Genomic DNA, 98780 nt, shown 5'->3' on the forward strand with positions numbered 1-98780 from the left:
CGCCAGCTTGGCTTCAGCGGGCCAATCCTCGGCGCGATTCTTGTCTCCTGGCACTGCGGCTCCTCCGGCTTTGGCCTGTTTGCGCCAATTGTACAGAGTCTGCTCGGAGAGACCTTCCTGACGTGCCAGCTCAGCCACGGTCATGTTGAAAGGCGGTAACAGCTTCTTGAGTAAGGCCTCACGGCGCTCAGGTGAATAACGTGCCACGACATGGATCTTTCACCGCCCCCGGATGATGAGTTGATTCGATCTGAAGATACGACAACTACCCTAACACCGGGGGTCCTCTTTGCGTTGAGCGTTAGGGTCGATTCCATCCAGAAGCAGGCGGCGTGCCTCGTCTCGCCTCTCCCTGGCCAGCTTCAAGGAAACGTCAGGGTAAACACCAAGGGCAAGGGTTTGTTCTTTACCGGCCCAACGATAGCGAAAGCGCCAGTATTTACCGCCGTTGGAAAGGACGTAAAGCGTCAAGCCCATGCCATCAGACAGCTTCAAGGGTTTCCCGTCTTCGCGAGGGACGGCTTTGTCGACCTGAAGCTTTGTGAGTGCCATCGGGTGCCTGTGGAGTGTGGGTACATTTTTTTGGGGGGGAGCAAAATGTACCCTCAGATGTACCCACAAATATTCCCGGCTCTGGCTGGGTGTGCCCGGACGCGCCGGAATGAAAAAAACCCGCAGCGCCAATGGCGGTGCGGGTTTCGTGGACAAAACCGGACGGTGTCGGAGCTTATTCCGGGCGCATCTGCGGGAACAGGACCACGTCGCGGATGCTGGCCGAATCGGTCAGCAGCATGACCAGACGGTCGATGCCGATGCCGCAGCCGCCGGTGGGCGGCAGGCCGAACTCGAGCGCGCGCACGTAATCGGCGTCATAGTGCATGGCCTCGTCGTCGCCGGCTTCCTTCTGCTGCACCTGCTGCATGAAGCGTGCGGCCTGGTCTTCCGGATCGTTCAACTCGGAGTAGCCGTTGGCGAGTTCGCGGCCGACCATGAACAGCTCGAAGCGTTCGGTGATGCCCGGCTTGCTGTCCGAGGCGCGCGCGAGCGGGGAGACTTCGATCGGGTAGTCGACGATGAAGGTCGGGTTCCACAACTTGGTCTCGGTGCATTCTTCGAACAGCGAGAATTGCAGCCCGCCTATGCCGTCGATCACCACCGGCTTGCCGCCGAGACGCACGATCTCGGCCTTCAGCCAGGCGCGATCGTGCAGTTGCTCGTCGCTGTATTCGGGGTTGTACTTCTTGATCGCTTCGACCACGGTCAGGCGCTCGAAGCGCGACAGGTCGACCGGCTTGCCCTGGTACTGGATGTGCAGTCCGCCCGTGGCCTGGCGGGCCACGCTCTGGATGATGCCTTCGGTCATTTCCATCATGCGATGGTAGTCCGCGTAGGCTTCGTAAAACTCCATCATGGTGAACTCGGGGTTGTGGCGCGTGCTCATCCCCTCGTTGCGGAAGCTGCGGTTGATCTCGAACACGCGTTCCAGGCCGCCGACCACCAGACGCTTCAGGTACAGTTCCGGCGCGATGCGCAGGTAGAGCGGCATGTCGAGTGCGTTGTGGTGGGTGACGAAAGGTTTGGCCGTGGCACCGCCAGGGATCGGGTGCATCATCGGCGTTTCCACTTCAAGATACTGTTCGCCGACCATATAGCTGCGCACGCCCTGCACGATCTGCGAACGCTTGGCGAAGACGTCGCGCGAGTACTCGTTCATGATCAGGTCGAGATAACGCTGGCGATATTTCTGTTCCTGATCGGTCAGGCCGTGGAATTTCTCCGGCAACGGACGCAGGCTCTTCACCAGCAGGCGGATGGAACTGGCCTTGATGGTCAATTCGCCGGTGCGGGTGATGAACAGGGTGCCGCTGATGGCGACGATGTCGCCCATGTCCCAGCGCTTGAATTCATCGTGGCTGTCGCTGCCGACGCCATCGTTGGCGATATAGGCCTGAATGCGGCCGCTGCCGTCCTGCAGCGTCGCGAAGCTCGCTTTGCCCATCACACGTTTAAGCATCATCCGGCCGGCGACGGCTACCTCGATCTGCTCGGCTTCCAGCCCTTCTTTCCCGTCGTACTTGGCGTGCAGTTCGCGCGCGAAATGGCTGCGTTTGAAGTCGTTGGGGAAAGCGATACCTTTTTCGCGGATGGCTTTCAGCTTCTGGCGGCGTTCCGCCACGATCTGGTTTTCGTCCTGGCTCAGAGATGTGTGTTCAGACATAGTCACTCCAATAGCTTCGATAAAGCAGGCGGGGGACGAAGCCCCCGCCTAAAAAGTCCGGGTCTGGCCCGCGCTAGACGCCCTGTTTCAGGCTGGCCTGGATAAAGCCGTCCAGATCGCCGTCCATCACCGATTTGAGGTTGCCGACTTCGAAGCCGGTACGCAGATCCTTGATCCGCGACTGGTCGAAGACATAAGAACGGATCTGGTGACCCCAGCCCACGTCGGTCTTGGTGTCTTCCAGCGCCTGCTTCGCTTCGTTGCGCATTTTCAGCTCGCGCTCGTACAGCTTGGCGCGCAGCATCTGCATTGCCTCGTCGCGGTTGCGGTGCTGCGAACGGTCGTTCTGGCACTGCACCACGATGCCGGTCGGGTTGTGGGTGATACGCACAGCCGAGTCGGTTTTGTTGATGTGCTGGCCGCCGGCCCCGGAGGCGCGGTAGGTGTCGACGCGCAGGTCGGCCGGGTTGATGTCGATGACGAAGGAGTCGTCGACTTCCGGATAGACGAATACGGACGAGAACGAGGTATGGCGCCGGGCATTGGAGTCGAAAGGCGAGACGCGAACCAGGCGGTGTACGCCGGTTTCCGTGCGCAGCAGGCCATAGGCGTAGTCGCCTTCGATTTTCAGAGTGGCGCTGCTGATGCCGGCGACTTCGCCTTCGGACTCTTCCAGAACCTCGACCTTGAAGCCGCGGCGTTCGGCGTAGCGCGTATACATGCGCAACAGCATGCCGGCCCAGTCCTGGGCCTCGGTGCCCCCGGCGCCGGCCTGGATATCCAGGAAGCAGGGGCGCGGGTCCATCGGGTCGTTGAACATGCGGCGGAATTCGAGTTGTTCGACTTCGGCGGCAACGCCGTCGATATCGGCCTGCACCGCGAGTATGGTGTCGTCGTCTTCTTCGCTGCGGCCCATTTCGAACAGCTCGCGGCAGTCGGCTATCGTGCCTTCGATGCGATCGAGCACCAGCACGACGTCTTCAAGCTGCTTGCGTTCGCGTCCCAGGTCCTGGGCACGCTTGGGGTCGTTCCAGATTTCCGGGTCTTCGTTCAGGCGTACAACTTCTTCCAGGCGGTCTCTTTTGCCATCGTAGTCAAAGATACCCCCGAATGTCGGTGGCACGGGATGCCAGGTCGTCCATCCTGGCGGCGATCTGATTGAGGATTTCGACTTCCATCATGTGTATTGACTCCAATGAATTCAGGGTAGGGCGTCGCCAAGCAGGCGCCGCCGTGGAAACACAAAAAGCGCACCCGCAGGGTGCGCTCGGCAGTGTGCCGTCGCCGCGAACGGCGACGGCCGGACCAATTTCTGCGAATCAGCCGAGAAGCGGCGCGATGGTCGCGCGTTCTTCTTCCAGCTCGGCCAGGGTCAGATTCATGCGCTCGCGGCTGAACGCATCGATTTCAAGACCTTGCACGATTCTATACTCGCCATTCTCGCATACAACCGGGAAGCCGTACATCACGCCGGCCGGAATCCCGTAGGAGCCGTCGGAGGGGATCCCCATGGTGACCCATTGACCGTTGCTGCCCAGCCACCAGTCGCGGATGTGGCAGATGGCGGCGTTGGCGGCCGATGCCGCCGACGAGAGTCCGCGCGCCTCGATCACCGCGGCGCCGCGCTTGCCCACGGTGGGCAGGAAGATATCGCGATTCCAGGCTTCGTCATCGATCTGTGCCTTGACGCTCACGCCGTCGGCAGAGGCAAAGCGGTAGTCGGCGTACATCGTCGGGGAGTGATTGCCCCATACCGCCAGTTTTTCGATCGACGCGACCGGCTTGCCCACTTTCTGGGCGATCTGGGTCAGCGCGCGGTTGTGGTCGAGCCGCAACATGGCGGTGAATTGGCGGTTGTCGAGGTCGGGTGCGCTCTTCATCGCGATATACGCGTTGGTGTTGGCCGGGTTGCCCACGACCAGCACCTTGACCTTGCGGTCGGCGTGATCGTTGAGCGCCTTGCCCTGTACTGTGAAGATGGCGCCGTTGGCTTCCAGCAAGTCCTTGCGTTCCATCCCCTTGGAGCGCGGGCGCGAGCCGACCAGAATCGCGATATTGACCCCCTTGAACGCCACGTTCGGATCGTCGCTGGCGGTGACTGCGGTCAACAGCGGAAACGCACAGTCTTCCAGCTCCATGATCACGCCTTTGAGCGCGGCCTGGGCTTGCGGCAGATCGAGCAGTTGCAGGATGACGGGCTGGTCGTGGCCCAGCATGTCGCCACTGGCAATTCGAAACAGCAGACTGTAGCCGATCTGGCCTGCCGCGCCGGTTACGGCGACGCGAACGGGTTGTTTCATGTGACTCTCCTTGTCGTATGGTGTCGCAGCCCTGTCAGTACCGTTGGTGTAGTCCTGATTTATTCATTTCGCAAGCGTTGTCAGGGCGTCGGATTACGCCTGTGAAATGATTATGACGCGCGGCCGATGAAAAAAACAACCATGTCTTGTGTCTTATATAAGACTGACCTTTACGCTTGATTTTTTTGGTGTTACAACAGAAAGCGATGAACACGAACCCGCTGCGGCGCCAGCCGCTTTATGCCCAGATCAAGTCCCGGCTCTTGCTGCGCATCGGCGCGGGCGAATGGTCGTCGACCGAGCCGCTGCCCAGCGAGTGGGAGCTGGCGTCCGAAATGGCCGTCAGCCAAGGAACGGTGCGTAAAGCGCTCAACGATCTGGTCGCGGCCGGGGTGCTTTTCCGGCAGCAGGGGCGCGGCACGTTTGTCGCCGATCCGGTTGACGACTGGGGGCGGGCGGCCCTGGTTTTTCCCGGCGATTTCGAAGGAAAACCCGAGCCGCTGGCGCAGGAACTGCTCAGTTGTTCGCGTGTCCATGCCGGAGAAGATGTAGCGCGGGCGCTACAGATTCGACGCGGGGCTCCCTTGTTTCGCGTTCGTCTGCTGTGGAGACAGCGATCGCAGGTGGCTGCGCTGGACGACGCCTACCTGCCCGAAGAGGCATTCGAAGGCATGGACGCGCGCTGGATCCGTCAGAGCGGCGGCGTGTACGCCACCCTGCAGCGCCGTTTTGGCGTACGCGTCCGTATCGGCTCCGAGCAGATGCAGGCGGCGAGCCTGCCGCGCGAAGAAGCCGGCATGCTGGGCGCGATGGCGGAACAGCCGGTGCTGGTGGTGTTGCGGCTCACGCATTCGATGGACGGCATGCCGGTTGAATGGCGCCAGCGCTTCTGCCTGACCGGCAAGTCGGCCTACTCCTGCGGCGCCTTGTGCGCTGCAGTATAGAAGCTGCTATTCGACCGGCCGAAGCAGGAATATTTGCTAGAATTCAGTAGTCATATTGCTGGTGGGGGATTTCAGCAATGTGGCATGCCGGGAGCGTAAACCGCCCGCGATCAGAAAAGAGGCGGTTGCGCTGTGGGGCTTGACGTCACGAGCCCGTTAGAACCGACTGGTTCACAAACATCCAAGGAAAGCCATATGCAGAAGCAACGCCCGAAATACCTGGATCTGGGCAAGATCAGGCTGCCGGTGCCCGGCATCGTCTCGATCCTGCACCGGGCCAGCGGAGTGGCCTTGTTCTTTTCCATTCCGCTGCTGATTTATCTCTTGCACGGTTCATTGTCCTCGGCCGACTCTTTCGAGACCTATCGCGCCGTCGTCGCCTTTCCGCTGGTCAAACTGATACTGCTCGGCTTGTTGTGGGCTTTTCTGCATCACGCCTGTGCCGGTATCCGCTTTCTGTTCCTCGACATGCACCACGGCCTGGAACTCGCGACCGCCCGCGCCACGGCCAAGACCGTGCTGGCGGCGAGCATCGCCCTGACTGTGATCGTGGGAGTGTCGCTATGGTGAACCGCATTGTCGTCGGCGCGCACTACGGCTTGCGCGACTGGCTGCTGCAACGCATGACCGCCGTGGTCATGCTGGTCTACACGCTGGCTCTGGTACTGTTGTTGCTGGTGTTGCCGTCGGGTTACGAAACCTGGAAGGCGCTGTTTGCGCAGACTTGGGTTCAGGTGCTGACCCAGACCACTGTACTGGCCCTGTTGCTGCATGCCTGGGTCGGCATGCGTGATCTGTGGATGGACTATGTGACGAGTGCGGGCGTCCGCCTTCTGCTGCATACGTTCACCGTGGTGTGGCTGGTTGCCTGTTTCATTTATTCCGTCAAAGTAGTCTGGGGGCTGTGATGGGTGTGCCTGTTCGTCGTTTCGATGCAGTCATCGTAGGGGGCGGCGGCGCGGGTTTGCGCGCGGCGCTGCAATTATCCGAATCCGGCCTCAAGACCGCGGTTCTGTCCAAGGTATTCCCGACCCGTTCGCACACGGTGGCGGCGCAGGGCGGCATTTCCGCCTCGCTGGGCAATGTGCAGGAAGACCACTGGGAATGGCATATGTACGACACCGTCAAGGGGTCGGACTGGTTGGGGGACCAGGATGCCATCGAGTATATGTGTCGCAAGGCGCCGGAGGCCGTGATCGAGCTCGAGCACTTCGGCATGCCGTTCGACCGTCTGGAAAACGGCAAGATCTATCAACGCCCGTTCGGCGGCCATACCCAGCACAACGGCAAGACGCCGGTGCAACGCGCCTGTGCCGCGGCCGATCGTACCGGCCATGCCATGTTGCATACGCTCTACCAGCGCAATGTGCGTGCGAATACCCAGTTTTTCGTCGAGTGGATGGCGCTGGACCTGATTCGCGATGCCGATGGCGACGTCGTCGGGGTGACGGCGCTGGAGATGGAAACCGGCGAGATCTACATCTTTCACGCCAAGGCGGTGCTGTTTGCCACGGGCGGCGCCGGCCGCATCTATTCGGCGTCGACCAATGCCTTCATCAACACCGGCGACGGTCTGGGCATGGCGGTGCGCGCCGGCCTGCCGCTTGAGGACATGGAGTTCTGGCAGTTCCATCCGACCGGCGTTGCCGGTGCCGGGGTTCTGATCACCGAAGGGGTGCGCGGCGAGGGCGGCATTCTGCTCAACGCAGACGGCGAGCGCTTCATGGAGCGCTATGCTCCCAATCTGAAGGACCTGGCCCCGCGCGATTTCGTTTCGCGCTCGATGGAACTGGAAGTGCTGGAAGGGCGCGGCTGCGGTCCGCACAAGGACTACGTGCTGCTCAAGCTCGACCATCTTGGCCCCGACATCATCAATCAGCGCCTGCCGGGTATCCGTGAAATTGCGATCAAGTTTGCTGGCGTCGATCCGATCAAGGATCCGATTCCGGTCATTCCGACCTGTCATTACATGATGGGCGGGATTCCGACCAACTGGCGCGGCGAAGTCGTCATGCCCAAGGGCGGCGATCCCGAGTCCCGCGTCAACGGCTTTTACGCCGCCGGCGAGTGCGCGTGCGCCTCGGTGCACGGCGCCAACCGCCTCGGCACCAACTCGCTGCTCGATCTGGTGGTCTTCGGCAAGTCGGCCGGCGACCATATGATTGACTATATCCGTGGCGAAATGCCCGACTGGAAGCCGTTGCCGGCCGATGCGGCCGGCCCGTCGCTCGCGCGCATCGCGCGCCTCGACAACCAGACCGGCGGCGAAGACGTGGCCGAGGTGAGGGCGGCCATGCAGCGCACCGTACAGTCGCGGGCAGGGGTGTTCCGCAACGCCGCCAATATGGCGCTGGGGGTCGAAGAGATCGCCGCTGTCGCCGAGCGCGCCAAGTTCACGCAGATCAAGGACAAGTCCAAGGTGTTCAACACCGCGCGCACCGAGGCGCTGGAGCTGGACAATCTGATCGAGATCGCGGTGGCCACCCTGGTGGCGGCCGATGGGCGCAAGGAGTCGCGCGGCGCCCACGCTCACGACGACTTCCCGCATCGCGATGACGAAAACTGGATGAAGCATTCGCTGTTCTTCGGCGAAGGGCGCCGGATGGAATACAAGCCGGTGCATACCCGCCCGCTGACGGTGGACTATATTCCGCCGAAAGAGCGCACCTTCTGACCGGCCCGGAGACCAGACATGGCAACCATTCGTTTTTCGATCTACCGCTACAACCCCGAGGCCGATGCCAAGCCGTATATGCAGGACTACGAGATCGAGCTCGGGCCCAAGGACATCAAGCTGCTCGATGTCATCAACAAGCTGAAGGCGATGGACGACACCCTGTCCTTCCGTCGTTCCTGTCGCGAAGGCATCTGCGGTTCGGATGCCATGAATATCAACGGCAAGAACGGGCTCGCCTGCATCACTAATGTCGCCGACCTGTCGCAGCCGGTGACGCTGCGTCCGTTGCCCGGTCTGCCGGTCATACGCGACCTCATCGTCGACATGACGCAGTTTTTCAAGCAGTACCACTCGATCAAGCCGTATGTGATCAATGACAGCCCGCGTCCCGAGCGCGAGCGTTTGCAGTCTCCGGAGCAACGCAAGGAGCTCGACGGCCTGTACGAATGCATTTTGTGCGCATGCTGCTCGACCTCCTGCCCGTCGTTCTGGTGGAATCCGGACAAGTTCGTCGGTCCGGCCGGTCTGCTCGCCGCCTACCGCTTCATCGCCGACACCCGCGATGAAGCGACCAGCGAACGGCTGGACAATCTGGAGGATCCTTATCGCCTGTTCCGTTGCCACACCATCATGAATTGCGTCGACGTCTGCCCGAAGCATCTGAATCCGACCCGGGCCATCGGCAAGATCAAGGACTTGATGGTCAAGCGCGCGATATGAGCGACTTCGATCCTGTCGAAATGAAACGGATGCGCTGGCGCTCGCGCCGCGGTCTGCTGGAACTGGACCTGGTGCTGGAACGCTTCCTTGCGCGGCGTTTCGATACTTTGACCGGCGACCAGTTGCTGGCCTACCGGACGCTGCTCGATCTGCCTGACACCGACTTCCTTGAGGTCGTCAACGGCAAGGTCGATCTGGACGCGCCGGAATTGATGGAAATCGTGGACATGCTGCGCGCGATCTGAACGATGCGCGCTACGACAACAACGATTACAACGACCATAAACCTGACTGGGAGTAGTAGCGTGGAAACCAAGCACAATGTGACGCTCGCATACAACGATGGCAAAAGCACCCAGGATCTGCCGGTACTGGAGGGAACGCTGGGACCGGACGTCGTCGATATCCGGGCTTTTTCCAAGACCGGAATGTTCACCTTCGATCCCGGCTATCTGGCTACGGCCAGCTGCGAATCCAAGATCACCTTCATCGACGGGGATCTCGGGCAGCTCTACTACCGCGGCTACCCGATCGAGCAACTGGCGGAGAGCTCCGACTATCTGGAGACCTGCTATCTGCTGATGTACGGCGAGTTGCCGACGCCCGAGCAGAAGACCCAGTTCGAATACATCATCTCGCATCATTCGATGGTGCACGAACAGCTGTCCAGTTTCTTCAAGGGCTTCCGTCGCGATTCGCATCCGATGGCGATGATGGTGGGTGTGGTCGGCGCCTTGTCCGCTTTCTATCAGGACAGCCTCGATATTTCCAATCCGGAGCACCGCCGCGTTGCGATGTACCGTTTGATCTCCAAGATTCCGACCATTGCGGCCATGTGTTTCCGCTACTCGATCGGTGCGCCGTTCATGTATCCGCGCAACAATCTGTCGTATAGCGCGAACTTCCTGCACATGATGTTCGCGACGCCGTGCGAACCGTACGATCCCAACCCGGTGCTGGTTCGCGCGCTCGATCGCATCCTGATCCTGCATGCCGACCACGAACAGAACGCGTCGACCTCGACCGTACGCCTGGCCGGCTCGTCCGGCGCGAACCCGTTCGCCTGCATCGCAGCGGGGATCGCCTGCTTGTGGGGGCCCGCGCATGGCGGCGCCAACGAAGCCGTGCTCAAGATGCTCGACGAGATCGGCTCCGAGGACAACATCGAGGAATTCATCCAGGGCGTGAAGGACAAGCGCTATCGTCTGATGGGTTTTGGCCACCGCGTCTACAAGAATCACGATCCGCGTGCCGCCATCATGCGCGAGACCTGCCATGAAGTGCTGACCGAGCTGGGGCTGCACGACGATCCCAAGTTCAAGCTTGCGATGGCGCTGGAAAAGATCGCGCTGGAAGATCCCTATTTCGTTGAACGCAAGCTCTACCCGAACGTCGACTTCTACTCCGGCATCGTGTTGTCAGCGCTGGATATCCCGGTCTCGATGTTTACCGTGATTTTCGCGCTGGCCCGCACCGTCGGCTGGATCAGCCACTGGAACGAAATGATCTCGGACCCGCAGCAGAAGATCGGCCGCCCGCGCCAGCTCTATACCGGCTCGGTGCGACGCGACTACGTGCCGCTCGACAAGCGCGGCTGATGCGACGCGCGGCCGGGACGCCCCGGCCGCGCACGCTCCGGCAAGGGAAGGCGCCCCTTGCCAGAGCGTTTCTGTGCACGCTGAAACACCTCAACGAAGGATTGAACAATGATGCAAGCCATGTACAGTCATTCCTACCTGTTCGGTGGAAATGCACCGTTCATCGAGGAATTGTACGAACAGTACCTCGCTGATCCGGCCACGGTGACCGACGAGTGGCGCCACTATTTCGACCGGCTCGCGCAGGCGCCGGGCGCAGCCGAGCGCGATGTTCCCCACCTGCCGATTCAGGAATCATTTATCCAGCTGGCGAAAAAACCGTCGCCCGGACAGCGGACCAGCCCGGCGGCCGAGTTCAGTTCGATGCAGAAGCAGGTCGGCGCGCTCAAGCTGATCGCCGCGCACCGCGTACTCGGCTCGCGCCAGGCCAATCTCGACCCGCTGCACCGCATGGACCAGAAGCCGGTTCCCGAGCTCGAGCTCGCCGCTCACGGTCTGACCGACGCCGATATGGCGCTGCAATTCAATACCGGCACGCTGATCGGCCCCGACCGCCTGCCCTTGTCCGAGATACTGGCGCGCGTCAGACAGACCTATTGCGGCAATATCGGCATCGAGTTCATGCATATTGCGAACTCGGAAGAGAAACTCTGGGTGCAGCAGCGTTTCGAAAGTGAACTGTCGACGCCGCGTTACGATGCCGCGACCAAGCGCCGCATCCTGAAACAGATCACTGCCGCCGAAACGCTGGAACGCTACCTGCATACCAAATATGTCGGGCAGAAGCGCTTTTCGCTGGAAGGCGGCGAAAGCGCGATTGCTTCGCTCGAGCATCTGATTCTGAACGGCACCCGCCTCGGGGTCGAAGAACTGATCATCGGCATGGCCCATCGTGGCCGACTCAATGTTCTCGTCAACACGCTGGGCAAGCTGCCGCGCGATCTGTTCGCCGAATTCGAAGGCAAGGCCGCCACGGCGTTGGCTTCGGGCGACGTGAAATACCACATGGGCTTCTCCAGCGACATTCCGACGCCGAACGGTCCGATGCATGTCTCGCTGGCATTCAATCCTTCCCACCTCGAAATCGTCAATCCGGTGGTCGAAGGCTCGGTGCGCGCTCGCCAGGAAAGGCGTGGCGATAGCGAACGGCGTCAGGTGGTGGCCGTGCTGATCCATGGCGATTCTGCCTTCTCCGGCCTCGGCGTCAATCAGGGCACGTTCAATTTGTCGCAGACACGCGGTTATGGCACCGGCGGCACGATTCACCTGGTGATCAACAACCAGGTCGGTTTCACCACCTCCGACAACCGCGATATCCGGTCGACTCTCTATTGCACCGACGTCGCCAAGATGGTCGATGCGCCGATTTTCCACGTCAACGGCGACGATCCTGAAGCGGTCTGCTTCGTTACCGAGATCGCGCTCGATTACCGTATGCGGTTCAAGAAAGACGTCGTCATCGACCTCATCTGCTATCGCAAGCTCGGGCACAACGAGGGCGACGATCCCTTCCTGACGCAGCCGATGATGTACAAGAAAATCGCCAAGCATCCGGGCGTGCGCACCCTGTACGCCGAACGCCTGGTGAGCGAGGGGGTGCTGACGGCGGCCGATGCCGAAGCGATGATCCGCGCGTATCGCGACGCACTGGACAAGGGCGAGCACGTCGAGCAGACCGCGCTGACCAATTACAAGCGCGAGCACGCGCTCGACTGGAGCGCCTATGTCGGCACCCACTGGGCGCACCCGACCGACACCTCGCTGCCGCAGGCCGATATCGTGCGCCTGACCGAGAAGTTCACGGCGGTACCGGCCGGGTTCAAGCTGCATCCGACCGTGGAAAAAGTCCAGAATGCGCGCCGCGCGATGGCTGCCGGCACGCAGAATGTCGATTGGGGCATGGCCGAGACGCTTGCCTATGCTTCGCTGGTGACCAGCGGCTATCGCGTCCGCCTGTCGGGCGAGGATTCCGGGCGGGGCACCTTCTCGCACCGCCATTCGGTGCTGCACGACCAGAATCGCGAACGCTGGGACCAGGGCGTCTACGTTCCCTTGCGTAATATGTCGGAAAACCAGGGCGACTTCCTGGTCATCGACTCCATCCTCAACGAAGAGGCGGTGCTGGCTTACGAGTATGGCTATGCCTGCTCTGCACCGGACCAACTCGTGATCTGGGAGGCCCAGTTCGGCGACTTCGCCAACGGCGCTCAGGTGGCGATCGACCAGTTCATCACCTCCGGCGAGACCAAGTGGGGGCGTCTGTCGGGTTTGACCCTGCTGCTTCCGCACGGCTACGACGGGCAGGGGCCCGAGCACTCGTCGGCCCGGGTCGAGCGCTGGCTGCAACTCTGCGCCGAACATAATATCCAGGTGGTGATGCCTTCCGAGGCCGCGCAAATGTTCCATATGCTGCGCCGTCAGGTGCTGCGCCCCTACCGCAAGCCGCTGATCATCTTCCTGTCCAAACGCCTGTTGCGTTTCAAGGAGTCGATGAGCCCGATCGAGGCGCTGACGACCGGCAGCTTCCGGCCCGTGATCGGCGATACGGCCGTGCAGGAGCCAAAGAAGGTCAAGCGCGTGCTGCTGTGCGCAGGACAGGTTTATTACGATCTGTTCAATGCGCGCCGCGATCGCGAGCTGGAGAAGGATATCGCCATCGTGCGCATCGAGCAGCTGTATCCGTTCCCGACCGAGCAGCTGGCGGCCGAGCTTGCGCGCTTCTCGCAGGTCAAGGACGTGATGTGGGTACAAGAAGAACCGAAAAACCAGGGGGCGTGGTATCAAATCCGCCACCGCGTGGAGGGGCTGCTCTCGCCCAAGCAGGTCTTGAATTTCGCCGGACGGCCATCGTCCGCGTCGCCCGCTGTCGGGTATATGAGCAAGCATGTCGCTCAGCTCAAGGCATTTATCGAAGACGCGCTCACCTTCGCGCGCTAGACGGACAGAGAAGAGAGGGGCTCCCGGGGGAGTTCCGTCATGGAGAAGAACATGCTGATTGAAGTTAAAGTCCCGCAGTTGCCGGAATCGGTCTCCGAGGCCACTTTGATGACCTGGCACAAGAAGGTAGGGGAGTTTGTCAAGCGCGACGAAAACCTGATCGACCTCGAAACCGACAAGGTCGTGCTGGAGCTGCCGGCGCCGCAGGCCGGGGTCATCGTCTCCATCGTCGCCGACGATGGCGCAACCGTCGTGTCGGGGCAATTGCTGGCGACGCTGGATACCGAGGCGCAGGCGGGTACGGTACAAACCGCGGCTCCGGCAGCGGCGGCGGTTGTCACGGCCCCCGCTGCGGCCGTCGCGATGCCGGCGGCGGCCAAGCTGGCCGCCGAAAGCGGAGTCGATGTCGCGGCCGTGGCCGGCAGCGGCCGTGGCGGTCGCGTGCTCAAGGAAGATGTAAAAGCGGCGCTCGATGCGCGGCCTCCGGTTCAGGCCGGTCCGGTACTGGCCGCCGCGGCGCCTTCTGCCGGTGGCGCGCTGGCCAGCACGCCTGCCACCCCCAATGCCGCAGCCATTTTCGCCGATCGACCGGAACAGCGAGTGCCGATGTCGCGCCTGCGCCAGCGCGTTGCCGAACGCCTGATCATGTCGCAGCAGACCAATGCGATCCTCACCACCTTCAACGAAGTCAATATGAAGCCGGTGATGGATCTGCGCACTCGCTACAAGGAAAAGTTCGAGAAGGAGCACGGCGTCAAGCTCGGCTTCATGTCCTTTTTCGTCAAGGCCGTCGTCGCGGCGCTGAAGAAATTCCCGGTGGTCAACGCCTCGGTCGACGGTAACGATATCATCTACCACGGCTACTTCGACATCGGCATCGCCGTCGGCAGTCCGCGCGGCTTGGTGGTTCCCATCCTGCGCGATGCGGATCGCATGTCGATCGCCGAAATCGAAAAGCAGATCGCCGATTTCGCGGTCAAGGCGCGCGAAGGCAAGCTGTCGCTCGATGATCTGACCGGAGGCACATTCTCTGTCACCAACGGCGGCACCTTCGGCTCCATGATGTCGACGCCCATCATCAATCCGCCGCAATCGGCCATTCTCGGCATGCATGCCACCAAGGAACGTGCCTGGGTGGAAAACGGCCAAGTCGTCGTGCGTCCGGTAATGTATGTGGCGCTGTCCTACGATCACCGTATCATTGATGGACGCGAAGCGGTCCTGGCATTGGTAACGATCAAGGATCTGCTCGAGGATCCGGCACGGCTGATTCTCGATTTGTAATCGACGCCGGGGTTCGCCCCGGCGGTTTTACCCGGAACATGCAATGATTCCCGAATCCTGGTACGGCCCTTTGTTTATCGGCGGCGGTGTGTTGATGCTGGTATTGGGGTTCACCCGCCGCCGCGATGTGCCGGGGGCGGTATTTTCCCGTTATTCCCGCCTGGCCATAGGCGTGGTGATGATCGCTTACGGCGTACTGCAGATGCTGGGCGTCGCCAAATAGGGGAGTGCAATGAGTCAACAGTTTGACGTAGTCGTGATCGGCGCGGGGCCTGGCGGTTATATCGCCGCCATCCGCGCGGCGCAACTGGGCCTGTCCACGGCCTGCATCGATGCTTTCAAGGGCGCTGACGGCAAGCCTGCGCTTGGCGGGACCTGCCTCAATGTAGGCTGCATCCCATCCAAGGCCCTGTTGCAGTCTTCGGAGAACTACCATGCGCTTACGCATGATTTCGCTGCGCACGGCATTACGGTCAAGGGTAGCCAGTTCGACGCGGCCGCGATGATCGCCCGCAAGGACGGTATCGTGAGCAAATTGACCACGGGCGTGGCCTTTCTGTTCAAGAAGAACAAGGTCGCGAGTCTTCACGGCGTCGGACGTCTGCTCGGCCGCCAGCAGGAAAAATGGCAGATCGAGGTCCGGAATGGCGATGCGGTCGAGCTCGTGGAAGCCGGGCACGTCATTGTCGCGACCGGCTCGCCCCCCCGCCCGCTGGCGGGCTTCGACGTCGATAACGACACGGTTCTCGATAACGCGGGGGCTCTGGCGCTGACCGCCGTTCCCAAGCGTCTCGGGGTTATCGGGGCGGGCGTCATCGGACTGGAAATGGGGTCGGTGTGGAAGCGGCTGGGGTCGGAAGTGACCATACTGGAAGCCGCGCCGACCTTCCTGGGGGCCGCCGACGCGCAGCTGGCCAAGGAGGCGTTCAAGACCCTGACACGCGATTCGGGGCTCGATATCCGCCTCGGCGTCAAGTTGGGCGCGCTCAAGCGCGGGCGTGATCTCGCCATCGGCTACGAACAGGACGGCAAGGCCGAAACGCTGAAGGTCGACAAGCTGATCGTGGCGGTCGGGCGGGTGCCCAATACCGAGGGGCTGGGTGCGGATGCGGCCGGCCTCAAACTCGACGAACGCGGCTTTGTCATGGTTGACGAGTTCTGCCACACGAGCCTGCCCAATGTCTGGGCCATTGGCGACGTCGTGCGCGGGCCCATGCTCGCACACAAGGCCTCGGAAGAGGGAGTGGCGGTCGCCGAGCGCATCGCCGGCCAGAAGCCGCATCTCGATTTCAACAGCATCCCGTGGGTGATTTACACTTCGCCCGAGATCGCCTGGGTCGGCAAGACCGAAGAGCAATTGAAGGCGGCGGGAGTCGAGTACCGCAAGGGCTCGTCCAGCTTTGCCCCGAACGGCCGCGCTCTGGGCCTCGGACAGGCGCAGGGCAATGTCAAGGTTCTTGCCGATGCCAAGACCGACCGTATTCTCGGCGTGCATGTGATCGGGCCGATGGCGTCGGAGCTGATCGCCGAAGCGGTGCTGGCGATGGAATTCAAGGCGTCGAGCGAAGATGTTGCCCGCACCGTGCATGCCCATCCCAGTTTGTCCGAAGTGCTGCACGAAGCGGCGCTGGCGGTCGATAAACGCGCCTTGCACGGGTGACGCGGGCGCAACCCATACGGATAGCCGACGCCGGTCCCGGGACCGGCGTTCATTCCATCGAAAGGAATAGTTAGATGAACCTGCACGAATACCAAGCCAAAGAGCTGCTGGCCAAGTACGGCCTGCCTGTGCAACAGGGCATTCTGGCCTCCAGCGCTGAAGAGGCGGCTGCGGCATTCGACCAACTCGGCGGCAAGTTTGCCGTCGTCAAGGCGCAAGTCCACGCCGGCGGCCGCGGCAAGGCAGGCGGAGTCAAAGTGGTCAAGAGCCGTGCCGAAGCGGCCGACGTCGCCTCCGCGCTGATAGGTCGGCATCTGGTGACCTATCAGACCGATGCGGCCGGGCAGCCGGTCAATTCGGTATTGGTGTGCGAAGACATGTACCCGGTCGAGCGCGAGTTGTATCTGGGCGCCGTCATCGACCGCAGCAGCCGCCGTGTGACCTTCATGGCCTCCACCGAAGGCGGCGTCGAGATTGAAAAGGTCGCTGCGGAAACGCCGGAAAAAATCCTCAAGGTTACAGTCGACCCCCTGGTCGGCATGCAGCCGTGCCAGGCGCGCGAAGTCGCTTTTGCGCTGGGGTTGGCGGGCGATCAGATCGCCGCCTTTACCAAGCTGATGCTGGGCGCCTATCGTGCTTTCGTCGAAAACGATTTCGCACTGTTCGAAGTCAACCCGCTGGCGCTGCGCGCCAATGGCGAGCTGGCCTGCGTCGACGCCAAGATCAATCTCGATTCCAACGCGCTGTTCCGTCATGGCGCACTGGCCGCGCAACGCGACAAGAGTCAGGAAAACGAACGCGAACTCAAAGCGTCCGAATTCGATCTCAACTATGTCGCGCTGGACGGCAATATCGGTTGCATGGTCAACGGCGCCGGCCTGGCCATGGCGACCATGGACATCATCAAGCTGTATGGCGGCCAGCCTGCCAATTTTCTCGATGTCGGCGGCGGCGCCACCAAGGAACGGGTGATCGAAGCGTTCAAGCTGATTCTTGCCGATCCTTCGGTGAAGGGTGTGCTGATCAATATCTTCGGCGGCATCGTGCGCTGCGACATGATCGCGGAAGCCATCATCGCTGCGGTGAAGGAAGTCAATGTCACCGTGCCGGTGGTGGTGCGCCTGGAAGGCAACAATGCCGAAGCCGGTGCCGCCCTGCTCGCCAAGTCGGGCCTGGCCCTGATCCCCGCCGACGGCCTGTCCGATGCGGCCCAGAAGATCGTGTCCGCCGTCAAGGCCTGACCAACACAGGAGTCAAATAATGAGCGTACTTGTAAACAAAGACACCAAAGTGCTGGTTCAGGGTTTCACCGGCAAGAACGGCACCTTCCACGCCGAACAGTGCCTGGCCTATGGCACGCAGATTGTGGGCGGCGTTACCCCGGGCAAGGGCGGCAGCCTGCATCTGGGCAAGCCGGTATTCAATACCATGAAGCAGGCGGTGCGCGAAACCGGTGCCAACGCATCGGTGATTTTCGTTCCGGCCCCGTTCGTGCTGGACTCCATCGTCGAAGCGGTCGATTCCGGCGTCGAATTGATCGTATGCATCACCGAGGGCGTGCCGACGCTGGACATGCTCAAGGCCAAGCGCTACATCGAAACGACCGGCGGCGTGCGCCTGATCGGGCCGAACTGCCCTGGAGTGATTACGCCCGATGAGTGCAAGATCGGCATCATGCCCGGGCATATCCATCTGCGCGGTCGTATCGGCATCGTATCCCGCTCCGGCACACTGACCTACGAGGCCGTTGCGCAGACCACGCGTCTGGGCCTGGGCCAGTCCACTTGCATCGGCATCGGCGGCGATCCTATCGCCGGAACCAACCACATCGATGCGCTGCAATTGTTCCAGGACGATGCGGAAACCGAAGCCATCATCATGATCGGCGAGATCGGCGGCACGGCGGAAGAAGAAGCCGCCGAATTCATCCGCTCCAATGTGACCAAGCCTGTCGTCGGTTATATCGCGGGCGTCACCGCGCCCAAGGGCAAGCGTATGGGCCATGCGGGGGCGATCATCTCAGGCGGCAAGGGTACCGCCGAAGAAAAATTTCTGGCTTTCGAAAAAGCCGGAATCGCCTACACGCGCAGCCCGGCCGAGCTGGGTACGACCATGCTGGACCTGCTGAAGAGCAAGGGCATGGCGTAAGGCGCCATTGCCCAACAGAGCCGCTGTCCTGCCGGGACGGCGGCTTTTTTTATTCAAGCCTTTGAAATAAAAACTAAAACATGGACTCATGTTGAATTGTCATATTTCGACGTTATAGATAAGAGACGCAATATGGGATAATGCGTTCACAAAATCTGGAATTTGGACACAATGCGAACAATACGAAGCAAGCTTTCTTTCCTGATCGTTCTGGCCATGCTGCTGGGCATCGTCAGTGTGACGGTGATTGCCAGCCTGAATCTGAAAGCCATGGCGTATCAGGATGTCCAGGCCGAGCTGGATCAGGTTTCCAGCAGCCAGTCCTTGCTGATTACGCAGTGGTTGAGCGGGCACCGCGCCGTGATCAACGCGGCGTTCAAGCGCGCGGCGGATGCCGATCCGGTGCCGGCGCTGCAATCGCTGGCCGATGCCGGCGGCTTCACCCAGCTTTATGTCGGCGATGCCGCGAGCAAAGACATGGTGTACTCGATTCCGGGCAAGAAAAAGCCGACGCCCGAATATGATCCGGCCTCGCGCGGCTGGTTCAAGCAGGCGCAGTCGCAGGGAAGCGGCGATGTGATCGTTACCACGCCGTATAAGGCGGCCAGCGCCGAAATCAAAGAGCTGGTCGTGACCCTGGCGCGCAAGATCAGCGATCAGAAAGTCATCGGCGGCGACATCATGATCGGCGATATGACGCGCGCGGTGCTGAGCACCAAGCTGGCCGGCAGTGGCCACGCCTTCCTGATGACGCGCGATGGCAAGATCATCGCCTATCCGCAGCCCGGGTTTGAACTCAAACCCGTGAGCGATCTCGCCCCCGCGCTCGATTCCACGCGCGTGCAAGCGCTGCTGGACGATGGTCATGCCGGCGCGGTCGACATCCAGGGACATGGTTATCTGCTGAAGCTCACGGCGCTGGCGGGCAGCGACTGGGTGCTTGGCGTCGCCGCCGACAAGGCCGAGGTCGATGCGCCCTTGTCGCGGCTGGTCATGCTGGTTTCCGGCGCGGCGCTCGCCATCCTGGTCCTGGTGGCCTCGACGACGACCGTCTATCTACGCCATCTGTTGGGCGGGCTGTTGCTGGTGCGTGACGGTATGCGTGAAATTGCGCAGGGCGAAGGCGATCTTACGCGCCGCATCGAGGTCGTCGGCAACGACGAGGTGGCCGAAACCGCGGCGGCCTTCAATAGTTTCGTCGGCAGCCTCAATACCATGTTCCAACAGCTGCGTACCGAAGCCGTGAGCCTGAGCGAAGGCGTGATCGACGTCAGCCGTACCGTCGACGAGGTGGCCGTGCGCTCGAACACCTTGGCCGATATCTCCAGCACCAATGCCGCGGCGATCGAGCAGGTCACGGTCAGCATTGCGCATATCGCGGATGCGGCCAACAGTACCGATGAACTGGCCCGTACCGCCGGTGACGATACCGACGCCAGTGCCGGCAAGATGGAACGCATCAGTGCCGAGATCAGCCATTCATCGAGTTCGGTGGCCGAACTGGCCGGCTTGCTGGGTTCGCTGGAGCAGCGTTCGCATGAAATCAGCAAGATCACCCTGGTGATCAGCGATATCGCCGATCAGACCAATCTGTTGGCCTTGAACGCCGCCATCGAGGCGGCGCGCGCAGGCGAGCAGGGACGCGGGTTCGCCGTCGTGGCCGACGAGGTGCGCAAGCTGGCCGAGCGTACCGGCAAGGCGACCGTTGAAATCACCGCCATGGTCGAAAGCATCATCGGCGAGACCAGCCGCACGGTGTCGAACATGCAGCAGACGGTCACGGCGGTCGATTCGGGCGCCGCCATGACTAACGAGGCGCGCAGGCACCTGGAGAAGATTTCGAGCGGCATGCGCCAGGTGATCGATAACATCGGCGCTATCGCCCTGTCGACGCGCGAGCAGCATAACGCGGCGACCTCGATGGCGCAGAGCACCGAATCCATCAACAATGAAATCCTGACCACGGATGCGATGCTTCAGCACGCGCGCGATACGCTGGGGCAGTTGGGCTCGGTCGCGCGTGCGATGCAGGATGCGTTCGCCCGCTTCCAGCTGTAAGTGCCTTGCCTGAGTCGAAAACGACAACGCCCCGCATGCGGGGCGTTGTCATGAACGTGACGCTGTACGCGTATGTCATGCGGCAGGGGGTAGGGCGACCGCCCGGCCATCCGCCATCGTGCCCGCGGCAGTGCGCTGCAGCAGTGCCCCGACCGCGGCTGCGGACAGATGCGGGTGGCAGTTGTCGTGGCAGGTCAGCGTCATCGCTGCACAAGCCAGTGCGAAACGCACGGTATCGACGAAAGGGATGGCATGCAAGAAACCGTAGGCGAGCCCGGCCATCAATGCATCGCCGGCACCGTTGACACTGACCACGTCGACCGGCAGGGCATCCATCCAGCCGGCCTCTCCGTCGCTGCTGTAGTAGACACCATAGGCGCCCAGGCTCAGTACTATCCGGACCACACCGGCGCGGTGAAACCATTCGGCAACGGCGGGAGCGTGCTCGCGCGAGCCGAAAGGCCGCCCTGGGAGCACCGCCTGAATGCCGCCCGCGAGGCCATCGTCGCCGGACGGCTGCGCGTGGTCGACTACCGGCGCGACAACCGCTGTCCGCTGCCCTGAACACCCGGAGCGGCGCTCAGGCCTGGGGGCCGCGCTGCCCGTCGTCTTCGAAGGCGAGAATGTCTCCGGGCTGGCAATCGAGCACGCGGCAGATCGCTTCCAGCGTGGAAAAGCGGATCGCCCGCGCCTTGCCGTTTTTCAGTATGGACAGATTGGCTTCGGTGATGTCGATGAGTCGTGCCAGTTCGCCCATCCGCATCTTGCGTCCGAGCAGCAGCCGGTCCAGTTTTATCGCGATGCTCATTGCTGTTGTCTTTCAGACCGTCAGGCTGTTGTCTTCGTAGTGCCGGCGCGCCATTTCCATCACATGGGCGATGGCCAGCAGCGCCAGGCCAAGGAACAGCAACATGACTTCGACATTGCCCAGGCCGAAGCTGATCTCGCGCTGGCCTGGCGGGTTGCGCCATGTCAGCGCCAGCGATTGCAGGGCATCGGAGAGCGGCGACAAGGCGACCGAGGCAATGAACAGGCCGCCCAGCCGGCGCAGGCTGGCGGTATGGCGCAGCGAGAAAAAGCTGCCCTTGCGGTACAGATCGAACAGCCGCAGCAATTGCCAGATGGCGGCCATCACCAGCAGTTGAAGCGGCAGCCCGCTGGCAAAGCCGGCGACGCGCTGATAGGGGGTCAGTTGTGGTGTCGGGCAATTCGACATCGCTCCCGGCAGGGAGGGAGAGGCCAATAGAAACCAGTTGGCGGCAAACAGCAGGGGGACAGAGAGCAACAACAGCCAGAAGGCCAGATACAGCCGCTGGCTGAAGCGCTCGATCGGGACAAGGCTTGCGGGCATGACGTAACTCCTCACTGGGAAATTAAGCCCAGCTTAGGCGCTATCATATCGTTAGTCAATAAATTTTTATTGATAAACGATGTGTCATTGGCCGCGTAGCGCGGCTGGCAGCTTCCACTTGCCCTCGCTCTTGAACGGCACGCTGCCGAGTCCTTCCAGGCCGTCCAGATGACCGACGATCTGGTAGCCTATCTCGCCGTTGCCAGACTGCAGTATCGCATTGAGGTGTTTGAACCAGGTCGCGAGAGTGGTATGCAACTGAATCTTCACCAGCCCGTCGCTCAGCGCCGGAACCGAGATCGGCTGGCTGCTGACGCCCGTGGCGAGCGTATCGCCATCGACGTGGACTTCAAAGGACAGCCCTTGCGCGCTCAGGGCGCGCGAGTTCGGGTTCTGCACGCGCAAGGTGACGTCGAAATTCTGTTCCAGCAAGGTCGAATGGGCCGGAACGATGTCGACGACGCCGATTTGCGGTTTTTTCAACTGCATCACGCCACAGGCGGCGAGCAGCAGCAGGCCGCCCAGCAGCGCGATACGCAGCACGCTAGCGATTCGGTTCATTTCAATTCACCCAGCACTTCGCGCGTGAGGTCGATCCAGGCGCGCGCGGCGTGCGACAAGTAGACATTTTTTTGCCAGATGACCGCCAGGTGCCAGACGATGCGGTCTTCGTCGAGCTGCACCACGTCGAAGGGCAAGCCTTCGAGCCGGCTTGCCACGATCTGCGGCAATAGCGCGATGCCGAGCCGCGACTGGACCATGGCGACGATGAAGTCCCAGTGTGCGCTGCGACCGGCGATATGGATAGGCTTTCCGATGCGGGCGAAGCCTTCGAGGATGCGCGTGGTCAGCGAGAACTCTTCGGGGTAGAACACGATGGGCTCGTCGGCGAGCTCGTCAAGCTTGACCGATTTGCGGCCTTGCCAGCGCGAGCCGGCGGGTGCGACCAGGCACAGGGGGTCGCGCGCGAAGGCCAGGTGGTCGAAGACTTCGCTGTCGAGGGGAAGCACGGCGACCCCCACTTCGAGCTGGCCGGATTTGACGCTGCTCTCGATCGAGCGGGCGCCGTCTTCGACCATGGTCAGTTCGATATTGGGATAACGCTCGCGAAACGCGCTGACGACCGGGGTGACGAAGGCGCCGCCAGCCATGGGCGGCAGGCCGACCACCAGTTCGCCGTGCGACAGCGCGGCCAGGTCGGAGAGTTCGGTGCGCAGGCGCGACATTGCCCCCAAGACATCCTGTCCGCGTGCGAAGGCGACCTTGCCCGCATCGGTCAGGCGGAAGTGGCGTCCGTCGCGAATGAACAGGGGCAGGCCGAGTTCTTCTTCCAGCTGCTTCATCATCTTGCTGATGGTCGGCTGGGTGACGAAAAGGGCGTCGGCCGCGCGGGTGAAGCTTTGCTGGCGTACGACTTCGGCAAAATAGCGAAGGGCTCGAATATCCATGTGACTCATTCCCATGTGGAACTGAATAGATGATTTTAATTCATTTTTTGAATGGAAGCAGCCTCGCTATACTCAGCTTACTCCTTGTGTTGTGTTGTGTTACTCAGGCCGCTTCCGCTCCGTCGGACACATGAAGAGACGTAAGGTAACCCCCGTACCGAGCGTCAACCGGAGTGTGGTCCGCGGGCGGCAAGCTACTGAGCGGTCGGTGCCTGCCAGGTGTGCCAGCTCGATGCTGAAAAGTTTGACAGTGTCGGCGGTGCTCTGGCCAGGTTGACTGCATGGCCGATTCAGCGTGTTTGAGCGCGCGCCGGATCGGGTAGTTCACTGCCCCGCATGTTATATGCAAGCGGGTTAAAGAATTCGCTGTACGCGCGGCCATGGTCGCGATTGTAGCAAACCTTGTTCTATCCGTGTGCTGTGTGGGCGGCATACGTTGTCTCTCTGTAATCTCCCATAACGAGCGTTGTTGGGCCAGCCACTGTAGCTGGCCCATTTTTTTTGTGTTAGCGCTAACAGCTCAAAATTATCAACGATATCGCCGTGCGGCAGAAGGCTTGGCGCGGTGCGGTATCCTGTTTGTCCCGGATGGCCGAACGGCAGGCCTGCGCCTGCAGCCGTCGTACGCGGGGCGCATGTCCTGCCGCCACGATTCCGCAAGCGCGGCCCTGCCGTATCCCGTTCCCCGTTTCCGATGATGCAACGACGACGATGCGCGCCTTGCGCAGCCGCGGCGGGTTCGGTCGGGCAGGGGCGGTCAGGCGTTTCGGGGGGCAAGCCGTTCACGTCGCGGCTGGCGCTGTCGACTGCGATGAGGGGGCAGGGGGCGTGCCGGACGAAAGCTTCGCATGAAGAGGCGGCTGGGAAAGACCGGCCGGCCCTTCCCGTCGCTGGCGTCTTCTTGGCTATTGTTCGTCGTGCGAGACGATGGCCTGCGACGAGAGCGCTTCTTCGCCCCCGCCGAGGCGGACCCCGCGTACCGGGCAGGCGTCCTGATAGTCATGGCCGATGGCGAGGCGCACATAGTGCCCGTCGGTCAGACAACCGTTGCTGATATCCATGCCCCACCACGCGTCATCGCGCCACACCTCGACCCAGGCATGGCTGTCTACATGGCTGCGGTCGGTCGCAAGATAGCCGCTGACGTAGCGGGCCGGAACGCCGAGGCGGCGGGCACAGGCGAGGAAGACATGGCTGTGATCCTGGCACACGCCAAGCCCGGCGGAGAACGCTTCGCTGGCGCTGGTCAGCGAGTGGGTGACACCAGGCGTGAAGGGCATGCGCAGGCGCAATTCCTGCGCCAGCCGTTCCAGGCCTGCGCCGCATTGTGCGCCGACATCGGCGGCAAAGCCGTCGGCGAAATCGGCCAGCGGGGCGTCGACACGCGTCAGATCGCTGGGGCGCAGGAACAGCGCCACCGGCAAGGCACCGGCTTCATGCGGCGTGCCGATGTCATCGCGTGTTTCAACGACTCCACTGGCGACAAGGCGGATCGAGCTGTGCGGCTGATCCAGCGTCATCACATGCAAGACATTGCCATACGCATCGATGCCCGGCACGACCGATCCCGGCAGGTCGAGCTGCCAGTCGTGCACCTTGATCAACGGAGACGGACGCGGGGTCAGGCGCAGATACTGCGTACTGCGCGTGACTGCCGTACCGTACTGGTAGTGGGTTTCGTGTTCTATGGTCAGTTTCATCGCGGACTCTCAGACTGTTTCCAGATAGGCGGTACGGATGGACTCGCCCAGGCGGTGAGCCTCATCGAGAAATTCGGACAGGAAAACATGCAGCCCGCGCTGCAGCACTTCGTCGACGTTGCAGTATTTAAGCCGGATCGCCAGCTTCTCCGCGAGCATCTTGACCGTGCGCCCGGGGTCGTTGTCGCTGCCGCGCGTCTCGATCTGCGGCAGTATGGCGCGGATCTCGTCGCAGCAGGCGCGCAAGCTGCGCGGCACATCGGGGCGCAAGACCAGCAGTTCCGTTACGCGCCTTCCTTCCAGCGTGTCGCGGAAAGCGGCATGGTAGGCCTCGAAGGCGGACAGTGCGCGCAGCAGCGCGCTCCACGCATAGTAGTCGCGGGCGCTTTCGGCGTGTTCGGGCGCAATCAGTTTGGCACGCACGTCCAGCATACGCGCGGTGTTGTCCGCCCGCTCGATAAAGGTGCCGAGGCGGATGAAGCAATAGGCATCGTTACGTTGCAGCGTACCATAGGTGGCGCCGCGGAACAGGTGCGAGCGTTCCTTGACCCAGTCGAAGAATTCGCTGACGCTGGTGATCCCGCGTTGCTGGCGCTCGCGCGCCTCGAGCCAGGTCGTGTTGATGGCCTCCCACATTTCTGCAGTGATCTGTCCGCGCACGGCATGGGCATTCTCGCGCGCGGCTTTCAGGCAGCCGAGAATCGACGCCGGGTTTGCCTGGTCGAGCGCCATATAGTCGATCAGATGGCCGGTGGTAAGGGGGGTGCCGCGCGCGGTGAAATCCTCGAGCACCCCGGTGACGACGAGGGGGGCCGACCATTCGGCGGCGGCGCTGCGCGATTGCGGCAGCAGCGAAAGCGTATGCGCGACATCCAGCATACGAACCAGATTTTCAGCTCGTTCCAGATAACGCGACATCCAGTAGAGCTGGGCTGCGGTACGAGACAGCATGGCGTTTCTCCGAACAATGAGGGTCAGGGCGCTTCCAGTACCCAGGTATCTTTGGTCCCGCCGCCCTGCGACGAATTGACCACCAGCGAACCGGCCTTGAGGGCGACCCGGGTCAGACCGCCTGCGACCATGGTGATTTCGCGTCCGGACAGGACGAATGGGCGCAAATCGATGTGGCGCGGTGCGATGCCGGCTTCGACGAAGGTCGGGCAGCTGGACAGGGCCAGCGTCGGCTGGGCGATATAGTTGCCCGGATCCGCGACCAGGCGTTCGCGGAACTCGGCGATCTCGCGTGTGCTGGCGGCAGGGCCGACCAGCATGCCGTAGCCGCCTGCGCCGTGAACCTCCTTGACCACCAATTCGGGCAGATGGGCGAGCACGTAGGCGAGATCGTCTTCCTTGCGGCATTGCCAGGTCGGGACGTTGTTGAGAATCGGCTCCTCGCCCAGATAAAAGCGGATCATCTCCGGCACATAGGGGTAGATAGACTTGTCGTCGGCGACGCCGGTGCCGATGGCATTGGCCAGGATGACGTTGCCCTGCCGATAGACCGACAGCAGCCCGGGCACGCCGAGCATGGAGTCGGCGCGGAAGGCGAGCGGATCGAGATAGGCGTCGTCGATGCGGCGGTAGATGACGTCGAGCCGGCGCGGCCCGGCCGTGGTGCGCATGTAGACGAAGCCGTCGCGCACGAACAGGTCCTGCCCTTCCACCAGCTCGACCCCCATTTGCTGGGCGAGAAACGCATGCTCGAAATAGGCCGAGTTGAACGGACCGGGCGTGAGCACCGCCACCGTCGGGTTGTTGGCCAGACTCGCGTGGCGCAAGGTATCGAGCAGCAAGGTCGGATAGTGCTCGACCGGTGCCACCGCGTAGCGCGCGAACAGGGCCGGGAACAAGCGCATCATCATCTTGCGGTTTTCCAGCATATAGCTGACGCCGGATGGAACGCGCAGATTATCTTCCAGCACGAAATACTGGCCATCCGAGTGCCGGACTACGTCGACCCCCGAAATGTGCGAGTAGATGTTGTGCGGCAGGTCGAGTCCCTGCATTGCCGGCTGGTACTGGCTGTTGGCGAACACCTGTTCCGCCGGAATCAAGCCGGCGCGCACGATGTCGTGCTCATGATAGATATCGTGCAAGAAGCGGTTGAGCGCCTGCACCCGTTGCCGCAGTCCGGCTTCGAGCACATGCCAGTCGGCGGCGGGGATGATGCGTGGAATCGTGTCGAATGGAATCAGCCGCTCGGCACCGGCCTCGTCGCCATAGACGGCAAAGGTGATGCCGACTTTGTGAAACAGCATATCGGCTTCGCGGCGGCGGCGCGCAAGCGAATCGGGTGGCTGGGAGTGCAGCCATTCGGCAAATGCCTGGTAGTGCGGCCGCACAGCGCCCGATGCCAGAAGCATCTCATCGTAGTGGCCCGGGGTGGGAAGGGTCAGCGCATGCATGGCAGAGCTCTCCTGAGTGTCCGAGTGTCCGCGCGCAAACGAATGTTCGCGCGCTCCCGTCCCTATCAGCAAAGGCCATGCCAGGCCCGCGCAGCCTGCGCCTGCGCCTATGTCATACGGCGTCGAACCAGTCGGCGTCGGGCAGGCGGCTGAAGACTTCGCGCAGCCCCTCGCCCCAGCCGCGACAGACGGCGCTGAAGTAGGGGTCGTCTGCGCCGATGCGCTGGATGGCACTTCTGGCGAAGCTATCGCTGCGGTAGAGCAGCATGTCGATCGGCAGCCCGACCGACAGATTGCTGCGGATAGTGGAGTCGAACGAGATCAGGGTGCATTTCGCGGCCTGGGCCAGCGGTGTGTCGTAGCGCACCACCCGGTCGATGATGGGTTTGCCGTATTTGGCCTCGCCGATCTGGAAGTAGGGCGTATCGGACGTGGCTTCTATGAAATTGCCTTGCGGGTAGATATGGAACAGCCGCGGTGCTTCGCCCCGGATCTGGCCGCCTAGCAGAAAAGCGGCACCGAAATCGACGCCCTGCTGCAAGGTTTGGCCGCCGCTGTCGCGTTGCATGACCTCGCGCACGGTCTGGCCGACGAGTTCGGCAGCGTGGTATAGCGTAGGCACGTTCAGCAGGTGGGGGCCGTCGTGCGTGGTGCGTGTCGATAGCAGACTGATCACGCTTTGCGTCGTCGCCAGATTGCCCGAGTTGAGCAAAACCAGCTGCCGTTCGCCCGCCTGCTCGAACACATTCATTTTACGGAAGGTGGCGATATGATCGACACCGGCATTGGTGCGCGAGTCGGACGCGAACAGCAGTCCGCTTTCGAGGCGCATGGCAACACAATAAGTCATGGCGAAGTTGTAATGAATGGTTCGTGTTTCAGCGTAGCTCAGGCGCGCGTACGGGCGCAAGATCCCGTACGCGGACCGGCTTATTGGCGTACCGGGTCGATCAGTATTTCGACACGTCGATTGCGTGCGCGCCCGACAGCGGTCGCGTTGCTGGCGACCGGCTGGCTCATGCCGACGCCCATGGTGCGAATGCGCACCGAATCGACGCCGCTGGATGCCAGTACCGTGGTCACCGCTTCGGCGCGCCGTTCCGACAACTGCTGGTTATGCGCAGCCGTGCCGGTGTTGTCGGTATGGCCGATCACGGCGATGGTGGTGGCCGGGTATTGGACCATGATGCTGCCTACATTGGCCAGCGCGGCGCGCGCGCCCGGCTTGACTTCGCTTTTGTCGATGTCGAAGCTGATATTGTCGGGCAGGGTCAGGCGGATCTGGTCGCCGATGCGCTGCACTCCGATCTGGGTCTGGGCGAGCTGCTCGCGAAGTTTCGTTTCCTGGTAATCCATATAGCCGCCGATGCCGGCGCCGACGGCGCCGCAGGCCAGTGCCGCGTTGCGCGCGTCCTTGCCGCTGCGGGTCGCTCCGATCGCGCCGCAGGCCAGGGCTCCGCCGATGCCGTAGAGCGCGGCTTTGTTCAAGGTGCTGCTACCGGTCTTGGGATCGGTGGTGCAGCCGGTCGCGACCAGGGCGATGGCCAGCGCGCTGGCGATAAGGCGTTTGCAATGCATACGGATGACTGTCTCCGGTTCAGGTGGATTCGGTATGGCCGTGCCGCGTCCCATCGCCAAACGGCGTATGGCAGGCGCACGCTTCGCCCTGCGCGGCGTCGACCAGCGTGCGAAGGATACCGCAATGGGCGGCGTCGCGACTAGCCGGGCACCGTTCTCGCAAGGCGAGCAATTGCTGCTCGAGCAATTGCAGCGATTCCACCTGCTGATGCACGGTTTCAAGGTGGCGGTCGATGAGGTCGTTTATTCCGGCGCAATCCTGCTGTGGATCGCTGCGGAAACCTGCCAGGATGCGCACTTCGGCCAGGCTCATGTCCAGCGAGCGGCAGTGCAGTATGAAGTTCAGTTCGCCGAGGTGTTCGCTGCGGTAGCTGCGATAGCCGGCGGCCGTGCGTTCCGGCGCGGACAACAGGCCTTCATGCTCGTAATAGCGGATGGTTTCCACTTCGCAGCCGGCCTGGCGCGCTAGTTGACCGATCAACATGCCGTTCTCCTCAAACAGGGTTTACCTTATAGTAACTTCAGGCTTGGCCGTTTGCCACCCCTGGACTGCCGTGGAGTCGATCGGGGGTCCGGACGACGTTCTCGTCCGGGCGGGACTGCGCGTCAGACGCAGGCTCGGCTATGATGGCGGCACGAATGATTCCGGGAGAGCGAGATGGAAACGAAGGCAACGCGCGAGCGCGAATTGATGATGTCGGTGTTGATGACGCCGGATATGAGCAATTTTTCCGGCAATGTGCACGGCGGCGTGCTGCTCAAGTTGCTGGATCAGGTTGCCTATGCCTGTGCCAGCCGCTATGCGGGCTGTTATGTGGTGACCCTGTCGGTCGATCAGGTGCTGTTCAAGCAAGCGATCCATGTCGGTGAACTGGTGTCGTTCATGGCGTGCGTCAATCATGTCGGACGCACCTCGATGGAAGTCGGGATCAAGGTGGTGGCGGAGAATATCCAGGAGCGCAGCACCCGGCACACCAATAGCTGCTACTTCACGATGGTCGCGCTCGAAAACGGGCGTGCGGTTCCCGTTCCCGCTCTCAGCCTGGAGACCGAGCTAGATCGCAAGCGCTTTCGCGAGGCAGGAATCCGCAAACGCATGCGCATCGAAGCCGAAGCGCGGATGGCGGACGAGCTCGGTGCCTAAGCGGATGGGGGGCGCCGCGGCCTATGGTGGTAGAATCGCAACCCCATTCAGCCTGGTGCGACCATGTTCGACCTGATCCGGACCGACCCGCGTTTCTATCTGATCAATAAACACCCGGGCGTCAGTTTTCATCGCCAGGGCGACGAGGCCGGCTTGATCGAGACCTTGCGGCAGGTCTTGAACGACGATGCGCTGTGGCCGGTGCATCGTCTCGACCGGCTGACGTCCGGACTGGTGCTGGTCGCACGCAGCGTCGAGGTCGCGCGGGATCTGTCCGCAGCCTTTGCCGGGCGGCGGGTCGAGAAAGTCTATCTGGCCCTGTCGGATCGCAAACCCGCGCGCAAACAGGGGCTGATAAAGGGGGATATGGAGAAGGGGCGCGGCGGCGCCTGGCGCTTGACCCCGGGGGACGAAAACCCGGCGCTGACCCGCTTCGTCAGCACTTCGCTGCGCCCCGGACTGCGTCTGTTCATCCTGCGCCCCGAAACCGGCAAGACCCACCAGTTGCGGGTGGCGCTGAAAAGTCTGGGGGCACCGATCCTGGGCGATACCCTCTATCGCGGCAGCGAATCCGACCGCGGCTATCTGCACGCCTATGCACTGTCCTTCGAACTGGATGGCGAGAGGCAGCGCTATTACTGCCCGCCCAGCGCAGGGGCGGCGTTTCTGCTGCCCGAGCTGCGGGCGCAGTTGCCTGGCATTCAACTGCGATAAGGACCGATTTCGATACCGGCCGCCAGGCAATCCTCGGCAAATGCGTCGCTGGCCAGGTAGCGGTACTCGGCGGCGCGCGCGGGCCGGATCGGGTCGTCCGCGTCCCGGGACGGTTGTCCCGGATGACACATCATCAGACCGCCATCGGGGCAGAGCGCGAGCCAGCGCTGCATCAGTGCGCGGAAATCGGCGCCTTCGCTCAGCGAGTACATTCCGGCAAACCAGGGCGGGACCGCGGCGCCGGTGCGAGCGCCCAAGTCGGCGAAGCCATGGCAACAGGCTCGCAGTATCGTACTTTTCAGCCGACTGTCGCCGGTGTCGGCCAAGCGGTCCGGCGCGCGAAGATAGGGGCGAGCGTCACCGGCCCAGCGCTGGGCGATGGCGTCGGCAAGCGCATCGCGGATGACTGGCAGCGCATGGACATGCTGATGGCCGTCGATGAAGTCGGGCAGGCGGCCCAGTTCTTCGGCGAAGGCGTCAATCTGCTCCAGAAGCGTGCGCCTGATCGCATCCCGGTCGATACGCCGCAGTTGGCTTGCGAGCAGCCAGTGAGAGAGCGGACGCTGTCCTGCACCGAATGGGTGCGTCAAATTGAAGTGCAGACCGATATCGGCGCGGCCATGCACCAAACGCAGCTGCCGCGCCTGCACGCGCCAGTGCGGGGACTGCGAGAACGCGCTGGTGGCGCCGAGCCGGCCAGCGGCGATCAGTTCGGCGATGCCGGCGCTGATCGCCGCCGACTGTGCATAGTCGTCGGCGCACAAGATCAGGCGGCGCGTCATGTGGCTGCGGCTCCGGCGAAGGCCCAGAGTTTGCTGAGCGCAAAGGTCAGTACGGCGACGGCAAACAAGACGATGAGCAGCGCGATGCGGTAGTCGAGGGGCGTGTAGCGCAGCAGGACGAAGTACAGTGCCTCGTTGACGGCGAAGCTGAGGCAGGCCACGGCGAAAAACCGGGGGGCAGACTGGCTGTGCGCCACGTCGTGCGCGCGGAAGGTCAGACGGCGATGGCCCCAGTAGCTGACCTGGAAGGCGAGCAGGAAGGCCCCGACATTGGCCAGCAACGGCGCTGCACCGAGCGGTACCAGGATCAGGCTGACGCAGGCGAAGTGGACCGCCAGCGCACTGATGCCGACCACGCCGAACCAGAACAGCTCACGATTCATCGCTGGAGGCCGGGCGGCGGATGCGGGAGACGAAATACGACGGCCGCAGCTTGACCTCGGTGAAGATGCGCCCGATGTACTCGCCGAGCACGCCGATGGAGAGCAGTTGCACCCCGCCGAGGAACATGATGCCGACAGTCAGCGTCGGCCAGCCGCGCAAGTCATTGCCAAATAGCAGGGTTTCCATCGCGACGTAGGCGGCATAGCCGATCGACGTCAGCGAAATCGCGCTGCCGATGATGCCCCATACGCGCAGCGGGACGTTGGAGAAGGAGGTGAGGCCGGTCAGTCCGAGACCGAGCAGACGCCATAGATTGAAGCTGGACTTGCCCGAACGGCGTTCGTCAGTGCGGGTCACGATCGCAATGCGCGTGAATCCGACCCAGTTGTACAAGCCCTTCATGAAACGGTTGCGCTCGGGCATCTGGCGCAAGGCATCGAGAATGCTGCGATCGAGGATGCGGAAGTCCTGGGTGTTTTCCGGAATCTTGTGCGGCGTGCCCAGGTTGAGCAATGTGTAAAAGGAACGGGTGAACCAGCGCTTGGCCATGGTCTCGCCTTCGCGGCTCGCGCGTACGCTGTAGACCATGTCGTAGCCCTGGCGCCACTGGCGCATGAATTCGGGGATCATTTCCGGGGGATGCTGAAAATCGCCGTCGATCAGGACGGCGGCATCGCCGCGCGCATGGTCTATACCCGCTGTCAGTGCGATTTCCTTGCCGAAGTTGCGCGAAAGTTGCAACAAGGTGACCGGCAGATTCGCGCATTCTTCGATGACCCTCTCGACCGTGGCGTCCCGGCTGCCATCGTCGACGACGATCAGCTCATGGCGCAGCCCTTCGCGCGCGAGAATGGCGTCGACGGTCTGCAACATCAGCACGATGTTCTCGGCCTCGTTGAAGGCGGGAACGATGCAACTGATCAGGGGATCGGCCGGGCGTTCCGCTGCGCGCAGGCGCAGCAGGTAGTCCGGAACAAATTCATGATTCATGGCCAGTCCTGTTTGGCTGTACTGGGGTCCCGAAGGGCCCGGTCAGTGGCGGTTTTTCTGCAGCAGCAGGAAGGTTTCGCCCGGATTGTTGAAGCGGCCGGCTTCCCGGAACGCGGCCTGGACCGCGGGGGGAAGCGTGGCGTATTTGTCCTGTGGCAGCGCAATGTAGTCGATCTGCCCGTCCTGCAGCAGAGCGAGCGCACGCGCGGGATCGGTCGTCGTCTTCGCGCGGCCTCCCGTGTAGAACTCGGCGGAAAACTCGCGGCGCGAGTCCCAGAATAGCAGCTGGCTTTGCGGAGTCGGGGACAGGGTGCGCCAGGCTTCGATCAAGGGCTTCTGGGTGCGCCCTATCTTGCCGGGAAAAGCGGCGAAGCCGACGATGGCGACGAGCCCGATCGCGGCGGAAAACAGGCCGGCGACGGCCAGCCCGCGGTAGGGGGCGCCGGGGGCGTGGCGGCGGCGCAATTCGGCGAACAGCAATGCGAAGCCGGGGAGCATGGGCATCGAATACGGCCAGATGATATTGCCGGACAAGGTGAAGAACAGCAAGGTCATGACGCTCCACAAACCCAGATAGAGCAGCCAGCCGTCTGTATCGCGCGCGACGCGGGAGCGGAAGTGGCGCACGAGCCAAGCCACTGCCGGCAGCGACCACGGCAGCAGCGCGGCGAAGGTGTAAGGCCAGATCATTCCGCGCGGAGTCGCGTGCGCGAAGCCGTAACGGTCGCCTTTCCAGCCTGAATCAAGGAAGCGGCCGAAATGCTCTCCCATGATGAAATAGTGCAGGAAGCCCGGGGTGCGCTGTTCTGCCAGCACATACCACGGCGCTGCGATCGCGATGGCGAGCAGGGTGCCGCTGATCCACGGCAGCCGCAGCCAGATCGGCCGCCACGCTCCGCGCGCGATCACCCACAGCCCGATCGGCATCGCCGTCAGTACGACCGCGACCGGACCCTTGGCCAGCATGCCGATGCCGATGCCGACAAAGAACAGATAGCCCCACAGGCGTCCCGGACGGGTCAGGGCATGCCAGAAGGCGACCTGGATCAGCGCCACGCTGAACATCAGCGCCGAATCGGTCATGACCGTGCCGGCGGTGGCGAAAAACAGCACGCCGCCACCCAGCACGAGCGCGACGATCATCGCGCTGTCGTCATCCTGACGGCGCCAGGAGAGCGTCTGCGCCAGCCATATCGTCAACAGCGACAGGATGAGCGAAGGCAGACGCGCGGCCAGTTCGTTGACGCCGAACAGCGTCATGGACAAGGCGGATGCCCAGGTCGACAGCGGCGGCTTGGCCCAGAACGGAATGCCGTAGTCGTGCCACAGCGTGACCCAGTTTCCGGTTTCCAGCATCTTGCGCGCGATTTCCGCATAGCGCGCTTCGGTCGTGTCGTTGAGCGGGATCCAGGCCATCGCCGCCAGTCTGACCAGCAGCAGAATGCACAGCACCGTCAGCGCGGTGCGTTTACTAGAATTCATGCGGTTACCCGTGCAAGACCGCCGTCCGCGTGTGCGGGCGGCGGCGTATATTCAGTCAAAGCCTGAATTTTATACCAGAGCACGGCCTTGGGAGATGACGATTATGGAAATGTCGCCGTAAAACCCGGTCTTGTTCGTAAATTAGTGTAATCCGTGCATCATCCGGCTCAGCCGTCTGGACAGCAGGAATAACAGCAGGGACGCCAGGCCGGCCGAAATCACGAACAGCATGAAGAAGTCGTGCAGGTCGCGGATGGGCATGCCGAGCAGCAGCGGAGCCGGCCGACCCGGGTCGGGGTAGAGCGCGGAGAGCATGCCGGCAAATTTGTTGGCGGCGGCATTGGAGAGAAACCAGATCCCCATCATCAGGCTGGTAAAGCGCACCGGCGAAAGCTTGACCACCAGCGACAGGCCGATGGGGGAGAGGCACAGCTCGCCGAAGGTATGCAGCAGATAGAGGCTGCACAGCCACATCATGCTGACTTTGACGCCGGGGGCGAGGCCGGTGACGCCGAAGGCGATCACCAGATAGCCTATCGCCAGGCACAGCAGGCCGAGCGCCATCTTCAGCGGGGACGAGGGTTCCATGCCTTTCTGGCCCAGGCGCGTCCAGATCCAGGCGAATACGGGTGCGAACAGCACGATGGCCACCGGGTTGATCGACTGGAAGTAGGAGGCGGGCACGGTGAAGCCGAGCATCTGCCGCTGCGTCTGTTCTTCGGCGAAGAAGGTCAGCGAGGCGCCGGCCTGCTCGAAGGCGGACCAGAAGAAGATGACAAAGGCCGACACGATCAGAATGACGGCAAGCCGTTCGATTTCGATGCGCGTCAGCGGCGCGTGGCGGACGGGCGTGCCGGAGTCGTGATGGCGCTGCGGCGGCAGGCCGATGGCCCGGCCTTCCGGGGTGACCAGATAACGGTTCTTCAACGTCGCGAACACGATGAGGCTGATCAGCATGCCGATGCCGGCGGCGAGAAAGCCCCATTTGAAATCGCGCGGGTTGCCGGTGTCGCCGAGCGTGCCGCAGATCAGCGGCGCGATCAGGGCGCCTGCGTTGATCCCCATATAGAACAGCGTAAAGGCGGAGTCGACGCGTTTATCGCCTTTGGGGTAGAGCTGGCCGACCATGGATGAGATATTGGGTTTGAACAGACCGTTGCCGATGATCAGTGCGACAAGACCCGCATACATCAGCAGCATGGCCGTCGACAGCGCACCGTCGTGCATCCAGCCCGAGAGGAACATCAGGAACTGGCCGGCGGCCATCAACAGGCCGCCGAGAATGATGGAGCGGCGGTTACCCCAGTAGCGGTCGGCGATATAGCCGCCGATCAGAGGGGTCAGGTAAACGAGGCCGGTATAGTTCCCGTAGATGGCCGAAGCTTGAGCCTTGTCCATGAGCAGGGCCTTGACCATGAACAGAACGAAGATGGCGCGCATGCCGTAGTAGCTGAAACGTTCCCACATCTCCGTTACAAAGAGCAGATAAAGCCCTTTGGGGTGAGATTTTTGATTCATTGTGACTTCCTGGCCGATTGGTCCGCAATTTTTCTTTTTTCGCATCGGGCTCGCGCGCGATGCGGGGCCATGATGATAGCGAGCAAATCGCTTCATGTGAACGTTTTTTATGGCCGGGCGGGCACGATGCCGGTCGCGGACCGGCTATCTATAATGGGGGCTGGCACGGGGGCGCTAAACGGGGAGCGGCGTGCCACGCCGCTTTTGAGGCATAATTCGACTTGGGTGGCCATGTCGGCCGCCGTCCTGGACCGAGCGATGAGATTCAAAATTGAAACCGCAGTGTCGACAGACGTCTCCAGCATCATGGAATGCATTTCCGAATGCATCCAGCAGATGCGCACCCGCTCGGGCAGCAGTCCCTGGGATGAGGTCTACCCCAATCGCAAGTCCGTCGCGCAGGAGATCAAGATCGGCAGCGTTTACGTCGTCCGGCATCAGGGGGCGGCGATCGCGTCCATCTGCATGGACGAGCGTGAACCGGCCAATTACGACGAGGTGCCGTGGCGCTTTCGTGAAGGGCGTACCCTGGTTCTGCACCGCTTGTGCGTGCATCCCGGCTACCAGAGACTGGGACTGGGCAGTGCGCTGGTGGCTTTCGCCGACCGGCACGCACAGCGCCTCGGATATGGTCATATCCGGGTGGACGCCTATACCGGAACCCCGCATGTGATCGGGCTCTATCGCGCCTTCGGCTATGAACCGGTCGGCTATACCCTGACTTTTCCGCGCCGCTGTCTGCCGTTCGAGTGCCTGGAGAAGGAAACGGAAGCGACGCCGCTCTACTATCCCTTCGTGACGCGCGAGTAAGGCAAGACGCGCGCGGGCGCGTCTTGCGGCGGCAATGCGCGCTCTTACTTGACGCCCAGCATTTTCACTTCGATCGCCGCAACCGGGTGCGCGGCACTCAGGTCGACAGGGGCCGCATGCGGACTCTGCAAGCGCAGCTGTCCATCGACGAAGATTTCGACTTCCAACTGGTAATGTCCGTCGCTCTTGACTGCCTGCCGGTCGTAGATCAGCGAGAACGGAGCCGGGAAACGGGCGGGCCGCTCGAGGGTCTGTTCCGCCAGCAGCCGGGCCGGAGCGCCGTCGCGGCTGACGTCGAGCAGGCGGATCTGAACGGCGGTTGTGGCGGCAGGCAGGGCGACCGGGCTGATCACCTGGCCGGAGACGGTGGCGGGCTGGTAGTGTCCGGTACTGGCGCAGGCGGCCAGCCAGACGGTCGCGCCGGCGATCAACAGCCGGCGCGCAAGGTCATGCATCATCAGGTTCTCTCCATCATGAAGCCGCGCCCAGGCGGATCGCGCTTTCCCCTTCCGGCGACCACTCGCCGGCAAGACGCCAGCGGTGTGACGCATCTTCCAGAACGATATGCCAGTGACTGGCGACGGTGGCGGCGCGTTCGCCCTGGTAGCGGTTGTTTGCGACCCGGGTCAGAAGCAGGGTCTGGTCCCGGTCGGCATGACCGGGGTGCCGCAGGTGCAGGGTCAGTTGCGCTGGCAGTGTACCGCGGGTGTCGACGGCAAGCGAGCGGCCATCGGCGCTGACATGGATCGTCGCTGCGAGGCCGAGCCGGGCCGCCTCGCGTTCGCGGGCATCGCTGCGGCTGATTTCCTGACCCTGGCGCTCGTAATCGTCGGCCACCGGGTTGTCGAAATTCGTGCCCAGCACATGCAGGGTGATGCCCGCCGCGATCAGCACCGCCAGCGGTCCGGCCAGAATCAGCCACGGCCAGAGGTGGCGGTACCAGGGTTTGGAGGGCGTCGTCATGGCTTATTCCCCGATGAAACTCGATTTTTCCACGCGCCGGATCGCCGGATCATCGGTCGACTGGATGAAGAAGTGAATTTCATGCCCGCCGCGGCTCGCGTATTGCGGATCAACCTGAACGCGCAAGGTGGTGGTTTCGGTTTCCGTGCCCTTGACCGTGACGATCGGACTGTCGCTTTGCATCTTGATTCCGGGCAGACCTTCGACACGGATCTTGAAGTGCTGGGGCTGCTCGGAGGTGTTGACGATGCGGATGGTGTAGGCGTTTTCCAGCAGTCCGTCGTTGGTCTCGCGCACCAGCGAGGCGCGGTCGCGGATGACGTCGGCTTTGAACGGTTGGCGCAGCAGCAGCGAAACCACCACGGCGCTGATGATGGTCGTCAGCAGGATCGCGTATACGATCACGCGCGGACGCATCAGGTGCTGGCGGATCTGCTTTTCGCCATATTTGCCTTCCAGCGCATTCTCGGTGGTATAGCGTATCAGTCCGCGCGGGTAGGACATCTTGTCCATGACCTCGTCGCAGACGTCGATACAGGCGGCGCAGCCTATGCACTCATATTGCAGGCCATGGCGGATGTCGATGCCGACCGGACAGACTTGAACGCACAAGCTGCAGTTGATACAGCTGCCGAGACCGGCCTGTTCGGGATCCGTGCCTTTCTTGCGCGCGCCGCGCGGCTCGCCGCGCTTCTCGTCGTAGGAAATGATCAGGGTGTCGGCATCGAACATCACGCTCTGGAAGCGCGCATAGGGGCACATATACTTGCACACCTGCTCGCGCATGTGGGCGGCGAACAAATAGGTGAAACCGCCATAGAAAAAGGTCCAGAAGATTTCCCACGGGCCGTAGTCGAAATGCGGCAACGCGGCAGTCAAGCTGCGGATGGGCGTGAAATAGCCAACCAGGGTGAAACCGGTCCACAGCGAGAACAGCAGCATGATCGCATGCTTGGTCGTCTTCAGCCGCAGTTTGCGCACGCTCATCGGCGCCTGGTCCAGCTTGATGCGTTTGCTGCGGTCGCCTTCCACCCATTGCTCTATCCACAGCATGATTTCGGTGTAGACCGTCTGCGGGCAGGCATAGCCGCACCACAATCGGCCGGCGATCGAGGTCCAGGCGAACAGGCCGAAAGCGCTGCACATCAGCAGGGCCGACAGGTAGAAGAAATCCTGCGGCCAGATGGTCAGCCCGAACAGATAGAACTTGCGGTTGACCATGTCGAAAAACACGGCCTGCCGCCCGTTCCAGTCCAGCCACGGCAAGGCGTAGTAGGCGAGTTGGGTCATCACCACGAACAGAATGCGCCAGTTGTTGAATAGTCCCTTGACCGAGCGCGGGTAGAGTTTGCGATGCGGGGCGTAGAGCGAAACCGGGGCGGAGCCGGGTCGGCTTTCCACCCTGACCGGGATATCCTTCAGTGAATCAGGCATGTTTTTTCCCGTAAGGCGAGCGCGCCGCTTCCGGCGAACCGGAGGCGGCGAAATGTGCGGTATATCGAGTGATTATAGACAGTCCGTTGCGGCCGGCCCGCGGCGATCGGCGGGCCGGCCGGCAACTTATTGCGCCGCGTGCGTATTGTTGGACAGACTCCAGACATAGGCGGCCAGCAGATGCACCTTGCCGTCGCCCAGGAAGTCCTTCCACGCCGGCATCTGGTTGGTGCGTCCGTTGGTGACCGTTTCTATGATGGTCTTCTCGGTGCCGCCATACAGCCAGTTGCCGCTCGGGTGCGTGAGGTTGGGGGCGCCGATGGCGGTATTGCCGTGACCGTCCGGACCGTGGCAGGCCGCGCAAACCGTCTTGAACGTTTCCTGCCCGCGCAGCGCGCGGTCGGCATCATGCTTTTTGCCCGACAGCGACAGCACGTAGTTGGCGACATCCTTTACCTTTTCCTCGCCGAAAGCGGCCCCGAATGCCGGCATCTGCCCGCGGCGACCGCCCTCGATGGTCGTCTGGATGGTGGCAGGATCTCCGCCGTATTGCCAGTCATGCTTGACCAGATTGGGGAAGCCCTTGGCGCCGCGCGCATCGGAGCCATGGCACTGTACGCAGTAGGTCTGGAACAGGCGACGCCCCATTTCCTGGGCATTGGGGTCGGCGGCCACGACTTTCAGATCCTGCTTCAGGTACTTGTCGTACAGCGGTTGATACTTGGCCTCCGCCTGCGCACGTTCTTCGGTGTACTGACCGACCGAGGTCCAGCCGCGCAGACCCGCCCACTGGCCAAGGCCGGGGTAGAGGATAAGGTAGCCGACGCCGAAGAACAGCGTCAGATAAAACAGCATCATCCACCAGCGCGGCAGCGGATTGTTGAACTCCTCGAGGTCGCCGTCCCACACATGTCCGACGGTGGTGACTTCTTCCCCCGACTTGAAGGTGGTTTTCGACTGCGTCAAAAGCAGGATAAACAGACCGGCGATGCCGCCGATCACGATCACGGAGATGTAGATTCCCCAGAAACCGCTAACGAAATCACTCATTATTTTGCTCCGTTGGAAGGCTGCGTATCCGCGTTTTGAACCGGATCGTCGTTATCGTCGACAATCATGTTGGCGGCCTCTTCGTAGCGTTTCTTCGATGATTTGCTGTATGCAATCACCGACACCACGGTAAAGGTCGTCACGCAAAACGCGGTAAACAGCTCACGTCCCAGATTGGCCCAGTCCATGATCAGTGCACGTTCTTCAGTGCCAGACCCAGACCTTGCAAGTAGGCGATCAGCGCATCCTGTTCGGACTTGCCTTCGACTTCCGCCTTTGCGCCTGCGATTTCGGCATCGGTGTACGGGACGCCCACCCTGCGCAGCGCCTTCATCTTCAGCGGCGCGTCCTCGGCGTCGGCCAGATTCCTGGACAGCCACGGGAAGGCCGGCATGTTCGACTCCGGAACCACATCGCGCGGGTTGTTCAGGTGGACGCGGTGCCATTCATCCGAATAGCGCCCGCCGACACGGGCCAGGTCCGGCCCGTTACGCTTGGAACCCCATTGGAACGGGTGGTCGTAGACGGATTCGCCCGCGACCGAGTAGTGTCCGTAGCGCTCGGTTTCGGCGCGGAACGGACGGATCATCTGCGAGTGGCAGAGATAGCAGCCTTCTCGGATGTAGATGTCGCGACCTGTCAGTTGCAGGGCGGTGTAGGGCTTCAGTCCGGCAATCGGCTCGGTGGTCGATTTCTGGAACATCAGCGGTACGATTTCCACCAGCCCGGCAAAGCTGATCACGATCAGGGTGAACACGATGAGAAAGCCGACATGTTCTTCTACGAGTCTCTGGATCTTTTCCATTTGTGTCTACCTTTGCCTCAGGCGTGGTGTTGCACGCCAACGGACGGGATTTTAGCGTCGACAGCCTGACCCGCACGGATGGTGCGGAACACGTTGTAAGCCATCAGCAGCATGCCGGACAAATAGAGCAGGCCGCCCAGCGCCCGGACCGTGTGGTAGGGATAGGTCGCTTTCACCGCTTCGACGAAGGCGTAGGTCAGGGTGCCGTCCGGATTGACCGCACGCCACATCAGGCCTTGCGTCACGCCCGAAATCCACATCGCGGAAATGTAGAGCACCACGCCGACGGTGGCGATCCAGAAATGGACTTCGACCAGTTTCATGCTGAACATCTGTTCGCGGCCCCACAGGCGCGGAATCAGATAGTAGATGGAACCGATGGTAATGAAGCCGACCCAGCCGAGCGCCCCCGAGTGCACATGGCCGATGCCCCAGTCGGTGTAATGCGACAGTGCATTGACGGTCTTGATCGACATCATCGGTCCTTCGAAGGTCGACATGCCGTAGAACGACAGCGACACGACCAGGAACTTGAGGATGGGATCGGTGCGCAGCTTATGCCAGGCGCCGGACAAGGTCATGATGCCGTTGATCATGCCGCCCCAGCTAGGCGCCAGCAGGATCAGCGAGAACACCATGCCGAGCGACTGGGTCCAGTCGGGCAGGGCGGTGTAGTGCAGATGGTGCGGACCCGCCCACATATAGGTGAAGATCAGCGCCCAGAAGTGCACGACCGACAAGCGGTAGGAGTAGATCGGACGCCCGGCCTGCTTCGGAACGAAGTAGTACATCATGCCGAGGAAGGCGGCGGTGAGGAAAAAGCCCACGGCATTGTGGCCGTACCACCATTGCACCATTGCATCGATGGCGCCGGGGTAGACCGAGTAGGACTTGAGGAAGGTCACCGGGATGAAGGCGCTGTTTACGACGTGCAACAGCGCTACCGCCAGAATGAAGGCGGCATAGAACCAGTTGGCGACGTAAATGTGCTTCACCTTGCGGATGGCCAGCGTTCCGAAGAACACATAGGCGTAGACCAGCCAGATGATGGTGATGAGAATTTTGATCGGCCATTCCATTTCGGCGTATTCCTTGCCGAAGGTGTAGCCGAGAGGATAGGTTATCGCGACCGAGACGACGACCAACTGCCAGGCCCAGAACGTAAAGGCGGCGAGCCGGTCCGAAATCAGACGGACGTTACAGGTGCGCTGAACCACATAGTAGGACGTGGCGAACAGACCACAACCCCCGAACGCGAAAATCACGGCGTTCGTATGCAGCGGGCGTAGACGGCCAAAGTGGAACCAGGGCCCGAAATTGAGCTCGGGCCACACCAGCTGGGCCGCAATGATGACGCCCACCAGCATGCCGACAATGCCCCAAACGACGGTCATTACGGCAAACTGGCGCACCACCTTATAGTTATAAGTGGATTGCGTTTCCATGTATTGTTTCTCCAAGGTTGCGAACTCAGAACATTACAAACCGTGGCGGCTTGAAATCTGCCCCTGCGCCCCAACGTCATGAAACAGCAGGGGTGCCGCATGAATCCCTAGCTTGAGCATACCCAAGCCTGTTTTATTATTTCCGGGATAGTCGGTCTGAAGCCGCTTACCTACCTCTCCTGCGAGGGTATTGTTCCCGTATTTCAGCTATGTATTCTAAGTCAATAATTCATGCCACCCAAAGAATACAAGCCGTTCTGGTCTTCACCACATATTTGCAAAGAACTGATGCGGAATGTGCTGTCTACGCACGCTCCGTCACGAAACATTATATTGTCATGTTTTGTCCTTCCCTTGATGTGTGTCAAATCTCGGGGGGGCGGCGCCCGCCACTCGCGACAGTGGTAAAATCCTTTTTTTCTGCCCGACAGGTTTCTCCGTCATGACCGCGTCTGTACAGTACCGAATCCAGCCCATTTCTCTTGAAGCCCATCTGTTCGACGTGACGGTGACGGTTCCCCGTCCTGCGAAGAAGGGGCAGGTTTTCTCGCTGCCGGCCTGGATTCCCGGCAGCTATATGATTCGTGAGTTCGCGCGCCATATCGTGCGGCTGGAAGCGACGTCGGACGGTCGCCCGGTGGGGGTGAGCAAGCTCGACAAACACAGCTGGCAGGCCGACCCGGTCAAGGGCGAACTCAGCCTGCACTATCAGGTCTATGCTTTCGACCTGTCGGTGCGCGGCGCCTATCTCGATACCCGACGCGGCTTTTTCAACGGCTCAAGCGTGTTTGTGCAGGTGCAAGGTTATGAAGCCTCGCCGTGCGAGGTCGAGATTGTCGCCCCCGCCGGGCGGGGCGAGTGGCAGGTCGCGACCAGCCTCAAGGCGCGCGAGGTCGGGAAAAAAACCGGGTTCGGACGCTATCGCGCGCAGAACTACGACGAACTGATCGATCACCCGGTCGAGTTGGGTGCCTTCACCCGCGTCACGTTCCGCGCCTGCGGTGTGGCGCACGAATTCGTGGTCTCCGGCGAGTTCAGCGCCGATCTGAAAAGGCTCACGCGCGACGTCAAGAAAATCTGCGAGTGGCAGATCCGCCTGTTCGGCGAACCCGCGCCTTTCGATCGCTATGTCTTCATGCTGTTCGTGGGCAAGGATATCTACGGCGGGCTCGAACACCGGGCCTCGACGGCCCTGGTGGCCAATCGCAACGATCTGCCGCAAGCCGGTGTCAAGGAGATCGGCGACGGCTATCTGCGCCTGCTCGGGCTGATCAGCCACGAATATTTCCATAGCTGGAACGTCAAGCGCATGAAGCCGGCTGCGTTTGCTCCCTACGACCTCGCGCGCGAGGGGTATACCCGCCTGCTGTGGGCATTCGAGGGCGTGACGTCGTATTACGACGATCTGGCCCTCGTGCGCAGCGGCGTCATCGACGCCGATCGCTATCTCGGCTTGCTCGCACAGACCATCACCGGCGTCGAACGCACGGCAGGCCGGCGCGTGCAGACGCTGGAAGAGGCCAGTTTCGACGCCTGGATCAAGTATTATCGCCAGGATGAAAACAGTCCCAACAGCCTCGTCAGCTACTATACCAAGGGGGCGCTGGCCAGCCTGGCGCTGGATTTGCTTATCCGGCGCGAGACGGCCGGCTCGCGCTCGCTGGACGATGTCATGCGCCTCGTGTGGGCCAAATGGCGACGCGACGGGCAGGGGCTGGCCGAAGACGAATGGGAACGGCTGGCGGAAGAAGCCACCGGGCTCGATTTGAAGCCCTTTTTCGATCGCGCCTTGCGCACGACCCAGGACCTGCCGCTGGCCGAGTTGCTGGCGACGCAAGGCGTCACGCTGGCTTTCGACTCCGCGGCGACTGCCACGGACAACGGGAGCGTCGGTGCCGCCGACCTCACGCGCCCTGCGCGGCCGACCCTGGGAGTCAAGACGGCGGCCGACGCACTGGGGCTGCGGCTGACCCATGTCCTGGATGGCTTGCCGGCCCAGGCCGCCGGCTTGTCGGGCGGCGATGTGGCGATTGCCGCCGGGGGGTTGCGTGTCGCCGACGCCGACTCGCTGGCGGCTCGTCTGGTGATCGGCAGCAAGCTCAAGGTGCATGCTTTCCGGCGCGACGAACTGATGACTTTCAATGTGGTGCCGGTCGCGGCGCCGCAGGATACATGTCGCCTGAGCCTGGCCCAGGGCGGCGCCGGCTGGCTCAAACAATGAAACAGCGAACCCCGCCCCGCCGTGCGTCACGAGCGCGCGGCGCCGGCGTTTACCACTATGAGTAAATCCATGGCCCAGCAACCGCAAATCAAGTATCTGAAGGACTATTCCGCACCGGCATTCCTGATCGACCGGGTGGATCTTAAATTCGATATCCAGGACGACATCACTCGCGTGCAGTCGCGCCTGGTGGTCAACCGCAACGACAAGGCGGCGGCAAGCCGGGAACTCGTGCTGTCCGGCAGCGCACGACTGACGTCGCTGACGCTGGACGGCGAACGGCTCGCCGCCGGGCGCTACCGGCTGGAGGACGAGACGCTGGTCGTGAACGAGGTTCCCGACAGTTTCATCCTGGAGGTGGAAACCGAACTGGCACCGGCGGCCAATACCAGCCTGATGGGCTTGTATGCGTCGAACGGCAATCTGTTCACCCAATGCGAGCCGGAGGGGTTCCGCAAGATCACCTATTACCTCGACCGGCCTGACGTGATGGCCCGCTTTACCACCACCATCATTGCCGATCGCCAGAAATACCCGATTCTGCTCAGTAACGGCAATAAGGTGGGAGAAGGCCTGAGCGACAAGAAGCGGCACTGGGTAAAGTGGGTCGACCCCTATCGCAAGCCATCCTATCTGTTCGCCATGGTGGCCGGCCGCCTGTCGGCGCTGAAGGATCGTTTCGTCACCATGCGCGGGCGTGACGTGGCCCTGGAAATATGGACCGAACCCGCCGATCTGGACAAGGCGCGCCATGCGATGGAGTCGCTCAAGCGCGCGATGGCGTGGGACGAGCACCGCTTCGGCCTGGAGTACGATCTCGATATCTATATGATCGTCGCCGTCGGCGACTTCAATATGGGGGCGATGGAGAACAAGGGGCTCAACGTCTTCAATACCAAATATGTGCTGGCGCGGCAGGATACCGCCACCGACACCGACTTCGAAGGTGTCGAGCGGGTGATCGGGCATGAGTACTTCCACAACTGGACCGGCAACCGCGTCACGTGCCGCGACTGGTTCCAGCTGTCGCTGAAGGAAGGATTGACCGTTTTCCGGGATCAGGAATTCAGCTCGGACATGACCAGCGCGGCGGTCAAGCGCATCGAGGATGTGAAGGGGCTGCGTGCGATGCAGTTTCCGGAGGATGCGGGCCCGACCGCACACCCTATCCGGCCTGACAGCTATATAGAGATGAACAATTTCTACACCATGACGGTGTACGAAAAAGGGGCCGAAGTGGTGCGCATGTACCAGACGCTGCTCGGCCGCGACGGTTTCCGCAAAGGGCTGGATCTGTATTTCCGCCGCCACGACGGCCACGCGGTGACGTGCGACGACTTCCGCGCCGCGATGGCCGATGCCAGCGGCGTCGATCTCGATCAGTTTGCGCTATGGTATAGCCAGGCGGGCACCCCGCGTCTCGACGTCGTCGGCGACTACGATGCCGAAGCGCGCGAATACCGCTTGACCGTGCGCCAGTCCTGCCCGGCGACGCCGGGCCAGGACGTCAAGCTGCCGTTCCATATTCCGCTGGCGCTGGGTCTGGTCGGCCGCGACGGTCGCGACGTGCCGTTGACGCTGGCCGGCGAGCTCGAGGCCGGCGCGGGCACGCGCGTGCTGGACGTCAAGGCGGCCGAGCAGACCTTTACCTTTGTCGATATTGAATCGGAGCCGGTGCCATCGCTATTGCGCGGTTTTTCCGCCCCGGTCGAGCTTTTCTTCGACTGGAGCGACGAAGCGCTGACTTTCCTGATGGCGCACGATAGCGACAGCTTCGCGCGGTGGGAGGCGGGGCAGACGTTTGCCCGCCGTCTGTTCCTGCGACTGATCGGCGATGCGGAGCAAGGGCGCGAACTGGCGCTGCCGCAAGGCTTCGTCGCGGCTTTGCATGCGATTCTGAAAGACCATGCCGCCGACCCCGCATTCAAGTCCCTGATGCTGGCGCTGCCGGGCGAGGCCGAGATTCTCGAGATGGTTACCGTGGCCGATCCCGCGCTGATCCACCGCGTGCGCGAGTTCGTCCTCGCGCAACTGGCGCTGCAACTGCGTGCCGAGTGGCGCGAAGCGTACGATCTCAACCTGACGCGCGAGTATCGCCCGCAGGATGCCGGCCGCCGTGCATTGAAGAACCACGCGCTGGCGATGCTGTGCCGCCTTGCCGATGCCTGGCCGCTGGAAACGGCGCGCGAGCAGTGCATGAAGGCCGACAATATGACCGATCAGCTCGGCGCCCTGCTGGCCTTGCGCGATCGCGACGGCGAAGAACGCAGCGACTGCCTCGATGCGTTCTCCGAGCGCTGGGCGGGGGATGCGCTGGTGATGGACAAGTATTTCTCTCTGCTGGCATCCAGCCAGATTCCGTGCACGCTTGAGCACGTCAAGTCGGCGCTGTCGCATCCGGCGTTTTCGCTGAAGAACCCGAATAAGGCGCGTGCGCTGCTCGGCGCCTTCGCACGCAATATGCCGCATTTCCATGCCGCGGATGGCAGCGGTTATCACTTCCTCGCCGATCAGGTGCTGGCGCTGGATGCGATCAATCCGCAGGTTGCGAGCCGGGTGGTGCAGGCATTCAATCGCTGGAAGAAGCTGGAGCCGGGGCGGCAGGCGCTGATGAAGGCCGAACTGGAGCGTCTGGCTGCGGCCGAGTTGTCGCGCGACGTGTACGAAATCGTTTCCAAAAACCTGGAGTGAGCGCGCGAGGGAGTGCGATGACGGCGGATGCGTTCGGTACGATGCTGGAGCCGTTCGCCGAAAACGGTTTCCAGGTGTTGCCGGGTTTTCTCGATGCCGCCGTCTGCCGGATGCTCGATGCCGAGTGCGAGGCGCTCGTCGCGGCCGGGGGCTTTCACCCGGCCGCCATCGGCCGCGCCGGCGGGCGGCGGCACGATAGTGTCGTGCGCTCCGACCTGGTGTCCTGGCTGGACGGCGCGAGTCATCTGCCCGGACAAGCCGCGTATTTCGAGCGTATGGAAGCGTTGCGCGCCGAGGTGAACCGCAGCCTGTACCTGGGGCTGAACGGCTTCGAAGCGCATTTCGCGATCTATCCGCCCGGTGCGTTCTATCGGCGCCATCTCGACCGCTTTCGCGACGACGACGCGCGCACGCTGACCGCCGTGCTCTATCTGAATCCCGGCTGGCCGGCCGATGCCGGAGGACAGTTGCAGGTCGAGCTCGACGGCGGCAGCGTATCGGTCGAGCCGGAGGCGGGGACGCTGGTGCTGTTTCTCTCCGATCGCTTCTGGCACCAGGTTCTTCCCGCCACGCGGCCACGGCACTCGATTACCGGCTGGTTTCTGCGCCGCAATGCGGCACTGTGCTGGTAGAATCGCGCTAAACAGATAAAGGGGCAGGACAATGTCAGGCAATAGTTTCGGCTTGCTATTTTGTGTGAGCTCGTTCGGCGAGAGCCATGGGCCGGCCATCGGTTGCGTGGTCGACGGCTGCCCTCCGGGGATGGCGCTGAGCGCAGAGGATATTCAGCACGATCTCGACCGGCGCAAGCCAGGCACCAGCCGTCATGTGACCCAGCGGCGCGAAGCGGATCTCGTCGAAATCCTGTCCGGCGTGTACGAGGGCAAAACCACAGGTACCCCGATTGCCTTGCTGATCCGCAACACCGATCAGCGCTCGCGCGACTATGGCTCCATCGCGTCGACATTCCGCCCCGGTCATGCCGACTACTGCTACTGGCACAAATACGGCGTGCGCGATCCGCGCGGCGGCGGGCGCTCTTCGGCGCGCGAGACGGCGGTGCGGGTCGCGGCCGGCGCGATCGCCAAGAAGTGGTTGCGTGAACATTTCGGCGTCGAGATCCGTGCCCACCTGACCCAGATCGGGACGATCGCCATCCCGTTCCGCAGCTGGGACGATGTGGCTGGCAATCCTTTTTTTGCCGCCGATGCCGCGATCGTGCCGGAACTCGAAGCCTATATGGACAGCGTGCGCAAGGATCTCGATTCGGTGGGGGCGCGTCTGCGCGTGGTGGCGAGCAAGGTTCCGGTCGGGTGGGGCGAGCCGGTGTTCGATCGTCTCGATGCGGACATTGCGCATGCCATGATGGGGATCAATGCCGTCAAGGGGGTCGAAATCGGTGCCGGCTTTGCTGCTGTGGCGCAGCGCGGCAGCGAGCATGGCGACGAATTGACGCCGCAGGGCTTCGCCAGCAATCATGCAGGCGGCGTGCTCGGCGGCATATCGACCGGGCAGGACATCGAAGTCAGTATCGCGATAAAGCCGACATCGAGCATCGCCACGCCCCGCCGTTCCATCGACCTGGAAGGCCGGGAGGTGACGATGGAGACCCATGGCCGGCACGACCCCTGCGTCGGCATCCGCGCGGCGCCGATCGCCGAGGCGATGCTGGCCCTGGTGCTGATAGACCATGCACTGCGCCATCGCGCCCAGTGCGGCGATGTCAGGGTCGCGACGCCGCGTATCGCCGGCTAGTCGTCGGGATAGCCGTCCGGGTTGCCCTGCTGCCAGCGCCAGCTGTCGCGGCACATCGCATCCAGATCGTGTTGCGCGCGCCAGCCGAGCACCGCGTGCGCGAGCGAAGGGTCGGCATAGCTGCAGGCGATGTCGCCGGCGCGGCGTCCGACGATCCGGAACGGGATCGCGCACCCGCTGATGCGGGAGAACGCGGCGACCATTTCCAGCACCGAGTAGCCGGTGCCGGTTCCCACATTGAGCGTCTGCACGCCGGCCTCGCGTTCGAGCGCTTGCAGCGTCTTGACGTGGGCGGCGGCCAGATCGACCACATGGATGTAATCGCGCACCCCGGTTCCATCCGCGGTCGGGTAGTCGCCGCCGAAAATGTTCAACTGTTCCAGTTTTCCGATCGCCACCTTGCTGATATACGGCAGCAGGTTGTTCGGCGTTCCGTGAGGGTCTTCGCCGATCAGCCCGCTTTCATGCGCGCCGACGGGATTGAAATAGCGGAGCAGCCCGATGCGCCATGCCGGCTCGGCTGCGGCCAGGTCGCGCAGCATCAGCTCCATCATGTATTTGCTGCGGCCATAGGGATTGGTCGGCCCGAGCGGAAACGACTCGGTGACGGGGACGGTGTGCGGATCGCCATAGACATTGGCCGAGGAACTGAATACCAGACGCCGGACGCCGGCACGGCCCATGCACTCGAGCAGCGTCAGGCTGCCGCTGATGTTATTGTCGTAATAACGCAACGGTTCGCTCAGCGACTCGCCGACCGATTTCAGACCGGCGAAATGAATGACGGCGTCGATGGCATGCGTGGCGAACAGGGTGTCCAGCGCCACGCGATCCCGGATGTCGCCACGATGGAACAGCGGTTCGCGGCCGGCGATGCGGGCGACCCGGCGCATGGCTTCGGGCTTGCTGTTGCTGAAGTTGTCGAGCGCGACCACCTGATGCCCGGCGGCAAACAGCTCGATGCAGGTATGCGTTCCGATATAACCGGCGGCTCCGGTGACCAGGATGGTTGCCATGGCGTCTTTAAGCTCCGCAAAAAAGCTGATTAACGGATTCTATCAGATTCCATGTTGCAAGCATGATGACATTGTCGATTCAGCCGGGCGTCGATCGCCTTCCCAGCCAGTCGAGCATTCCCTCGGCCGCGTGGCGTCCGCTGGCGAGGCAGGCCGTCAGCAGATAGCCGCCGGTCGGCGCCTCCCAATCCAGCATTTCGCCCGCACAAAACACGCCCGGCCGCGCGAGAAGCATCAAGCCGGGGTCCAGAGCCGCGAAGCGCACCCCGCCGGCGCTGCTGATGGCTTCGTCCAGCGGCCGCGGCGCGGTCAGGCGCAAGGGCAGGCACTTGATCGACTCCGCCAGCCGGCCCATATCCTGAAAATCGTCCCGCGACAGGCACTCGCGCAATAGCGATGCCTTGACGCCTTCGATACCGGTCTGACGGCGCAGATGATTCGCGATCGAGGCCGAAGCCCGCGGTCGACCCAGCTCGCCTCTCAGCCGCGCGAGGTCGCGGTCGGGAGCGAGATCGAGATAGAGCGTCGCCGAACCTTCGGCCTCGATGCGGTCGCGCAAGGCCGCGGACAGCGCGTAGACCAGGCTGCCTTCTATCCCGCCGGCGGTGATCACGCACTCGCCGCGGCGCCAGTTTTCGCCATCCGGGCTGGCGGCCACCGACTTGAGCGGCGCGCCTGCAAAACGCGAGCGCAGGACTTCGCTCCAGCCGATATCGAACCCGCAGTTGGCCGGTCGCAGCGCGGCGACGTCGATGCCGTGTCCGCGCAGCAGTCCGACCCAGGCCCCATCGCTGCCGAGCTTGGCCCAGCTGCCGCCGCCCAGGGCGAGCAAGCACGCGTCGGCCGAATGGACGGTCTCGCCGTCAGGGGTCGCGAAACGCAGCGCGCCCTGCGGGGTCCAGCCTTGAAAACGGTGGCGGACATGCAGCACGAGTCCGGCCTCGCGCAGGCGCTGCAGCCAGGCGCGCAGCAAGGGCGCGGCTTTCATCTCGACCGGGAAGACGCGCCCCGAACTGCCGACAAAGGTGTCGATACCGAGCCCATGCACCCAGTCGCGCACTGCCTGCGGACCGAAGCGCTCGAGCCAGGGACGTATATGGGCCATGCTGGCGCCATAGCGCGCGACGAAGGCGGCGTAGGGTTCCGAATGGGTGATGTTCATGCCGCCGACGCCCGCCAGCAGGAATTTGCGCCCTGGCGAGGGCATGGCGTCGTACAGGTCGACCGCGGCGCCCTGCGCGAGCAGCACTTCGGCGGCCATCAGGCCGGCCGGGCCGCCGCCGACGATGGCAAGGCGTGGAGAGGAGAGGTCGGGCATGGTCGCAATGCGGAGAAGTTGGGGCAAGGCCGCAATTATAAGGGATAGCGGCGCCTTGCGGCGGATATCGGGCAGAGTCCCGGTGCGGCGCACCGGGAGCGCCGCTCAGTGCTTCAGCATGATATGGCGGATGCAGCTGTAGTCTTCCAGCGCCGAGATCGACAAATCCTTGCCATAACCGGAGTGCTTCATGCCGCCATGCGGCATCTCGCTGAGCAGCATGAAGTGGGTATTCACCCAGGTGCAGCCATACTGCAACTGTGCCGAGACCCGCATGGCGCGGCCGGCATCGGAGGTCCACACCGAACTGGCCAGGGCGTAATCGGAATCGTTGGCCCAGGCGACGGCCTGCATCTCGTCGTCGAACGGCGTTACCGACACCACCGGTCCGAACACCTCGCGCCGTACGATTTCGTCGTCCTGCCGCGCGCCGGCGAGTACCGTCGGCAGATAGAAGAAGCCCGGGCCTTCCACGACGGCTCCGCCGGCGACAACGTCGATATGGGCTTGTTGCGCGGCACGCTCGACGAAGCCGGCTACCCGATCGCGCTGGCGCCCTGAAATCAGCGGCCCCATTTCCACGCCTTCCCTATCCTGCCGGCCATAGCGGATCGAGGAAACCGCATGTCCGAGATCGGCGACAAAGCGCGCGTATACGCCTTTTTGCACATACAGGCGGCAGGCGGCAGTGCAATCCTGACCTGCGTTGTAATAGCCGAAGGCACGGATGGCTTCCACCGCCGCCTCCAGATCGGCATCGTCGAAAATGATGACCGGCGCCTTGCCGCCGAGCTCAAGGTGCGTGCGTTTGAGGGTGGGGGTGGCGGCTTCCAGCACCCGCTGCCCGGTGGCGATATCGCCGGTGATGGAGATCATGCGCACCTGCGGTCGGGAAATCAGCGTTGCCCCCACGCTGGCACCGTTGCCTAGCACCAGATTGAACACCCCGGGCGGAAAGAGGGCCGCCGCGAGCTCCGCGAGCTTAAGCGCCGACAGCGGTGTCAGTTCGGAAGGCTTCAATACCACGGTATTGCCTGCCGCCAGCGCCGGCGCCATTTTCCAGGCTGCCATCAACAGCGGATAGTTCCACGGCGCGATGGAGGCGACGACACCGAGCGGGTCGCGCCTGACCATGCTGGTATGTCCGGCCAGGTACTCGCCGGCCAGGGCCCCGGTCTGAGCGCGCACCGCGCCGGCAAAAAAGCGGAAAACATCGGCCACCGCCGGCAGTTCGTCGTTCAGTACCAGATGATGGGGTTTGCCGCAGTTGAGCGATTCCAGCTGCGCAAATTCGGGCGCGTGTGCATCGATCGCATCGGCCAGTTGCAGCAGCATGCCGGCCCGTTCGCGCGGGGGGGTTCTGCCCCAGGCCGGGAAAGCCGCCTGCGCCGCCGCGACGGCTTCCTCTACCTGGGCGGGCGAGGCCGAGGCGATTTCGACGATCAGCCCGCCAGTGGCCGGGTCGAGGATGCGTTCCTTGTCGCCCTGTCCGACGACGAAGTCGTCACCTATCAACATCCGGGTATTCAATGGGTGTTCCATGCTCGCTCCTCGGTACGGGTCGTCAGCGACAAGAATGGGCGCTGCCGTCATCGGCAGTGCGTCACGGCAATGGCCGGTGGCAGCAAAGTGTGCGCAAGTATCGTGCCCGGCCCGTATCGATGCCCGCCACAGGACCGGGTGAGTTATCATTTTGCCATCGCGACCCTCACTCAAGTGGATCACCATGCTGCTTCTTGGAATCGATCTGGAAACCGGGGGGGCTTTCAATGTCCCGCTGGAAAAGAATTTCATCACCGAAGTCGGGCTGGTGCTGTGGGATACCGATTTTGCACAGCCGGTCGATATTGTTTCGCTGCTGATCAAGTCCGAGCATGCGGTCGCCCCCGAAGCGGCCGAGTACACCGGCATCAGCGACGAGTTGCTGAACCGCCACGGCCGTCCCGCCGATATCCGCACCTTGCAGCCGATCGCCACGCTGATGAAGGAAGCGGACTATATCGTCGCTCACAACGGGCGCGAGTTCGACCGCCCGCTGCTCGAGGCCCTGTTCAGCCATTTCGGGCTCAAGATGCCGGCCACGCCGTGGCTGGACACCCAGTTCGACATCGATTATCCGCGCAGCTGCGTGAGTCGCAGCCTGATCTATCTGGCCGGGTTTCACGGCATGGTGAATCCGTTCCAGCACCGGGCGGTGACCGATGTGCTGACCATGTTCACCATTCTGGCGCGCTACGACATCGAACATGTGATTGCCAACAGTCAGCGCAAATGGCTGGTGGTGCAGGCCAATGTCAGCTACGAAGAGCGGGAGAAGGCCAAGGAGAAAGGCTTTCGCTGGCAGAGCGACGGTGGTCGCGTTTATGAAAAATGCTGGGTTAAGCGTATCCGCGAAGATCATCTGCCCGCGCTGCAGAGCGCGTGCGAGTTCAATCTGACCGTGCTCGAACGACGCTAGATGTGTCTAGGCCGTGCCAGCCGCGCGTTTGGGCCGGAAAAACTGGCACGACTGTCCCGAAGCGTCCACCACGTCAAAAATCGGCGCGCGCCGGCTTTTGAAGTTCATCGCACGGCAGGCGTAAGCGAAGCGGGCGTCATGGGTGATGTAGTAGTGGGCGCAGCGGCGGCAAAGCGGCGCTGCTGCGCCCGTGGCGATGTCCTGCGGCAAATCCATTCTCCGTAGCGCGCGGCGCCTGCCGCGATCGCCGTTCAGGGCCGTCCGGTCTGTGGCTCGAAACCCCAGCGTTCGAGAATCGCCTGCGCCGGTTCGGACAGCATGAACAGCGCGAGCCGCGCGGCGTCGGGCGAGCTTTTCCGGAGCACGGTCAGGCCGTAATCCGCGCGTTGCGCGAGCGCCGGCGGCATGTCGACCACGGTCAGGTCGACACCCTCGCGCCTGGCCTGGCGTCCGGTGGTGCAATAGGCGATGAACAGGTCGGCCTGGCCACTGTCGAGCAGGTAAGGTATCGCGTTTTTGCCTGCCGGTACAGGGGCCGCCGCCGGGCCGCCGACCAGCGACAGGGCCTTGGCCTTGAGGCGGGCTTCGGCGCGGCCCTGCAGGGCCTCCGCCTTGGCGAAAACGGCCCAGGTGTAGTCGCCGGCGGGGTCCGCTCCCGGCGTCGATGTGCCGAGCTTGAGTGTCGGATCCAGCATCTTGGCCAGCAGGTTGCCGCTTGTCAGGCCGAGGGCGGGTTTGGCCATCGCGCACAGGCGGTTGCCGGTAAAGCGGACCGCGAACTCGGCGCGGCCGTCCGCCACCAGCTTGTGCGGTTGCTTCATGTCGGCCGAGGCGAACACATCGGCGTTGCCGCCATGCTCGATCCGTTCGCGCATGAGGCCCGCCGGACCGAATTCGGCGTGCACCGCAATACCGGTGCCGGCGGTGAAGGCGGCATCGATTTCGCGCAGCGCGCCTTGCAGGCTGCCGGCGGCATACAGGGTCACGTCCGCCTGGGCCATGGAGGCGGCGGGCAACAAGAGGGCGAGTATGAGGGCTTTCGATGGCATGCAGGCTCCAGTGTGAGCGGGATGGAGGGGACACGGAAATTGTAGGCATGTCGCTGCCGCGGCGACAGGGCCGGGCCTTGATCTGGAGCAGGCGAAGCGGGGGAGGCGCGGCATGGCCGGACGTCTCCTGGCCGCTCCAAGCCATGAAGGCCTACAATGAACCCCGATATCACGACAGGATGAGTTCATGCGCAAGGTGCGGGTAGCGATCGTGGGACTGGGCGGGATCGCGCAGAAAGTTTATCTGCCGATTCTATCGCGGGCCCGGCAGTGGGAACTGGTCGGGGCTTACTCGCCCGACCGGCAGAAGACGACGCTGCTGTGTCGCGATTACCGTATTCGCCCCTTTGCCTCGCTCGCGGAACTGTCTGGCGAATGCGATATCGCTTTTGTCCACAGTTCGACCAGCAGCCATTACGAAGTCGCGGATTTTTTGCTGCGTCACGGTGTGCATGTCTATGTCGACAAGCCGTTGGCCGATACGCTGCCGCAGGCGGAGGCGCTGCTTGAACTCGCGCGTCGCCAGCGGCTGGGATTGATGGTGGGCTTCAATCGCCGTTTCGCACCCTTTTATCAGCCCGCCCGGCAACTGATGACGGCTGCGGCGTCGGTGCGCTTCGAAAAGCATCGCCTCGACGGTATCGGCAACAGCCTGCGTTTCACGCTGTTCGACGATTACCTGCATCTGCTCGACACGGTTCTGTGGCTGTGCGACGGCGAGATGACCCTGTTGGCCGGACAGATCAATGCCAGCACCGATGGCGAGTTGGTGTTTGCAAGCCATGTCTTTCGCCACCGCGATGCGATGGTGACCATTGCCATGCACCGGGCGGCCGGCACGCGGATGGAAACGCTGGACGTGGTGGCACGCGATACGGTGTTGCGCGTCAGGGACCTGAACCGGATGGAGCAGGAGCTGAGAGGGACGACCCGGGTCGAGAATGCCGGCAACTGGCAAAGCGTACTCGAGTTGCGCGGTTTTGCGCCCATGGTCGAGCATGTTCTCGAGTGCGTCGCCAACCAGACTGAGGCGAGCATCGGCGGCGAGCAGGCATTGATCGCCCAGCGCTGGATGGAAAACCTGCTGGCCTGACGCCCGCCCGGTAGCAGGGGCGGGCGTTTTGCGATCAGGCCGACTGCACTGCCCGGACTTCGTCCCGGGTCGGCGAGTGCGCGCCGGCATGGAGGCAGGCGACTGCCGCGCTGGCGGCGGCAAAGGCCAGTGCCGCGGTGATCGTCGTCTGCGGTGCGGTCAGCGTGGCGACGATCCAGCCGGCCAGGCTCGCGTCGCCGGCGCCGACGGTATCGGCCACCGCGACCGGGTAAGCCGGCTGTACCGTTTCCTGGCCCGCGCTCACCAGTCGCAGGCCTTTTTCGCCTTCGGTGAACAGAATGCGCGCCGACGGGTTCCATTGCAGCAGCCGCGCGAGCCCTTCGCGGGCGCTCAAGCCCGGCAGCAGCCGGGCCAGATCTTCGTCCGACAGCTTGATGTCGCTGGCGAGTTTCACCATTTGCTCGAAGACCGGCTGGTAGGCCTCATCCATCAGATTGCGCCAGTTGGGGTCGAATGTGATGCGCTTGCCGCGTGCATGCGCGGCCCGGGCAACCACGAGCAGACGTTCGGCCAGAGGCTGGCGCGCGAGGCTGATCGATCCGAAATGCAGTACCTCGGCCGCGTCAAGCCAGCCTGGCGGCAGCGAGTCCGGGTCGAAGGCCAGGTCGGCCGAGTCGCCGCCGGCGAAGAAATAGCGCGGCGGATGCTGCGACGGAACCAGCGCCAGAAACGGCGGCTTGGCCGCGCGTTGCAAAAAGCGCAGGTCCAGCCCCGCTGCTGCCGTCGCCTGCGCGAGCTCCTCGCCGAGATCGTCTTCGCTGACGGCTCCGGCGAAGGCGGCGGCGACGCCGAGGCTGGCGACGGCGCGCGCCACGTTCCAGCAGGCGCCGCCGACCCGGCTGTGCCAGACGCCCGGGGCGACTTGCAGAAAATCGGTGAGGGCCTCGCCGAAGACCACGACCCGCGGCAGTGTTGCGTTCATTGCGTTATCGCTCCCGTATTCAATTCGCGGCACTGTGTTTCTGGCGCCATTTGTCCAGGATGACCGCCAGCACGATGACGATGCCTTTGGCCACGTATTGCCAGAACGAGGACACCCCGAGAATGGTGAGTCCGTTGTTCATCACGCCGATGATCAGCGCGCCGATGACCGTGCCCCAGATCGAACCTATGCCGCCCGACAGACTGGTGCCCCCGAGCACGACCGCCGCGATGGCGTCCAGCTCGTAGCCGGTGCCCCAGTTGCCGTTGGCGCCATAGAGGCGGCTGGCCGACATCGCGCCGGCCAGGCCGGAATACAGGCCGTTGATCGAGTAGACGAACAGCAGCACCAGATTGACCTTGATGCCGGTCAGGCGCGCGGCCTGAGGGTTGCCGCCGACCGCGTAGATATGCAGCCCGAGTACCGTGCGTTTCAGTATGAACCAGGACGCGATCGCGACGGCGGCGGCGAGCCAGACCAGCCAGGGGATGGCGAACAGGCTGCCATTGCCTACCCATTCGAAGCTCGGGATGTCGTTGTTGAGTATGGTGGTGCCGTCTGCGAACAGATACGCGGCCCCGCGCAGGGCGGTCATGGTGCCGAGGGTCACGACGAAGGGATTGATCCCGAGAAAGGATACCATCGAGCCGTTGAGCATCCCCATCGCGAGCCCGGACAGAATGAATACCGGCAGGGCGAAGGCCTGCGCGTGCCCGGGCATCGAGGTCAGCATGCCGAGCACGGCGGCGACCGCGAGCATCGAGCCGACCGACAGGTCTATCCCCGCCGTCAGGATGACGAAGGTCATGCCCGAGGCCAGTACCAGATTGATCGAAGTCTGACGCAGAATATTCAGCGTGTTGTCCATCGTCATGAAGTTGGTGCTGCCGTCGTCGCTGAAGTGCAGGGCGAGCAAATAGAAACCGAGGTAGAGCAGGACCAGAACCGGCAGCATGCCGATCCGGCGGAACAGGCCGCCCGCGCGCCGCGCGCTCGCGGGGCCGGAAAAGGCGCTGCGGTCGACTTGCCCGCTGCTGGATGATGAGGACATTGTCATTCTCCTGAAGGTGGGGTGGGGCGCTCAGGCCGCCTGGTGGTGGGTGGCCAGGGTCATGATCGCTTCCTGGCTGACGTCATCGCCGTCGAGTTCGCCGGCGATGACGCCTTCGCGCATCACCAGGACGCGGTGGCAGACGCCGATCACCTCGGGCAGTTCGCTGGATATGCAGATGACGGCCACGCCTTGTGCCGCCAATTCATGGATGATGCGGTAGATTTCGACCTTGGCGCCGATATCCACGCCGCGCGTGGGCTCGTCCAGTATCAGCACCTTGGGGCGGATGGCGAGCCAGCGTGCCAGCAGGACTTTCTGCTGGTTGCCGCCGGACAGTCCGCCAACGATGCCTTCGCTGCCGGAGACCTTGATCGCGAGCTGATCGATGGCCTTGCGCGTCAGCGCGCGCAAGGCCGGATGGTCGAGTACGCCGGCACGCGCATGCTCGTGCAATACATTCATCGCGGTGTTTGCCGTCGCCGACAACTGCAGAAACAGCCCTTGCCCCTTGCGGTCTTCCGGCAAATAGCCGATGCCGAGGCGGATGGCGTCCAGCGGTTGCTTCACCGTGACCTCTTTGCCGTCTATCAGCAGGCGGCCTTCGCTTTTGGCGTCGGCTCCGAAGATCAGTCGCGCCAGTTCGGTGCGCCCGGCGCCGACCAGACCGGCCAGGCCGAGGACTTCGCCGGCGCGAACGGCGAACGAGGCCGATTCGACTTTGCTGCTCTTGAAGCCCTGAACCTCGAGCTTGACCGCGCCGAATCCGGTTTGGCTCTTGGGCGGGTAGAAATCATCGAGCGCGCGCCCGACCATCATGCGCACCAGCGTCTGTGGCGAGCTCTCGGCGCGGGTCAGACTGCCCACATAGCCGCCGTCGCGCAGCACCGTGATACGATCGGCCAGCTTGTAGACCTCGTCCATGCGGTGGCTGATATAGATGATGGCCATGCCGTCGTCGCGCAGTTTGCCTATGACTTCGAACAGCTGTGCACTCTCGCGGTCGGAAAGGGCGGCTGTGGGTTCGTCCATGATCAGGACGCGGCCTTCGTGCGCGAGTGCGCGGGCGATTTCGACTTGCTGCTGATCGGCGATGCTCAGCTGGTGTGCGGGCGTTGTCGCGCCAAAGCGGGCGCCCAGCCGTGCGAGGACTTCTTCAGCGCGGCGGTTCATGCTTGCATGATCCACGCGTCCGAGGCTCAAGCGCGGCTCGGACCCCATGAAAATATTTTCGGCTACGGTCAGATTGGGGGCGACCGACAGCTCCTGGTAAATCAGATTGATGCCGGCCTCGCGGGCGTCGGCCGGACAGGTGATGCGTATCGGCTTGCCTTCCAGCCGCACTTCGCCTGCATCCGGCTGATAGACGCCGGATAGTACCTTCATCAGTGTGCTTTTTCCGGCTCCGTTTTCGCCCATCAGGGCCAGCACTTCATGGCTGTGCGCGGTCAGGTTGACCTGATCGAGCGCGCGGGTGGCGCCAAAGCGTTTGCTGATGCCGGACATTTCCAGGACCACTCGGCTCATGGCAACTCCTTGTTCGCCGGGGGCGGCGAGTCGTGAACAGGCGAAAGGGACTCCGTGCGCGGCGGCAGACCGTGTCGCCGCGCACGGAACCGTTCGGGATCAGTGCTTGGCCCAGCCGGTATAGCTGGCCACGTTATCCTGGGTCACCAGCGGCGTCGGGATCAGTACGACCGGCTGTGCCGGGCGCTTGCCGTTCAGGATGTCGAAACCGATGCGCACCGCCTTCTGCGCCATCAGATACGGGTTCTGGGCGGCAGAAGCGGCAAACAGCCCCTTCTTGTTCTTGAGCGCACCTTCTGCATCCGGTGCGCCGTCGACCGAGGTAATCAGCTTCACGTCGCTACGCCCAGCCTGCTTGATCGCCAGCTCGGCGCCGATGGCGGTCGGGTCGTTGATGGCGAATACCGCATCAATTTTCTTCTGTGCGGTCAGCAGGTTAGCCATGATCTCCATTCCGCCGTCGCGGCTGCCGCGACCATCCTGATTGAATGACAGCAGTTTGATGCCGGGGGCCGCCGCCAGTACCTTCTTGCAGCCGGATACGCGCGAAATCACGGCCGTGACAGGCGGGCCGTTCACGATCACGACATTGCCCTTGCCGTTCAGTTTTTTCACCAGATACTTGCATGCTTCCTCACCCGCCATGCTGTTGTCCGACATCACCGTGGCATCGGCACCTTCGGCACCCACATCCACGGCCACCACCGCGATGCCCGCCGCGCGCGCCTTTTTCAGTACCGGAGCGATGCCCTTGGGGTCCGAGGCATTGATCAGAATGATGTCGACCTTGTTGGCGATGAAATTCTCGATCTGGCCGACTTGGGTGTTGAGATCGTACTTGCTGGAAACGGTCGTGACCTTGACACCGGGGCCACCCAGTTGTTTGGCGACCTCTTCCGCGCCTTTGCTGATGGCGACGAAGAAGGGGTTGGCCAGATCACCGACGGCGACGCCGACCGATTTGAGAGGATGGGCGGCGGCAAAGGCGGGCGTTGCAAGGGCACAGGACAGTGCGGTGGCCAGTAGCGTGTAGCGAAGTTTCATGTCGTGACTCCGTTTGGATGGTTGGCGAGACCGGCGCAGAGGCGAAATGCGCCCGGTGCTCCATTCCCGCCACGGCGGGAAATCCTGTTGTTGTGACTTCATCGTTCCCAGCGAGTCCGGCAGCGCGCCGCTTGTTTTACCTCGCTGTTGAAAACGATTACAACGCGACTCGGACCTTTCTGTCAAAACCTTGTGCCTCTATCATGTATAGACTGTGGTAATTATGCACATTCCTAATTGGAATGCATTGGCGGCATAACGTCGTTTTTAGCCGATGTAATCCATGGATTGAACAGGAAAACCTATATTTTCACGCGTAGCATCATATAAAGTACATTTTTTATAGATCGTTTGGATGTGGCTTTCATTCTCTTAGCCTGGAGCTGACAAGCAAAATACCGGTGCATATTTCCGTGTTTAAGGTATTTTACTGAAAACGATTACAGTTCGAGCGCAGGCAAAGCAGAGGACGGCGTGGCGCCGTGGGACCGGAATGGCGGAAGCAAAGGCGGGGGAGCGAAGGGCGGTGCCGGGATCGATGACGACTCCGGGGCGGGACCGGCGGGGTTTCAGGCCCGGGTGTCGACCCGCTGTCCGAGATTAGGCGGGTTGTTGGTGACGGGGGCAGGACTGCTGCTATCGTCGCCGAAGATTTCGTAAGCGCCCAGCGTGAGGACGGCCGCTGCCAGCGGATAGGCCGATGCTTCGCGGGCGATGCTGGTTCCTGCAGAGCCGATCAGGTCCAGCAGCGAGGCCCCTGCCGCCGCGCTGGCACCCAGTACACTAAAACTCATGGTTCATTCCTTGTGACTGCGCCGTGAATTCTGCTTGCGCAGCACATGTAATCAGGCTCTGACGGGATGCTATATCACCGTATGAGCGCGTGCAAGCACATGCTCAAACACGCCTGCGCGCGGCGGCGAGCGACGGAGGGTGCAGGGTCGAACGCAACTGGATGGCATCGTGTTCCTGGAACAGTTCGGCAATCCAGTCGACAAAGACGCGGACTTTGGCCGACAGGTGGCGGTTTTGCGGGTAGACGATATACAGAGGCACCGGTTCGGGCAACCAGTCGCCAAGCACCAGTTCGAGGCGGCCGTGTTCCATTGCGTCCTTGAGTACGAAAGCCGGAATCTTGGCTATGCCGAGCCCGGCCTCGGCTGCCGCGACATAGCTGTTTTCGTCGTCCAGGGCGATATGACCGTCGAGTGGAGCCTGGATGCGTTCACCATCCTTGGCGAAGATCCAGTCGGCGATTTTGCCGCTGCGCGGCGAGAAATGATTGATGCAGCGATGCGCGGCCAGATCGGCCGGATGCAGCGGTTGGCCATGCGCGGCAAGATAGGCGGGGGAGGCGCAGGTGGCGAAAAACAACTGCCCGACCCGGCGCGCGACCAGGCTGGAGTTTTGCAGCTCGCCGCTCCACACCGCGCAGTCAATTCCTTCTTCGATCAGCTCGGCGCGACGCTCGCTGCAACCGAGTTCCAGCTTGATTTCCGGGTAGCGTTCGAAGAAAACGGGAAGTGCGGGCACAATGACCGAGCGCGCCATCAGCGTCGGCACATCGATGCGCAGTCTGCCACCCGGACGCGCATGATGCTGGGCGATCGAGTCCTCGGTGTCTCTGACCTCGGCCAGGATTGCCAGGCAGCGCGTGTAATAGGCGGCGCCATCCGGCGTTACGCTGACGCGGCGGGTGGTGCGGTTGAGGAGTTTCACGCCGAGGGTGACTTCAAGTTTCTGAATCAGGGTCGTCGCCGTCGACTTCGGCAGGCGCAGGCTGGCCGCGGCGCTGGTGATGCCGCCGGTCTCGACGACACGCACGAAGACTTCCATCGCTTGTAACTTGTCCATTCACTGTTCACGGTTTTGAATAGTAAATTCGCATTTTGGCACTTTATGCGGAGAATTTAAAACAATAGAGTGTAGGTACTGGTCTTGCCGCGCCAGGGTGGCGGGCAAGCGAACATAAATAAAAGGAGCAATCATGAGTACGGCAATGAAGCATGTCAGCGACGCAACGTTCGACGCCGAGGTACTGCAAGCGTCAGGACCGGTTCTGGTCGATTACTGGGCCGAATGGTGCGGTCCCTGCAAAATGATCGCCCCGCTGCTGGAGGATCTTGCGCTGAGTCACGCCGACCGCCTGAGCGTCGCCAAAGTCGATGTCGATGCGAATGCGGAGGTGGCCGGGCGCTATGGGATTCGCGGCATTCCGACCCTGATGCTGTTCAAGGATGGCCAGGTGGTGGCGACCAAGGTCGGCGCCTTGTCGAAGACGCAGCTGGCCGAATTCATCGACGCCCATATCTGAGTCGTGCCATCGATTTCCAGCTGGTGCAGGTGAACCGGCCGGGATCGTTGGCCACCCCGCCCCCGGCGCGGGCGAGCGCTGCCTGGCGGCTGGGCAGAGAATCCCGAGACAGGCTTCAGCCATTCCAGTCGTGAAATTCGCGTACTGATCATTCTTGTATCCCTTCCGCATCCGCTTCAAAAACAAAGCGGTGCGCGCCATCGATGACGGGACGACGCGATGTCGGCATGGTCCCGATCGTGCCCGCCGTATCGCCCCCGCTTTATCCCGTCCGGAAGCCGATGGCCCGGACCGGGCATGGAGGCGTAGCCGCTAGCGAAATCGTCCCGCACGAGCCGGGTGTCCATCCCGCAGGCAGTGACCTTGTCAGGAGGGCAATTCGTTCGTTTCGTGCTCTGTCGTCCCGGGGCGGCCATCCGTCGGGGCGTGCCTGCGGCGTCGAAGCAGGCTCCGCTTTCCGATTTCCCACCCACAGTACGGCAGCAGGATGACGTGCAGGCCTCGGCGACCGTAACGGCGGCTTGCGCTCCATCGCCTCCAGCGCATCGCGGCCGGTGGGCTGAAAATCCTCTGCGCCGCAGCGTTGCTTTACTACCGTCCAGTGACATGGATCGCTGTACAGGGCCGCGCGTCCTTCTGGATGGCGCCCCTACCCGTGTCGTGCCAGCCGCTTCCCGTCCATTGCCTGCAGAACGATGGCTATGCCGCTGCTTTCAGGGGGCGCCAATGGCCGCTTGGTAGATGTCCCCTATGCTTAATTGCATAATAAATCCATTTGTCTTTTTTTGTTAAATCTTATATTTATTCAAGATTATAGCTCTCCATGAAGTTAGAAAATGACTTGATGCAATTTATACGATGATTGGTTATGGTGTTATTATTTTTTAACACAAATGTCGAAGCGCATGTTTTCAGCCAGGCGTCAGCCGCACGCAGAGAGGCCCTTAGCACACATCAATGAATCGAACCTTTCCGCGATCGATGCATCGCTCTGCCGCAACGACGACGTGTCCGTGCTGATGGAGTGGGTCATGAGTGAACAAACAAGCCTTGACGAATCAAGGCTTGTTTGACATGCACGCCAGCGAAGTTATTTCCGATGACGCATCGATTGTTGTCTATAGTTGTGCTAGAAAATAGATAATTGTTTTAAATTTCATCTTGATTTTATATTTTCTTCTTAAATAATAGTCAATGGTTGGTGGGATAAAAACAGAGGCTGCTATTCGCAGTCTGTGCAGCGCCGCGGCGCGTGCGGTTTCGATTCGAATCCAGGCACTACTCCTGCCGCGATGCGGTTTCTGACCCGCTTCCAAAACGGTGCATGTCATTTATATACCAAATGTGATTCATGGTCCGCTATGAACGATGCTGTGAGGTCGATGCTGCATCGGGCCTGTGGAGTTTTCTGGAGCGATTATTGCCGCTATTGCCTTTTTTAAGAGCTGGCGAGCTCGCTTGTCATTTTTTTTGCTTGATTGAAATATACGAAAATGAAGGGGTAACTCTTGCCGTTTACGAACAATCGCCAATCTGCAGAGTGATGATTGATTGTCCTGTTTCGATGGATTTTGTAAAAAACCATTAAACAAAACCCGTAATTATTTTTAAAGATTAAACTACTGGTTCGTTAAATTAAACAAGAAAGGACTCTGTGATTTTTGCGTCTCTAGCAATGGAATATCAATCGACAGCCGCAGTGGATCGTCTATTTTGGTTTATCATTTTATTAAGTAGCGCTATTTCAGATGCAGGTTCGAATCGCGCTGGCTTAAATTTATAGCGGACATTTGCCGATATGCGTTCTAGTCATACTTGATCGAGTTGGAAATAAAGAATGCGCCGTTATAGAAAAAGAAACGCACCATTGAATAGGCGTCTGCAGCTGCTGGAGCGACGAGTCACGGAGCTGATGGCCGAACTTGATGCCGGTGATCGATTATTGGGGAATGAGATCGAGGGGCGCAGGCAAGCGGAAGCCTATCTGCGGCAGGTGAAGGCGTTTACCGATAGCCTCATCTGCGCGCTGTCCGGGCTATCGCTTGAGATGAGTCGGGAAGGGCGCTGTCTGGATGTTTTCGCGCGTACGCCAGAACGGCTTGGGGTGGAGAAAGAGGCTTTGCTTGGCCAGGCAGTGCATGGTTTCTTCTCAGCGGACAGCGCTGCCATTCTCATGTCAGCCATCGGGGAAGCAGAGGTTTCCGGCTACTCATTCGGCCAGGTGCTGCCTATCCCGCTTCCTTTGGCGACGTGCTGGTTTGAACTTTCCATTGTCAAGCATCCGGGAGGCGACTCGGGAAAAGGGAGTTTTATCGTCTTGTTCCGGGATATCCACGAATGCCGACACGCGGAGAACGTCCAGCCGTGCCGCGAGCACGAATTTCGAACGCTGGCAGAAAATCTACCCTATTACATCGTCCGTTACGACCGGCAAGGGCGTAAGACTTATCTGAATCGAGCAGCCTTGAGCTTGTCTGCCCATGAGCTGGAGTGCCTCATCGGACAGACGCCGGACGAAGCGCGGATCGCAAGCGCAACGAGTGCCTGGGCCAAAGAGATCGCTTGCGCCTTGCAGCGGGTCTTGCAGGGTGAAGACGCAGAAAGAATCGAGATCCCATTGCGAGCCGGTTCGGGCGGACTGCGGACACACAGCCTTTGCTTTGTGCCTGAGCGCGCACCGAATGGTGCGATTGACGGGGCATTGCTCATCGGGTGCGATATCACCGAGCGCAAGGATTATGAGCAGTCCTTGCTGGCACGAGCAGAAAGCGGGCAGCACATGCTCGATATCGCCGAGAATCTGCCGGGGTTTGTGTATACCTTCCGCTCGCTGCCCGAAGGCAATTTCAGCTTTCCCTACGTCAGCCCCCGCATCCGGGAGGCATTCGGGCTGCAGCCTGGCGAGCTGGCGAAGGATATGACATCGTTCGCCGCGTTGGTGCCCCAGGAATATCAAGCCCTGGTTCTCGCAAAAATCGAAGATGCAACGCGTGAGATGAGCTCCTTCAGCTGCACATTCCTGATGAATGTGCCCCGGCGCGGCGAGCGTTGGATTTCGGCCTGCTCCATGCCGCACCAAGAAGCGGATGGCAGTGTTCTCTGGTACGGCGTGATGATCGATGTGACCGAGCAATGGCGCTTGGAGCAACAGCTTGAGTTGAAGCGATTCGCGCTTGATCGGGCCCACGAGGCGTTCTATCTCATCGAGAGAGGTGGGCGCCTTGTCTATGTCAACGAAGAAGCGTGTCGTGCGCTGGGCTACAGTCGCGATGCCTTGCTTAGACTCAATGTCAGCGATATTGATCCGGGCCTGGCGCCGGAGGAGGGGACGACGCTCTCCAGTACGTTGGTCTGTAAACTGGGGACTTGCTTTGAAAGTCGGCATCGGCGGCGGGATGGCAGTACATTTCCGGTTGAAATAAGAAGTTCTTTATTTGAATGGCATGGCCAGGCCTTCGCCGCGGCCCTCGTGCGCGATATCAGCGAAGAGAAGCGGGTGAAAGAATGCATCGCCATTCGCGAGCGCGAGTTCAGAACCCTGGCGCAAAGCTTGCCGGACAACATCCTCCGTTACGACTGCAGTGGGGCTGTCACTTACGCCAACATCGCGCTTGAAAGAACCCTGGGTACGAGCGCAGCCGATTTAATCGGGAAGGGGATACGTGATAGATGGAGTGATGGACGGTACGACGTCTATGCGGAAGCCCTGGATTCGGTGCTGGCGACGGGCCTGGACCGCGAAATCGAAATATTCGTACCTGATCCCCGAACTCCTTCCGATCACGTTCACCAGATACGTTTTGTCGCCGAGCGCGATGAAACGGGTGCCGTGACCGGCGCACTTGCCATCGGGCGAGACATTTCCGAACTCAAGCGCATCGAGCGCCAACTGTTGGCGTCACGCAGCCAGCTGCGCGGCCTGGTTGCCCGCCGCGAAGAGGATCTCGAAGGCGAGCGCAAACGCATCGCGCGCGAAGTGCATGATGAGCTGGGGCAGCTCCTGACCGGGTTGCAGATGAAACTTTCCCGGCTCGTTCGCAAGCAGATGGGCAAGGTCCTGCGCGAAGGCGAGCCTCTGCAGGAGGCACTCGAGTTGTCGGAGAAGGCGCTGTCTGTGGCGCGCAATGTCGCTTCGGCTTTGCGTCCGGCCGTACTCGACATGGGGATCATCAGTGCACTCGAATGGCTGGCAGAGCGATTCTCCGTGAGCAACGGCATCGCCTGCTACTTGCGAATTATCGATACCGCTATCCATCTGAATGAATGTCAGGCAATCGCGCTCTTTCGTATTACTCAGGAATCGCTGACCAATATTTCGCGTCATGCGCGCGCCGGCCGGGTGGACATAACACTGAATCGAAGCGTAGAAAATTATTTGTTAAAAATTTGTGATAATGGCATCGGTTTTGATAGTGCGACCAGTAAGCCCGGTTCATTCGGCCTGATCGGCATTCAAGAACGGGCCTTGATGTTGGGGGGCACGGTGGGGATCACCAGCAGTGTAGGTTGCGGGACCGAAATAGCGGTACGCATACCGATAGAAATAGAAGGGAGGGGGGAATATTATGATAAAAGTGATGATAGCAGATGATCATGCCATTATACATAAAGGGCTGCAAGAACTTTTTCGTGATGTCGGTAATATATCAGCTGCAGGGATGGTAAGCAGCGGCGAGGAGTTGCTGAAACGCTTGGGCGATGGCAGTAGTGTGTTTGATCTACTGTTACTCGACATCAGTATGCCGGGCTTGAGTGGGGTCGAACTCATTTCGCGGATTTGCGCACTGCGCCCCAAGTTGCCGATTCTCGTCCTGAGCGTGCATGATGAGCCGCAAATCGTCAGGCGCGTTCTGCATGCGGGCGCCTCCGGTTTTGTGACGAAAGGCAGCAGCGAAGACATTCTTGTGGCCGCCATCCGCAGGGTCGCTCAAGGCGGGCGTTTTGTCGACTCTGCCATCATCGAACAGGTGATGTTCGATCCCCCTCTACGCCACGAATCCGCGGCTCATGGTCGGCTGTCTCCGCGCGAGCTGCAGATCATGAAGAGCCTGGCGCGTGGCCGCAGCCTTGCCGAGATTGCCGCAGAGTGCTTCATCAGCGACAAGACAGTCAGTACCCACAAGGCACGGCTGATGCTGAAGATGGGATTTCAGAGCAATGCGGAACTGGTACGTTATGCGATCGATCACCATCTGATCGAATAGGCCGCGGGAGCCGTCGCGACCGGCTTGGGGTAGGGGTGGGCCTACCCATGGTTGATTCCTGACTTGAAAATGCGGTTTCTCTGATGGGCTAGCATCCTGCATTTAGGCATCCTGCGATGTATGTGCCATTCAGGAAAAATCGTGATCAGGGTATTCGTTGCCGACAACCACGTTCTTGTGCGTCGGGGCCTGCGAGAGCTTTGTCGGGAGATGGACGGCTACATCGTCACCGGCATGGTGGCGAACGGAGATGATGCTCTGGAGGCGCTGGGGCGCGACCGCTTCGATTTGATTCTGCTTGATCTGGTTCCTGGAATGGCTCGTCGCGAACTGATCGGGGCGATTCGCGATACGACCGCGCAGACGCCGATCTTGGTCTTCAGCCAGCCTGATGATCCCCACGTTGTCAAACGCCTGCTGCAGGCCGGAGCCGCCGGGTTCGTGAGCAAGAAAAGCTGCACCGACATCTTGATGCTGGCCATGCGCAAAGTGGCATCCGGCGGCCGTTTTGTCGACTCATCCATCGGCGGGGATGTGCTGCTTGAATATTTCTGCGTCTCGCCGCCCGATACGTGCCTGTCGCCGCGCGAACTGCAGATCATGACTCTACTGGCCCAGGGGCAGAATGTTACCACGATCGCCACAGCCCTCGCGATCAGCGACAAGACGGTCAGCACGCACAAGGTTCGTCTGATGCATAAACTGCATCTCCGCAACGATGCAGAACTGGTGCGTTGCGCTCTCGACTACGGTTTGGTCGGCTAGCCCGCTTGCAAGCGGCTGTCGGGGGCCTGAAACACTGCTGCCGGGTCCTCCGGCATCCAAGGTCGGCCATGTCCTGCCGGATGGCCGCTGACACAAAACGGATTTCCCCCGACGACACCCGCGCTCTGCGTGACCGCGATCCGCGCCAGGCTTGGCCGTGTCATGCGAAGCGTCGGTGCATGATCTAGCCCGCATCCGCATCCGCATCGGGCGCAAGCGCTCCGGATGACCCCCTATCGTTGCAAGACTCCGCTTCCTCCCAGCCGATGGCCCACTGTCTGACCCGACATCCTTCTCCAGCGAAGGCACCCGGCCCGCCGCTGCGGGCCATGGGCTTTCACGCTGTAGGGGAATCCCGACACCGTATGTTGAATCTCACAAACGGCACGAGATTACCTGATGTTCGGTATGCAGCCATCCATCCAATATGGATTCGTCGTTGGTGGGGATATGCGAAACGCAGCTGGGTAGAGGTCGTGGCGCGTTCATCGCCCTGTGCCGGGGACAGAGCGCAGGCGGTTACAACCGGGGCTATCTCTTTGGCGATGCAAGTCATTCGAGTGTGGTGAGTCTGCATGTGCGTGCCATGTTCCGCTGGGATGGCGTCCGCTGCCGGACCCGCTCTCGCGTTTCAATCCGGTTCGCGGTTCGTTGTACTTAATTTTATTCTTGAGGAGAAGCACGATGGCCATCGTCACGAAAACCACCCAAGCCCGCTTGAGCGCAGATGTTCCGGAAAGTGCTGGCAAGTCTTCCGTCGCTACGGCGCGCGATGCCGATATCCAACGCAAGAAAGCGCGGACCCTGGCCAAGCAGCAGCAAGCCGCCGAACGTATCGCCGCGGCCACCGGGCAGCTGGCCTCCGGGATCAACGAGGCCGCCTCTGCGGCCGAAGAACTGAAGCGCGCCGCCGACCAGATCGCCACCGGCGCCGAGGAAGCTTCCGGCGCCGCCCAGGAGTCGACCGCAGCCCTGACCCAGGTTGCAGGCGCCATCAATCGCCAGCTGCAGAGCGCCGAGATCGGCCAAAGCAAGTCGGATGCGGCGCAAATGCTGATCGCCAAGGCGGCGACTGATGTCGCCGGCCTGATCAGCAATGTCGGAGTCGCAGCCAAGCGGCAGGCGGAATCGGTGGCCATGGTATCCGAACTGGAAAAGCAGGCGGCCAATATCGGCGATATCGTCAAGGCTGTGGCACGCATTGCCGACCAGACCAATCTGCTGGCGCTCAATGCGGCTATCGAGGCGGCACGGGCCGGCCAGCATGGCAAGGGCTTTGCCGTCGTCGCAGACGAAGTGCGCACGCTGGCGGAAACCTCCGAGAAGAGCGCCAAGCAGATTCAGGACCTGGTTGGGCAGATCCAGTCAGAGGTCAAAGTCATTGCCGACGGCATCAATGCCTCGGCCAAGACGATAGAAGGCGAAGTGGAAAACGGCGAGATCATATCTGTTCAGCTTGAGAAAATCCGAATAGATATCGCCGAAGTGGCTACCGGCGTGCGCGAGATTGCCGCCGGTGCGCTGCAATCCAATACCGCCTCGCAGCAGGCGCTCAAGGGCTCGGAAGCCATTGCGGCGGCGGCGGAGGAGCAATCCTCTTCCGCCGAGGAGGCCGGCAAAACGGTCGCCGAGCAGGCACAAGCGCTGGCCGAATGCGAGCAGGCCGCGCAGAACCTGTCTGAACTGGCCGAAGACCTGAAAAATTCCACCGACGTCGCCAAGAGCGCCGAGGAAGTGGCCTCCGCCGCCGAGGAACTCTCGTCCGCCGTGCAGGAAATCAATCGTTCCGGCGCGCAAATCATGGTCGCCATCGATCAGATACGCAAGGGCGCACAGGTCCAGGCCGGTGCCACAGAAGAATCGGCCGCCGCGCTGAACCAGATAGAAAAGGGCCTGGAGCTTGCGCAGAACCGCTCAAGCGCGAACCTGGACAAGCTCAGTGCGGTGCAGAGTTTGCTGGCCACCAACAAAACCGCCGTTGATTCACTGATCAGCGGCATTACGTCGTCGGTTGCAGGGACCCGTGCGAGCGCCAGGCAGATCAAGGACCTGGAACTGGTCTCGCGACGAATCGACAAGATCGTCGATGCCATCGCCACGGTCTCGATCCAGACCAATATGCTGGCGGTCAACGGCTCGATCGAAGCCGCCCGCGCCGGCGAGTTTGGCAAAGGCTTCGTCGTCGTTGCCACCGACATCCGCAATCTGGCACATGATTCGGCCGAAAATGCCGACCGCATCAAGGATTTGGTCAAGGCTGTGCAGGACCAGATCGGTGTCGTTGGACGCGATCTCGAAGAAATCGCCGTCACCGGCCAGGCCGAAGTCGAAAAAGCCAAAGTCAGCACCACCAACCTGATGACTATCGAAACGGATATTGCCGCCGTCGAAGCGGGGGCCAAGGAAATTCTGACGGCCGCCAATGAAATCGCTGCGGCACTTGGCCAGGTCAAGACCGGCGTCGATCAAATCGCCGCCGCCGCCCAGGAGGCCGAGAAGGCGTCCGCGGAGGCCGGTGCCGCGGCCACCCAGCAGTCGCAGGGCGCCGAAGAACTGGCCGCCGCCATCGAGGAAATCGCCTCGCTGGCCGACGAACTGCAAGCCGCCTGAATTTCGGACCATGAACTCTAGGAGATTCAGATGACTACCGAAATTCTCGAACCGGCGAGAACGGTTTCCGAACTGGAGGGCGATACCGTCCAGGTACTGGAATCGAATATCCGCCAATTTGTCACCTTCATCACGGGGAGCGAAGTATTCGCCGTCGATATGGCCCCGGTGCAGGAAATCATCCGGGTGCCCGAAGTCGTGCGTGTGCCGCTGGCGCCGCCGACGCTCGATGGCCTGGCCAATCTGCGCGGGCGGGTGCTGCCGATTATTTCGCTGCGTCGCATCTTCGGTTTTCCGGGAAACGAATACGACGACTCTACGCGCGCCGTCGTCATCGATATCGGTCAGCCGCTGGGCTTCGTCGTCGATCGCGTGACCAGTGTGGTCGGTGTCGAGCCCGGCCGAATCGAGGGGGTCGATTCTCTGCGGGGAACGGTGAATACCGAGCTGCTTTCCGGTTTGCTCAAGGATGTTGGCGGCCACGCCATGGTCATGCTGCTCGACTTCGCCAAATTGATTGCCGCCGAGTTCGCGGACATCGCCCGCCTGGCGGGGGAGGCCACCGGGCCGCAGCGGCTAGGGGAGGGCAGCCTCGACGCCGACGATGCGAAGGTCAGCGACGAGCTGCAACTGGTCAGCTTCGTGGTGGCGGGGCAGGAATACGCGATCACCATCGACGATGTGCAGGAAATCGTCCAGGTGCCCGAGGACATCGTGCATGTGCCGAATTCGGAATCTCATGTGCTGGGCGTCATGACACTGCGCAATCGTCTGTTGCCGCTGGTCAGCTTGCGCCGCATGTTCGGGCTGCCGCCGCAGGCGGCCGACGACCATAGCCGTATCGTTGTCGTGGCTCTCGGCAATACCTCGGTCGGTGTCGTGATGGACAGTGTCAACGAAGTGCTGCGCGTCGCCAAGTCGCAAGTGGACACGATGCCCAGCCTGTTTGCCCGCGACGGCGACCTATCCGAAATAACCGAGATCTGCCGGCTGGACGGAGGCCAGCGATTGGTATCCGTCATCTCGGCCGGCACGATGTTCCATCACTCCGCCATCAAGGAGGCCTTGAGTTCCATGGACCCGCAGACCGACGAGGCCGCCGCCGGCGGCGAGCCCAGCAATGAGGATGACGAACAGATGGTGGTATTCCGTCTCGGTAGGGAAGAGTTCGGCGTGCCGATAGACAGCGTGCAGGAAATCGTGCGGGTTCCCGACGAATTGACTCATGTGCCCAAGGCGCCAAGCTTTGTCGAGGGGGTGATCAATCTGCGCGGTTCGGTGCTGCCGGTGGTCGATCAGCGGCGGCGTCTGGGCCTGGCGACGCTGGAGCGCAACGAGCAGCAGCGCATCATGGTCTTCACGTTCAACGGGGTTCGCACCGGTTTCATTGTCGATTCGGTGACCGAGGTGCTGAAGGTCGCCCGTGCTTCCATCGAGGTGGCTCCGCATCTGTCTGGCGAGCAGGCCCGCCTGATCGGGCGCGTCGCCAATCTCGAAAGGCAGAAGCGTCTGATCCAGTTGATCGAACCTTCGCATCTGGTGGAAGGCGAGGACCTGCAAGGTCTGGCCTCGCTGGCAGAGTAAGGGGGCCGGGGCATCATGATTAAAGTGCTGATTGTCGATGACTCGGCCCTGATGCGGCGCCAGCTCACTTCGCTGTTCGAGGCGGAGGGCGACTTCGAGATTAGGATCGCACGCAATGGCCGGGAGGCGGTGGAGGAAAACGCCGCTTTCGAGCCGGATGTGGTGACGCTCGATATCAACATGCCGGAAATGGATGGGCTGACGGCACTTTCGCTACTGATGGCCGAGCGGCCGGTGCCTGTGGTGATGGTCTCGTCGCTGACCGAGAAGGGGGCCTTGGCCACCTTCGAGGCCCTGGCCCTGGGGGCCGTCGATTATGTCGCGAAGCCGGGAGGCACCATTTCGCTGTCCATCGACCAGATTCGTCGCGAGGTGGTGAGCAAGGCGCGTGCCGCCGCCAGCGCCCGGCCGAAGACGGCGCGCAGCCTCTCATCGCGTATTCGCGCCGAGCGCACTCAACAGTCTGCGCATTCCGAGCGGGGGCGTGCGGGTATCGGTAGCGACGGCTTGGTGCTCATCGGAGTCTCGACCGGGGGGCCGCGTACGCTGGAAGACATTCTGCCCTTGTTGCCTGCCGATTTTCCCTGGCCGGTGCTCGTTGCTCAGCATATGCCGTCCAGCTTTACTTTGCCTTTCTCAAACCGCATGAACGATTTGTGCCCCATGCAGGTGGTAGAGGCCGCGCGGCCTATGACATTGGAAGCCGGCACCATCTACATCGGCAAAGGGGGGGCGGATATGGTCGTGGTGCAACGCAACGGCAAGCCCACGATATTGGCCAAGCCTGAAGCCGCAGAGTTTCTCTGGCATCCCTCGGTGGAATTGCTCGGACGCTCGGCACTCGAGCATTGCGATCCGGCCCGGATCATCGCTGTCATGTTGACCGGCATGGGCTACGACGGCGCCGAGGCCTTTACCGAGATCCGGAAACGTGGCGGACGGACCATCGCGGAGGCGGAGGAAACCGCCGTGGTGTTCGGGATGCCGGCCGAATTGATCGCCCGTGGCGGGGCTTCGGTTGTCCTGCCCTGCGAGAAGATCGCCAACCAGATTATTACCTGGGCCAGGTAGGCCAGTGAGGAGAAAAAAATGGCTTTCGTGAAACCGCCGGTTGCGCAGCCCCATCGCGACGATCAGTGCCTTGCGCCTCGGGATTTCACCGATCTGGTGGCCGAGCTGTCTTATCCGAACCCGGCTGCCCGGCGCTGGGCGGCGCGCGATCTGGCGGCCTATCCTGAGGCCAGCCTGGCACTGATGGCATGTCTCAAAGAAGAAAGCCATCCCAGTGTGCGCGAGGCACTGTTGACATCGTTGACCTTGATTGGCGACGAGGTGGCGGTGGCCGGCCTGGTCGACTGCCTGCGTAGCGAACAGGTGGGTCTGCGCAACGAGGCCGTCGAAGTGATGAAGGAATTGCCTGAGAAAGTCGCGCCGATCATGGAAAATCTGCTTGCGGACGAGAATCCGGACGTGCGTATCTTTGCTGTCAATATTCTCGAATCGCTGCGCCATCCCCTGGTTGAACGATGGCTGATCGACGTCATCGAGCGGGAGCCGCATGTCAATGTCTGCGGCACGGCTGTCGACCTTCTGTGCGAGGTCGGGACGCCGGCCGCGCGCGAGGCCCTGACTCGCCTCGAAGCACGATTCCCCGACGAACCCTATATCCAGTTTGCGGCCGAGTTGGCCCTCAAGCGCCTTGGCGAGGATTGAACGGCCATGGCCGAGATCACCATCAGCGAAGAGGATTTCCGCAAATTCCGGGAGTTTTTCTATCGCAAGACCGGCATCCAGTTCGAGGATTCCAAGCGCTATTTCGTGGACAAGCGCCTGATCGAACGTATCGAGAGGACTGATAGCGAGTGCTTTCGCAACTATTTCATGATGCTGCGTTTTGATACCAGTGGCGACGAGCTGCAGACCCTGGTCAATCTGATGACGGTCAACGAGACCTACTTTTTCCGCGAGGAATACCAGTTTCAATGCATGGTCAATTCGTTGCTTGGCGAGATCATCCGCCACAAGAAGGACTCCACGCCGATTCGCATCTGGTCGGTCCCCTCGTCATCGGGTGAAGAGGCTTATTCGATCGTGATGTACCTGCTCGAGCATTGGCCGGCGCTCAAGGAATGGGATGTGGAAATCATTTCTTCCGACATCGATACCAGCATCATCAGGCAGGCCCGGAGAGGGCGCTATTCGGCGCGTTCTGTGCAGCACCTGCCCGGACAGCTGTTGAAAAAATATTTCAAGCCGATCGGTCTCGAGTATCAGATCGCCGATGAGTTGCTGGGGGCGGTCGAGTTTACGCGCGTCAACCTGATGGACCCGGTCGATGTGCGTGCCTACCGCAACTTCGATCTGATTTTCTGCCGCAATTTGCTGATCTACTTCGACGATCTGTCACGGCGCCAGGCTGCAGAAGCGTTCTATGACGCACTGAATCCGGGCGGCTTTGTCTGCCTCGGGCATTCCGAGTCCATGAGCCGCATTTCGTCGCTATTCCGGGTGCGCAAATTTGCCGAGGCGATCGTGCACCAAAAAACACGGGAGGAATGATGCAGCGCATCCTCGTTATCGATGACGCCGCCACCGTGCGTCTGTACCACCGTAGCATCCTCGAAGCAGCGGGTTACGCGGTGGATGAAGCGATCAATGGCGTCGAAGGGCTGGAAAAAGCCTTGCGGGCACCGTTCGATCTGTACCTGGTTGACGTCAATATGCCCAAGCTCGACGGCTACGGTTTTCTGCAGGAACTGCGGAAGACCGAACTGCCGCAGGCACCCGCCATCATGGTGTCGACGGAAGCCGCCCGCTCCGATCTCGAACGGGCCTATGTCGCCGGCGCCAATTTTTATCTGATCAAGCCGGTCAAGCCCGATGCCTTGCTGACTGACGTTCGGCTGTTGCTTGGAGCGCCTAGGCCATGAATCCCTTACTCGACCAATTCATTTCTGAAGCGCGGGATTTCCAGCAATCCATCGGCGAGAAGCTGATGCAGCTGGAAAGCGAACCGGGCAGTCGCGCGCTGATTGGCGAATTGTTCCGCATGGTGCATACCCTCAAGGGTAATAGCGGCTTGTTCGAATTTCCGGAAATGACCGGCGTTCTGCATGCCGGCGAAGACGTGCTCGATGCCGTGCGCGACGGCCGGGTGCCGTATGGCCGGGCCCTGGCCGATCTTCTGCTCGAAGCGATGGACTTCGTGCTCCTGCTGCTCGATGAAATCGAGGGGGTGGGGAGCATCGGTGTGGAGCATGTCGCAAGCTCGGCCCGCCTGGCCAGGAATCTGCGCAGCCTGCTGCCTGCGGGGGCAGACGAGGCAGGGAATCCGGTTGACAGTGGGGCTGCCGCCTCGGTGGGCGCGCCGGAACTGCCGCTGGCCTCCATGCCCGAAGAACGGCGCATGGAGTGGTATCGTGCCGCGCTGAGCGGCGATGCTTTGTCCTGGGTCGAATATGCACCCGATGCCGAGTGTTTCTTCAAGGGCGAGGACCCGCTTTATCAGGTGGGGCAGGTCCCTGGCGTCGTCTGGCGCGATGTCAGCGCCCGGAAGCCCTGGCCGGAACTCGCCGAACTCGATGCTTATCACTGCCAGCTGGTATTCCGGCTGCTGAGCACGGCCGAGCCGGCCGCGCTGCATGAGTTGTTCCGCTACATGCCGCATGAGACGCGGATCATTGCCATTTCACCCCTCGCCCTGCTTGTGCCGGTCGGTGATCCGGACGGCGGGGCGGTCTATGAGGATTTCGTCGCCGATGCCATCGCCTTGCTCGACAACGGCGATCTGGCAGGACTGGAGCGGACGACGCGGTGCATGCTCGAATTTTCGGCGCCCAAGCTGTGGCTCGCGTCGGCCTTGCGCTGGTTGCTGCTGATCCTGGAGCTCGAGCCGGGCAATAGCCTGGTCCTGCGCGCTCTGATCGAGTCCTTGCGCACCCTGACCACTCCGTGCTGGGGCGACGTGGCGGCCGGAAGACGTGCCGCGGGCGGGGACGGTGGGCAATCGACTGCCGATGGTGCGGCCCTTGCCGAAATTCTGGCTGCCCAGCGCGAGATTCTTGCCCTGCAGGACGATGTGGCGTGGCGGGGAGGCCGTCTGAAGGCGGTGGCGGCAACTCTGGCGGCGTGCTGCCCCCGGATGGGCGGGGATAGGCGACACGATGCCCTGGAGCACGCTCTTGAACAGTCCCTGGCCGAAAACAAAGCGGCGCCTCTGCTGGGCTGGCTGGACGAATATGGTCCGGCGCTTCTGGCCGGGTTTACCCCGGCGGCCACTGTCGATGCGCGAAGTTCCATGCCCGAACCGGTCGGCGCCGCGCTTGCTCCGGATATGCCGACGCGCGTGGAAGGCCCCGAGGGGCTCCGCTTGGGACGCCGGTCCGACGATGTCCCCGGCACTGCCAAGACGCTCAAGGTCGATCAAACGAAGATCGACCGCCTGATGAACTTGATCGGTGAAATGGTGGTCGCCAAGAACAGTCTGCCCTATCTCGCCGCCCGTGCCGAAAGTCAGTATGGCGTGCGCGATCTGGCGCGCGAAATCAAGACGCAATACGCGGTGGTTAACCGTATTGCCGAGGAAATGCAGGATGCCATCATGCAGGTGCGCATGATGCCGGTTTCTTTCATCTTTCAGCGCTTTCCGCGCCTGGTCCGCGACACCTCGCGCAAGCTCGGCAAAGAGGTGAATCTGGTGCTGGAAGGCGAGGCGACCGAGGTTGACAAGAATATCGTCGAGGCCCTGGCCGATCCCATGATCCATATCGTGCGCAACAGTCTCGACCACGGCATCGAGCTGCCGGCGCTCCGTCTGGCCGCAGGCAAACCGGCCGAGGGCAAGTTGACCATCCGTGCGAGCCAGGCCGCAGACCGGGTGTTGATCGAGATCATCGATGACGGGAAGGGAATCGACCCCCAGCATATCAAGAAGAAGGCCTATGAGAAGGGCGTCATTGACGAAGCGACTCTGGAGCGGATCACCGATCAGGAGGCGGTGAACCTGATTTTTGCGGCCGGTTTCTCGACCGTGGAGACGGTTTCCGATCTATCCGGACGGGGAGTCGGCATGGATGTCGTACGCAATGCCATGGAGAAGGTCGGCGGCACGGTCAGTATCGAGAGCGAGAAGGGCAAGGGAACGCTGCTGCGCCTGTCGCTGCCGCTGTCCATGGCGGTGTCCAATGTCATGATCGTCGAGTCCGACCAGCAGATCTTCGGGGTGCCGATGGACATGGTGGTGGAGACCGTGCGCGTGCCGCGCGCCGCCATCCGCCACATCAAACAGCATCAGACCACGGTTCTGCGCGGCAGCATCGTGCCCCTGTTGTCGCTCAACGCCTTACTCGCGATCAATCAGGAACAGCGGCCCAACGAGGATGACGAGTTCGCCGCCCTCGTCATCCGCCATCAGGGAGAGAACATCGGCATCGTGGTGGACGATTTCCGCGAAACGGTAGACATCATCCTCAAACCACTGGTCGGCATTCTCGGCGGTCTGGCGGGTTATTCCGGTTCGGCATTGCTCGGCGACGGCACGGTACTGATGGTCTTGAATCCGAGGGAGCTGACGTAATGGCAATTGAATTTCAGGAAAAAACGGTGCTGCTCAAGGGCTGTGTCGGCGTCGAAGAGGCCGAACTCTTGCTGGAGTGGCTACAAAAAACACCGTGCGGACAAGTCGACCTGACTGCCTGCACGCATTTGCACGCAGCGAATCTACAGGTGTTGATGGCGGCACGGCCGACCGTTCTCGCCTGGCCGAAGGAGGCAGCCCTGCTTGCCTGGTTGACGTCATCTCTGCAAAGCACTTAAGGAAGACTCATGACAAAAACAATATTAATCGTAGACGATTCGGCCACCATGCTGCTCAGTGTGCGCAACAATCTGGAAATCGCCGGCTTCAAGGTCGAGACGGCGGAGGATGGCGTCAAGGCGCTGGGCAAGCTGAAAGCCGGACTCAAGCCCGACCTGGTAATCACCGATATCAACATGCCGAACATGAACGGCATGGAGCTGATCAGGAATATTCGCGCGCTCCCCGGCTTTCGCTTCACGCCCATCTTGACACTGACCACGGAAAGCCAGGCGGCCAAGCGCGACGAAGGCAAGGCGGCCGGCGCCACTGGCTGGCTGGTCAAGCCGGTAGGCGGTGCCGATTTGCTGAAAATCATCAGACAAGTTCTGCCGGGGGCCTAGATGCGGGCGGCTCTCGATTCATTGTCCACTGTCGGTTTGAGTTCACCTGCAGCCAGGGGGGGCGTTTATGAAAACGCATCGTAATGCAGATGTCAGCGCCGTTTTATCCAGCCGCCCGCTAGTGCTTGTTACCGTAATCGCACTGGGGGTGCAGATCGCTGCCTTGCTGTTGTTGGGGGAGCCGGGAATTTTCGGATTGCTGGTCCCCACCGTTGTTGTTTTGATATCCAACAGCGTTCTTTGGGGGCGGGCGCGGCGAGCCGCCGCACGGCAACCCGAATCGTCATCCGACAAGGAGGCTGTGCTGAATCTCGGCGCGCAGGCTGCGAGTCTGGTAGAAAAACACGTGTGCCTGGACAGCGCTCTCGGCGAGCGCATGCAGGAAGTCAACAAAGAAACCGAAGCTGCGGCCATGAGTTTGATCCGGCGGGTGCGCAGGCTTAGCGATGCCGCGGAGAAACTGCTCGCCTATCTCGGCAATTCGAACGTGCAGACCGGTGGAATGGAGCAGGAAATCGGCGACAGCGTCGCCTTCATCACCCGGATCGGTACCTTCGTGCAGGAACTGCCAGAGCGGCTGGAGCAGGATGTGACGAATATGCGCAAGGCCGGCGATGAGATCAATCAATTGGTCAGTTTTGCCTATGTCATCAAGGACATTAGCAAGCAAACCAACCTGCTTGCGCTCAACGCGTCGATCGAGGCGGCGCGTGCCGGTCAGTCCGGAGGTGGCTTTAGCGTCGTGGCCGATGAAGTGCGCAAGTTGTCGGAACGTTCCGGCAAAGCGGCGGTGATGATAGAGGAAGGCCTGGCCAGGGCTCAGGAGACCATGGAAAACGGCCTCAAGTTCAGTTTTCTCGGCGACTCCGCCCAGCAGATGCGGGATGCGGGCAAGGTCGTGGATTCCATACGGCGACTCGAGGAAAGCCACGACGAAATGCACCGGTATTACAAGACGCTTTTCGGCGTGGTAACCGAACACAACACCAGTCTGGCGACGGAAATCGGTGAGATGCTGGGCGAAATCCAGTTCCAGGACGTGGTACGACAGCGCATTGAGCGGATCGTGGCTACGATGGACAGCCGCAACGGATTGTTGCAGGCGTTTTTCCGCGAATTGGCGGCGTCCGGCACCGAGCTTGTGCACATTCCCGGACAAATGGAGCGTCTGTTCGATGACTACCTGAACAATGAAGCGCGCCATGGTGCGGTGGGGGGCGCGATGCCCGCAGACGCGGGGCTGCCCAAGATCGAACTTTTTTGAATCCGCGGTCGATGGTCATGCACATCGCGAACGGATCTCAGAATTTCCAGCGCATCCAGGTAAAGAGGATATTGCCGTAACCCTTGCCACCGGGTACATACGTGGATTGCAGCGAGAAACGCCCGTACTCGATGGAGGCCAGCGGCAAAATAAACGGCACAAGTACATAGCTCACGTCCTGGCGCGCGGTCACGCCAACGGTGTAGCCGAGCCCGAGGCGCCAGTTCGCACCCTGACGCCAGGTCATTTCATAGCCATAGCCGGCAAGCGGCTCAACCTCGTCATGGGAGTCCTGAAACTCCATCATGTACAGGGAATGCCAGTTTCCCAGGGAGTCATAGCGGACCTTGCCTATCCCGACCCCCCAGGGGTTCTCGTTGAAGCCGGCAATATGTTCGGCGGTATAGCTTCGCCTGTTATGCCAGGTATGTAATGGCACGTACAGCTCATACTGATCTGAGTCCCAGGTTTCATCCAGGTCCTCCAGAAACCGTCTCCACCAGGTAGACGGAGGAGCCGGGGCATCGGCTGCCGGAGTCGAGACCACGGGGGGCGGGGCAGTCGATGCGGGCGACAGGGCAAGCGCCGGAGCCATCACCCACATGCAGCACAAGGCAACGCAGCGTGCAAGCGTATGTGGCCGAAGGACAGAGAACCGATGACGGGAAGGGGAGAGCATGACAAAGGGGATCCGGTGTGTTTATGATGAATGCTGAAAATCGGGTTCGCCTGGCCAAGCATCGATAAGCACGCCGCCCCCAGTGCATGCAAAGATCGGACTTCAGGATTGAATCAAAACGATACTCCAGCGTATGAAGTTAATTTTTCGGCTGGTGTATTGAAAACCCCCTCAAATTGGAGCACTTGGAGTGCCGGTGTCGTGCTTTCCGGATTTCCAGGTGCCGCCCTCATGAAATATTGCTTGCGCCGGATGTAACAGGGTATGCCCCTCCTTGCTTTATGCCTCGTTTCTGTCACGTCGTCTCCGGCGATAGCCATACAGCGAGAAAGAGATGACAACGACGATAGCGATCAATCCGAGCGGGCCAATTCCCCAGCCCATGCCCATACCCCAATACATGCCCCCGCCACCGCCGAACAGCAGCAAAAGGACAATCGCGAGAATGAGTACATCCATGGTTTCTCCACTTCATCTCCATTCATCGCTTCGTGCCGGCGTCCTTTTTTGCCTTCTTCGCGATATCTTCTTTGGCGTCGCCTAGCGCGGCCTGAGCGGCGCCGATGTTCTTCTGAATCGCGCCCTTCACTTGAAGCTTCGTGTTGCCGACGGCTTTGCCAACGACTTCCTTGACCTTGCCTTGCGTTTCCACGACACGCCCTTTGATCTGATTTTTGTTCATGACTCGTATTCCTCTATCAGGATTGGCAGACTCACGCTGCGGTAGGTTCAGACTGAGCGTTGCCGCTATGCAAGTCTGTTCGATAGCGAACCCATGTCCGCTCTTGATTCGAGTGTGCTCATTCCCCGGGGCGGGACAGCCTCCGTTCTGCGTCGCGTTCGCGCTTCCGGCTGGGCGCTCTGAGTCGACGGCCTAAGGCCGGGGCGAGGGAGAGAGCGGATTTCCGGGCTTTGGTCGCGATGCGAACGCGCTATCATGGACAGGCATACGGACTTGTGCCGCCGTAGGCCGGGTACTAGCGCCTCGCAGCGTGCCGATCGCCGCACGAATTGATCGTGGCGTCCGAACACGGTCAGGCTGCGCCCGTGATCGGCATAGTGTATGGGCGATGCACGGGCTCAAGCTGATCGTGATGTGACTCCAGCCGGAGTGGCGGGGATGGCGGGCGTGTGTCCGAATGAGCGTGCGGGGCATCTGCGCTGTATGCTCGCACGCCCCTCTGCGCCGAAGGGAGATCGAAACCCACCTGCGATGCGCGATCCTGGCAAAGGCAGGTTTCGCCGCGGGGCGGTACGATCGGGGAGAGCGGCCCCATGAAAATGGGCCGGCTGTCCGGCCAGCGATCACGACCTCTCGTCAGCGCGAGAGTTATCGTTGTTCATACAAAAAATGTGTTCATAGCCGCCACGTCGGACAGGAAGGTTTCAATGAATATTATCTTCCCGTCTTCTATTCGAAGGATGGTTGCCAGATATTCATCCAGTTTGATGTCGCCTCGCTCGGCGGTATTGTGCAGATGCAAGGCGGCATCCTTCGGACCGGATAAAATATGAAGCAATTCGAATTCAAGCTGATACCCGGCAATTTTCTGTGCTCGCTCCACAATGGCTTCAGCCCCTTGTGCGGGTGACGAGATGGTATTGTCGCCTGGCAAAATCCATTTTGCGTCATCACTCAATAGTGCGCGGATGGCGGCCCAGTCGCCTTTAATCAGTGCGGCATGAAATTGCCTGGCTATCGCCCTATTAGATTCATGGTTCATGATTATTTTTCCCGGTAGTTATCGTCCTGGAAAACCATTATGGCGATGCCATGGCAGAGAATGAAATTTTCTATTTATATGTGAGGTATAACCAAATTGGATATATCGCCTGAGCGACTAAAGTTGCTGGCTTCGCTGGATGCGCTGCTGGAACAGGGCAACGTGACCAAAGCGGCGCAACGGTTGCACATCAGCCAGCCGGCACTGTCGGCGCAACTTGGGCGGCTGCGGACTTTATTCGATGATGCATTGCTTGTGCCTGCCAAGCAGGGCCGGGGTATGGTGCTGACCCATCGCGCAGAAGCGATCAAAGCGCCTCTGCATCAGGCGCTGGAACGGCTCAAGCAGCTGCTGGAGGCGCCGCCGGACTTTGTTCCTGAACAGGCGCAGCGAACATTTGTCCTGATAATGAACGACAATGCTGCCAGCATGCTGGCCGGTCCTCTGCTTGCGCTCGCACAGCAGGCGAAGGCGCGAGGAGTAAGACTTGCGTTTCTGAACCTTCCCAAAAGCCGGGTCGGAGAGGCCCTGGAAAGAGGAGAAGCCGATATTGCCATCGGTACGCCGCCTGACTCCGGTGAATGGCTGATCAGTCGGCGCTTGCTGCGGGATGAATTTTGTGTGGCTTGCCGGCGCGGCCTGGTATCGGGCGCGGTGGATCTGAATACCTACCTCAGTTTGCCTCATGCCATGGTGTCGGGCGACGGCGGAAACTTTGCCAGCGCCGTAGACACGGCTTTGGCCAAGCTGGGGCTTCGGCGGGATGTGGCCATCTCGGTGCAAAACTATGGCGTCATTCCGACCATCTTGATGAGCAGCGATTGCCTGTGCACGCTGCCCAAGCGCTTTCTTGCGAGTTTTGGAATGCATCTGGAGCTCCATCCGATGCCATTTTCGTTGCCGGAATTCGCTCTTTCGGCTTTCTGGCATACGCGCTCCAGCCATGATCCGGGGCATATGTGGCTGCGCGAGCAGCTTTTCTCGATCGCATGACTAATCCGTTTTGCATGCCACCCTTATCCCGCGCCAGTCTCCGCCGCGACCTTGCCGACAGGTCCGCCGTGCAGGGGCGGGCGCCCGGAATACAGGCAACAAAAAAGCCCTGAATGATCAGGGCTTTCTTGCGTTACGTTGGCGGAGAGAGAGGGATTCGAACCCTCGTGCGGTAAAACCGCCCACTGATTTCGAGTCAGGGCCGTTAGGCCTCTCCGGCATCTCTCCGTCTCAGTGAGAAACGCATTCTAGTGAACAAATCGCAGCTTGTCAAACACGAGATGCGCGGCTCACCGTTCCGCCGCTGTCGGCTTGAATTCGCCTTCCCACTTGGCGACGACGGCGGTGGCGATGGTGTTGCCGACCACATTGGTCGCCGAACGGCCCATATCCAGGAAATGGTCGATGCCGAGCAGCAGCAGCAGGCCGGCTTCCGGAATATTGAACTGGCTCAAGGTGGCGGCGACGACGACCAGCGAGGCACGCGGCACGCCGGCCATGCCCTTGGACGTCAGCATCAGGATCAGCAGCATCGAGATTTCCTGCCCCAGCGACAGCTGGATGCCGTAAGCCTGGGCGATGAACATGGTGGCGAAGGTGCAGTACATCATCGAACCGTCGAGGTTGAACGAGTAGCCCATCGGCAGCACGAAGCTGGCAATTTTATTGGAACAACCGAAACGCTCGAGCTGTTCCAGCGTCTTGGGGTAAGCCGCTTCCGAACTGGCGGTCGAGAAAGCCAGCAGCAGGGGCTCGCGTACCGAACGGATCAGCGTGACCACGCGCGGTCCGAGGAAGAAGCCGCCGATCACGGTCATGATGACCCAGAACAGAATCATCACCAGATAGAACTCGCCCATGAACGTGCCGTAGGCGCCGAGCACGGTCAGGCCTTCCTTGGCCACGGTTGCGCTGATGGCGGCGAAAACGGCGATCGGGGCCAGGTACATGACGTAGGCGGTGACCTTGAGCATGATATGGGCGGCCGTATCCATCAAGTCGACCACCGGACGCGCATGCTGCCCGATGGCGGCGGCGGCGCTGCCGAAGAACAAGGAAAACACGACGATCTGCAGGATCTCGTTATTGGCCATGGCTTCGAATACGCTCTTGGGGAAGGCGTGCGTCACGAAGTCCTTGAAGGTCAGTGCCGTCTGTTTGATGCCGGACTGTGCGTGGACGTCTGGCAGCGGCAGGTTCAGCGCATGGCCGGGTTGAAACCAGTTGACCATGATCAGACCGAGCGTCAGAGACAGCAAGGACGCGGACACGAACCAGAGCATGCTCTTGGCGCCGACGCGGCCGACTTCGCTGGCGTCGCCCATGCGTGCGATGCCGGCGACCAGGGTGGTGAAGACCAGTGGCGCGATGATCATCTTGATCAGACGCAGGAAGATATCGGTCAGGGTGCTGATGTTGTCGGCATAGGCTTTGCTGGCTTCGGGGCCGCCCAGGCTGCGACACAGATAGCCGACGACGATGCCTAGCACAAGCGCCAGCAGGATGTAGCGGGTGAGGTGTTTGGATTTCATGGGTCTCTGTTCCCTGTTTTGCGATGAAAGTCACCCCGTGCGGGGCATGAAGGCCCGTTTCTTTTCGCCGGAAAACTGGCGCAAGAAGGGCATCCGGCGCGGACGTGGCCGGTTATTGTGGTTGTGGTGAGTCCTTCCTGCCGCAGCGGCGGGAAGTGGGCGCGATTATAGACAAGTCGGCACGGACTGTCTTACGCAATCTGCGGGCAAGGCGGGCGGCGGGCGCAGGGGAGGGCTGTCAGTGGTGGATGTCGAGCGTCACGTCGCCGCGTTCGCGGGCGATGGTCTCCAGTATTTCAAGGATGGAAGCGTAGAGGTCGATGCCCAGGCCCTGGCGCGCAATGTCGGTATCGCGCCAGTAGATTTCGAACGGGCCGACGACTCCGTGTCGCAGCGCATCGTACAAGGCGTCGAGCGAGTAGACCTGCCCGCCCGGCAACGGCAGTTGGAGGGTCAGTTGTTCCAGCAACATATCCAGGCTGCGGATATGCCGCAATTCGCAGGAACGAATCCGCATTGGCGGCATCCTCAAAGACGGGGTGAGACAAGACGGGGAGGGTAAACCCCGCCTTCTCTTTATAGTCGATGCGGCTGCGACGGGGGTGTCTGTTCCAGCGGATGCGACTCGACCGGATAGGCGGCCCCTATCATGGCTGGCAGGTGCGCGGCCATGTCGCAGGCGTCGGGCGAGGTGGTGATGAAGCGGTAGCGAGGGAGGCGGCCAGGGGCGGCCTGGTCCGCGAGCAGGGACCGCACGCGCCGCGCGATGGCGTGCGCGGGGTCGTCCAGCGTTACGCCGTCGCCCGCCAGTTCACGGATCAGCGGCTCGAGAAACGGGTAGTGCGTGCAACCGAGCACGATATGGTCAACGCGCTCGCGCAGCAGCGGCGCCAGTGCCTCGCTGACCACCTTGCGGGTGTGGGCGCTGTCGAGATCTCCGGCTTCTACCCGCTCCACCCAGCCTGTCCCGGGCTGCGACAGCACGGCGACACCGTCGGCATGCTGTTCGATCAGGCTGCGTACGCGATCGCTGGCCAGCGTCGCCGGTGTGGCCAGAACCCCGATGCGGCCGTTGCGGCTGGCCGCCGCGGCCGGTTTGATCGCCGGCTCAACGCCGACGATGGGTATCGCCAGCTCGCGGCGCAGTGCCTTGACCGCCACCGTGGTTGCCGTATTGCAGGCCACCACCAGCAGCTTCGCTCCCTGCTGTTCGAGAAAATGCCCGGCCTGCAGCGTGCGCCGGGTGATTTCGGCCCGGCTGCGGCTTCCGTAGGGCGCATAGGCCTGGTCGGCGAGATAGGTGATCGGCCAGTCTGGCAGCGCTTTGGACACGGCGCGCCAGATGGAAAGCCCGCCGAGGCCGGAGTCGAACATCGCGATCATGGCTCAGTCGTTCTGTATGACTATTTTCGGGAATTTGCTGCTGAAATCCTGCGCTTTCTGCGCGACGCGCAGTGCAACCTTGCGCGCGATTTCGCGATACAGCGCCGCTACCTGGCCGTCAGGATCTGCCGCGACAGTCGGACACCCCTGATCGGTGGACAGGCGGATGCCGATGTCGAGCGGCAGCGAGCCGAGCAGGTCGACGCCGTACTGTTCGGCCATGCGCGCGCCGCCGCCTTCGCCGAAGATAGGCTCGGCGTGGCCGCATTGCGAGCAGATGTGGATTGCCATGTTCTCGACCAGACCGATGATGGGAATGCCGACCTTCTCGAACATGGTGAGTCCCTTGCGTGCATCCAGCAAGGCGATGTCCTGTGGCGTGGTCACGATCAGGGCGCCGGTGACCGGGACCTTCTGCGCCAGCGTCAGCTGGATGTCGCCGGTGCCCGGCGGCATATCGATGACCAGATAGTCGATGTCGTCCCAGCGCGTGTCGTTGAGCAGTTGCTGCAGCGCCTGACTGACCATCGGGCCGCGCCACACCATCGCCTGGTCGCTTTCGACCAGATAGCCGATAGACATGGTCTGGATGCCGTGATTGATGAGCGGCAGCAGGCTCTTGCCGTCCGGGCTTTCCGGGCGTCGGCCCTGCAGGCCCATCATCAGCGGTTGCGAGGGGCCGTAAATGTCGGCGTCGAGAATGCCGACGCGCGCCCCTTCCTGCGCGAGTGCCAGTGCGAGGTTGACCGCCGTGGTCGACTTGCCGACCCCCCCTTTGCCCGAAGCGACGGCGATGATGTTTTTGACCCCCGGCAGCAGAGACACGCCGCGCTGGACCGAGTGCGAGGTGATCTGGCTCGACACCGACACCGTGACCGCGTGTTGCGGCGCGAGCGGCGTCAGTACGGCGGCGAATTCGGCGCGCACGCGTTCGAACTGGCTCCGCGCCGGGTAGGGCAGGGCCACGGCGACGGCTAAAGTGTCCTCGCCCAGCGTGATCGAGCGAATGGCTTTGGCGCCGTAAGGTTTGAGGGTCAGCGGGTCGATCAGGGTCGACACGGCCTGCATGATTTGGGTTTCGGTGAGTGCCATGATTGCGGAGCGGTCCTGGGTATCGGGCTTGCCCGTGAACAGTCGAGTCAGTCTGGATAGCATAAGGGTGTGCCGGGAAGGCGGTATATCCGGCAATTCTAGTCCGTCCGGCTTGACGCTGTCGATTGGGCCATCATAGCCCAGCGCGCCCGCCGCTGCAGCGCCGATGTATCTTTATGTCGAGTTATTTTGTGTGCAACCGTGTTTTCCGCTACACTACCGCCCCTTCCGCTTTTGCGGCTTGCGCAGCACGCATCCCGCCGCCGGTCCCCCATTTAAGGTTTTCCATGCACATTGCTCCGACCCGCGCGGCCTTGACGCCGTCTGCGCTGGTGTTTCCGCTGGCTCTGGTCCTGTTCGAATTCGCGGTCTACATCGCCAACGACATGGTGCAGCCGGCCATGCTTGCAGTGACGCGCGATCTTGGCGTCGACTCGTCCTGGGTTCCGACATCGATGACGGCCTTCCTGCTCGGCGGCGCGCTGTTGCCGTGGCTGATGGGGCCGTTGTCCGATCGCATCGGCCGCCGTCCTGTGATGCTGTGGGGCGTCGCCCTGTTCATCGTTTCCTGCCTCGCGATGCTGTCCGTGCACTCGATTACGGGTTTCATCGCCCTGCGCCTGATGCAGGGCATGGGACTGTGTTTCATCTCTGCGGTCGGCTACGCCTGCCTGCAGGAAGCGTTCGCCGAGAAGGCGGCAGTCAAGGTTACGGCGCTGATGGCTAATGTGGCCTTGCTGGCACCGTTGGCCGGTCCGCTGGCGGGAGCGGCACTGATCCGCATCTGGCCGTGGCAGGCCGGCTTTATCGTGATCGCCGCTTTGTCGGGGCTGGCGCTGGTCGGCCTGTGGTTCAGCATGCCCGAGACCGTGCAGCGCGACCGGCGTCCGCTGGAGTTGGCGGTCATGCTGCGCACCTACCGCGCGCTGCTCGGCAACCGCCGCTTTATGTCCTCGACGCTGTGCATTCCGTTGCTGGCCTTGCCGCTGATGGGCTGGGTTGCGATTTCGCCGTTGATGCTGGTCGAGGCCTGCGGTTTGTCGACCCGCGACTATAGTCTGTGCCAGTTGCCGGTCTTCGGCGGTCTGATTCTCGGTAATCTGGCCCTGGTGCATTTGACCGAGCGCTGGCCGCTCGGCTTGTCGGTCAAAGTCGGCGCACTGCCGGTCGTGGCAGGCATGGCATTGCTGCTGGCCGGCAGCGGGCGCCCGCTGTGGATGGTGACCGGGATGAGCGTGATGGCATTCGGAGAGGGGCTGGCTTTCGCCGTGCTATACCGCTTTGCGCTGACGGCGACCGCACACGCCAAAGGCTGTGTCGCTGCCGGCATGGCAATGCTGTGCATGCTTTGTTATGCGTCCGGTATCGAGATGCTGCGCCGTGCCTACCTCGCCGCCGGCATCGCCGGCTTTGCCGCGGTAGCCATGGCATTTGCCTTGCTGTTCTGCGCGCTGGCTCTGCCCATGGTCAACGCCGCCATGGCCGAGCGCGCGCCGGCGCCTGTCGGCGCGTGAGCACCGCAGGCTGCGTCCGGGCTGCTATACTGCTTCGTTCGAGATTTTGAAAAAGGCCACTGCATGACAACGCAACGCAAAATTCTGGTGACGAGCGCGCTGCCCTACGCCAACGGCGCAATCCACCTCGGGCATATGGTTGAGCATATCCAGACCGATATCTGGGTGCGCTTCCAGAAGATGCGTGGCCATGTCTGTCACTATGTGTGCGCTGACGATACGCACGGCACGCCTATCATGCTGGCTGCGCAGAAGCAGGGCATCGAGCCCGAGGCGCTGATCGAACGCGTGAAGACCGAGCATCTGGCCGATTTCACCGGCTTCAATATCGGCTACGACAACTACTACAGTACCAACTCGCCCGAGAACAAGGCGTTTTCGGAACAGATCTACCTGGCTTTGCGTGCGAACGGCAAGATCGCCAGCCGGACCATCGAGCAGTTGTACGATCCGGAAAAGCAGATGTTCCTGCCCGACCGTTTCGTGAAGGGAGAGTGCCCCAAGTGCGGCGCGAAAGACCAGTACGGCGATAATTGCGAATCTTGCGGCGCCACTTATGGTCCGACCGATCTCAAGAATCCGTACTCGGCCGTCTCCGGCGCTCGTCCGGTGCTCAAGACATCGGAGCATTACTTCTTCCGGCTGGGCGAGTGCGCGGATTTTCTCAAGCAATGGACGTCGGGCAGCAGCACGCTGGCCGACGGCACCCGGCAGCCGCATCTGCAAGCCGAATCGCTCAACAAGATGAACGAGTGGATCGAAGGCGGGCTGCAGGACTGGGATATCTCGCGTGACGCGCCGTATTTCGGCTTCGAGATTCCCGATGCGCCGGGCAAGTATTTTTACGTGTGGCTGGATGCGCCTATCGGTTATATGGCGTCGTTCAAGAATCTGTGCGATCGCATCGGCGCCGATTTCGGCGAATTTCTGGACGCGGGTTCGACCACCGAGATGTACCACTTCATCGGCAAGGACATCCTGTATTTTCACGCGCTGTTCTGGCCGGCGATGCTGGAAAACTCGGGTTTCAGAACGCCGACCGGCGTTTTCGCGCACGGGTTCCTGACCGTCGATGGCCAGAAAATGTCCAAGTCCCGCGGCACTTTCATCACCGCCCGAAGCTATCTCGACTGTGGCTTGAACCCGGAATGGATGCGCTATTACATCGCCGCCAAGCTCAATGCCCGCATCGAGGATATCGACTTGTCGCTGGAGGACTTCGTCGCCCGCGTCAATTCCGATCTGGTCGGCAAGTTCATCAATATTGCTTCGCGTGCGGCCGGTTTCATCAGCAAGCGCTTCGGTGGCCGTCTGGCCGCCCGCATCGATGATGCCAGCCTGCTCGACAGCTTGGCGCAAGCCGCGCCTTCGCTGGCGCAAGCCTTCGAGGCGCGCGAGTTTTCGCGCGTGCTGCGCGATGTGATGGGGCTGGCCGACGCGGTCAATGCCTTTGTCGATGCGAACAAGCCGTGGGAGCTCGCGCGCGAAGAAGGACAGGACGCACGTTTGCAGCAGGTCTGCACCGTGTTGATCAATGCTTTCCGTCTGCTGACGATCTACCTCAAACCGGTGCTGCCGCGCCTGGCCGCCGACGTCGAAGCTTTCCTGCAGATTCCGGCCCTGAGCTGGGACGATGCCGACAGCCTGTTGCTGGATCACGAGATCCGACCGTATCAGCATCTGATGACGCGGGTCGAGCCGAAGCAGATCGATGCCCTGATCGAAGCCAACAAACAAAGCATCGCCCCGGCGGCGCCCGCATTCGAAGCGCTGGCCGAAACCATCACCATCGACGACTTCGCCAAGATAGACCTGCGTATCGGAACGGTGCTCGACTGCCAGTTTATCGAGGGCTCCGACAAGCTGTTGAATTTTACCGTCGACCTCGGTTTCGAGACGCGGACCATCTTCTCCGGCATTCGCAAAGCCTATGCCGAGCCCAGGGACCTGATCGGGCGCAAGGTGGTGGTGGTCGCCAATCTCGCACCGCGCAAGATGCGTTTCGGCGTGTCCTCGGGCATGATCGTGTGCGCCTCGGGCGAAGATGACAACTCGGGCCTGTTCCTGCTGGATGCCGATGAAGGGGCTATGGCCGGTATGCGTATCGGTTAAGTTGCTCTTGTGCTATAACTATACCGCTTGGCGTGCAAACGCCAGGCGGTTTTTTTTTCTGTGCGTTTTGCGGGAATTTTCCCTCGTAAACAAAGCTTAATTTGCGACTGTTAGAGTACAAAAGCACTATTAACAAAAGCCATTTCGTTGTAGTCTAACTAAACAACTCTATGTGAAACTAATCACAACAATGCTCGTTTTGTGTAATGCCGATAAGAAGGAAAATAATGAAAATCAGCCAACTCCAACCAGGTCATCAAATCCTGGAACATGACGATACCGGTAGAACCAACCGCTTTGAAGTCGTCAGCATCCGACAGGTCGGAAAAATGTTCGAAGTGACATTTCTCTCTGCCCTCGGACTGAGCAGCGCGTTGTATCCTGCCAATGCTTTCGTCGCAACCGCCGCCGCTTGAGGGCCGGCTTAGTTCCACTCTCCAAAAAGGGCCGCTTCCGCGGCCCTGCTGCTTTCTGGGGGTGTCGCAAGCGCAGTGTCGGCGGCGGCCGTGCCGGGGGCCGCTTTCGCGCATGGGCAGACGAAAAAAATGGCCGCATCAGCGGCCATTAGGATCTCTACACAAGAAACGACAGGAAAGCCGATAGACAGGTGCGCTCGTGACGCCGCCCGTGTATCAAGTATTTACTCTAGAGGCAAGTCTCGCCCTTGGCAAGCGGGCTGATGACATGGAGATTTATTGCGTTAATGGTTGACAGCTCTCCGATTTCTGGATACTATGGCGTCACTCCTGCAGCACGTCACGCAGGGCCCGGTTTCTGACGCGGGGTGGAGCAGTCTGGTAGCTCGTCGGGCTCATAACCCGAAGGTCGTAGGTTCAAATCCTGCCCCCGCAACCACATTTGTAGTAGTGCCGGTAGCTGCAATGGCAGCACCGGCACTCACTTCAGCAAGAATACCTCCTGTTCCATCTTTGACCCCCCTGATTCATCCAGACAAATCTCGCTGCATCGTTCGAGCTTCGTACGTCTTCCTGCCGCGCATCGCTCGATTCTGAAAACGCCTCGCGCTAGCGATCCCTTGTTGCATGCCCTGTTAGTACGCCGAGTGCTCTGGCGGCGGCATCGTTGACCTCTGGACCCGGCGTTCTCTTTTCTGCTTCAACCACGATGATGCATGCACGAGCGTCCGCCTCTGGGCGAAGTCCGGACTCGGTGGATGAGTTCAGAAGTGGAGTGCCGTGACTTCGTGTTTGGGGTCTTGGGCTGCAGACTTGCTTGTCGGCAGTGCACGAATCTCATCTACAGAGTCGTTTGTCCATGATGGATCGCGGGACTGTTACGCCATGGCCGATCGCGCTCCCCCGATTATGCTTGCCACGGCATCGTGGCTACGGGTGCCAAAGCCACTTCCAGAAGCCAGGTGCTAACTCAGTAACATGCCAATCACCGTCAAACCCATCACCCCCGTGGCTAGCCAGCCCACCAACTTCAACGGGTGTGACAGGGTAAATTTCCCCATGATGACCGCATGTGACGCCATCAACATGATCACTACCATAAGAGGAACTGCTACGACGCCATTGATCACGGCGCTCCAGAACAATGCTTGGATGGGATTGACGTGAAGGAAAGTAAGCACCGCGCCCGCCACTGTCGATGCCGTAATCACGGCATAGAAACCGACCGCATCGAGCGGTTTGCGTTCCAACCCTGTTTTCAGGCGAAGCGCCTCGCTGACGCCATAGGCCGAACTGCCAGCCAATACCGGGATTGCCAGCAAACCCGTGCCGATAATGCCCAGCGCGAACAGTGCAAATGCCAGCTGGCCGGCAATCGGGCGCAATACCTCGGCTGCCTGCGTCGCGCTGCTGATCGTGGTACGGCCGTGCGCATGAAGGGTGACTGCAGTGGTCAGGATGATGAAATAGGCAACGATATTTGACAGTGCCATGCCAAGCAGCGTGTCAGCCTTGATTCTCGCCCATTGCCGAGCGGCCTGGCCAGGCGCTGCACGTAATGGCTGCTCGGTCGGTGAGGCCTTCATGTCCTCGACTTCTTGCGAGGCTTGCCAGAAAAACAGATAGGGACTGATAGTGGTGCCGAACACCGCAACGATGCCGGTTAGGTAGTCGGATTTTATGGAAATAGTCGGCATGAACGTTTTGAGTATTACTGTATTCCACGGAATTTTGACCACGAAAACAACTGCAACATATGCAAACAATGACAGGCATAACCATTTCAGCACTGACACGTAACGGTGATAAGGAATCCATAACTCGGCCAGCAGCGATACGACCCCAAATAGGGTGGTGTAAATAGCCACGTTACCGGGAAGCAGTAGCTGTAGGGCCGCGCCCATTGCGCTCAAATCGGCACCGATGTTGAGGATGTTGGCGATCAGTAGCAGTGAAACCATCAGGTAGAGCAGCCTGCGCGGGTAGTGTTCGCGTAGATTTGCGCCGATACCCTTTCCGGTAACCCGGCCGATCCGTGCACAAATTACCTGGATTGCTGCCATCAAAGGGAAAGTCAGCGGCATGGTCCATAGCATGTTGAAACCAAACTGCGCGCCCACCTGAGAATAGGTGCCGATACCGCTTGGATCGTCATCCGAGGCGCCTGTTACGACTCCCGGGCCGACAATGTGAAAAAGACGCCGAAACCAGCCTGCACGGCCTTGATCGGAGTGCTCCGGTTTCTGTTCGCTGGCAGGAGACACTCCCGGTTTGCGAAGGTTCTTGCTCATTTGCTGCTCCAGTCCGCTGTCGCTGCTCAAAATCTGTCGCAGAAAGCTTAACCGTGAGGCGTATTCACCGTGCCGCGCTTGGCCTCGTCGACCCACTCTTCGACTTCTGATGGCGTCAGGTCGAAGGACCGCGAAGCCTGGGCTACCGTGGTCTTCCCTTGAATGATTTCCATCGCCAGGGCAGCTTTGCGCTTGGCGGTCCAAGGCCTGATTTCGTCTGCCATGGTCGTTTCCGGCGGATGCTCCTGCGCGAATATGGCCTGGGCAGGAATCAAGAGGGGCATTGCAGATGCCGGGTGTACGCACGACAAGCATGGGGGACAGCCGGCGGCCTCGTCTGGACTGTGCCGTGGAAGTGGTGCGCTAAAAGTTGGCTGTGCGTTGAGCTGTGTTCGGCGGGTGAAAAGCTATTCGCCAGGATAGAGACTAGAGGCCGTGCGCTGGGGCGTCTGTGTGCTTGCGTACCCAACTGAATCGATTTTTGCCACCATCTCGCCATTGAGACTATTTTTTCTGGCCTCCCGGTGTCTCATGGTGTCAGTGTCGGCTAAGCTGTCTTGCTCCGTCATCCTTGTTTTGTAAGGATTCAAAGGCATTGTTGCTTCAATCAGAGGCGAGTCTTTCCTTGGCTGGCTGGCTTCGATAGCGCTGGGTGCAGTTGCAGGAAATGGGCCGCTCGAATGGGTGTACTCTAGTTTTTTAATTGCAGGGCACAGCGATGACATCCCATCTTGTTTCGAGGGTTCCAGAGGAATATTTTTGCTCGAGCTGTAAGAGAACGGTGGTAGTTACACCAACAGCGAGCCAATCGGGTTTCAAATCAACGTGTGATCACCCGTATTGTCCAATCACGGGCAAGCTGATTGCTACTGCGAGCGGGGGAATAGCGGGGGTTGAGGTTGTGTTCAAGGCTGATGATGCCCCGGGCACGACTTACCCGCCCTCTGCCAGCACTTGATGTACGGTTAAATTCATCCTTCGCGCCCGGCTGCCAGCAGCAGTCTTCGCTCCTTCCTATGCCTTTGCCGCCGTGCCCCCGCAGCCAAAAAACAAAGGCCTGCCGCCATGCGGCAGGCCTTTGTGCCTTTCGCCCCTGTCATTGGCTGCAATGCTGCCGCCCCCCTTCCCGTAAGACGTTGGGAAGCGCATCGAGGGCAGCTGCCCGCTGCCCTGCGCTCAGGCGGCCACGCCATCGTCAGGAAACGGGTCGAGCAAGTATGCCGCGACCAGCTCCACCAGGTGCCCGACATTCAGCGCCGCGTCGGTGCCCGGCAAAGCCAGGTCCGCATACAGCGTGAACACCCGTTTGTTCCACTTCAGGCCCAGTGCCATCTCGGAGACCGTTCCAAGGCCCCCGCCTACGGCCACGAGGCAGCTTGCACACCGGGCGATGATCGCGTTGCGCATCTCTCCCATGCCGGTCGGAATGGCCACGGTGAGATAGGGGTTGGCTGCCTGCAGGTCTTCTTCCGGAAGAATGCCGATGGCGATGCCCCCAGCTTCTGCCGCGCCGCGCGAGGCCGCCTGCATGACCCCGCCGCGGCCTCCGCAGACGATGGGCACGCCGGCGCCGGCGAGGCAGGCCGCCACGATATAGGCGGCCGTGCACTCCATCGGCTGGCCATTGCCCGGTCCTATGATTGCCACCGGCTGCCGGTAGCGTTCCGGTCCCGCTTGCCGTATCGCCAGGCGCTCCAATAACTCAACGGTCGATGGCGCCAACTTGTTTTTCACGTCTGCTTGCAAGGACATCACCTGTTCCCATTACGATCACGCAGATCACCATCAAGACGAGGGAGATCGCAGCTGCGCCTGCGAAATCCGATCCGCCATCGCTGATTTTCGCCAGCAGCATCAACGGCAGAATGTTCAGTTGCGTTCCCGCCAGTGCGAGCGCCGTGCCGTAGGTTCCCATGGCCAGAGCGGCAATCAGGCAGGCACAGGAAAAAACCGAAGGCGCAATTTCCGGCAGCACGATATCGATGAAAGCCTGGCCGCGCGTGGCGCCCAGGGTCCGGGCCGCCAGCAGCGGGCGCCGATCGAAGTTGGCAAACACGGGGTAGAGCGAGAGGGCAACCCGGGGGATCAGGTAGTAGGCGTAGGCCAGGCCCAGCCCCCATACGCTGTAGATCCAGCTGCCGACGATGGCCGGATCGGCGCCGAGCATGGCCAGCAACTGCGTGACGAAGCCGGCGCGGCCGAACGCCAGGATGAAGCCATAGGCGATGACCAACCCGGAAAAGGCCAGCGGCAAGCCTAGCAGCGTCATCAGCCCTTGCCGGCGATGCTCGGGCTGACGCGCGAGTTCGACCGCAATCAGGGTGCCGACAACGGTTGAAAGGGTGCCGGAAACCAGCCCCAGAACGATCGTGTTCCGTACGGCGTTCCAGAACTGGGCATCGGCAAAAATCCGCCCGAAGGCGCTGCTCTGCCGGTCAAACGCTTCGGGGATCAGTGCTGCGAGTGGAGCCAGGAAAAATAGCGCTAGAAATATCCAGGCGGGCCATGCGCCAAAGCGTCTCATCGCGACCTCCAGTTATCGGCCAAGGACCGCTTGCGACCACAAGCGATCGACTTCGGCCTTCTGCCTGGATGCCTTGACCACATCCAGAGGCCGCAACTGCGGAGCACTCGGCATCCTGGCCTGTACGTCGGCCGCCAGTTTGACGCCGGGTACGGAGGGACGCACGAAGCCCTGGGCGAAGGTGTTCTGCCCGGTCTCGCTCATGATGTAGTTCAGCCACAGCTTGCCCGCGTTCGGGTTGGGCGCATTCTTGACCAGACTGATGGCATAGGGCGCAGCAACGCTGGCTTCCTTGGGGATGACGACCTCGATCGCATCGCCCATGCCATCAGCGTACTTGGCTTTCAAACCGTCGTTTTCGTACCCGATCCAGATGGGAATTTCGCCTTTCAGAAACTTGGCGTACGGCGTCGTCCCTTCCACCCGTTGCACATTGCCCGCGCGTTGCAGTTTGCCCAGGTAGTCCGTTCCCGGCTTGATATTGTCCACGCTGCCGCCATTGCCGTAGGCGGCGGCAAACACGACGACCTGACCGGCTCCCGCCGTGCGCGGGTCGAGATAGACCACGGTGTTCTTGTATTCGGGCTTGAGCAGGTCGGCCCAACGGGTGGGGACATTCTTGACCAGTTTCTTGTTGACCAGAAAGGCTACGTTCAAGGTATGAATCGTGAACCAGCGGCCGTCCTTGTCATGAAAGACCGAGGGCAACTTCTCGAAATTGACGGGCTTGAACGGCGCCACGACGTCCTTCTGGACCGCATCCAGCGCTGACGCAGCAAAGTAGTAGGCGGTGTCGGCCTGCGGGCGACGCCTGCTCTTGTCGAGCGCCACCACGGTTGCGGCCGAACCCAGGTCGTTATAGGTGAGTTCGACATCCGGATAGCGTTTCTTGAAGTTCTGGAACAGCGATTTCCAGTTTGCCCATTCGGGGCCGGTATCGAAGGAAACGACTAGCCCTTCTTTTTCTGCCGCGGCGTAAAGCGCCTTCTCGCCCGGGTAAAGTTCCGGGCCCTCAAAAGCATGGGCGCTGTTCAACGCCAGTAACAACGGTAGGGCCAGAGCGGCCTGAATCCATTTGCGGCCTTGCATGGGAACACTCCTGTCGGTGAATTGCGGTTATTGATCAAGCAAGCGAATATGCTCGGGTGCGATTGCAATGGCGTTTTGAGCCGCCGAGCGGGATTCGGCCAGGATCGGGGTTTCCGCTCCCGGCACATGAAAGTCGTAGCGGCAGACGGAGCCCAGATAACGTTCGGTCCCCAGACTGCCGCGCAGGCGGTTCGCCGTCTCCTCGGCGGGGTCGGCCTGAACATGTTCCGGGCGGATCAGCGCAAAGACAGGACAACCAGGCGTGCGGCTGCCAGTGTCGGCAGCCAGCGTCGCAAAACCCAGATCGATGCGATTGCTGGCGACAACCCTGGCCGGAATGATGCTGGAAAGCCCGACAAACTCGGCCACGGCCCGGGATGCCGGTTGTTCGTAGAGCACCCTGGGGCTTGCCAGTTGCAGCAAGCGGCCTTCTTTCAGAACCGCGACACGGTCGGCCATGGCCAGCGCTTCGGCGTTTTTCAAGGTAGTTGTCGCATAAACCTGTTTTAGGCTACTGCTGCCTGTGGCATTTCCAACCGCTCCGGATTCAGCGTCACATCGCCTATCGGCGTCCAGTTTCGCGTGGCGCCCGCCCAACGTTCCGGATGCCGCTCGCGCGCTTGCTGATACACGGCATGGCGCTTCGCTAGCAGCGTAATATCTTGTCCGTGATGCCGTTGCGCTGGCGTCACGAAACGAATCCGGCTGTGCCGGTGTTCGGTGTTGTACCAGTGGATGAAGCTCCGCACCCAATCCCGGGCGGCATCCACATCGGCAAA

General features: G+C 61.5%; 95 protein-coding genes, 2 tRNA genes and 1 pseudogene. 43 read left to right on the forward strand and 55 right to left on the reverse strand.

The window, feature by feature from the left end; genetic code table 11:
• From G520_RS24380 to G520_RS0109445, 5 genes are all read right to left on the reverse strand, one after another.
• On the reverse strand, positions 1-207 hold a 207-nt coding region (locus tag G520_RS24380), incomplete at its 3' end, for a transposase (protein WP_028535435.1).
• Positions 208-270: 63 nt separating this feature from the next.
• A complete protein-coding gene (locus G520_RS0109430) occupies positions 271-552 on the reverse strand; it encodes an Arm DNA-binding domain-containing protein (RefSeq protein ID WP_028535436.1) in 282 nt (93 codons plus the stop codon).
• Between the two features lie 175 nt (positions 553-727).
• Positions 728-2218: a lysine--tRNA ligase gene (gene lysS, locus G520_RS0109435; RefSeq protein ID WP_028535437.1), complete on the reverse strand. Its 1491-nt coding sequence runs from the start codon at positions 2216-2218 to the stop codon at positions 728-730.
• 73 nt (positions 2219-2291) lie between these two features.
• Positions 2292-3396 (reverse strand): peptide chain release factor 2 gene (prfB, locus tag G520_RS22295; protein ID WP_156876914.1). Its coding sequence is split into 2 segments (ribosomal slippage): positions 2292-3314 and positions 3316-3396, totalling 1104 coding nucleotides; the frame shifts between segments, so codons are not numbered across the junction.
• 141 nt (positions 3397-3537) lie between these two features.
• Positions 3538-4518 (reverse strand): malate dehydrogenase, encoded by a 981-nt coding sequence (locus tag G520_RS0109445; RefSeq protein ID WP_028535439.1) that lies wholly within the window; start codon positions 4516-4518, stop codon positions 3538-3540.
• A gap of 206 nt (positions 4519-4724) precedes the next feature.
• On the opposite strand from G520_RS0109445, the gene G520_RS0109450 reads away from it, so the two are divergent.
• The 14 genes from G520_RS0109450 to G520_RS0109515 all read left to right on the forward strand — a co-directional run bounded on the left by G520_RS0109450 (position 4725) and on the right by G520_RS0109515 (position 20544).
• A complete protein-coding gene (locus G520_RS0109450) occupies positions 4725-5462 on the forward strand; it encodes a GntR family transcriptional regulator (protein WP_028535440.1) in 738 nt (245 codons plus the stop codon).
• Between the two features lie 195 nt (positions 5463-5657).
• Positions 5658-6032 carry a succinate dehydrogenase, cytochrome b556 subunit gene (gene sdhC, locus G520_RS0109455; RefSeq protein WP_028535441.1) on the forward strand — a complete coding sequence of 125 codons (375 nt, stop codon included), beginning with the start codon at positions 5658-5660 and terminating at the stop codon, positions 6030-6032.
• Positions 6026-6370, forward strand: coding sequence for a succinate dehydrogenase, hydrophobic membrane anchor protein (sdhD, locus tag G520_RS0109460; RefSeq protein WP_028535442.1), 345 nt, complete (start codon positions 6026-6028; stop codon positions 6368-6370). The genes sdhC and sdhD overlap by 7 nt, the downstream gene beginning before the upstream one ends.
• Positions 6370-8136 carry a succinate dehydrogenase flavoprotein subunit gene (gene sdhA, locus G520_RS0109465; protein ID WP_028535443.1) on the forward strand — a complete coding sequence of 589 codons (1767 nt, stop codon included), beginning with the start codon at positions 6370-6372 and terminating at the stop codon, positions 8134-8136. Before sdhD ends, sdhA begins: the two co-directional genes overlap by 1 nt.
• An 18-nt stretch (positions 8137-8154) precedes the next feature.
• Positions 8155-8859 carry a succinate dehydrogenase iron-sulfur subunit gene (locus G520_RS0109470; RefSeq protein WP_028535444.1) on the forward strand — a complete coding sequence of 235 codons (705 nt, stop codon included), beginning with the start codon at positions 8155-8157 and terminating at the stop codon, positions 8857-8859.
• The gene (locus G520_RS0109475; protein WP_028535445.1) at positions 8856-9104 is read left to right on the forward strand and encodes an FAD assembly factor SdhE; all 249 of its coding nucleotides are present in this window, start codon (positions 8856-8858) and stop codon (positions 9102-9104) included. Before G520_RS0109470 ends, G520_RS0109475 begins: the two co-directional genes overlap by 4 nt.
• 60 nt (positions 9105-9164) lie before the next feature.
• The gene (gene gltA, locus G520_RS0109480) at positions 9165-10457 is read left to right on the forward strand and encodes a citrate synthase (protein ID WP_051229298.1); all 1293 of its coding nucleotides are present in this window, start codon (positions 9165-9167) and stop codon (positions 10455-10457) included.
• A gap of 108 nt (positions 10458-10565) precedes the next feature.
• On the forward strand, positions 10566-13394 hold the full coding sequence (locus G520_RS0109485; protein ID WP_028535447.1) for a 2-oxoglutarate dehydrogenase E1 component: 2829 nt from the start codon (positions 10566-10568) through the stop codon (positions 13392-13394).
• A 51-nt stretch (positions 13395-13445) separates the two neighbouring features.
• The gene (odhB, locus tag G520_RS0109490; protein WP_028535448.1) at positions 13446-14678 is read left to right on the forward strand and encodes a 2-oxoglutarate dehydrogenase complex dihydrolipoyllysine-residue succinyltransferase; all 1233 of its coding nucleotides are present in this window, start codon (positions 13446-13448) and stop codon (positions 14676-14678) included.
• Positions 14679-14721: 43 nt separating this feature from the next.
• A complete protein-coding gene (locus G520_RS0109495; RefSeq protein WP_028535449.1) occupies positions 14722-14901 on the forward strand; it encodes a hypothetical protein in 180 nt (59 codons plus the stop codon).
• A 9-nt stretch (positions 14902-14910) separates the two neighbouring features.
• Positions 14911-16338, forward strand: coding sequence for a dihydrolipoyl dehydrogenase (gene lpdA / locus G520_RS0109500; RefSeq protein ID WP_028535450.1), 1428 nt, complete (start codon positions 14911-14913; stop codon positions 16336-16338).
• Between the two features lie 74 nt (positions 16339-16412).
• Positions 16413-17579 carry an ADP-forming succinate--CoA ligase subunit beta gene (gene sucC / locus G520_RS0109505; protein WP_028535451.1) on the forward strand — a complete coding sequence of 389 codons (1167 nt, stop codon included), beginning with the start codon at positions 16413-16415 and terminating at the stop codon, positions 17577-17579.
• Between the two features lie 19 nt (positions 17580-17598).
• Positions 17599-18486 carry a succinate--CoA ligase subunit alpha gene (gene sucD, locus G520_RS0109510; protein WP_028535452.1) on the forward strand — a complete coding sequence of 296 codons (888 nt, stop codon included), beginning with the start codon at positions 17599-17601 and terminating at the stop codon, positions 18484-18486.
• A 171-nt stretch (positions 18487-18657) separates the two neighbouring features.
• Entirely contained in the window at positions 18658-20544 is a 1887-nt protein-coding gene (locus G520_RS0109515) for a methyl-accepting chemotaxis protein (RefSeq protein WP_028535453.1), read from the forward strand.
• Positions 20545-20619: 75 nt separating this feature from the next.
• On the opposite strand, the gene G520_RS24385 is transcribed toward G520_RS0109515, so the two are convergent.
• Positions 20620-21021 carry a PfkB family carbohydrate kinase gene (locus G520_RS24385; RefSeq protein WP_169449828.1) on the reverse strand — a complete coding sequence of 134 codons (402 nt, stop codon included), beginning with the start codon at positions 21019-21021 and terminating at the stop codon, positions 20620-20622.
• Between G520_RS24385 and G520_RS25210 the strand changes: the two genes are divergently transcribed.
• Positions 20959-21108, forward strand: a complete 150-nt coding sequence (locus G520_RS25210) for a hypothetical protein (RefSeq protein ID WP_169449827.1) — start codon at positions 20959-20961, stop codon at positions 21106-21108. The genes G520_RS24385 and G520_RS25210 overlap by 63 nt on opposite strands.
• Positions 21109-21124: 16 nt before the next feature.
• Here the strand turns inward: G520_RS25210 and G520_RS0109530 are convergent, their stop codons facing one another.
• The 10 genes from G520_RS0109530 to cadR form a co-directional block, all read right to left on the reverse strand.
• Positions 21125-21352 carry a helix-turn-helix domain-containing protein gene (locus G520_RS0109530; RefSeq protein WP_028535455.1) on the reverse strand — a complete coding sequence of 76 codons (228 nt, stop codon included), beginning with the start codon at positions 21350-21352 and terminating at the stop codon, positions 21125-21127.
• Positions 21353-21364: 12 nt separating this feature from the next.
• Entirely contained in the window at positions 21365-21895 is a 531-nt protein-coding gene (locus tag G520_RS0109535; protein ID WP_028535456.1) for a DUF2975 domain-containing protein, read from the reverse strand.
• A gap of 84 nt (positions 21896-21979) precedes the next feature.
• On the reverse strand, positions 21980-22456 hold the full coding sequence (locus tag G520_RS0109540; protein ID WP_036665925.1) for an LEA/WHy family protein: 477 nt from the start codon (positions 22454-22456) through the stop codon (positions 21980-21982).
• On the reverse strand, positions 22453-23343 hold the full coding sequence (locus G520_RS0109545; protein ID WP_028535458.1) for a LysR family transcriptional regulator: 891 nt from the start codon (positions 23341-23343) through the stop codon (positions 22453-22455). Before G520_RS0109545 ends, G520_RS0109540 begins: the two co-directional genes overlap by 4 nt.
• Before the next feature lie 905 nt (positions 23344-24248).
• Entirely contained in the window at positions 24249-25043 is a 795-nt protein-coding gene (locus G520_RS0109550; RefSeq protein ID WP_028535459.1) for a transglutaminase family protein, read from the reverse strand.
• Between the two features lie 9 nt (positions 25044-25052).
• Positions 25053-25994 carry an alpha-E domain-containing protein gene (locus G520_RS0109555; RefSeq protein WP_028535460.1) on the reverse strand — a complete coding sequence of 314 codons (942 nt, stop codon included), beginning with the start codon at positions 25992-25994 and terminating at the stop codon, positions 25053-25055.
• Positions 25995-26017: 23 nt separating this feature from the next.
• On the reverse strand, positions 26018-27448 hold the full coding sequence (locus tag G520_RS0109560) for a circularly permuted type 2 ATP-grasp protein (RefSeq protein ID WP_028535461.1): 1431 nt from the start codon (positions 27446-27448) through the stop codon (positions 26018-26020).
• 112 nt (positions 27449-27560) lie between these two features.
• Positions 27561-28298 (reverse strand): proteasome-type protease, encoded by a 738-nt coding sequence (locus tag G520_RS0109565; RefSeq protein WP_028535462.1) that lies wholly within the window; start codon positions 28296-28298, stop codon positions 27561-27563.
• Between the two features lie 80 nt (positions 28299-28378).
• Complete coding sequence (locus G520_RS0109570) at positions 28379-29026, reverse strand: YiaD family glycine zipper/OmpA-like lipoprotein (protein WP_028535463.1); 648 nt, start codon at positions 29024-29026, stop codon at positions 28379-28381.
• A 19-nt stretch (positions 29027-29045) separates the two neighbouring features.
• Entirely contained in the window at positions 29046-29510 is a 465-nt protein-coding gene (gene cadR, locus G520_RS22305) for a Cd(II)/Pb(II)-responsive transcriptional regulator (protein WP_036665927.1), read from the reverse strand.
• Between the two features lie 174 nt (positions 29511-29684).
• Here cadR and G520_RS0109580 point away from each other — a divergent pair, with 174 nt between their 5' ends.
• On the forward strand, positions 29685-30170 hold the full coding sequence (locus G520_RS0109580) for an acyl-CoA thioesterase (protein ID WP_028535464.1): 486 nt from the start codon (positions 29685-29687) through the stop codon (positions 30168-30170).
• A 63-nt stretch (positions 30171-30233) separates the two neighbouring features.
• Positions 30234-30884 (forward strand): TIGR01621 family pseudouridine synthase, encoded by a 651-nt coding sequence (locus G520_RS0109585; protein ID WP_028535465.1) that lies wholly within the window; start codon positions 30234-30236, stop codon positions 30882-30884.
• Here G520_RS0109585 and G520_RS0109590 read toward each other — a convergent pair.
• The 5 genes from G520_RS0109590 to G520_RS0109610 form a co-directional block, all read right to left on the reverse strand.
• A complete protein-coding gene (locus G520_RS0109590) occupies positions 30872-31666 on the reverse strand; it encodes a ChbG/HpnK family deacetylase (RefSeq protein WP_028535466.1) in 795 nt (264 codons plus the stop codon). The genes G520_RS0109585 and G520_RS0109590 overlap by 13 nt on opposite strands.
• The gene (locus G520_RS0109595) at positions 31663-32049 is read right to left on the reverse strand and encodes a GtrA family protein (protein WP_028535467.1); all 387 of its coding nucleotides are present in this window, start codon (positions 32047-32049) and stop codon (positions 31663-31665) included. The genes G520_RS0109590 and G520_RS0109595 overlap by 4 nt, the downstream gene beginning before the upstream one ends.
• The gene (locus G520_RS0109600) at positions 32039-33040 is read right to left on the reverse strand and encodes a glycosyltransferase family 2 protein (protein ID WP_028535468.1); all 1002 of its coding nucleotides are present in this window, start codon (positions 33038-33040) and stop codon (positions 32039-32041) included. Before G520_RS0109600 ends, G520_RS0109595 begins: the two co-directional genes overlap by 11 nt.
• A 42-nt stretch (positions 33041-33082) precedes the next feature.
• Positions 33083-34522, reverse strand: coding sequence for an ArnT family glycosyltransferase (locus G520_RS22310; RefSeq protein ID WP_036665929.1), 1440 nt, complete (start codon positions 34520-34522; stop codon positions 33083-33085).
• A 141-nt stretch (positions 34523-34663) separates the two neighbouring features.
• Positions 34664-36040 (reverse strand): peptide MFS transporter, encoded by a 1377-nt coding sequence (locus tag G520_RS0109610; protein ID WP_036665930.1) that lies wholly within the window; start codon positions 36038-36040, stop codon positions 34664-34666.
• Positions 36041-36298: 258 nt separating this feature from the next.
• Between G520_RS0109610 and G520_RS0109620 the strand changes: the two genes are divergently transcribed.
• On the forward strand, positions 36299-36850 hold the full coding sequence (locus G520_RS0109620) for a GNAT family N-acetyltransferase (protein ID WP_169449829.1): 552 nt from the start codon (positions 36299-36301) through the stop codon (positions 36848-36850).
• A gap of 44 nt (positions 36851-36894) precedes the next feature.
• Here the strand turns inward: G520_RS0109620 and G520_RS0109625 are convergent, their stop codons facing one another.
• The 7 genes from G520_RS0109625 to ccoN form a co-directional block, all read right to left on the reverse strand.
• A complete protein-coding gene (locus G520_RS0109625) occupies positions 36895-37308 on the reverse strand; it encodes a YbaY family lipoprotein (protein WP_051229299.1) in 414 nt (137 codons plus the stop codon).
• Positions 37309-37321: 13 nt separating this feature from the next.
• Complete coding sequence (locus G520_RS0109630) at positions 37322-37813, reverse strand: FixH family protein (RefSeq protein ID WP_028535473.1); 492 nt, start codon at positions 37811-37813, stop codon at positions 37322-37324.
• Positions 37814-37816: 3 nt separating this feature from the next.
• A complete protein-coding gene (ccoG, locus tag G520_RS0109635) occupies positions 37817-39247 on the reverse strand; it encodes a cytochrome c oxidase accessory protein CcoG (RefSeq protein ID WP_028535474.1) in 1431 nt (476 codons plus the stop codon).
• 126 nt (positions 39248-39373) lie between these two features.
• Positions 39374-40297, reverse strand: a complete 924-nt coding sequence (gene ccoP, locus G520_RS0109640) for a cytochrome-c oxidase, cbb3-type subunit III (RefSeq protein ID WP_028535475.1) — start codon at positions 40295-40297, stop codon at positions 39374-39376.
• The gene (locus G520_RS0109645) at positions 40297-40485 is read right to left on the reverse strand and encodes a cbb3-type cytochrome oxidase subunit 3 (RefSeq protein WP_028535476.1); all 189 of its coding nucleotides are present in this window, start codon (positions 40483-40485) and stop codon (positions 40297-40299) included. Before G520_RS0109645 ends, ccoP begins: the two co-directional genes overlap by 1 nt.
• A gap of 2 nt (positions 40486-40487) precedes the next feature.
• Positions 40488-41102: a cytochrome-c oxidase, cbb3-type subunit II gene (ccoO, locus tag G520_RS0109650; RefSeq protein WP_028535477.1), complete on the reverse strand. Its 615-nt coding sequence runs from the start codon at positions 41100-41102 to the stop codon at positions 40488-40490.
• Between the two features lie 17 nt (positions 41103-41119).
• Positions 41120-42547: a cytochrome-c oxidase, cbb3-type subunit I gene (gene ccoN / locus G520_RS0109655; RefSeq protein ID WP_028535478.1), complete on the reverse strand. Its 1428-nt coding sequence runs from the start codon at positions 42545-42547 to the stop codon at positions 41120-41122.
• Between the two features lie 442 nt (positions 42548-42989).
• Between ccoN and G520_RS0109660 the strand changes: the two genes are divergently transcribed.
• From G520_RS0109660 to aroC, 4 genes are all read left to right on the forward strand, one after another.
• Positions 42990-44768: a M61 family metallopeptidase gene (locus tag G520_RS0109660; protein ID WP_028535479.1), complete on the forward strand. Its 1779-nt coding sequence runs from the start codon at positions 42990-42992 to the stop codon at positions 44766-44768.
• 69 nt (positions 44769-44837) lie between these two features.
• A complete protein-coding gene (gene pepN, locus G520_RS0109665) occupies positions 44838-47459 on the forward strand; it encodes an aminopeptidase N (protein WP_028535480.1) in 2622 nt (873 codons plus the stop codon).
• A gap of 17 nt (positions 47460-47476) precedes the next feature.
• Complete coding sequence (locus G520_RS0109670; protein ID WP_028535481.1) at positions 47477-48091, forward strand: 2OG-Fe(II) oxygenase; 615 nt, start codon at positions 47477-47479, stop codon at positions 48089-48091.
• A gap of 31 nt (positions 48092-48122) precedes the next feature.
• The gene (aroC, locus tag G520_RS0109675; RefSeq protein WP_028535482.1) at positions 48123-49214 is read left to right on the forward strand and encodes a chorismate synthase; all 1092 of its coding nucleotides are present in this window, start codon (positions 48123-48125) and stop codon (positions 49212-49214) included.
• Here aroC and galE read toward each other — a convergent pair.
• From galE to G520_RS0109690, 3 genes are all read right to left on the reverse strand, one after another.
• Positions 49211-50230: a UDP-glucose 4-epimerase GalE gene (gene galE / locus G520_RS0109680; protein WP_028535483.1), complete on the reverse strand. Its 1020-nt coding sequence runs from the start codon at positions 50228-50230 to the stop codon at positions 49211-49213. The genes aroC and galE overlap by 4 nt on opposite strands.
• A 79-nt stretch (positions 50231-50309) precedes the next feature.
• On the reverse strand, positions 50310-51575 hold the full coding sequence (locus G520_RS0109685; RefSeq protein ID WP_246542679.1) for a TIGR03862 family flavoprotein: 1266 nt from the start codon (positions 51573-51575) through the stop codon (positions 50310-50312).
• Positions 51576-51653: 78 nt separating this feature from the next.
• On the reverse strand, positions 51654-53090 hold the full coding sequence (locus G520_RS0109690) for a gamma-aminobutyraldehyde dehydrogenase (RefSeq protein WP_036665932.1): 1437 nt from the start codon (positions 53088-53090) through the stop codon (positions 51654-51656).
• A 184-nt stretch (positions 53091-53274) separates the two neighbouring features.
• On the opposite strand from G520_RS0109690, the gene G520_RS0109695 reads away from it, so the two are divergent.
• On the forward strand, positions 53275-54006 hold the full coding sequence (locus tag G520_RS0109695; protein WP_028535486.1) for a 3'-5' exonuclease: 732 nt from the start codon (positions 53275-53277) through the stop codon (positions 54004-54006).
• A 6-nt stretch (positions 54007-54012) separates the two neighbouring features.
• Here the strand turns inward: G520_RS0109695 and G520_RS0109700 are convergent, their stop codons facing one another.
• On the reverse strand, positions 54013-54222 hold the full coding sequence (locus G520_RS0109700) for a hypothetical protein (RefSeq protein WP_051229300.1): 210 nt from the start codon (positions 54220-54222) through the stop codon (positions 54013-54015).
• 35 nt (positions 54223-54257) lie between these two features.
• Entirely contained in the window at positions 54258-55055 is a 798-nt protein-coding gene (locus G520_RS0109705; protein WP_028535488.1) for a molybdate ABC transporter substrate-binding protein, read from the reverse strand.
• Positions 55056-55242: 187 nt separating this feature from the next.
• Here G520_RS0109705 and G520_RS0109710 point away from each other — a divergent pair, with 187 nt between their 5' ends.
• Entirely contained in the window at positions 55243-56148 is a 906-nt protein-coding gene (locus G520_RS0109710) for a Gfo/Idh/MocA family protein (RefSeq protein ID WP_051229301.1), read from the forward strand.
• Between the two features lie 34 nt (positions 56149-56182).
• Here G520_RS0109710 and G520_RS0109715 read toward each other — a convergent pair whose 3' ends face one another.
• From G520_RS0109715 to G520_RS0109740, 6 genes are all read right to left on the reverse strand, one after another.
• A complete protein-coding gene (locus tag G520_RS0109715) occupies positions 56183-57091 on the reverse strand; it encodes a carbohydrate kinase family protein (protein WP_028535490.1) in 909 nt (302 codons plus the stop codon).
• Positions 57092-57110: 19 nt separating this feature from the next.
• The gene (locus G520_RS0109720) at positions 57111-58142 is read right to left on the reverse strand and encodes an ABC transporter permease subunit (protein WP_028535491.1); all 1032 of its coding nucleotides are present in this window, start codon (positions 58140-58142) and stop codon (positions 57111-57113) included.
• 30 nt (positions 58143-58172) lie between these two features.
• Positions 58173-59669: a sugar ABC transporter ATP-binding protein gene (locus G520_RS0109725; protein WP_028535492.1), complete on the reverse strand. Its 1497-nt coding sequence runs from the start codon at positions 59667-59669 to the stop codon at positions 58173-58175.
• Positions 59670-59768: 99 nt separating this feature from the next.
• Positions 59769-60713, reverse strand: coding sequence for an ABC transporter substrate-binding protein (locus G520_RS0109730; RefSeq protein ID WP_028535493.1), 945 nt, complete (start codon positions 60711-60713; stop codon positions 59769-59771).
• Between the two features lie 569 nt (positions 60714-61282).
• The gene (locus G520_RS0109735) at positions 61283-61507 is read right to left on the reverse strand and encodes a hypothetical protein (RefSeq protein WP_028535494.1); all 225 of its coding nucleotides are present in this window, start codon (positions 61505-61507) and stop codon (positions 61283-61285) included.
• A gap of 103 nt (positions 61508-61610) precedes the next feature.
• Positions 61611-62567, reverse strand: a complete 957-nt coding sequence (locus G520_RS0109740; RefSeq protein ID WP_028535495.1) for a LysR family transcriptional regulator — start codon at positions 62565-62567, stop codon at positions 61611-61613.
• Between the two features lie 133 nt (positions 62568-62700).
• On the opposite strand from G520_RS0109740, the gene trxA reads away from it, so the two are divergent.
• From trxA to G520_RS25680, 14 genes are all read left to right on the forward strand, one after another.
• Positions 62701-63027: a thioredoxin TrxA gene (trxA, locus tag G520_RS0109745; RefSeq protein WP_036665934.1), complete on the forward strand. Its 327-nt coding sequence runs from the start codon at positions 62701-62703 to the stop codon at positions 63025-63027.
• A 1912-nt stretch (positions 63028-64939) separates the two neighbouring features.
• On the forward strand, positions 64940-67618 hold the full coding sequence (locus tag G520_RS23960; RefSeq protein WP_051229302.1) for a PAS domain-containing sensor histidine kinase: 2679 nt from the start codon (positions 64940-64942) through the stop codon (positions 67616-67618).
• Positions 67593-68231, forward strand: coding sequence for a response regulator (locus G520_RS0109755; protein ID WP_028535497.1), 639 nt, complete (start codon positions 67593-67595; stop codon positions 68229-68231). The genes G520_RS23960 and G520_RS0109755 overlap by 26 nt, the downstream gene beginning before the upstream one ends.
• Before the next feature lie 120 nt (positions 68232-68351).
• Positions 68352-68996 carry a response regulator gene (locus G520_RS0109760; RefSeq protein ID WP_084637560.1) on the forward strand — a complete coding sequence of 215 codons (645 nt, stop codon included), beginning with the start codon at positions 68352-68354 and terminating at the stop codon, positions 68994-68996.
• 684 nt (positions 68997-69680) lie between these two features.
• Positions 69681-71606 carry a methyl-accepting chemotaxis protein gene (locus G520_RS0109765; RefSeq protein WP_028535499.1) on the forward strand — a complete coding sequence of 642 codons (1926 nt, stop codon included), beginning with the start codon at positions 69681-69683 and terminating at the stop codon, positions 71604-71606.
• Between the two features lie 30 nt (positions 71607-71636).
• Positions 71637-73190, forward strand: a complete 1554-nt coding sequence (locus G520_RS0109770) for a chemotaxis protein CheW (protein WP_028535500.1) — start codon at positions 71637-71639, stop codon at positions 73188-73190.
• A gap of 15 nt (positions 73191-73205) precedes the next feature.
• On the forward strand, positions 73206-74261 hold the full coding sequence (cheB, locus tag G520_RS0109775) for a chemotaxis-specific protein-glutamate methyltransferase CheB (protein WP_028535501.1): 1056 nt from the start codon (positions 73206-73208) through the stop codon (positions 74259-74261).
• Positions 74262-74279: 18 nt separating this feature from the next.
• Positions 74280-74903 carry a HEAT repeat domain-containing protein gene (locus tag G520_RS0109780; RefSeq protein ID WP_028535502.1) on the forward strand — a complete coding sequence of 208 codons (624 nt, stop codon included), beginning with the start codon at positions 74280-74282 and terminating at the stop codon, positions 74901-74903.
• Between the two features lie 6 nt (positions 74904-74909).
• Positions 74910-75749 carry a CheR family methyltransferase gene (locus G520_RS0109785; protein ID WP_028535503.1) on the forward strand — a complete coding sequence of 280 codons (840 nt, stop codon included), beginning with the start codon at positions 74910-74912 and terminating at the stop codon, positions 75747-75749.
• On the forward strand, positions 75746-76120 hold the full coding sequence (locus G520_RS0109790) for a response regulator (RefSeq protein WP_211222799.1): 375 nt from the start codon (positions 75746-75748) through the stop codon (positions 76118-76120). Before G520_RS0109785 ends, G520_RS0109790 begins: the two co-directional genes overlap by 4 nt.
• Complete coding sequence (locus G520_RS0109795; RefSeq protein ID WP_028535505.1) at positions 76117-78765, forward strand: chemotaxis protein CheA; 2649 nt, start codon at positions 76117-76119, stop codon at positions 78763-78765. Before G520_RS0109790 ends, G520_RS0109795 begins: the two co-directional genes overlap by 4 nt.
• Entirely contained in the window at positions 78765-79004 is a 240-nt protein-coding gene (locus tag G520_RS0109800) for a hypothetical protein (RefSeq protein WP_028535506.1), read from the forward strand. Before G520_RS0109795 ends, G520_RS0109800 begins: the two co-directional genes overlap by 1 nt.
• A 9-nt stretch (positions 79005-79013) precedes the next feature.
• Positions 79014-79388 carry a response regulator gene (locus tag G520_RS0109805; protein ID WP_028535507.1) on the forward strand — a complete coding sequence of 125 codons (375 nt, stop codon included), beginning with the start codon at positions 79014-79016 and terminating at the stop codon, positions 79386-79388.
• Between the two features lie 67 nt (positions 79389-79455).
• On the forward strand, positions 79456-80652 hold the full coding sequence (locus G520_RS25680) for a methyl-accepting chemotaxis protein (protein ID WP_084637561.1): 1197 nt from the start codon (positions 79456-79458) through the stop codon (positions 80650-80652).
• Positions 80653-80689: 37 nt separating this feature from the next.
• Here G520_RS25680 and pagP read toward each other — a convergent pair whose 3' ends face one another.
• The 4 genes from pagP to G520_RS0109830 form a co-directional block, all read right to left on the reverse strand.
• Complete coding sequence (pagP, locus tag G520_RS0109815; RefSeq protein WP_345938732.1) at positions 80690-81331, reverse strand: lipid IV(A) palmitoyltransferase PagP; 642 nt, start codon at positions 81329-81331, stop codon at positions 80690-80692.
• Positions 81332-81610: 279 nt separating this feature from the next.
• Positions 81611-81790 (reverse strand): DUF3309 family protein, encoded by a 180-nt coding sequence (locus G520_RS0109820; protein ID WP_028535509.1) that lies wholly within the window; start codon positions 81788-81790, stop codon positions 81611-81613.
• A 22-nt stretch (positions 81791-81812) separates the two neighbouring features.
• Complete coding sequence (locus tag G520_RS0109825) at positions 81813-82013, reverse strand: CsbD family protein (protein WP_028535510.1); 201 nt, start codon at positions 82011-82013, stop codon at positions 81813-81815.
• Positions 82014-82671: 658 nt separating this feature from the next.
• The gene (locus tag G520_RS0109830) at positions 82672-83055 is read right to left on the reverse strand and encodes a nuclear transport factor 2 family protein (RefSeq protein ID WP_246542678.1); all 384 of its coding nucleotides are present in this window, start codon (positions 83053-83055) and stop codon (positions 82672-82674) included.
• 96 nt (positions 83056-83151) lie between these two features.
• On the opposite strand from G520_RS0109830, the gene G520_RS0109835 reads away from it, so the two are divergent.
• Positions 83152-84048, forward strand: coding sequence for a LysR family transcriptional regulator (locus G520_RS0109835; protein WP_036665948.1), 897 nt, complete (start codon positions 83152-83154; stop codon positions 84046-84048).
• A gap of 139 nt (positions 84049-84187) precedes the next feature.
• Here the strand turns inward: G520_RS0109835 and G520_RS0109840 are convergent.
• The 5 genes from G520_RS0109840 to apbC form a co-directional block, all read right to left on the reverse strand.
• Positions 84188-84276 (reverse strand) — tRNA-Ser (locus tag G520_RS0109840).
• Positions 84277-84338: 62 nt separating this feature from the next.
• On the reverse strand, positions 84339-85580 hold the full coding sequence (locus G520_RS0109845) for a dicarboxylate/amino acid:cation symporter (protein WP_028535513.1): 1242 nt from the start codon (positions 85578-85580) through the stop codon (positions 84339-84341).
• Between the two features lie 238 nt (positions 85581-85818).
• The gene (locus G520_RS0109850) at positions 85819-86097 is read right to left on the reverse strand and encodes a barstar family protein (RefSeq protein WP_036665952.1); all 279 of its coding nucleotides are present in this window, start codon (positions 86095-86097) and stop codon (positions 85819-85821) included.
• A 59-nt stretch (positions 86098-86156) separates the two neighbouring features.
• Positions 86157-86963, reverse strand: a complete 807-nt coding sequence (gene murI, locus G520_RS22325) for a glutamate racemase (RefSeq protein WP_036665953.1) — start codon at positions 86961-86963, stop codon at positions 86157-86159.
• 3 nt (positions 86964-86966) lie between these two features.
• Positions 86967-88055 carry an iron-sulfur cluster carrier protein ApbC gene (gene apbC / locus G520_RS0109860; RefSeq protein ID WP_028535515.1) on the reverse strand — a complete coding sequence of 363 codons (1089 nt, stop codon included), beginning with the start codon at positions 88053-88055 and terminating at the stop codon, positions 86967-86969.
• Positions 88056-88342: 287 nt separating this feature from the next.
• Here apbC and G520_RS22330 point away from each other — a divergent pair, with 287 nt between their 5' ends.
• The 4 genes from G520_RS22330 to G520_RS0109880 all read left to right on the forward strand — a co-directional run bounded on the left by G520_RS22330 (position 88343) and on the right by G520_RS0109880 (position 92536).
• Positions 88343-89569: an MFS transporter gene (locus G520_RS22330; protein WP_036665954.1), complete on the forward strand. Its 1227-nt coding sequence runs from the start codon at positions 88343-88345 to the stop codon at positions 89567-89569.
• A gap of 63 nt (positions 89570-89632) precedes the next feature.
• Positions 89633-91681: a methionine--tRNA ligase gene (metG, locus tag G520_RS0109870; RefSeq protein WP_028535516.1), complete on the forward strand. Its 2049-nt coding sequence runs from the start codon at positions 89633-89635 to the stop codon at positions 91679-91681.
• Positions 91682-91908: 227 nt separating this feature from the next.
• Positions 91909-92097: a hypothetical protein gene (locus tag G520_RS0109875; protein ID WP_028535517.1), complete on the forward strand. Its 189-nt coding sequence runs from the start codon at positions 91909-91911 to the stop codon at positions 92095-92097.
• Between the two features lie 362 nt (positions 92098-92459).
• Positions 92460-92536, forward strand: a tRNA-Met gene (locus tag G520_RS0109880).
• Between the two features lie 526 nt (positions 92537-93062).
• Here the strand turns inward: G520_RS0109880 and G520_RS0109885 are convergent.
• The 7 genes and pseudogenes from G520_RS0109885 to G520_RS0109920 all read right to left on the reverse strand — a co-directional run.
• Entirely contained in the window at positions 93063-94388 is a 1326-nt protein-coding gene (locus tag G520_RS0109885; protein ID WP_084637562.1) for an NRAMP family divalent metal transporter, read from the reverse strand.
• Positions 94389-94435: 47 nt separating this feature from the next.
• Positions 94436-94612, reverse strand: coding sequence for a DUF1153 domain-containing protein (locus tag G520_RS22335; RefSeq protein ID WP_036665965.1), 177 nt, complete (start codon positions 94610-94612; stop codon positions 94436-94438).
• Positions 94613-95564: 952 nt separating this feature from the next.
• On the reverse strand, positions 95565-96140 hold the full coding sequence (locus G520_RS0109900) for a TIGR00725 family protein (protein ID WP_028535520.1): 576 nt from the start codon (positions 96138-96140) through the stop codon (positions 95565-95567).
• On the reverse strand, positions 96091-96912 hold the full coding sequence (locus G520_RS0109905) for an ABC transporter permease (RefSeq protein ID WP_028535521.1): 822 nt from the start codon (positions 96910-96912) through the stop codon (positions 96091-96093). Before G520_RS0109905 ends, G520_RS0109900 begins: the two co-directional genes overlap by 50 nt.
• A 12-nt stretch (positions 96913-96924) precedes the next feature.
• Positions 96925-98001, reverse strand: a complete 1077-nt coding sequence (locus G520_RS0109910; protein WP_028535522.1) for an extracellular solute-binding protein — start codon at positions 97999-98001, stop codon at positions 96925-96927.
• A 27-nt stretch (positions 98002-98028) separates the two neighbouring features.
• The gene (locus G520_RS22340) at positions 98029-98484 is read right to left on the reverse strand and encodes a TOBE domain-containing protein (RefSeq protein WP_051229306.1); all 456 of its coding nucleotides are present in this window, start codon (positions 98482-98484) and stop codon (positions 98029-98031) included.
• Between the two features lie 23 nt (positions 98485-98507).
• Positions 98508-98780: pseudogene (locus G520_RS0109920) on the reverse strand (IS3 family transposase); the annotation flags it as partial.

This window comes from Paludibacterium yongneupense DSM 18731 (assembly GCF_000422925.1).
GTDB classification, from domain to species: Bacteria; Pseudomonadota; Gammaproteobacteria; order Burkholderiales; family Chromobacteriaceae; genus Paludibacterium; species Paludibacterium yongneupense.

Coding starts and splice junctions, on each gene's coding strand:
- G520_RS0109645 (WP_028535476.1), bottom strand. CDS start 40,485: ATGGACTGGGCCAATCTGGGACGTGAGCTGTTTACCGCGTTTTGCGTG.
- G520_RS0109545 (WP_028535458.1), bottom strand. CDS start 23,343: ATGGATATTCGAGCCCTTCGCTATTTTGCCGAAGTCGTACGCCAGCAA.
- G520_RS0109585 (WP_028535465.1), top strand. CDS start 30,234: ATGTTCGACCTGATCCGGACCGACCCGCGTTTCTATCTGATCAATAAA.
- apbC (WP_028535515.1), bottom strand. CDS start 88,055: ATGGCACTCACCGAAACCCAAATCATGCAGGCCGTGTCGACCCTGATC.
- metG (WP_028535516.1), top strand. CDS start 89,633: ATGACAACGCAACGCAAAATTCTGGTGACGAGCGCGCTGCCCTACGCC.
- ccoG (WP_028535474.1), bottom strand. CDS start 39,247: ATGCCTGATTCACTGAAGGATATCCCGGTCAGGGTGGAAAGCCGACCC.
- pagP (WP_345938732.1), bottom strand. CDS start 81,331: ATGCTCTCCCCTTCCCGTCATCGGTTCTCTGTCCTTCGGCCACATACG.
- G520_RS0109825 (WP_028535510.1), bottom strand. CDS start 82,013: ATGAACAAAAATCAGATCAAAGGGCGTGTCGTGGAAACGCAAGGCAAG.
- cadR (WP_036665927.1), bottom strand. CDS start 29,510: ATGTTGATCGGTCAACTAGCGCGCCAGGCCGGCTGCGAAGTGGAAACC.
- G520_RS0109700 (WP_051229300.1), bottom strand. CDS start 54,222: ATGGATTTGCCGCAGGACATCGCCACGGGCGCAGCAGCGCCGCTTTGC.
- G520_RS0109670 (WP_028535481.1), top strand. CDS start 47,477: ATGACGGCGGATGCGTTCGGTACGATGCTGGAGCCGTTCGCCGAAAAC.
- odhB (WP_028535448.1), top strand. CDS start 13,446: ATGCTGATTGAAGTTAAAGTCCCGCAGTTGCCGGAATCGGTCTCCGAG.
- G520_RS0109535 (WP_028535456.1), bottom strand. CDS start 21,895: ATGCCCGCAAGCCTTGTCCCGATCGAGCGCTTCAGCCAGCGGCTGTAT.
- G520_RS0109595 (WP_028535467.1), bottom strand. CDS start 32,049: ATGAATCGTGAGCTGTTCTGGTTCGGCGTGGTCGGCATCAGTGCGCTG.
- G520_RS0109845 (WP_028535513.1), bottom strand. CDS start 85,580: ATGAAATCCAAACACCTCACCCGCTACATCCTGCTGGCGCTTGTGCTA.
- sdhC (WP_028535441.1), top strand. CDS start 5,658: ATGCAGAAGCAACGCCCGAAATACCTGGATCTGGGCAAGATCAGGCTG.
- G520_RS0109660 (WP_028535479.1), top strand. CDS start 42,990: ATGACCGCGTCTGTACAGTACCGAATCCAGCCCATTTCTCTTGAAGCC.
- galE (WP_028535483.1), bottom strand. CDS start 50,230: ATGGCAACCATCCTGGTCACCGGAGCCGCCGGTTATATCGGAACGCAT.
- G520_RS0109795 (WP_028535505.1), top strand. CDS start 76,117: ATGAATCCCTTACTCGACCAATTCATTTCTGAAGCGCGGGATTTCCAG.
- murI (WP_036665953.1), bottom strand. CDS start 86,963: ATGATCGCGATGTTCGACTCCGGCCTCGGCGGGCTTTCCATCTGGCGC.
- G520_RS0109885 (WP_084637562.1), bottom strand. CDS start 94,388: ATGAGCAAGAACCTTCGCAAACCGGGAGTGTCTCCTGCCAGCGAACAG.
- G520_RS0109695 (WP_028535486.1), top strand. CDS start 53,275: ATGCTGCTTCTTGGAATCGATCTGGAAACCGGGGGGGCTTTCAATGTC.
- G520_RS0109565 (WP_028535462.1), bottom strand. CDS start 28,298: ATGACTTATTGTGTTGCCATGCGCCTCGAAAGCGGACTGCTGTTCGCG.
- G520_RS0109705 (WP_028535488.1), bottom strand. CDS start 55,055: ATGCCATCGAAAGCCCTCATACTCGCCCTCTTGTTGCCCGCCGCCTCC.
- G520_RS0109770 (WP_028535500.1), top strand. CDS start 71,637: ATGACTACCGAAATTCTCGAACCGGCGAGAACGGTTTCCGAACTGGAG.
- G520_RS0109630 (WP_028535473.1), bottom strand. CDS start 37,813: ATGACGACGCCCTCCAAACCCTGGTACCGCCACCTCTGGCCGTGGCTG.
- G520_RS0109805 (WP_028535507.1), top strand. CDS start 79,014: ATGACAAAAACAATATTAATCGTAGACGATTCGGCCACCATGCTGCTC.
- ccoP (WP_028535475.1), bottom strand. CDS start 40,297: ATGAGTGATTTCGTTAGCGGTTTCTGGGGAATCTACATCTCCGTGATC.
- G520_RS0109785 (WP_028535503.1), top strand. CDS start 74,910: ATGGCCGAGATCACCATCAGCGAAGAGGATTTCCGCAAATTCCGGGAG.
- G520_RS0109735 (WP_028535494.1), bottom strand. CDS start 61,507: ATGAGTTTTAGTGTACTGGGTGCCAGCGCGGCGGCAGGGGCCTCGCTG.
- G520_RS0109780 (WP_028535502.1), top strand. CDS start 74,280: ATGGCTTTCGTGAAACCGCCGGTTGCGCAGCCCCATCGCGACGATCAG.
- G520_RS22310 (WP_036665929.1), bottom strand. CDS start 34,522: ATGAATTCTAGTAAACGCACCGCGCTGACGGTGCTGTGCATTCTGCTG.
- G520_RS0109725 (WP_028535492.1), bottom strand. CDS start 59,669: ATGAGCCGAGTGGTCCTGGAAATGTCCGGCATCAGCAAACGCTTTGGC.
- G520_RS0109450 (WP_028535440.1), top strand. CDS start 4,725: ATGAACACGAACCCGCTGCGGCGCCAGCCGCTTTATGCCCAGATCAAG.
- sdhD (WP_028535442.1), top strand. CDS start 6,026: ATGGTGAACCGCATTGTCGTCGGCGCGCACTACGGCTTGCGCGACTGG.
- G520_RS0109850 (WP_036665952.1), bottom strand. CDS start 86,097: ATGCGGATTCGTTCCTGCGAATTGCGGCATATCCGCAGCCTGGATATG.
- G520_RS0109905 (WP_028535521.1), bottom strand. CDS start 96,912: ATGAGACGCTTTGGCGCATGGCCCGCCTGGATATTTCTAGCGCTATTT.
- G520_RS0109620 (WP_169449829.1), top strand. CDS start 36,299: ATGAGATTCAAAATTGAAACCGCAGTGTCGACAGACGTCTCCAGCATC.
- G520_RS0109550 (WP_028535459.1), bottom strand. CDS start 25,043: ATGAAACTGACCATAGAACACGAAACCCACTACCAGTACGGTACGGCA.
- G520_RS0109740 (WP_028535495.1), bottom strand. CDS start 62,567: ATGGACAAGTTACAAGCGATGGAAGTCTTCGTGCGTGTCGTCGAGACC.
- G520_RS0109590 (WP_028535466.1), bottom strand. CDS start 31,666: ATGACGCGCCGCCTGATCTTGTGCGCCGACGACTATGCACAGTCGGCG.
- G520_RS0109570 (WP_028535463.1), bottom strand. CDS start 29,026: ATGCATTGCAAACGCCTTATCGCCAGCGCGCTGGCCATCGCCCTGGTC.
- G520_RS22335 (WP_036665965.1), bottom strand. CDS start 94,612: ATGGCAGACGAAATCAGGCCTTGGACCGCCAAGCGCAAAGCTGCCCTG.
- G520_RS22330 (WP_036665954.1), top strand. CDS start 88,343: ATGCACATTGCTCCGACCCGCGCGGCCTTGACGCCGTCTGCGCTGGTG.
- sucC (WP_028535451.1), top strand. CDS start 16,413: ATGAACCTGCACGAATACCAAGCCAAAGAGCTGCTGGCCAAGTACGGC.
- G520_RS0109690 (WP_036665932.1), bottom strand. CDS start 53,090: ATGGAACACCCATTGAATACCCGGATGTTGATAGGTGACGACTTCGTC.
- G520_RS23960 (WP_051229302.1), top strand. CDS start 64,940: ATGGCCGAACTTGATGCCGGTGATCGATTATTGGGGAATGAGATCGAG.
- G520_RS0109430 (WP_028535436.1), bottom strand. CDS start 552: ATGGCACTCACAAAGCTTCAGGTCGACAAAGCCGTCCCTCGCGAAGAC.
- G520_RS0109485 (WP_028535447.1), top strand. CDS start 10,566: ATGATGCAAGCCATGTACAGTCATTCCTACCTGTTCGGTGGAAATGCA.
- trxA (WP_036665934.1), top strand. CDS start 62,701: ATGAGTACGGCAATGAAGCATGTCAGCGACGCAACGTTCGACGCCGAG.
- G520_RS0109715 (WP_028535490.1), bottom strand. CDS start 57,091: ATGAACGCAACACTGCCGCGGGTCGTGGTCTTCGGCGAGGCCCTCACC.
- G520_RS0109760 (WP_084637560.1), top strand. CDS start 68,352: ATGTGCCATTCAGGAAAAATCGTGATCAGGGTATTCGTTGCCGACAAC.
- lpdA (WP_028535450.1), top strand. CDS start 14,911: ATGAGTCAACAGTTTGACGTAGTCGTGATCGGCGCGGGGCCTGGCGGT.
- G520_RS0109515 (WP_028535453.1), top strand. CDS start 18,658: ATGCGAACAATACGAAGCAAGCTTTCTTTCCTGATCGTTCTGGCCATG.
- G520_RS0109900 (WP_028535520.1), bottom strand. CDS start 96,140: ATGTCCTTGCAAGCAGACGTGAAAAACAAGTTGGCGCCATCGACCGTT.
- lysS (WP_028535437.1), bottom strand. CDS start 2,218: ATGTCTGAACACACATCTCTGAGCCAGGACGAAAACCAGATCGTGGCG.
- pepN (WP_028535480.1), top strand. CDS start 44,838: ATGGCCCAGCAACCGCAAATCAAGTATCTGAAGGACTATTCCGCACCG.
- sdhA (WP_028535443.1), top strand. CDS start 6,370: ATGGGTGTGCCTGTTCGTCGTTTCGATGCAGTCATCGTAGGGGGCGGC.
- ccoO (WP_028535477.1), bottom strand. CDS start 41,102: ATGGAAAAGATCCAGAGACTCGTAGAAGAACATGTCGGCTTTCTCATC.
- sucD (WP_028535452.1), top strand. CDS start 17,599: ATGAGCGTACTTGTAAACAAAGACACCAAAGTGCTGGTTCAGGGTTTC.
- G520_RS0109600 (WP_028535468.1), bottom strand. CDS start 33,040: ATGAATCATGAATTTGTTCCGGACTACCTGCTGCGCCTGCGCGCAGCG.
- G520_RS0109610 (WP_036665930.1), bottom strand. CDS start 36,040: ATGAATCAAAAATCTCACCCCAAAGGGCTTTATCTGCTCTTTGTAACG.
- G520_RS0109530 (WP_028535455.1), bottom strand. CDS start 21,352: ATGAGCATCGCGATAAAACTGGACCGGCTGCTGCTCGGACGCAAGATG.
- G520_RS0109765 (WP_028535499.1), top strand. CDS start 69,681: ATGGCCATCGTCACGAAAACCACCCAAGCCCGCTTGAGCGCAGATGTT.
- G520_RS0109790 (WP_211222799.1), top strand. CDS start 75,746: ATGATGCAGCGCATCCTCGTTATCGATGACGCCGCCACCGTGCGTCTG.
- G520_RS0109475 (WP_028535445.1), top strand. CDS start 8,856: ATGAGCGACTTCGATCCTGTCGAAATGAAACGGATGCGCTGGCGCTCG.
- G520_RS0109875 (WP_028535517.1), top strand. CDS start 91,909: ATGAAAATCAGCCAACTCCAACCAGGTCATCAAATCCTGGAACATGAC.
- G520_RS0109720 (WP_028535491.1), bottom strand. CDS start 58,142: ATGTCCTCATCATCCAGCAGCGGGCAAGTCGACCGCAGCGCCTTTTCC.
- aroC (WP_028535482.1), top strand. CDS start 48,123: ATGTCAGGCAATAGTTTCGGCTTGCTATTTTGTGTGAGCTCGTTCGGC.
- G520_RS0109800 (WP_028535506.1), top strand. CDS start 78,765: ATGGCAATTGAATTTCAGGAAAAAACGGTGCTGCTCAAGGGCTGTGTC.
- cheB (WP_028535501.1), top strand. CDS start 73,206: ATGATTAAAGTGCTGATTGTCGATGACTCGGCCCTGATGCGGCGCCAG.
- G520_RS0109755 (WP_028535497.1), top strand. CDS start 67,593: ATGATAAAAGTGATGATAGCAGATGATCATGCCATTATACATAAAGGG.
- G520_RS0109445 (WP_028535439.1), bottom strand. CDS start 4,518: ATGAAACAACCCGTTCGCGTCGCCGTAACCGGCGCGGCAGGCCAGATC.
- G520_RS0109830 (WP_246542678.1), bottom strand. CDS start 83,055: ATGAACCATGAATCTAATAGGGCGATAGCCAGGCAATTTCATGCCGCA.
- G520_RS0109495 (WP_028535449.1), top strand. CDS start 14,722: ATGATTCCCGAATCCTGGTACGGCCCTTTGTTTATCGGCGGCGGTGTG.
- G520_RS0109625 (WP_051229299.1), bottom strand. CDS start 37,308: ATGATGCATGACCTTGCGCGCCGGCTGTTGATCGCCGGCGCGACCGTC.
- G520_RS0109470 (WP_028535444.1), top strand. CDS start 8,155: ATGGCAACCATTCGTTTTTCGATCTACCGCTACAACCCCGAGGCCGAT.
- G520_RS0109555 (WP_028535460.1), bottom strand. CDS start 25,994: ATGCTGTCTCGTACCGCAGCCCAGCTCTACTGGATGTCGCGTTATCTG.
- G520_RS0109710 (WP_051229301.1), top strand. CDS start 55,243: ATGCGCAAGGTGCGGGTAGCGATCGTGGGACTGGGCGGGATCGCGCAG.
- G520_RS0109730 (WP_028535493.1), bottom strand. CDS start 60,713: ATGAAACTTCGCTACACGCTACTGGCCACCGCACTGTCCTGTGCCCTT.
- G520_RS0109560 (WP_028535461.1), bottom strand. CDS start 27,448: ATGCATGCGCTGACCCTTCCCACCCCGGGCCACTACGATGAGATGCTT.
- G520_RS25680 (WP_084637561.1), top strand. CDS start 79,456: ATGAAAACGCATCGTAATGCAGATGTCAGCGCCGTTTTATCCAGCCGC.
- G520_RS0109540 (WP_036665925.1), bottom strand. CDS start 22,456: ATGAACCGAATCGCTAGCGTGCTGCGTATCGCGCTGCTGGGCGGCCTG.
- ccoN (WP_028535478.1), bottom strand. CDS start 42,547: ATGGAAACGCAATCCACTTATAACTATAAGGTGGTGCGCCAGTTTGCC.
- G520_RS0109580 (WP_028535464.1), top strand. CDS start 29,685: ATGGAAACGAAGGCAACGCGCGAGCGCGAATTGATGATGTCGGTGTTG.
- G520_RS0109820 (WP_028535509.1), bottom strand. CDS start 81,790: ATGGATGTACTCATTCTCGCGATTGTCCTTTTGCTGCTGTTCGGCGGT.
- G520_RS0109910 (WP_028535522.1), bottom strand. CDS start 98,001: ATGCAAGGCCGCAAATGGATTCAGGCCGCTCTGGCCCTACCGTTGTTA.